At 51.5% G+C, this 89,045-nt stretch carries 90 protein-coding genes, 1 tRNA gene, 1 rRNA gene, 1 other RNA gene, 1 pseudogene and 2 riboswitches (1 of these 96 only partly in view); of the genes and pseudogenes, 74 read left to right on the plus strand and 20 right to left on the minus strand.

All coding sequences use genetic code 11. The annotated features are described in order from the left end of the window. The 11 genes from lgt to CCE92_RS05320 form a co-directional block, all read left to right on the plus strand. Window positions 1–287 carry the 3' portion of a prolipoprotein diacylglyceryl transferase gene (gene lgt / locus CCE92_RS05270; protein ID WP_088006482.1) on the plus strand. 529 nt of this gene lie to the left of the window's left edge, so only the last 287 of its 816 coding nucleotides appear in the window; the start codon falls outside the window, past its left edge; it ends in the stop codon at window positions 285–287. 22 nt (window positions 288–309) lie between these two features. Next, complete coding sequence (locus CCE92_RS05275; protein ID WP_088006483.1) at window positions 310–1,245, plus strand: nucleoside recognition domain-containing protein; 936 nt, start codon at window positions 310–312, stop codon at window positions 1,243–1,245. Further along, on the plus strand, window positions 1,242–1,895 hold the full coding sequence (gene ppaX, locus CCE92_RS05280) for a pyrophosphatase PpaX (protein WP_088006484.1): 654 nt from the start codon (window positions 1,242–1,244) through the stop codon (window positions 1,893–1,895). Before CCE92_RS05275 ends, ppaX begins: the two co-directional genes overlap by 4 nt. Further along, a complete protein-coding gene (locus CCE92_RS05285; protein WP_088006485.1) occupies window positions 1,892–2,413 on the plus strand; it encodes an acyltransferase in 522 nt (173 codons plus the stop codon). Before ppaX ends, CCE92_RS05285 begins: the two co-directional genes overlap by 4 nt. Window positions 2,414–2,629: 216 nt before the next feature. After that, window positions 2,630–4,153: a tetratricopeptide repeat protein gene (locus CCE92_RS05290; RefSeq protein WP_088006486.1), complete on the plus strand. Its 1,524-nt coding sequence runs from the start codon at window positions 2,630–2,632 to the stop codon at window positions 4,151–4,153. A gap of 68 nt (window positions 4,154–4,221) precedes the next feature. Then, the gene (gene trxB, locus CCE92_RS05295; RefSeq protein ID WP_088006487.1) at window positions 4,222–5,172 is read left to right on the plus strand and encodes a thioredoxin-disulfide reductase; all 951 of its coding nucleotides are present in this window, start codon (window positions 4,222–4,224) and stop codon (window positions 5,170–5,172) included. Between the two features lie 208 nt (window positions 5,173–5,380). After that, window positions 5,381–5,869: an NUDIX hydrolase gene (locus tag CCE92_RS05300; protein WP_088006488.1), complete on the plus strand. Its 489-nt coding sequence runs from the start codon at window positions 5,381–5,383 to the stop codon at window positions 5,867–5,869. Then, window positions 5,856–6,737 (plus strand): RNase adapter RapZ, encoded by an 882-nt coding sequence (gene rapZ / locus CCE92_RS05305; RefSeq protein WP_088006489.1) that lies wholly within the window; start codon window positions 5,856–5,858, stop codon window positions 6,735–6,737. The genes CCE92_RS05300 and rapZ overlap by 14 nt, the downstream gene beginning before the upstream one ends. 4 nt (window positions 6,738–6,741) lie before the next feature. Further along, window positions 6,742–7,740, plus strand: a complete 999-nt coding sequence (gene mgfK, locus CCE92_RS05310) for a gluconeogenesis morphogenetic factor MgfK (RefSeq protein WP_277621515.1) — start codon at window positions 6,742–6,744, stop codon at window positions 7,738–7,740. Window positions 7,741–7,760: 20 nt separating this feature from the next. Then, window positions 7,761–8,708 (plus strand): DNA-binding protein WhiA, encoded by a 948-nt coding sequence (whiA, locus tag CCE92_RS05315; RefSeq protein WP_088006490.1) that lies wholly within the window; start codon window positions 7,761–7,763, stop codon window positions 8,706–8,708. A gap of 65 nt (window positions 8,709–8,773) precedes the next feature. Further along, window positions 8,774–9,031 (plus strand): HPr family phosphocarrier protein, encoded by a 258-nt coding sequence (locus CCE92_RS05320; RefSeq protein WP_088006491.1) that lies wholly within the window; start codon window positions 8,774–8,776, stop codon window positions 9,029–9,031. A gap of 43 nt (window positions 9,032–9,074) precedes the next feature. On the opposite strand, the gene clpP is transcribed toward CCE92_RS05320, so the two are convergent. After that, window positions 9,075–9,674 carry an ATP-dependent Clp endopeptidase proteolytic subunit ClpP gene (gene clpP, locus CCE92_RS05325; RefSeq protein WP_088006492.1) on the minus strand — a complete coding sequence of 200 codons (600 nt, stop codon included), beginning with the start codon at window positions 9,672–9,674 and terminating at the stop codon, window positions 9,075–9,077. Between the two features lie 174 nt (window positions 9,675–9,848). On the opposite strand from clpP, the gene CCE92_RS05330 reads away from it, so the two are divergent. The 14 genes and pseudogenes from CCE92_RS05330 to CCE92_RS05395 all read left to right on the plus strand — a co-directional run bounded on the left by CCE92_RS05330 (window position 9,849) and on the right by CCE92_RS05395 (window position 23,152). Beyond that, window positions 9,849–9,920: transfer RNA gene (locus tag CCE92_RS05330), tRNA-Arg, on the plus strand. 167 nt (window positions 9,921–10,087) lie between these two features. Continuing rightward, the gene (locus CCE92_RS05335) at window positions 10,088–10,318 is read left to right on the plus strand and encodes a glutaredoxin family protein (RefSeq protein ID WP_088006493.1); all 231 of its coding nucleotides are present in this window, start codon (window positions 10,088–10,090) and stop codon (window positions 10,316–10,318) included. A 216-nt stretch (window positions 10,319–10,534) separates the two neighbouring features. After that, window positions 10,535–11,602 carry a sugar-binding transcriptional regulator gene (locus tag CCE92_RS05340; protein WP_088006494.1) on the plus strand — a complete coding sequence of 356 codons (1,068 nt, stop codon included), beginning with the start codon at window positions 10,535–10,537 and terminating at the stop codon, window positions 11,600–11,602. Next, on the plus strand, window positions 11,580–12,584 hold the full coding sequence (gene gap, locus CCE92_RS05345) for a type I glyceraldehyde-3-phosphate dehydrogenase (RefSeq protein WP_088006495.1): 1,005 nt from the start codon (window positions 11,580–11,582) through the stop codon (window positions 12,582–12,584). Before CCE92_RS05340 ends, gap begins: the two co-directional genes overlap by 23 nt. Window positions 12,585–12,698: 114 nt before the next feature. Next, window positions 12,699–13,880, plus strand: coding sequence for a phosphoglycerate kinase (locus tag CCE92_RS05350; RefSeq protein ID WP_088006496.1), 1,182 nt, complete (start codon window positions 12,699–12,701; stop codon window positions 13,878–13,880). 14 nt (window positions 13,881–13,894) lie between these two features. Continuing rightward, window positions 13,895–14,656: a triose-phosphate isomerase gene (gene tpiA / locus CCE92_RS05355; RefSeq protein WP_088006497.1), complete on the plus strand. Its 762-nt coding sequence runs from the start codon at window positions 13,895–13,897 to the stop codon at window positions 14,654–14,656. Continuing rightward, a pseudogene (gene gpmI / locus CCE92_RS05360) lies at window positions 14,649–16,176 on the plus strand (2,3-bisphosphoglycerate-independent phosphoglycerate mutase). The gene tpiA and the pseudogene gpmI overlap by 8 nt, the downstream one beginning before the upstream one ends. Window positions 16,177–16,200: 24 nt before the next feature. Further along, window positions 16,201–17,493 (plus strand): phosphopyruvate hydratase, encoded by a 1,293-nt coding sequence (eno, locus tag CCE92_RS05365; RefSeq protein ID WP_088006498.1) that lies wholly within the window; start codon window positions 16,201–16,203, stop codon window positions 17,491–17,493. A 101-nt stretch (window positions 17,494–17,594) separates the two neighbouring features. Next, window positions 17,595–17,822 carry a preprotein translocase subunit SecG gene (secG, locus tag CCE92_RS05370; protein ID WP_088006499.1) on the plus strand — a complete coding sequence of 76 codons (228 nt, stop codon included), beginning with the start codon at window positions 17,595–17,597 and terminating at the stop codon, window positions 17,820–17,822. Between the two features lie 125 nt (window positions 17,823–17,947). Beyond that, window positions 17,948–18,697 carry an alpha/beta hydrolase gene (locus CCE92_RS05375; protein WP_088006500.1) on the plus strand — a complete coding sequence of 250 codons (750 nt, stop codon included), beginning with the start codon at window positions 17,948–17,950 and terminating at the stop codon, window positions 18,695–18,697. 128 nt (window positions 18,698–18,825) lie between these two features. Beyond that, entirely contained in the window at window positions 18,826–21,156 is a 2,331-nt protein-coding gene (rnr, locus tag CCE92_RS05380) for a ribonuclease R (protein ID WP_088006501.1), read from the plus strand. Between the two features lie 49 nt (window positions 21,157–21,205). After that, window positions 21,206–21,670: an SsrA-binding protein SmpB gene (gene smpB, locus CCE92_RS05385; RefSeq protein ID WP_088006502.1), complete on the plus strand. Its 465-nt coding sequence runs from the start codon at window positions 21,206–21,208 to the stop codon at window positions 21,668–21,670. A gap of 116 nt (window positions 21,671–21,786) precedes the next feature. Then, window positions 21,787–22,140, plus strand: a transfer-messenger RNA (tmRNA) gene (ssrA, locus tag CCE92_RS05390). A 109-nt stretch (window positions 22,141–22,249) separates the two neighbouring features. Further along, window positions 22,250–23,152, plus strand: a complete 903-nt coding sequence (locus CCE92_RS05395) for a 5'-3' exonuclease (protein ID WP_088006503.1) — start codon at window positions 22,250–22,252, stop codon at window positions 23,150–23,152. On the opposite strand, the gene CCE92_RS05400 is transcribed toward CCE92_RS05395, so the two are convergent. Then, window positions 23,149–23,673 carry a hypothetical protein gene (locus CCE92_RS05400; RefSeq protein ID WP_088006504.1) on the minus strand — a complete coding sequence of 175 codons (525 nt, stop codon included), beginning with the start codon at window positions 23,671–23,673 and terminating at the stop codon, window positions 23,149–23,151. The genes CCE92_RS05395 and CCE92_RS05400 overlap by 4 nt on opposite strands. 275 nt (window positions 23,674–23,948) lie before the next feature. Between CCE92_RS05400 and CCE92_RS05405 the strand changes: the two genes are divergently transcribed. From CCE92_RS05405 to CCE92_RS05530, 27 genes are all read left to right on the plus strand, one after another. Next, window positions 23,949–24,869: a proline dehydrogenase family protein gene (locus CCE92_RS05405; RefSeq protein WP_088006505.1), complete on the plus strand. Its 921-nt coding sequence runs from the start codon at window positions 23,949–23,951 to the stop codon at window positions 24,867–24,869. Window positions 24,870–25,234: 365 nt separating this feature from the next. Continuing rightward, complete coding sequence (locus CCE92_RS05410; protein ID WP_088006506.1) at window positions 25,235–27,619, plus strand: 3-hydroxyacyl-CoA dehydrogenase/enoyl-CoA hydratase family protein; 2,385 nt, start codon at window positions 25,235–25,237, stop codon at window positions 27,617–27,619. A gap of 27 nt (window positions 27,620–27,646) precedes the next feature. Beyond that, on the plus strand, window positions 27,647–28,822 hold the full coding sequence (locus CCE92_RS05415) for an acetyl-CoA C-acetyltransferase (RefSeq protein WP_088006507.1): 1,176 nt from the start codon (window positions 27,647–27,649) through the stop codon (window positions 28,820–28,822). A 23-nt stretch (window positions 28,823–28,845) separates the two neighbouring features. Beyond that, a complete protein-coding gene (locus tag CCE92_RS05420; RefSeq protein ID WP_088006508.1) occupies window positions 28,846–30,633 on the plus strand; it encodes an acyl-CoA dehydrogenase FadE in 1,788 nt (595 codons plus the stop codon). Window positions 30,634–30,703: 70 nt separating this feature from the next. Then, window positions 30,704–31,057, plus strand: a complete 354-nt coding sequence (locus CCE92_RS05425) for an arsenate reductase family protein (RefSeq protein WP_088006509.1) — start codon at window positions 30,704–30,706, stop codon at window positions 31,055–31,057. A gap of 67 nt (window positions 31,058–31,124) precedes the next feature. Then, complete coding sequence (gene gcvH, locus CCE92_RS05430; RefSeq protein WP_088006510.1) at window positions 31,125–31,505, plus strand: glycine cleavage system protein GcvH; 381 nt, start codon at window positions 31,125–31,127, stop codon at window positions 31,503–31,505. 138 nt (window positions 31,506–31,643) lie between these two features. Continuing rightward, window positions 31,644–31,982 (plus strand): toprim domain-containing protein, encoded by a 339-nt coding sequence (locus tag CCE92_RS05435; RefSeq protein WP_088006511.1) that lies wholly within the window; start codon window positions 31,644–31,646, stop codon window positions 31,980–31,982. Window positions 31,983–31,987: 5 nt separating this feature from the next. Continuing rightward, window positions 31,988–32,293 carry a thioredoxin family protein gene (locus CCE92_RS05440; protein ID WP_088006512.1) on the plus strand — a complete coding sequence of 102 codons (306 nt, stop codon included), beginning with the start codon at window positions 31,988–31,990 and terminating at the stop codon, window positions 32,291–32,293. A 57-nt stretch (window positions 32,294–32,350) separates the two neighbouring features. Continuing rightward, window positions 32,351–32,460: riboswitch (SAM riboswitch) on the plus strand. Between the two features lie 118 nt (window positions 32,461–32,578). Beyond that, the gene (locus CCE92_RS05445; RefSeq protein ID WP_088006513.1) at window positions 32,579–33,604 is read left to right on the plus strand and encodes a methionine ABC transporter ATP-binding protein; all 1,026 of its coding nucleotides are present in this window, start codon (window positions 32,579–32,581) and stop codon (window positions 33,602–33,604) included. Continuing rightward, window positions 33,597–34,265 (plus strand): methionine ABC transporter permease, encoded by a 669-nt coding sequence (locus CCE92_RS05450; protein WP_088006514.1) that lies wholly within the window; start codon window positions 33,597–33,599, stop codon window positions 34,263–34,265. Before CCE92_RS05445 ends, CCE92_RS05450 begins: the two co-directional genes overlap by 8 nt. 62 nt (window positions 34,266–34,327) lie before the next feature. Further along, complete coding sequence (locus CCE92_RS05455; RefSeq protein ID WP_088006515.1) at window positions 34,328–35,140, plus strand: MetQ/NlpA family ABC transporter substrate-binding protein; 813 nt, start codon at window positions 34,328–34,330, stop codon at window positions 35,138–35,140. Between the two features lie 207 nt (window positions 35,141–35,347). Beyond that, window positions 35,348–35,920 (plus strand): hypothetical protein, encoded by a 573-nt coding sequence (locus tag CCE92_RS05460; protein WP_088006516.1) that lies wholly within the window; start codon window positions 35,348–35,350, stop codon window positions 35,918–35,920. Window positions 35,921–36,120: 200 nt separating this feature from the next. Continuing rightward, window positions 36,121–36,285, plus strand: a complete 165-nt coding sequence (locus tag CCE92_RS16035) for a YuzK family famiily protein (RefSeq protein ID WP_164474940.1) — start codon at window positions 36,121–36,123, stop codon at window positions 36,283–36,285. 262 nt (window positions 36,286–36,547) lie between these two features. Beyond that, window positions 36,548–37,324 carry a Fe-S cluster assembly ATPase SufC gene (gene sufC, locus CCE92_RS05465; RefSeq protein WP_088006517.1) on the plus strand — a complete coding sequence of 259 codons (777 nt, stop codon included), beginning with the start codon at window positions 36,548–36,550 and terminating at the stop codon, window positions 37,322–37,324. 20 nt (window positions 37,325–37,344) lie between these two features. After that, window positions 37,345–38,649: a Fe-S cluster assembly protein SufD gene (gene sufD / locus CCE92_RS05470; protein WP_088006568.1), complete on the plus strand. Its 1,305-nt coding sequence runs from the start codon at window positions 37,345–37,347 to the stop codon at window positions 38,647–38,649. After that, entirely contained in the window at window positions 38,649–39,878 is a 1,230-nt protein-coding gene (locus CCE92_RS05475; protein ID WP_088006518.1) for a cysteine desulfurase, read from the plus strand. Before sufD ends, CCE92_RS05475 begins: the two co-directional genes overlap by 1 nt. After that, window positions 39,868–40,299, plus strand: coding sequence for a Fe-S cluster assembly sulfur transfer protein SufU (gene sufU / locus CCE92_RS05480; RefSeq protein ID WP_088006519.1), 432 nt, complete (start codon window positions 39,868–39,870; stop codon window positions 40,297–40,299). Before CCE92_RS05475 ends, sufU begins: the two co-directional genes overlap by 11 nt. A gap of 19 nt (window positions 40,300–40,318) precedes the next feature. Then, entirely contained in the window at window positions 40,319–41,716 is a 1,398-nt protein-coding gene (gene sufB, locus CCE92_RS05485; protein WP_088006520.1) for a Fe-S cluster assembly protein SufB, read from the plus strand. Between the two features lie 142 nt (window positions 41,717–41,858). After that, window positions 41,859–42,722 carry a DUF72 domain-containing protein gene (locus CCE92_RS05490; RefSeq protein ID WP_088006521.1) on the plus strand — a complete coding sequence of 288 codons (864 nt, stop codon included), beginning with the start codon at window positions 41,859–41,861 and terminating at the stop codon, window positions 42,720–42,722. After that, window positions 42,722–43,525, plus strand: coding sequence for a sulfite exporter TauE/SafE family protein (locus CCE92_RS05495; RefSeq protein WP_088006522.1), 804 nt, complete (start codon window positions 42,722–42,724; stop codon window positions 43,523–43,525). Before CCE92_RS05490 ends, CCE92_RS05495 begins: the two co-directional genes overlap by 1 nt. Further along, a complete protein-coding gene (locus tag CCE92_RS05500; protein WP_338152461.1) occupies window positions 43,522–44,868 on the plus strand; it encodes a bifunctional metallophosphatase/5'-nucleotidase in 1,347 nt (448 codons plus the stop codon). Before CCE92_RS05495 ends, CCE92_RS05500 begins: the two co-directional genes overlap by 4 nt. A gap of 54 nt (window positions 44,869–44,922) precedes the next feature. Continuing rightward, a riboswitch (Lysine riboswitch) is annotated at window positions 44,923–45,106 on the plus strand. Window positions 45,107–45,219: 113 nt separating this feature from the next. Further along, the gene (locus CCE92_RS05505; RefSeq protein ID WP_088006523.1) at window positions 45,220–46,797 is read left to right on the plus strand and encodes a Na+/H+ antiporter NhaC family protein; all 1,578 of its coding nucleotides are present in this window, start codon (window positions 45,220–45,222) and stop codon (window positions 46,795–46,797) included. Between the two features lie 205 nt (window positions 46,798–47,002). Further along, window positions 47,003–48,520 (plus strand): sodium-dependent transporter, encoded by a 1,518-nt coding sequence (locus CCE92_RS05510; RefSeq protein ID WP_088006524.1) that lies wholly within the window; start codon window positions 47,003–47,005, stop codon window positions 48,518–48,520. Window positions 48,521–48,535: 15 nt separating this feature from the next. Further along, entirely contained in the window at window positions 48,536–48,640 is a 105-nt protein-coding gene (locus CCE92_RS05515) for a methionine/alanine import family NSS transporter small subunit (protein WP_088006525.1), read from the plus strand. Between the two features lie 124 nt (window positions 48,641–48,764). Then, complete coding sequence (locus CCE92_RS05520; RefSeq protein ID WP_088006526.1) at window positions 48,765–49,082, plus strand: YutD family protein; 318 nt, start codon at window positions 48,765–48,767, stop codon at window positions 49,080–49,082. 43 nt (window positions 49,083–49,125) lie between these two features. Beyond that, entirely contained in the window at window positions 49,126–49,626 is a 501-nt protein-coding gene (locus tag CCE92_RS05525; RefSeq protein WP_338152462.1) for a DUF86 domain-containing protein, read from the plus strand. Further along, entirely contained in the window at window positions 49,623–50,399 is a 777-nt protein-coding gene (locus CCE92_RS05530; protein WP_088006527.1) for a TIGR01457 family HAD-type hydrolase, read from the plus strand. The genes CCE92_RS05525 and CCE92_RS05530 overlap by 4 nt, the downstream gene beginning before the upstream one ends. 9 nt (window positions 50,400–50,408) lie before the next feature. Here the strand turns inward: CCE92_RS05530 and CCE92_RS05535 are convergent, their stop codons facing one another. Next, on the minus strand, window positions 50,409–50,645 hold the full coding sequence (locus CCE92_RS05535; RefSeq protein ID WP_088006528.1) for a YuzB family protein: 237 nt from the start codon (window positions 50,643–50,645) through the stop codon (window positions 50,409–50,411). 159 nt (window positions 50,646–50,804) lie between these two features. On the opposite strand from CCE92_RS05535, the gene CCE92_RS05540 reads away from it, so the two are divergent. Then, window positions 50,805–51,872 (plus strand): NAD(P)/FAD-dependent oxidoreductase, encoded by a 1,068-nt coding sequence (locus CCE92_RS05540; RefSeq protein WP_088006529.1) that lies wholly within the window; start codon window positions 50,805–50,807, stop codon window positions 51,870–51,872. A gap of 26 nt (window positions 51,873–51,898) precedes the next feature. Here CCE92_RS05540 and CCE92_RS05545 read toward each other — a convergent pair whose 3' ends face one another. Continuing rightward, a complete protein-coding gene (locus CCE92_RS05545) occupies window positions 51,899–52,222 on the minus strand; it encodes a YuzD family protein (RefSeq protein ID WP_088006530.1) in 324 nt (107 codons plus the stop codon). A gap of 82 nt (window positions 52,223–52,304) precedes the next feature. Between CCE92_RS05545 and CCE92_RS05550 the strand changes: the two genes are divergently transcribed. The 6 genes from CCE92_RS05550 (at window position 52,305) to CCE92_RS05570 (ending at window position 55,766) form a co-directional block, all read left to right on the plus strand. Continuing rightward, a complete protein-coding gene (locus tag CCE92_RS05550) occupies window positions 52,305–52,541 on the plus strand; it encodes a NifU family protein (protein WP_088006531.1) in 237 nt (78 codons plus the stop codon). Between the two features lie 178 nt (window positions 52,542–52,719). Then, window positions 52,720–53,082, plus strand: a complete 363-nt coding sequence (locus CCE92_RS05555; protein ID WP_088006532.1) for a HesB/IscA family protein — start codon at window positions 52,720–52,722, stop codon at window positions 53,080–53,082. A gap of 184 nt (window positions 53,083–53,266) precedes the next feature. Beyond that, entirely contained in the window at window positions 53,267–54,484 is a 1,218-nt protein-coding gene (locus tag CCE92_RS05560) for an NAD(P)/FAD-dependent oxidoreductase (RefSeq protein WP_088006533.1), read from the plus strand. A 57-nt stretch (window positions 54,485–54,541) separates the two neighbouring features. Further along, window positions 54,542–55,042: an NUDIX domain-containing protein gene (locus tag CCE92_RS05565; RefSeq protein ID WP_241535886.1), complete on the plus strand. Its 501-nt coding sequence runs from the start codon at window positions 54,542–54,544 to the stop codon at window positions 55,040–55,042. 136 nt (window positions 55,043–55,178) lie between these two features. Next, entirely contained in the window at window positions 55,179–55,301 is a 123-nt protein-coding gene (locus CCE92_RS15935; RefSeq protein ID WP_162287816.1) for a YuiA family protein, read from the plus strand. A gap of 135 nt (window positions 55,302–55,436) precedes the next feature. Beyond that, entirely contained in the window at window positions 55,437–55,766 is a 330-nt protein-coding gene (locus CCE92_RS05570) for a YuiB family protein (protein WP_088006535.1), read from the plus strand. Between the two features lie 43 nt (window positions 55,767–55,809). Here CCE92_RS05570 and CCE92_RS05575 read toward each other — a convergent pair whose 3' ends face one another. After that, a complete protein-coding gene (locus CCE92_RS05575; protein WP_088006536.1) occupies window positions 55,810–56,283 on the minus strand; it encodes a divergent PAP2 family protein in 474 nt (157 codons plus the stop codon). Window positions 56,284–56,452: 169 nt separating this feature from the next. Between CCE92_RS05575 and CCE92_RS05580 the strand changes: the two genes are divergently transcribed. Then, a complete protein-coding gene (locus tag CCE92_RS05580; protein ID WP_088006537.1) occupies window positions 56,453–57,943 on the plus strand; it encodes a leucyl aminopeptidase in 1,491 nt (496 codons plus the stop codon). Window positions 57,944–57,991: 48 nt separating this feature from the next. Here CCE92_RS05580 and mnhG read toward each other — a convergent pair whose 3' ends face one another. From mnhG to CCE92_RS05615, 7 genes are read right to left on the minus strand one after another with little or no spacing between them, the layout of a single operon-like run. After that, entirely contained in the window at window positions 57,992–58,357 is a 366-nt protein-coding gene (mnhG, locus tag CCE92_RS05585) for a monovalent cation/H(+) antiporter subunit G (RefSeq protein ID WP_175578068.1), read from the minus strand. After that, window positions 58,335–58,616, minus strand: a complete 282-nt coding sequence (locus CCE92_RS05590; RefSeq protein ID WP_088006538.1) for a Na(+)/H(+) antiporter subunit F1 — start codon at window positions 58,614–58,616, stop codon at window positions 58,335–58,337. The genes mnhG and CCE92_RS05590 overlap by 23 nt, the downstream gene beginning before the upstream one ends. Continuing rightward, window positions 58,613–59,092 (minus strand): Na+/H+ antiporter subunit E, encoded by a 480-nt coding sequence (locus CCE92_RS05595; protein ID WP_088006539.1) that lies wholly within the window; start codon window positions 59,090–59,092, stop codon window positions 58,613–58,615. The genes CCE92_RS05590 and CCE92_RS05595 overlap by 4 nt, the downstream gene beginning before the upstream one ends. 6 nt (window positions 59,093–59,098) lie before the next feature. Next, the gene (locus tag CCE92_RS05600; RefSeq protein WP_088006540.1) at window positions 59,099–60,580 is read right to left on the minus strand and encodes a Na+/H+ antiporter subunit D; all 1,482 of its coding nucleotides are present in this window, start codon (window positions 60,578–60,580) and stop codon (window positions 59,099–59,101) included. Next, window positions 60,573–60,920: a Na(+)/H(+) antiporter subunit C gene (locus CCE92_RS05605; RefSeq protein WP_088006541.1), complete on the minus strand. Its 348-nt coding sequence runs from the start codon at window positions 60,918–60,920 to the stop codon at window positions 60,573–60,575. The genes CCE92_RS05600 and CCE92_RS05605 overlap by 8 nt, the downstream gene beginning before the upstream one ends. Further along, a complete protein-coding gene (locus CCE92_RS05610) occupies window positions 60,920–61,342 on the minus strand; it encodes a Na(+)/H(+) antiporter subunit B (protein ID WP_088006542.1) in 423 nt (140 codons plus the stop codon). Before CCE92_RS05610 ends, CCE92_RS05605 begins: the two co-directional genes overlap by 1 nt. Next, window positions 61,329–63,743 carry a Na+/H+ antiporter subunit A gene (locus CCE92_RS05615; protein ID WP_088006543.1) on the minus strand — a complete coding sequence of 805 codons (2,415 nt, stop codon included), beginning with the start codon at window positions 63,741–63,743 and terminating at the stop codon, window positions 61,329–61,331. Before CCE92_RS05615 ends, CCE92_RS05610 begins: the two co-directional genes overlap by 14 nt. Window positions 63,744–63,896: 153 nt before the next feature. On the opposite strand from CCE92_RS05615, the gene CCE92_RS05620 reads away from it, so the two are divergent. Beyond that, window positions 63,897–64,463, plus strand: a complete 567-nt coding sequence (locus CCE92_RS05620) for a DUF5366 family protein (protein WP_088006544.1) — start codon at window positions 63,897–63,899, stop codon at window positions 64,461–64,463. Window positions 64,464–64,565: 102 nt separating this feature from the next. Here CCE92_RS05620 and CCE92_RS05625 read toward each other — a convergent pair whose 3' ends face one another. Together CCE92_RS05625 and CCE92_RS05630 are read right to left on the minus strand one after the other, a co-directional pair. Beyond that, window positions 64,566–66,413, minus strand: coding sequence for a transglycosylase domain-containing protein (locus CCE92_RS05625; RefSeq protein WP_088006545.1), 1,848 nt, complete (start codon window positions 66,411–66,413; stop codon window positions 64,566–64,568). A gap of 58 nt (window positions 66,414–66,471) precedes the next feature. Next, on the minus strand, window positions 66,472–67,701 hold the full coding sequence (locus tag CCE92_RS05630) for an MFS transporter (protein WP_088006546.1): 1,230 nt from the start codon (window positions 67,699–67,701) through the stop codon (window positions 66,472–66,474). Between the two features lie 158 nt (window positions 67,702–67,859). Between CCE92_RS05630 and CCE92_RS05635 the strand changes: the two genes are divergently transcribed. Then, complete coding sequence (locus CCE92_RS05635) at window positions 67,860–68,453, plus strand: peptidylprolyl isomerase (RefSeq protein ID WP_088006547.1); 594 nt, start codon at window positions 67,860–67,862, stop codon at window positions 68,451–68,453. Between the two features lie 18 nt (window positions 68,454–68,471). Continuing rightward, window positions 68,472–68,681 (plus strand): hypothetical protein, encoded by a 210-nt coding sequence (locus CCE92_RS05640; protein WP_088006548.1) that lies wholly within the window; start codon window positions 68,472–68,474, stop codon window positions 68,679–68,681. Window positions 68,682–68,753: 72 nt separating this feature from the next. Here CCE92_RS05640 and CCE92_RS05645 read toward each other — a convergent pair whose 3' ends face one another. Next, complete coding sequence (locus CCE92_RS05645; RefSeq protein WP_175578072.1) at window positions 68,754–69,920, minus strand: MalY/PatB family protein; 1,167 nt, start codon at window positions 69,918–69,920, stop codon at window positions 68,754–68,756. A 79-nt stretch (window positions 69,921–69,999) separates the two neighbouring features. On the opposite strand from CCE92_RS05645, the gene CCE92_RS05650 reads away from it, so the two are divergent. After that, window positions 70,000–70,260 (plus strand): DUF1871 family protein, encoded by a 261-nt coding sequence (locus tag CCE92_RS05650; protein WP_088006550.1) that lies wholly within the window; start codon window positions 70,000–70,002, stop codon window positions 70,258–70,260. A gap of 718 nt (window positions 70,261–70,978) precedes the next feature. On the opposite strand, the gene CCE92_RS05655 is transcribed toward CCE92_RS05650, so the two are convergent. Beyond that, the gene (locus CCE92_RS05655; RefSeq protein WP_088006551.1) at window positions 70,979–71,629 is read right to left on the minus strand and encodes a hypothetical protein; all 651 of its coding nucleotides are present in this window, start codon (window positions 71,627–71,629) and stop codon (window positions 70,979–70,981) included. Further along, window positions 71,630–72,457 (minus strand): ABC transporter ATP-binding protein, encoded by an 828-nt coding sequence (locus CCE92_RS05660; protein ID WP_088006552.1) that lies wholly within the window; start codon window positions 72,455–72,457, stop codon window positions 71,630–71,632. Between the two features lie 206 nt (window positions 72,458–72,663). Here CCE92_RS05660 and CCE92_RS05665 point away from each other — a divergent pair, with 206 nt between their 5' ends. Together CCE92_RS05665 and CCE92_RS05670 are read left to right on the plus strand one after the other, a co-directional pair. After that, complete coding sequence (locus CCE92_RS05665; protein WP_088006553.1) at window positions 72,664–73,644, plus strand: ABC transporter substrate-binding protein; 981 nt, start codon at window positions 72,664–72,666, stop codon at window positions 73,642–73,644. Then, the gene (locus CCE92_RS05670; RefSeq protein ID WP_241535887.1) at window positions 73,644–75,602 is read left to right on the plus strand and encodes an iron ABC transporter permease; all 1,959 of its coding nucleotides are present in this window, start codon (window positions 73,644–73,646) and stop codon (window positions 75,600–75,602) included. Before CCE92_RS05665 ends, CCE92_RS05670 begins: the two co-directional genes overlap by 1 nt. Window positions 75,603–75,745: 143 nt before the next feature. On the opposite strand, the gene CCE92_RS05675 is transcribed toward CCE92_RS05670, so the two are convergent. Beyond that, the gene (locus tag CCE92_RS05675; RefSeq protein WP_088006555.1) at window positions 75,746–75,991 is read right to left on the minus strand and encodes a helix-turn-helix domain-containing protein; all 246 of its coding nucleotides are present in this window, start codon (window positions 75,989–75,991) and stop codon (window positions 75,746–75,748) included. Window positions 75,992–76,087: 96 nt separating this feature from the next. Beyond that, a complete protein-coding gene (locus tag CCE92_RS05680) occupies window positions 76,088–77,428 on the minus strand; it encodes a sodium-dependent transporter (protein WP_088006556.1) in 1,341 nt (446 codons plus the stop codon). 183 nt (window positions 77,429–77,611) lie between these two features. Between CCE92_RS05680 and CCE92_RS05685 the strand changes: the two genes are divergently transcribed. Further along, window positions 77,612–80,221 carry an RNA polymerase sigma factor gene (locus CCE92_RS05685; protein ID WP_088006557.1) on the plus strand — a complete coding sequence of 870 codons (2,610 nt, stop codon included), beginning with the start codon at window positions 77,612–77,614 and terminating at the stop codon, window positions 80,219–80,221. A 91-nt stretch (window positions 80,222–80,312) separates the two neighbouring features. Continuing rightward, window positions 80,313–80,687 (plus strand): S1 domain-containing post-transcriptional regulator GSP13, encoded by a 375-nt coding sequence (yugI, locus tag CCE92_RS05690; protein WP_088006558.1) that lies wholly within the window; start codon window positions 80,313–80,315, stop codon window positions 80,685–80,687. Between the two features lie 10 nt (window positions 80,688–80,697). Here the strand turns inward: yugI and CCE92_RS05695 are convergent, their stop codons facing one another. Next, window positions 80,698–82,017, minus strand: a complete 1,320-nt coding sequence (locus CCE92_RS05695; RefSeq protein ID WP_088006559.1) for a sigma 54-interacting transcriptional regulator — start codon at window positions 82,015–82,017, stop codon at window positions 80,698–80,700. A gap of 144 nt (window positions 82,018–82,161) precedes the next feature. On the opposite strand from CCE92_RS05695, the gene pruA reads away from it, so the two are divergent. The 6 genes from pruA to CCE92_RS05725 all read left to right on the plus strand — a co-directional run. Further along, window positions 82,162–83,706: an L-glutamate gamma-semialdehyde dehydrogenase gene (gene pruA / locus CCE92_RS05700; RefSeq protein WP_088006560.1), complete on the plus strand. Its 1,545-nt coding sequence runs from the start codon at window positions 82,162–82,164 to the stop codon at window positions 83,704–83,706. A gap of 51 nt (window positions 83,707–83,757) precedes the next feature. After that, window positions 83,758–84,954: an ornithine--oxo-acid transaminase gene (locus tag CCE92_RS05705; protein WP_088006561.1), complete on the plus strand. Its 1,197-nt coding sequence runs from the start codon at window positions 83,758–83,760 to the stop codon at window positions 84,952–84,954. An 80-nt stretch (window positions 84,955–85,034) separates the two neighbouring features. Then, window positions 85,035–86,279 (plus strand): Glu/Leu/Phe/Val family dehydrogenase, encoded by a 1,245-nt coding sequence (locus CCE92_RS05710; RefSeq protein ID WP_088006562.1) that lies wholly within the window; start codon window positions 85,035–85,037, stop codon window positions 86,277–86,279. A gap of 95 nt (window positions 86,280–86,374) precedes the next feature. Beyond that, a complete protein-coding gene (locus CCE92_RS05715; protein WP_088006563.1) occupies window positions 86,375–87,538 on the plus strand; it encodes an iron-containing alcohol dehydrogenase in 1,164 nt (387 codons plus the stop codon). A 160-nt stretch (window positions 87,539–87,698) separates the two neighbouring features. Further along, complete coding sequence (locus tag CCE92_RS05720) at window positions 87,699–88,601, plus strand: DMT family transporter (protein WP_088006564.1); 903 nt, start codon at window positions 87,699–87,701, stop codon at window positions 88,599–88,601. 335 nt (window positions 88,602–88,936) lie between these two features. After that, window positions 88,937–89,045 (plus strand): 16S ribosomal RNA (locus CCE92_RS05725); the annotation flags it as partial.

Below are 89,045 nucleotides of genomic sequence, written 5' to 3' on the forward strand. Positions count from 1 at the left end.
ATCCGACGTTCCTCTATGAATCGCTGTGGAATTTCCTGGGTGTCATTCTGCTGCTTTTGCTCCGCCGGGTGAATCTTGTCCGGGGCGAAATTTTCTTCTCGTATTTAATATGGTATTCATTCGGCCGCTTCTTCATAGAAGGGATGCGGACGGACAGCCTGATTCTTGAACTGTTCGGGGGGCTCCGGGCCGCACAGGTGATTTCTGTGTTCATCATATTGGTGGCGGCTGCCTTGATCGCCGTCCGGCGCCTGACGATCCGGAAGCCGGCCCACTATCTCGACTGACCGGAAGGTGGATTTGCTGTTTATGAAAACGTTGAAAAACGGTGCGGCTGCCGGCATCCGGACGACATGGGCGCTCGGAAAAGTGATTTTTCCGATTACGCTCATCGTGGTCATGCTGCAGTATACACCGGTTCTGCCCTTTATCATTGATCTCGTTTCCCCGCTCATGGCGCTGTTCGGACTGAGCGGAGAAGCTGCCATTCCGCTCGTGTTGGGGAATGCGCTGAATCTGTATGCCGGGATCGCCGGCATCCTGTCGCTGGAGTTGACAGTCAAAGAAGTGTTCATCCTCGCAGTGATGCTGTCGTTTTCGCATAATTTATTTATCGAGACCGGAGTCGCACTTAAAGTCGGTGTCCGGCTGTGGGTGGTCCTTGTTGTCCGGTTCGGACTTGCAGCTGTTTCGGCGATTGTCATCAATCTCGTCTGGCACGGAGGCGGGGAAATCGCTCAGTATGGCTTTGCGCCGGCTGAAACAGCAGTGCCCGTAAATTGGCTGGAGATTTTCTTGCTCGGTCTGGAAAAAGCGTCCACGGGCGTCCTTCAGCTGGCAATGATCGTCATACCGCTGATGATCGCTCTCCAATTTCTGAAGGATTTCGGTTTCCTTGCCAAATTCGCCGACCTTCTCGTTCCGTTCACCAGGCTGCTGGGCGTGCAGAAAAACACTTCCACTACACTCGTCGCAGGACTGCTGATCGGGCTTGCCATGGGAGCGGGTGTAATGATCCAGGCTGTTCAGGAAGAGGGCGTCAGCCGAAAGGATGCGACGCTCGCATTCATTTTTCTTGTTGCCTGCCATGCAGTGATAGAAGATACACTCATTTTTATTCCGCTGGGCATTCCGGTTTGGCCGCTCCTGCTGCTCCGGGTCGGAACCGCTCTCGTATTGACGATTACAGTCGCCTGGTTCTGGCGCCGGGCGGATGAAAACCGGAAGGAGGTGCCGGCTCTATGAGCGGCATGTTTAAAGCGATGCTTTTCGATTTTGACGGTACACTTCTCGATACTAATGAATTGATCGAGCAGACTTTCCTCGGTGTACTTGGCGAATTCTATCCGGGCCGTTTCACGGCGGAGGATGTCATCCATTTCAACGGACCATCACTGAGCCAGACGTTTTCCCGAATCGCACCGGACCGGGTGGAAGAACTGACACAGGCTTACCGCGAATTGAATCTTGAACTCCATGACGAACTTGTCAGGGAGTATGATGGTGTAGGAGAGACGATCCGCCTGCTGAAAGCGAAAGGGATGAAATTGGCCATTGTTTCGACAAAAAGGCGTGTGGTCATCGAACGGGGGCTGGCGCTTATGGATCTGTCCGATGCGTTCGATGTCCTGATCAGCCTGGATGACGTGGTGAATCCGAAGCCCCATCCTGAACCGGTGCAGCTGGCGCTTGACCGGTTAGGGGTGGATAAAGCGCACGCCTTGATGATTGGTGACAATTCCCATGACATCGAAGGGGGACGGAATGCCGGAGTCAAGACAGCCGGCGTCGCATGGGCCGCCAAGGGAGAAGCATTTCTCGCTTCCTTTAAGCCGGACTTTATGCTCCGCCACATTTCTGATTTACTGGAAATCGGGAAGGAACCGATTTCATGAGGAAGACCGAGCGCTATCCCGTCACTGGCAGTAATTCGCTTTGGCAGATTTACCAGACCGTATCATTCTGGAAAGTCGCCAAAAATTTCGTTGTCATCCAGATCGGCCGTTATACGCCGTTCATGTCGGTGAAAAATTGGCTGTACAGGACATTCCTTCAGATGAAAGTCGGAAAACAGACCGCATTCGCGCTCATGGTAGTTCCTGATGTCATGTTTCCAGAACGGATCCGTGTCGGAGCCAATTCGGTCATCGGATTCAACACCACACTCCTTGCACACGAGTACCTTATTGATGAATACCGCCTTGGCGATGTGCTGATCGGGAATGAAGTGATGATCGGCGCTAACTCGACCGTGTTGCCGGGAGTTACCATCGGTGATGGAGCCATCATATCCGCTGCCACACTTGTGAACCGGGATGTTCCTCCCGGCGCATTTGCGGGCGGCAATCCGATGAAGATCATTTATACGGCAGAAGAAATGGCCGAACGAAAAGCCGCTTCCTTGAAAGCTTAATGCTTCAAGGAAGTTTTTTGGTGTCTTGGACTGTGTTATACTGAAATGAACGCCTTCAGTGGCGGTCGGCATGGGCTGGCGGTTCGGCCGGAAACCGATCAACCGAACGAAGCCCAGCTGAAATAAAGATTGAAACCGATATTACAATAAAGTACGGACATAGCTTTTTATCTTGAAAATTACGCGTGTATTTTATTGCGGGCAGGAGGTTATCGATTGGAGAAAAAGAGAAAAAATGGAAAAGGGAACGTCGTGTCCTTCATTCCGACGGGCGATTATTACTTCAAGAAGGCGCTGACCGCTCTTAATCGCGGCCAATTCGATAGGGCACTGAAGTATTTGCGCCGGGCTGCCGAACTAAGTCCGGAAGATCCGCTCATTCTTATGCAGTATGGCGTCGTCCTCTTGGAGATCGAAGATTTCGAAGGGGCGGCGGATATCCTCCAGACAGCGCATGAACTGGATCCGACTGAAACGGATATTTTGTATTTCCTGGCGGAAACATTTGCCCATATGGGTCGTTTCCTGGAAGCCAGGGATTTTGCCAAACAGTATACCGAACAGGATATAAACGGTGAATATGCGGAAGAATCGTTTGAAATCATCGATTTCGCGGAACAGGAAGAATGGCATCTGTTTAAAGAGGAAGAAACAGGCGATACGGAGATGTACCGGCGTCAGGAACAGGCAAGACGGCGGATGGAACAAGGGAACTTCGAAGAAGCGATCAAGCTGCTGGAAGAACTGATTGATGAAAAGCCGGATTTCTTCGCGGCTTACAACAACTTGTCACTCGCTTATTTCTATATCGGGGAGGCGGAGGATGCAAAAGCGCTCCTTTATTCGGTCCTCCGTCAAAACACCGGAAACCTCCATGCGCTCTGCAATTTGGCGGTCATTTATTATTACGAAAAAAATCCCGAGCTAGAAGATGTCTTGGCGCTTTTGAAAAAAATCAAGCCTTATGTATTCGAGCACCGGTACAAGCTGGGAGCGACATTCGCGCTTGTCGGCGAGCACAATGAGGCATTCAACTGGTTGCGGAGTCTCCAGAAACGTGGGTTTGAAGGGGATCCGGGATTCTATTTCTGGCTGTCGAATGCAGCTTACCATTCCGGCCAGCCAGCGGTCGCAAAAGAGGCCTGGCGTCAGCTGGTCCTGATGGACGTCACGAAAGAAGGCTCCGAACCATGGGCAGATCAGGAGGAAATGCCGCATGCCGATGCGCTTGAACACGACAGGCAATTCCTGATCGAGCAGCTGGACCACCCGCTCCCGGACAGGCGGCTGTTTGGATTGTTCCTGTTAGGGAAATCTTCCCACCGCCAGGAGATCATTTCACATCCGAAGTGGCTGCAGACGGATCAGCTGTCGGTCATGGAAACGTACATCCTCGGTTATTCCCTCGGCCATCAGTTCAATGAGGAGAATGCAGCGGAAAAAGCATTCGTTCGGTTTATGGACGCCACTGAACTGCTGTACGGGACCGATGATATGGTGACGGAGGATAACGCGGGGATGTTCCGGCTCTGGTTTTCATTCGGCGACCGGGCGCTGTCCATGGGGTATCACTTCCGGAACCCTGCTGCGATTGCGGCTGCATTCAAGTTTTTATATGAATCGTCCCGCGGTGATTCGGTGACCAAAAAAGAATTTGCCGCGTGCTACGGTGTCGGTGTGCCGACGCTGACAAAATATGCAGAAGAGATTTTCCGATTTATCCAGATAGCTGGCAACTAGGCAGAATAGTTGCTGGCATTGGGATAATTGATTACGCTTTAGACATTGAGTAGACAGGAGGGACCATGATGGCAGAAGAAAAAATTTATGATGTGATTATTATCGGAGCAGGACCAGCCGGACTGACGGCGGCTGTCTATACATCACGGGCGAATCTTTCGACCCTGATGCTGGAACGGGGCGTTCCGGGCGGTCAGATGGTCAATACTGAAGAAATCGAAAACTATCCCGGTTTTGATTCCATATTAGGGCCGGATCTGTCGACGAAAATGTATGAACACGCGCAGCGCTTCGGCGCCGAATATGGTTATGGCGACGTATCGGCCATTACAGAAGAAGGCGATATCAAAATCGTCAAAGCAGGTTCGAAAGAATTCAAAGCCCGTTCGATCATCATTTCATCAGGCGCTGAATATAAAAAGCTCGGTATTCCGGGCGAACAGGAATTCAGCGGACGCGGTGTCAGTTATTGTGCGGTCTGTGATGGCGCCTTTTTCAAAGGGAAGGAACTTGTCGTTGTCGGCGGTGGTGATTCCGCTGTCGAGGAGGGCGTATATCTTACACGATTTGCAGAAAAAGTGACCATCGTGCACCGGCGGGACGAGCTGCGCGCCCAGAAGATCATCCAAGACCGTGCATTCAAAAACGAAAAGATCGATTTCATCTGGAACACCACCGTCAAAGAAATTAAGGGGGAAGAGGGGAAAGTGAGCAAAGTCCTCCTCGAGTCCACTGAAGACGGATCGGAAAAAGAATTCAAGACGGATGGGGTCTTCATTTATATCGGAATGCTCCCGCTGACAAAGCCCTTCGAATCTCTCGGTATTCTGAATGAGGAAGGATACATCAGAACAAACGATGAGATGGAAACGTCCGTGGAAGGCATATTCGCGGCAGGGGATGTCCGGGAAAAGACCTTGCGGCAAGTCGTGACAGCGACCGGCGACGGCAGCATTGCTGCCCAGGCGGCCCAGCACTATGTGGAGGAAATGAAAGAAAAATCCGAAGTGAACGCGTAATTTAATTTGTTCTTAACAGTGCTGTAATCGCTTTGACATGTTAACAAGGTATAGTAAGAGTAGTAATTGACCCCCTTTTAATAGCAACACTTTGAAGGCCGTTTGCCGGCACACCCGGCAGACGGCCTCTTTTTGCATTCTTTTTTACGGCACACCCGGAACAAGTGTATAATAGGAATCAGTTTATATAAGATGCGGAGTGTCGAACGTGCAGCGAATTGCGAATTTATTAGTGATCAAGGACGGACAAGTGCTGCTTCTGAAAAAACCGAGACGGGGCTGGTATGTAGCGCCAGGCGGTAAGATGGAGCCCGGTGAATCGGTTTATGAAGCGGCCATCCGCGAATTCACAGAAGAAACAGAAGCGGAGCCGGTCGGCACGCATCTGAAAGGCGTCTACACCATGGTGATCCGCGAAGGAGAGGAAGTGGTGGATGAATGGATGCTGTATACATTCACGGCCGGCGGACTGGCCGGAGAACCCGTGAAGGAAAACAGGGAAGGCGTGCTGGAGTGGCATCCCGTGGAGGCGCTGTCATCACTGCCGATGGCGGAAGGCGACCGGACGAACCTGATTTTTGCGGCCGGAAAACCAGGGATCCAATATGGAACATTCACGTATACGCCGGATTTTTCATTAATCAGTGAATCGGTCCAGCAGTCGGAGGAAGGGAAGACAGCGAATGGAACAAAATAGCAGAACGACAGAGCTCATCATCATAACCGGCATGTCAGGAGCAGGAAAGACGGTCGCCATCCAAAGTTTCGAAGATCTCGGATTTTTTACGATCGACAACCTGCCGCCTGAACTTCTCCCGACTTTCCTTCAGCTGATGCGCGATTCCGGCAAGTCCATGAGGCGGGTCGCCGCCGTGATGGATTTGCGCGGGGGAAACTTTTTCCACAGTCTGCTCGACGCCATCGATACGCTGGAAAAAGATCCGCATGTTGCCGTCCGGATCCTTTTTCTTGATGCGGACAACCAGACGCTGGTCAGCCGGTATAAAGAAACGAGAAGATCGCATCCACTGTCCAGCGGAGGACTGATCCTCCAAGGTATTAAAAAAGAGCGGGACATGCTTATGGATCTTCAGGGACGCGCGCAGTACATCTACAATACCACCGGAATGAAGCCGCGGGACTTGAAAGAGCGGATTACTGCTGACTTCTCTTCTTCAGACGAAAACAATTTCACCATCAATGTCATTTCTTTCGGATTCAAACACAGTATTCCGATTGATGCCGATCTGGTCTTCGATGTGCGCTTCTTGCCGAATCCTTACTATATCGAAGAGCTGAAACCCCATTCGGGACTCGACGCGCCTGTCGCTGATTATGTGCTGCAGTGGCAGGAGACGCAGGAACTCATAGAAAAGCTGACGGATTTGTTCCAGTTTATGATTCCGCAATACAAAAAGGAAGGAAAAGCGCAGCTGACCATCGCGTTCGGCTGTACCGGAGGTCAGCACAGGTCTGTGACACTGGCTGAGTACTTCGGGAAAGTCCTCGGGGAAAAGGACCGGACGATCGTGACGCATCGGGATGTCAAGGGAAGAAAGGACTGACGGAATGGAACATTTCATGTTACAGCAGAAGCGGGTGGTCATTATCGGCGGAGGCACCGGACTGTCGACGCTCCTGCGCGGACTGAAAGACCTGGACCTGGACCTGACCGCCATCGTAACGGTAGCCGATGATGGCGGAAGCTCAGGACGGCTTACAAGCGCGCTTGATATCCCCGCGCCTGGGGATATCCGAAAAGTGATTGCAGCCTTATCGGACGCCGAACCGCTTGTAGAAGAAATGTTCCAGTTCCGGTTCAGGAATTCGGTGGACTTGAAGGGTCACTCCCTCGGAAACCTCATGCTTGCAGCCTTGACGGAAATCACGGGTGATTTCGCACATGCCGTCAAGGAAATGAGCCGTGTCCTGAATATTAAAGGGACGGTCCTGCCTGCGGCAAACCAGATTGTGACGCTTCATGCTGAAATGACGGACGGCACGGTGATCAGCGGGGAATCGAAAATTCCGGCAGGCCGGCAGCCCATAAAGCGGGTTTTCATCGAACCGGACAGCGCAAGGGCTTTATGTGATTCGGTCGATGCAATCCACGCCGCGGATATCATTGTGATCGGACCGGGATCGCTCTATACGAGCATATTGCCGAATCTGCTCGTCACCGATATCCGGGAAGCGGTTCTCGCCTCGGCGGCAAAGAAATTGTACATCTGCAATTTAATGACCCAGGCGGGCGAAACTCATAATTATTCCTCAGCGGACCACGTGCGGGCGCTTTATGACCACGTCGGGGAAGCTTTTTTGGATGCGATCCTGCTCAATATCGCGGAACTGCCGCCGAAGACCGCGGAACGGTACAAGCAGGAAAAAGCCGCTCCTGTGCTGTTCGATGTCGAACGGCTTCAAAAGTTAGGTTTGGAAGTGTACAGGGAAGACATCGCTTCTGTCCAGCAAGGATCCGTCAGACATGAACCGAGGAAAGTAGCGGAATGGCTGTATCGCTATGCAAGCGGCCGGCCAGCCAAGGATAGCGGTGCGAAACGCCCATAGAGAATAAAGGGGGGGAAGGAATGTCGTTTGCTTCTGAAACAAAAAAAGAACTGACACAAGTGGAAGCAGATGATTGCTGCGGAAGAGCTGAACTTTCAGCTATGATCCAGATGAATGGTGTCCTGTCATTTACGAACCGGAAAATGACGCTGGATATCCAGACGGAAAACGCAGCCATCGCGCGGCGGATTTATACATTTCTGAAACGCTTTTATCCGTACAGTGTAGAGTTATTGGTCCGGAAGAAGATGCGGCTGAAAAAGAACAACGTCTATATCTGCCGTCTTCGTGAAGGGGTCAAAGGCATCCTCGAAGACCTCGGCATCTTATCCGATGAATTCGGATTCCGGCATACCATTGATGAAAAACTGGTGAAGAACAAATGCTGCAAACGGGCCTACTTGAGAGGGGCGTTTCTGGCAGGAGGTTCGGTGAACAATCCGGAGACTTCCTCCTATCACTTGGAGATTTACACGTTATACCGCGAGCACGCAGAAGCGCTGGCTGATTTGATGAATGTATTCAGTCTGAATTCGAAGACCATTGAACGCAAGAAAGGATATGTCACTTATTTGAAAGAAGCGGAAAAAATCGCGGATTTCCTGAGTGTCGCAGGCGCGCATATGGCGCTCCTGAAGTTCGAGGATGTACGGATCGTGCGGGATATGCGCAACAGCGTCAACAGGCTTGTAAACTGCGAGACCGCCAATTTAAATAAAACCATCGGGGCGGCATTGAGACAAGTCGAAAATATCCGCTATATCGATGATACAGTCGGAATCGACCAGCTGCCGGAAAAGCTTCGGGAAATAGCGAGGCTCCGGGTCGAGTACCAGGATGTGACGCTGAAAGAGCTCGGCGAAATGGTGTCGGCAGGAGCGGTCAGCAAGTCAGGCGTCAATCACCGGCTGAGAAAAATCGACGAAATCGCGGAAGCGCTGAAACGGGGAGAGCCCATCCGCAGGTAAGGACAGGCTTTTCATTCGCCGGAAACTCGGCTATGATTGAAGTATCGTGCCAAGGAGGCTTTGGAATGACAGAAAAACGAGTGACAGTTCAATTGAAAACCGGTCTGCAGGCCAGGCAGGCAGCGCTGTTCGTCCAGGAAGCGAACCGCTACAGTGCAGATGTTTACCTGGAGAAAGACGACAAGAAAGTGAATGCGAAAAGCATCATGGGCATCATGAGTCTGGCAATCGGCAGAGGGACAGACGTTGTAATTTCTGCAGATGGGACAGATGAGGAATCAGCAGTAGAAGGGCTGGCCGCGCTGGTCGAAAATGATGCCTGAACAGAAAAAAACCGGAAGCGGTCCAGCCGCTTCCGGTTTTTTCTTATTTGCCTTCGTTCAGTTTGTTACGGGTGATGATCTGGTCGACCAAGCCGTAGTCAAGAGCGCGTTCAGCTGTCATGAAGTTATCGCGATCCGTATCGCGGGAAATGACTTCCAGCGGCTGACCTGTACGTTCGGACAGGATCTGGTTAAGCTTTTCACGAAGGAACAAAATCCGTTTCGCGGCGATCTCTATTTCTGTCGCCTGTCCTTGAGCGCCGCCGAGCGGCTGGTGAATCATAACTTCCGCATTCGGCAGGGCATACCGTTTCCCTTTCGTGCCGGCTGCCAGAAGGAACGCTCCCATCGATGCAGCCATGCCGATGCAGATCGTCTGCACGTCAGGGCGGATGAATTGCATCGTATCATAAATTGCCATACCTGCGGTGATGCTCCCGCCAGGGCTGTTGATGTATATGGAGATATCTTTCTCCGGATCTTCCGCTTCGAGGAACAGAAGCTGCGCGACAATCGAGTTCGCCACGTTGTCATCGATTCCGCTGCCGAGCATGATCACCCGGTCCTTCAACAGGCGGGAATAAATGTCGTAAGCGCGTTCTCCGCGGCTTGTCTGTTCAATTACTGTAGGAATTAAGTTCATGGACGTTAGCCTCCTCGGTTAATGGGTAGTGTGTCATTTACATCGCTGATGCGTCTCAGCTGTAATTTCATCATACACAGGAACGTCAATGAAGGTCAAATCAAATGATTTTCTAAATTACCTCTTGCAAAATCCAGACTTCCTTTATATAATGGAAAAGTCGTTAAGAGACAGGCCCTCGTGGTGTAATGGATAACACGTAAGATTCCGGTTCTTGAGATGGGGGTTCGATTCCCTCCGAGGGTATACCGAGAGCGCTTTTCCGTCAGTCGGAACAGCGCTCTTTTTCTTTACCTTTCACAATTCCCCGATTTGGAACAGACTGTCGGTATCGGCAGCTTTCCGTCACGGAGAAGCATATTGAATCTTCTTCCGGTGCAAAAAATCAGTGAAGTGATTAAGGAGGAAATGGAATGCTGACTTTTTATTCGCGGAAAAACTGCCCGCTCTGTGAGGAAGCGAAACGGATGCTCGAGCTGGTGAAAGAAGATTTTTCGGTGGATTATCAAGAGATCGACATCGAATCCGATGATGTCCTGAACGGGAAATTTATGCTGATGATTCCGGTGGTTGCCCGGGAAGACGAAGTGCTGCTGTACGGGAACATCGGCTATGCTGACTTGATAGAAGCGCTTGATCTGTGAGCTGTCCGCAATCATGCGGATTAAATATGGCGGCAGGAGCAGATCGGGCCTGATATAAGCTCATCCATATATTTTACTGTTTTTTGGATTTGAAGAGCGCTTCTGCTGAAGTGCTCTTTTTTATTTGCATTTTATCCGGAAAATCAGTAGACTGAAAGTGTTGGGACAGAATTTATTGTGATGGGACAAAAAATGTCCAAGAGACGGAGTGATGCGATGAATCCTGTAGTGGATGCACAGCAGAAATTACTTCCGGAAATGGCGGAGCTGCTAAAAACCCGTTATTCGATTCTGAACACGATCCAGATGGAAGGACCGATCGGCAGGCGGACACTGAGTGAACTCGTCCATTTGACCGAGCGTGATATCCGGCGGGAAACGGATGTTCTGAGAAGCCAGAACTTGCTGTATACCCGGAGCGGGGGCATGGCGGTGTCGTCAGAAGGAGCGGAAGTCCTCAGCCGTCTGAAAGAAACAATGAAGCAATGGAGCGGTTTGTCTGAACTGGAGGAAGAATTGGGTGCGCTGCTCGGCATTAAGCGGGTGGTGATCGCTGCTCAGGACAGTGATGAAATCCCTTCTGTCAAGACAGCGATCGGCCGTGAAGCCGCCCGGTATTTGGAGAAGCAGTTTCCTTCGCATAAAAGGGTTGCTGTTACTGGCGGAAGCACTGTCGCTTCGATAGCGGAAGGGCTGGAAATCGAGAAGCCGGACCCGCGACTCGAATTCGTCGCCGCCAGGGGCGGGCTCGGCGAGGATGTGCTGCATCAGGCGAACACCATCGCTTCGGCATTTGCAAAAAAAACCGGCGGGACCTGCCGGACTCTCTACCTGCCCGACCGGCTGAGCAAGGAAGCGTACGAGCTGATGACACGGGAACCGTTCATCCAGGAGATGACCGAGCTGTATAACACGGCAGAGATTGTCATCCACGGAATCGGAGACGCCGGGGAAATGGCGGCCCGCAGGGAATCGACTCCGGAAGAACTTGAACGGATCGGAAACGGCGGCGCGGTCGGTGAAGCCTTCGGATACTATTTCGATGAGTCAGGACAAGCTGTTTACAGAATCCGGACGGTGGGTATTCAATTGGGACAGCTTGAAAAAGTTCCTGTCATTCTGGCGGCTGCCGGGGGCCGATCAAAAGCCAAAGCGATTCTGTCCTATTTAAAGCACGCGCCTAAGCAGACCGTCCTGTTTACGGATGAAGGAGCTGCCAAGGCAATGATAAAAAATTCGCAAACAAATGGAGGAAAATTACATGACTTTGAAATTAGCGATTAATGGTTTCGGAAGAATCGGACGTCTCGTATTCCGGAATGCCATGATGCATGACGAAATAGAAGTTGTAGCGGTCAATGACCTGACGGACGCCAAAATGCTGGCACATCTGCTGAAATATGACTCTTCACACGGCACGTATAACGTGGAAGTTTCCGCCGACAACGGCGACATCATTGTCGACGGGAAGCGGATCCGGGTTTATTCCGAAAAGAATCCCGCGGAAATCCCTTGGAAGGACCATGCCGTGGATGTTGTTGTCGAGTCCACCGGACGCTTTACCGACAAAGAATCCGCATCCAAACACCTTGAAGCGGGCGCGAAGAAAGTCATCATTTCCGCACCTTCGAAAGACGCGAAAATGATCGTTATGGGCGTCAATGATGATTCCTACAATCCGGAAGAAACAGACGTCATCTCGAACGCATCTTGCACGACGAATGGTCTTGCAGGCATCGCGAAAGTGCTGGACAGCGAGTTTGGCATCAATCGCGCGATCATGACGACGATCCATTCATACACGAACGACCAGATCCTGCTGGATTCACCGCATAAAGACTACCGGCGCGCACGTTCCGCAGCTCTTTCGATGATTCCGACAACGACAGGCGCAGCTTCAGCCGTCGGCAAAGTGCTGCCGCAGCTGCAAGGCAAACTCGATGGCATGGCAATCCGCGTGCCGACGCCGAACGTATCGCTGATCGACCTGACAGCGGAACTCGACAAGGATGTAACAGCTGAAGACGTGAACAACGCGCTGAAAAAAGCATCTGAAAACGAGCTGAAAGGTTACCTCGATTACAGCGACCTGCCGCTTGTGTCGACCGATTACAACGGCAATCCGGCATCGTCTACAGTCGACGGACAGTCGACGATGGTCCTTGAAGACCGGATGGTGAAAGTGCTGTCCTGGTATGACAACGAAATGGGTTATTCTGCCCGCTGTATCGACCTTGCGCTGCTGATGTACAATAAAGGACTGTGAACCGGCAAATCTTAGCGTTCACCAGTCGGAACCTCTATAATGGAAGAGGGTAAAGAGAGCAGGGAGATACCCCTGCTCTTTATTTGTCAGAAAAGCGAATGGAGGGGTTGGAGCATGAATAAGAAGACGATGCGGGACGTTGAACTGAAAGGGAAACGGGTTTTCTGCCGGGTCGATTTCAATGTGCCGATGGAAGAGGGACGAATTACGGATGACACACGGATCCGGGCTGCCATTCCGACAATCAGCTATCTCACCGAACAAGGGGCAAAAGTCATTCTGGCCAGCCATCTCGGCCGTCCGAAGGGGCAAGTGAACGAAGAGATGCGCTTGACGGCGGCGGCACGGAGACTCAGTGAACTTCTCGGCAAGGAAGTCGCCAAGCTCGATGAGTCCACCGGAGAGAATGTCCGAAAATCCGCTGAACGAATGAAAGAAGGCGACATCACACTGATCGAGAATGTCCGCTTCCATGCCGGGGAAGAGAAGAATGATCCGGAGCTGGCGAAAGAATTCGCTTCGTTTGCGGACGTCTTCGTCAATGACGCATTCGGCGCAGCTCATCGGGCCCATGCCTCTACAGCTGGTATTGCGGAGCATCTGCCTTCTGTCGCCGGATTCCTGCTGGAAAAAGAGCTGGATGTCCTCGGCAAAGCGCTTTCCGATCCGGAAAGACCGTTCACTGCGGTGATCGGCGGTTCAAAAGTGAAGGATAAAATCGGCGTCATTGAAAACCTGCTTGAGAACGTCGATAACCTCCTGCTGGGCGGCGGTCTCACCTACACATTCAGCAAAGCGCAAGGGAAAGAAATCGGGAAATCGCTTCTGGAAGAAGATAAAATCGATCTGGCAAAGTCGTTCATCCGGAAGGCGGAAGAAAAAGGCGTCAAGCTCTATTTGCCGACCGATGTCGTCGTAGCCAGCGAGTTTTCGAAAGATGCAGAGACGAAGGTCGTCAGCGCGGATGAAATTCCATCAGACTGGATGGGACTCGACATCGGACCTCAAACCGCGGAAACATACAGCGACGTCATAAAAAATTCGAAACTGATCATCTGGAACGGACCGATGGGCGTATTCGAAATGGAAAAATTCGAAAAGGGTACCCGCAAAGTCGCTGAAGCCATGGCGGAGACGGATGGCTATACGATCATCGGCGGCGGGGATTCAGCTGCAGCGGCAGAGAAATTCGGCGTGGCGGACCGCATGGATCATGTATCCACAGGTGGCGGCGCATCCCTTGAATTTATGGAAGGGAAAGAACTGCCGGGCGTCACTGCGCTGGACGATAAATGAAAGGGGAGTTTGCATTGAGAAAACCGATTATCGCCGGGAACTGGAAGATGAACAAAACGTTTACCGAAGCGAAAGAATTCACCGCAGAAGTAAAAGGGCTTGTGCCGGACAGCGAGAAAATGGAGTCGGTCATCTGTGCGCCGGCGCTGTTTCTGGAAGAGCTTGTTAATGAGTCGGACGGCTATGGACTGAAAATCGGCGCGCAGACGATGCATGAAGAAGAGTCCGGCGCTTTCACCGGTGAAATCAGTCCGGTTCAGCTGAAAGACCTTGGGGTGGAGTACGTCATCATCGGTCATTCAGAGCGCCGGCAGTACTTCAATGAGACGGACGAATCGGTAAACCGGAAAGTGAAATCAGCGCATGCGCACGGCCTCGTCCCGATCATATGTGTCGGAGAATCACTGGAAGAGCGTGAAAACGGGGAAACGAACGCAGTCGTTGAACGGCAGACAGCTGCCGGACTCGAGGGGCTTTCAGCTGATGAAGTGAGCCGGACAGTCATCGCTTATGAGCCGATTTGGGCGATCGGCACGGGCAAAACGGCAACGACCGAAGACGCCAACACGGTTTGCGGTGTGATCCGAGAAAAAATCGGAGAACTGACAGACGCTGCAACCGCGGGGAAAGTCCGGATCCAATACGGCGGAAGCGTCAAACCCGATAACATCGGTGAACTCCTTGGGATGGAGCATATCGATGGGGCACTTGTAGGCGGGGCAAGCCTGGAGGCCGGTTCCTTCCTGAAACTGCTGGAGGCCGGTTCGAATGAGTAAAGCGCAAGGCCCGGTCGCCCTAATCATCCTCGATGGATTCGCCTGCAGGGAAGAACGTTCGGGGAATGCGGTCGCGCAGGCGAAAAACCGGTTTTCGACAGGATTTGGAACGAGTATCCGCACGCCCAGTTGAAAGCTTCCGGAGAAGCGGTCGGCTTGCCGGAAGGACAGATGGGGAACTCCGAAGTCGGTCATTTGAATATCGGAGCCGGCCGAATCGTTTATCAAAGCCTGACGCGCATAAATAAATCCATCAGGGATGGGGACTTTTACAGCAACGAAAAGTTCCGGCATGCCGTGCAGCACGTGAAAGAGAACGGATCAGCGCTCCATTTAATGGGGCTGCTGTCGGATGGCGGCGTCCACAGTCATTACCGCCACCTGTTTGCACTGCTTGAACTGGCGGCGCAGGAAGGCCTTAAGGAAGTTTATGTCCATGGTTTCCTTGACGGCCGGGATGTCGGCCCGAAAACCGCTCAGCTCTATATCGCGGAGACCGAACGGGTGATGGAGAAGCTCGGAGTCGGACAATTCGCTTCCATTTCTGGCCGCTACTATGCAATGGACCGGGATTTAAGATGGGACCGTGTCGAACAGGCGTACAGCGCCATTACCGGCGGTGCTGATACCGGGACCGCTCCTTCAGCCGAAGAGGGGGTCCGGAAAGCGTATGAAAGCGGTGTGACGGATGAATTCGTCGTTCCGTTCCGGGTGGCGGACGGCGGAAAAGAAGCACCTGCACTGAAGGACGGCGATGCGGCCATTTTCTTCAATTTCCGGCCGGATCGCGCCATCCAGCTGTCGGCCGCGTTCAAGCAGCCGGCATTCGAAGGGTTTGTCCGGAGACAGATCAATGACTTGTCCTTTACCGGATTTACGCTGTACAGCGAGGAAATACCGATGGACGTCGCCTTCGAAAAAGAAAATCTGGTGAATACAGTCGGAGAAACGCTGGCGAAGCATGACAGGCGGCAGCTTCGGATAGCTGAAACCGAAAAGTACCCGCATGTCACATTTTTTATGAGCGGCGGACGGGAAGAAAAGTTCCCAGGCGAAGATCGGATCCTCATCAATCTCCGAAGGTGGCGACATATGACCTGAAACCGGAAATGAGCGCCTATGAGGTGACCGATGCCCTCGTAGCGGAAATTGAAGCAGAAAAGCATGACGCAATCATCCTGAACTTCGCAAATCCGGATATGGTCGGGCACAGTGGACTGCTGGAGCCGACCATCAAGGCAGTCGAAGCGGTCGATGAATGCCTCGGCCGGATTCTGAAAGCGCTCCAAACGAAAGGCGGCACGGCGATCGTCACGGCGGACCACGGCAATGCCGATGAAGTGGTGACGACAGAGGGCCAGCCGATGACCGCCCACACTACGAACCTGGTCCCGGTCGTTATAACAAAAGAGGGCGAAACACTCCGGAAAGATGGGATTCTTGCGGACCTCGCACCTACTCTCTTAAAGCTTGCCGGAATCCCTCAGCCGGCTGAAATGACCGGTAAACCACTATATTAATCACAACTCAAAGGAGATGTTCTTATGCCAGTCATTACTCAAATCAATGCACGTGAAGTCCTTGATTCCCGCGGGAATCCGACAGTGGAAGTGGAAGTGTTCACTGAAAGCGGAGCTTTCGGGCGCGCGATCGTCCCTTCCGGTGCGTCGACAGGGGAGTACGAAGCAGTCGAACTGCGCGATGGCGATAAATCCCGTTACCTCGGGAAAGGCGTCCAGAAAGCGGTCGAGCACGTCAACACCGAAATCGCAGAAACGCTTGTCGGAAACTTCTATGTGCTGGATCAGATTTCCATCGATCAAGCGCTGATCGAACTTGACGGCACGGACAATAAAGGCCGCTTAGGCGCTAACGCGATTCTCGGAGTCTCCATGGCGGTTGCCCATGCGGCGGCTGATTACTTGGATGTGCCGCTTTACCAGTATTTGGGCGGCGTCAATTCGAAACAGCTTCCGGTCCCGATGATGAATATCCTGAACGGTGGGGAGCATGCCGATAACAACGTGGACATCCAGGAATTCATGGTCATGCCGGTCGGCGCGGAGACGTTCCGCCATGCCCTCCGTATCGGGGCGGAAATCTTCCATAACTTGAAGAGTGTCCTGAAATCGAAAGGCTATAACACAGGTGTAGGTGATGAAGGCGGCTTTGCCCCGAACCTGGGTTCGAATGAAGAAGCACTGGAGACGATCATGGAAGCGATCGAACAGGCCGGATATAAAGCGGGCGAAGATGTCATGCTGGCGATGGATGTCGCAGCTTCCGAAATTTACAACAAAGATAAAGGTGTTTATCATCTGGCGGGTGACAACGTCGAGAAAACATCCGAAGAAATGGTGGACTGGTACGAACAGCTGGCGGATAAATACCCGATCATCTCCATCGAGGACGGCTTGGATGAAAACGATTGGGCCGGCCATAAACTGCTGACGGAACGGATCGGCACACGCGTCCAGCTCGTCGGTGATGACCTGTTCGTCACGAATACGGAAAAGCTGTCCCGCGGCATCAAAGAAGGGGTTGCGAATTCGATCCTCATTAAAGTGAACCAGATCGGCACGCTGACCGAAACCTTCGATGCGATTGAAATGGCGAAACGGGCGGGCTATACGGCTGTCATCAGCCACCGTTCAGGTGAATCGGAAGATGTGACGATCGCGGATATCGCCGTCGCCACGAACGCCGGCCAGATCAAGACGGGCGCTCCTTCCCGTACGGACCGTGTCGCCAAGTACAATCAGCTGCTCCGCATTGAAGACCAGCTGCATACAACAGCCCAATTCCTGGGAAGAGAGACATTCTACAATATCAAGTAACAAGACGGCAGCAGAGGGGTTTTTCCTGTCCCTATTGTCATCCACTTCCCGTTTTGATAGAATTGGCTTATTGTGATTGCCCTTTCCGGGAGGTGGAAACGTTGCACGAACTTCTTATGATATTGCTGATTATAGTCTCAATCGCCCTTATTACTGTCGTTTTGCTGCAGTCAGGTAAAAGTGCAGGCCTCTCAGGCGCCATCTCCGGCGGTGCGGAACAGCTTTTTGGAAAGCAGAAAGCCCGCGGGGTCGACCTTGTGCTGCACCGGGTGACTATTGTGCTGTCAGTCCTGTTTTTTGTACTGGCGATTGCTGTTACAAAAGTTTAAAGCTCAAATCAAACGCCTGACCGAATTTTGGTTAGGCGTTTTCTTTTAGCGGGAATAAAGGCCGGCAGAAAACCTGCACAGGAAGACGTATCCGGCTCCTGCAATACATAACAGAGGAGGAGTAAATGATGCGGATTACACCACCGAAACCTTTTTTCTTCAAAGCCGGACCAAGGGCGGTGCTGCTGCTGCATGGCTTCACCGGCAACTCGGCGGATGTCCGGATGCTTGGTCGCTACTTGGAGAAAAAAGGATATACTTCAATGGCTCCCCATTATAAGGGGCATGGCACTGATCCAGAAAAACTCGTAAAGACCGGACCGGAAGACTGGTGGCAGGATGTGGTGGATGCATACGGCCGGCTGAAGGATGAGGGGTATGAGGAGATTGCGCTGGCAGGCCTGTCATTGGGAGGCGTATTTGCACTGAAACTGGGGTATACAGTTCCGGTAAAAGGGATTATCACTATGTGTTCCCCAATGTCGATGAAGACGACGGAACTTATGTACGAGGGCGTCCTGGAATATGCGAGAGAGTATAAGAAGTATGAAGGGAAAGATGAGGCGGTGATTGAACGGGAAGTAGCCGCACTTCAGGAGACTCCGATGGAATCCCTTCCGGAGCTCCGGAATCTTGTCTATGAAGTGAAAGAAGAAATTGACCATGTCTATGCACCTCTATTCGTTGTCCAGGGAAGAAAGGATTCTGTCATCGACCCCAAATCGGCCGAGGTCATTTATGACCGGACGGAATCGACTGACAAGCAGATCAAGTGGTATGAAAAATCAGGGCATGTCATTACACTGGGACCCGAAAAAGAACAGCTCCATGAGGATGTACATGACTTCCTTGAATCGCTTGATTGGAATGTGTAGGCTGTAAGTAGGTCAGGAACAGCCCCAAAAAAGAAGAGCGGGACAGGCGGCCTTATAAAAGCTGCTTAAATCCCTTCTATAATGATTTAATCTGTTAGCCGTTTTATGTGTATAAAGGAGGAATCTGAATGAGCCGACATGGAGAAACACTTGAACAGCGCCTGCTGGGTTTCATGCGTGAAGAGGCATATAGCCCGCTGACCGTGCAGGAAATCGAAGAACAGTTCGGATTCAAAGACGCTGACGAATTCAAGGAACTAGTGAAAACATTAGTGAAACTGGAAGGGCAAGGATTGCTTGTCCGGTCACGCGCAAACCGGTATGGCGTACCTGAACGGATGAATCTGGTACGAGGCAAATTCATCGGACATCAGCGGGGCTTCGGTTTTGTGGCGCCTGAAGAGGGAGGGGTGGATGATATCTTCGTTCCTCCGACAGAAGTGAATGGCGCAGTGAACGGCGATAAGGTCATCATCCGCGTTTCCGAATCTTCGTCAGGGGACCGGCGTGAAGGGACCATCGTCCGTATTTTGGAAAGAGGGACGACGAAAGTGGTCGGAACATTCCAGGCCAACCGCGGTTTCGGTTTTGTCGTTCCGGATGACAAAAAACTGAACATGGATGTATTCATTGCGAAAGAAGACACGCTCGGCGCGATCGACGGCCATAAAGTCGTCGTGGAAATCACCAGCTGGCCGGAGGGCAGAATGTCCGCGACAGGTATGGTGACGCAAATTCTGGGCCATAAAAACGATCCGGGAGTCGATATCCTCTCCATTATCCATAAGCATGGAATCGAAACGGAATTTCCGCCGGATGTACTGGCACAAGCCGAAGCGGTGCCGGACGACATCGACCCTTCCGATCTGTCAGGCCGTCGCGATCTGCGGGATGAAATGATCGTGACCATCGATGGCGCGGATGCAAAAGATTTGGATGACGCCGTACAAGTGACGAAACTTGATGATCAGACATATAAACTCGGCGTCCACATCGCGGATGTCAGTCATTACGTCACGGAAGGTTCTCCAATTGACCGGGAAGCCTTCGACCGGGCCACGAGTATCTATTTGACTGACCGGGTCATTCCAATGATTCCCCATCGGCTGTCGAACGGGATTTGCTCGCTGAATCCGAAAGTCGACCGTCTGACGCTGTCATGTGAAATGACGATCAATAAAAGCGGTGAAGTCACTTCCCATGAAATTTTTCAAAGTGTGATTCGGACGAATGCCCGTATGACATACAAAGAAGTATATGAAATCCTTGAAGAGGACAATCAGGAGCTGAAGGAGAAATACGCTGAACTGGTCCCGATGTTCGAACAGATGCGGGACCTTGCCGAAATTCTGCGTGGCCGCCGGATGGAACGGGGGGCGATCGATTTTGATTTCAAAGAATCGAAAGTCCTGGTCGATGAAGACGGTTATCCGATCGATGTCGTCATTCGCGAACGGACCGTTTCCGAAAGACTGATCGAAGAGTTCATGCTAGCGGCGAATGAAACAGTGGCGGAACATTTCCACTGGATGGACGTACCGTTCCTTTACCGGATCCATGAAGATCCGAAGGCGGAAAAATTACAGCGTTTCTTCGAGTTTCTGACGAATTTCGGGATTCTTGTCAAAGGGACCGGAAACAAAGTGCATCCGCGGGCGCTCCAGGAAATCATTGATTCCATCGAAGGGACGCCGGAAGAACCGGTCGTATCCACGATGCTTCTCCGGTCGATGCAGCAGGCGAAATACAGTGAAGAGAGTGTCGGCCATTTCGGGCTTTCGACGGAATTCTATACGCACTTCACATCGCCGATCCGGCGCTATCCCGATTTGATCGTCCACCGGCTAATCCGGACTTACCTGATCGACAAGGACCTCTCGGCACAGACCCGGGCTGCCTGGGATGCTGAAATGCCGGAGATCGCTCAGCACACGTCTGAGCGGGAACGGCGGGCTGTCGAAGCGGAACGGGATACGGATGCGCTGAAAAAGGCGCAGTATATGGCCGACAAGATCGGAGAAGAATTCGATGGAATCGTCTCTTCGGTGACGAACTTCGGGCTCTTTGTCGAATTGCCGAATACAATTGAGGGCCTCGTCCATGTCAGTAACTTAACAGACGATTTTTATCGGTTTGATGAGCGGCAGATGATGATGATCGGCGAACGCAGCAAGCGGCAGTTCCGGATCGGTGATGAAGTGACTGTCCGCGTGCTGGACGTAAAGCCGGAAGAATCGGCGGTCGATTTTGAAATTGCGGGAATGAAGCCGCGCGAACGGCGGGAACGCCGCGACGCCCCGAAAGTGATCCGTACATCGAGAGACGGGAATGGCAAGGGCGGAAAAGGTGACAAAGGCGGACCGAAAGACGACGGACAGCGGAAAAAGAAAGGCAAAGGCCAGAAAAAGAAGTTCTATGAAAATGCGGCAAAGAAAAAAGGAAGAAAAAAGAAAAAGTGAGCAGGCGGCATTCGTGCCGCCTCTCGGGATACAAGAGAGGTGAAACAGGATGCCAAAAGGGGAAGGAAAGCTCATCGCCCAGAATAAACGGGCGAACTTCGATTACTTTATTGAAGAAACAATCGAAGCCGGCATCGTCCTGAACGGCACGGAAATCAAATCCGCCCGCAAAGGGAAAGTACAAATCCGCGATGCATTCGTCCGGATCCGCAACGGAGAGGCATGGATTTCCAATATGCACATCAATCCCTACGAACAGGGAAACCAGTTTAATCACGATCCGCTCCGGTCACGGAAACTGCTGCTGCATAAAAAACAGATCGCCAGCCTGATCGGCAAAGTGCAGCGTGAAGGGGCGACGATCGTACCGATCAAAATGTATTTGAAGAATGGGTATGCGAAAGTGCTGATCGGTGTCGGAACCGGAAAGAAAAAGTACGACAAGCGGGAGGATCTGAAGAAAAAGGATGCAAACCGTGCGATCGAGCGTGCGCTGAAGGACCGGAGCCGCTGAGCGCCCAGCTTGATGCCGGCGTATGTTTCCGCTATAATTGTAAAAAGATACGTGAGATCCGCCGGATTGGGCGGCATCCCGTTTCGTATCCTTTAATCCGCATTCTGCGGGAATGAGGGGACGTTACGGATTCGACAGGAATGGTCCAAGCTTGGGCTGCGCGCCGGAGGGCTCGGCTCCGTAAAAACGGCACCTAATAATAATTGGCAAAAACCAAAACCTCGCATACGCAGCGTAAGCTAGCGTAGCAGTCCGGCTGTCCATCGCCCATGTGGACTGCCCGGACTTCACTTAAAGTGGGATACGGCATGCGGTGCGATCCGAGTCGCATGCAAGAGACCAGTGGATTAGTGCCCGGGACGCCTGCTTACTGGCAGATCGGTGCACGAATTCCAATAAGTAAGCTATGCGCGTAGACGTCCAAGTACAGGAGTTTCTGGACGCGGGTTCGACTCCCGCCGTCTCCATAGTGAACAGGCAGCGCCGCTTATTCAAGCGGCGCTGTTTTTCTGTTGGCACCTCATTTTTTAGCGTATTTCGTTTACAATTGGAGAGAGACTCATTAATGGGGGATTTGAAATGACTAAACCGAAACTTTTGTTAGTGGATGGGATGGCTGTCCTGTTCAGAAATTACTTTGCCACTGCAGCCGTCAATCAATATTTTCGGACGGCTGAAGGTCTTGCCACTAACGGTGTCCAAGGGTTCATCCGGCATGTGCTGACGGCGAAGATGCTCATGAAGCCGACGCATATGGCGATTTGCTGGGACATGGGAGCATACACATTCAGAAACGATTTATATGCCGGCTACAAGGCGAACCGGCCGGCGCCGCCTGATGACATGAAGCATCAGTTCGACCTGTCAAAAGAAGTGTCGGCGCAGCTGGGCTGGAAAAATTACGGGCTGGCCGGAATCGAAGCGGATGATTTTATCGGGTCATTTTCAGAACGCTATAAAGAGGATGCGGAAATTACAATCATCAGCGGGGATAAGGATTTGCTGCAGCTTCTGGCGCCGACCGTCCAGGTCGCTTTCATGAAAAAAGGCTTCCATATTTACGATTCGTATACAGAAGAACGATTCACGAAAGAATATGGCATTTTGCCGCGTCAGTTTGCTGATGTGAAGGCATTTATGGGAGATCCCAGCGATGGGTATCCGGGCGTGAAAGGGATCGGGCCGAAACAGGCACTCGACTTTATCCGGACATACGGGAGTGTGGAGGGCGTTCTCTCTTCACTGCACGAGCTGAAACCGGGCCAGCGCAAAAAGATCGAGGAGCAGCTCGATATGCTCAAGCTCTCAAAAGATCTTGCGGAAATCCGTACCGATGTTCCGCTTGAAACACAGCTGGATGAACTCGCTGTCCCGGTCTACAGCCCGGCACTGATCCCAATGCTGGAACGGCAGGAGCTCGGCCTTGTCGCCCGCCATATCGAAAAATTTTCCGGTGCCCCACAAGAAGACCCGTTCGCTTAATGCGGTTGCCGGAGCGGGATGATCCGGATGAACGACAGGACGTCTTTGTTTTTATTCCATGAGGCACTCCGGACTCTGCTTTTCCGTCCGCGCCCGCCGTTATCATGAAAAATTAGCGTTATATCCTCCGTTCCCGGCTCCTCCCTGAATCCGATCAGCGGCACCCAGTGATAGCGGTACATCGGTTTTTGGAACCAATGGAATGAAAAATGTTTATCGAATTTCATGGCGACCGGCCGGCCGGCGACAAGTTCCTGTTTGACTTCATCGAGGGTCCGGGCTTCATCGATCCGGTAGCGGGGACCAAGGAGTCTGCGAAGCCGCCGGATGAGGCGCCACTTGAACGAACCGATCCTTGAAGAGCCGAGTGCCCGGTAAAATTCATCGATGCCGATTTCATTTCCTTCATGATATTCCAGGATGACAGCCATTGTCACCGGCCCGCAGGCAGAACCTTGAAGTCCCGGGTGGATGGAGCCCTCGTATTGGGATTTGCCTTCTAGTTGGATGAATGCTTCCATTGTTTGAACCTCCTGATGGGGAAACCTTGCTATCAGGGTACGGAAATCCGGATGATTTGTCTAAAAAAGCGTCCTTTTTCTTACTTGATGGGCCTGCTCGGGTCCGGTGCGATAGCAGTCGCTGAAGCCGATCGAAGCACTGCACCAGGGAGATGAAAACCGGCGGCGGTCCCAAAAGATTTTTTTCTATGCTCGCGGCTGATTTGGATGCTAGAATGAGAGGGTATACGGATGTACTATTTGTGCGGTCGCTGGCCGTCTCGGGAGGTTTAAGTATGGTTGAAGAAACAATGAGGGATTTCTTTCTGTTTTTATCCAAGAACAAAGCGCTGACGAAAGCGGCAAAGAAGTATGGCCATCGATTTGGGGCCGGTCGCTTCGTTGCTGGTGAAACGATTAAGCAGGCTGTACAGACCATCAAAAACTTAAATGCGGAAGGGCTTCCAGTCACCATCGATTATTTGGGTGAATTCGTCGATTCCGTCGAAGAAGCGAAACACATGGCGGACAACTGCATCGAAGCGATTCATGCAATCGGCCGTGAAAACCTCGATTCACAAATGTCGCTTAAGCTCACTTCTATGGGCTTGGATATTTCCGATGACGTGGTCATGGAGAACATGCGGCGTATCCTTGAAGCCGCCAAAGAAGAGAATGTGTTCGTGACTATCGACATGGAAGATTATGAGCGCTGCGGCAAGACACTGGATATCTTCAAGCGCCTGAAGTCGGAATACGATAATATCGGCACAGTCATCCAGGCGTATCTGTACCGGACAGAAAAGGATATCGAAGAACTGGACAGCTACAGCCCGAATCTGCGCCTTGTCAAAGGGGCCTATAAGGAATCCGACCAAGTGGCATTCCCCATAAAGGCGGACGTCGATGAAAATTTCAAGAAAATCATCAGAATGCATTTGCTGAACGGCAATTACACGGCTATCGCCACGCATGACGATGCAATTATCGAATACACGAAAGAACTCGTGGAAGAGCATGGTATTCCGCGGGATCAGTTCGAATTCCAGATGCTGTACGGCATTCGGATCGAGCGCCAGCGTGAACTTGCCGCAGAAGGGTATAAGATGAGAATTTACGTCCCTTACGGAACAGACTGGTACGGCTATTTCATGCGGCGCCTGGCTGAACGTCCGGCGAATGTGGCGTTCGTGGCAAAAGGGGTCATCGGTAAATAAACAGTACGCGACCGGATTAATCCGGTCGCATTTTTTAGAGAATAAGAGATCAAATCGTTTTGCCGACAAATAAGAGATGTCGGAGCCCGATCTAAGGAGAAAGAGCGGCAGGAGGCGGCGCCTGCGGGAATGATCCGAGCGGAAGATCCTGAACTGAACGCAAGCGGAGGAAGCGGCTGAAGCCGTGCCCGCAGCAAGCGTCCGGCTGAAGTGATTTCTTCAGATTAGGGCATTTGCGTTTTTTGGGCGATTAAATATTGCGAAAAAAACGAATATGGATTACACTTAATGGCAGAACTAAAGGAAATTTTTTTTGGAATAAAAATGAATGAGGGTTCATTCAAAACCATTGGGAGGGTCTGACTGTGACGTATCAGATTAAAAAAGCAGCTGTTCTCGGTTCAGGAGTCATGGGATCCGGAATCGCGGCACATTTGGCGAATATCGGAATTCCCACACTTCTGCTAGATATCGTACCCCGTGAACTGACATCGGGAGAACAGAAAAAAGGACTGACACTGGAGAATCAGGAAGTCCGGAACCGGCTGGCACAAGGTGCCCTAAAGAAACTGCTGAAGCAGAAACCGGCACCGCTTACAGCCAAAAAGAACTTGCAGCTCATCACACCAGGCAACTTCGAAGATGACTTGGGTAAATTGAAGGACGTCGACTGGATCATCGAAGTGGTCGTGGAAAACTTGGAAATCAAAAAAAATCTGTATGAAAAAATCGACAGTGTCCGTTCGCCTGAGACGATCGTCTCTTCCAATACCTCCGGCATTTCCATTGAAGCAATGGCAGAAGGCAGATCAGAGAGCTTCAGAGCTCATTTTCTGGGCACCCATTTCTTCAATCCGCCAAGATACCTGAAGCTGCTGGAAGTGATTCCGGCGCAATCCACTAAACCCGAAGTCATCCGATTCATGACGGCATTCGGGGAAGATATCCTCGGAAAAGGTGTCGTATTGGCCAAAGACACCCCGAATTTCATTGCAAACCGCATCGGTACGTATGGCTTGCTGGTGACTCTCAGGGAAATGCTGGCACGCGGCTATTCTGTCGGGGAAGTGGATTCCGTTACCGGACCGGCGATCGGACGTCCTAAATCCGCGACATTCAGAACGCTGGATGTCGTGGGCCTCGATACGTTCCTTCATGTCGCCAAAAACGTGTACGATCAGACAGAAGGTGAAGAAAAAGAAGTTTTCAAATCACCGGAATTCCTCCAGAAAATGGTCGATAACGGCTGGCTCGGTGCAAAGTCCGGTCAAGGGTTCTTCAAAAAAGAAGGCAAAGAAATTCTGGAGCTCAACACGGAAACATTGGAATACGAACCGGTCAGGAAACTGAAAACGCCTTCACTGGAAGCGGCTAAACAGCAAAAAGGCTTATCCGCCAAAGTGAAAACACTTGTCTACGCAGATGATCGGACAGGTGAATTGCTGTGGAATATCCTTTCTCCGACACTAAGGTATTCAGCGGAGCTCCATGGAGAGATTGCGGATGACATCGTCGGGATCGATAATGCGATGAAGTGGGGCTTCGGCTGGGAACAGGGACCGTTCGAGATCTGGGATGCCATCGGCGTCCGGAAATCGGCGGAAAAGATGGAAGCGGAAGGTGCGTCCATTCCGCCATTTGTCCGATCCCTTCTTGAAAAAGGAGAAGAAACTTTTTATAAAGAGGAAGACGGGGACCTGTTCTATTTCAGCGGAGAAGGATTCGAGCCAGTCCCGGTCAATGAAAAAGCGATCAATCTGAAGCGCTACAAGAAAAAGAACGGGGTCATTAAATCGAACGCCGGGGCTAGTCTCATCGATCTTGGAGACGGCATCGCGCTTCTCGAATTCCATTCACAATCGAACGCAATCGGACTGGACATCATTCAGATGATCAACTTTGCGGTGGATGAAGTCGAGAAGAATTACCGGGGGCTGGTCATCGGGAATCAGGGCAAAAACTTCTGCGTCGGTGCGAACTTGGGCATGATCCTGATGGAAGCGCAGGATGACAATATTTTCGAATTGGATTACACCGTCCGGGCATTCCAAAATGCCATGCTGAAAATCAAGTACAGCACGAAACCGGTGGTGGCGGCGCCGTTCGCCATGACACTAGGAGGCGGAGCGGAAGTCTGTCTCCCGGCAGCCCACATCCAGGCATCCATGGAAACTTACATGGGACTGGTGGAAGCCGGTGTCGGTCTGATTCCTGGAGGCGGCGGCAACAAAGAGCTTTACGCGAAGCACTTGAAGGGGCTGCCGAATAACGTGCTCGTCGACTATACAAACGTCGCAATGAAAGTATTCGAATCCATCGCCACTGCGAAAGTGTCGACATCTGCAGAAGAAGCAAGGGAAACGAATTTCCTCAACTTTACGGATGGGATCAGTGCCAACAGCGATCACTTGATTTACGACGCGAAGCAGGCAGCGATCGGTCTTGCAGAAGGCGGTTATAAAGCCCCTGCCCGCGAAAAGATTCCGGTGCCGGGCGAACCCGGCTATGCAGCGCTGCTGCTCGGCGCACAAGGCATGCTTGAATCCGGTTATATCAGCGAACATGATCTGAAAATAGCCCGGAAACTGGCTTATGTCCTGGCAGGAGGAAAATTGCCGTACGGAACCGAAGTGGATGAACAGTACCTGCTCGACTTGGAACGGGAAGCGTTCCTGAGTCTGGTGGCTGAACCGAAATCACAGCAGCGGATGCAGCACATGCTCCTCAAGGGCAAACCGCTGCGCAACTGATCGAGAGATATAAAGGAGGAACTTTCAATGCGTGAAGCAGTAATCGTTGCCGGAGCACGGACTCCGGTCGGGAAAACGAAAAAGGGTTCCCTGGCTACTGTGCGCCCGGATGATTTTGGCGCGCTGACAGTTCGGGAAACGCTGAAGCGGGCAGGAGGCTATGACGGACCAATCGATGATCTGATCATGGGCTGTGCCATGCCGGAAGCTGAACAGGGAATGAATGTGGCAAGGCTGATCGGCGCGCTGGCAGGACTGCCGGATACAACCCCGGCTGTAACCGTGAACCGGTTCTGCTCATCCGGCCTCCAGTCGATCGCTTACGCCGCGGAACGGATTATGGTAGGGTCGGCCTCCGCTGTACTGGCCGGCGGCGTGGAATCGATGAGCATGGTGCCGATGATGGGGAATGTTGTAAGACCGAATGCCCAGCTGTCCGAGGATGCTCCGCAATATTATATGAGCATGGGGCACACTGCCGAGCAAGTGGCGTCGAAATACGGCGTCAGCCGGGAAGACATGGATGCATTCGCGGTCCAGTCGCACGACCGGGCAGGATCGGCCATCAAAGGCGGACGGTTCGATCCTTCCATCGTACCGGTTGATGTGACAAAGCGGTTCGTGGATGACAACAACAAACTCCAGGAAGAGAAATTTACGTTTACGACAGATGAAGGGGTCCGGCCCGGCACCACTGCTGAAACACTCGGCAGTTTGAGGGCAGCCTTTTCAGCGCGGGGAAGCGTGACGGCGGGGAATTCCTCCCAGACATCCGATGGAGCCGGAACTGTCCTTGTCATGGAAAGGGAAAAAGCGGAAGCGCTCGGCCTGAAGCCGATCGCCAAGTTCAGATCGTTTGCGACAGGCGGTGTTCCGCCGGAAGTCATGGGAATCGGCCCTGTCGTGGCGGTTCCGAAAGCCCTCGAGATTGCGGGGCTTACAAAAGAGGACATCGATTTATGGGAACTGAATGAAGCATTCGCTTCCCAGTCCCTGGCCGTCATCCGCGAGCTGGGCCTCGATATGGACAAAGTGAACGTCAACGGCGGTGCAATTGCACTCGGTCACCCGCTCGGCGCCACCGGTACCATCCTGACTCTCCGGCTGATGGACGAGCTGAAGCGCCAAGGCAAGCAGTTCGGGGTTGTGACGATGTGCATCGGCGGCGGAATGGGTGCCGCAGGCGTATTTGAAATGCTATAACAGAAAAAGACGGAGGGATTTTTATGTCACAAGCAGCAAAGACAGAAATCATTAAAGGCGGCAGTTTCCTGATTGCCGATGTTGATGTTTCCCGTGTATTCACGCCGGAAGACTTTACGGATGAACATAAGATGATCGCGAAGACGACAGAAGACTATGTGAAACAGCAAGTATTGCCTGTCCACGAAAAATTGGAGAACCATGAATTCGAGTATTCGGTGAAACTGCTGAAAGAAGCCGGGGAACTCGGACTTCTCGGTGCTGACGTGCCGGAGCAGTATGACGGATTGGGGCTTGATAAAGTGGCATCCGCTCTAATCGCGGAGCGGATGTCAGTTGCAGGCGGTTTTTCGATCACACACGGCGCACATGTCGGAATCGGTTCACTGCCGATCGTGCTGTTCGGGAACGAAGAGCAAAAATCGAAGTACCTGCCCAAGCTGGCGACAGGTGAGCTGATCGCTGCATACGCCCTGACAGAACCGAGCTCGGGATCGGATGCCTTGGGTGCGAAAACCACGGCAAAACTGAATGAGGCAGGAACTCATTACGTACTCAACGGAGAAAAACAATGGATCACCAATGCAGGATTCGCTGACGTGTTCGTCGTTTACGCAAAAATCAATGGGGATCAGTTTTCGGCATTCATTGTCGAACGGAAGTTTCCGGGCGTATCGGTCGGACCGGAAGAAAAGAAGATGGGGATCAAGTCTTCTTCCACGCGGACGCTGATCCTGGAAGATGCGGAAGTTCCGGTTGAAAACCTCCTTGGGGAAGCGGGCCGGGGACATGTCATTGCATTCAACATCCTGAACATCGGACGGTATAAGCTCGGCGTCGGTACAATCGGCGGTTCGAAGCGGGCGATGGAAGTGACGATCCCTTATACAAACCAGCGGCAGCAGTTCAAGACGCCGATTTCGTCATTCAATCTCACCCGGGAGAAGCTGGCGACCATGGCATCAAAACTGTATGCGGTCGAAAGCTCGGTCTACCGGACAGTCGGTCTTTTTGAAGACCGGATGAGCCAGTTCAGCGATGAAGAACAGGGCAACGGCAAACTCGTGGCGGAATCAATTGCGGAATATGCGATCGAATGCTCGCTGAACAAATTCTTCGGAACGGAAGTTCTGGATTATATCGTGGATGAAGGGGTTCAGCTCCATGGCGGATACGGGTTCATGCAGGAATACGAAATCGAACGCGCATACCGCGATTCCCGCATCAACCGGATCTTTGAGGGGACGAATGAAATCAACCGTCTTCTGGTGCCGGGGACATTGCTCCGAAAAGCGATGAAAGGTGAATTGCCGCTTCTTCAGGAAGCAGAAAAACTTCAGGGAGAACTGCTCATGATGATGCCGGAAGAAGTCGGCACTGAACCGCTCGAGCAGGAAAAACACCTCTTGAAAAATGCGAAGAAAATCGCGCTCCTTGCTGCAGGTCTTGCAGCACAGCGTTTCGGGAAGAAGCTCGAGTCTGAGCAGGAAGTGCTTGTAAATATTGCGGATATTGTCTCGAACGTCTACGCAATCGAGTCAGTCATCAAACGCACAGAAAAAGCAATCGGCAACAGCAGTGCGGATAAAGAGCAGCAGAAGCTTCTGTATACCCAGATTTTCACACAAGAAGCATTCGAGGAAATCGAACGGGATGCGAAAGAGACGCTGATCGCCGCAGCGGAAGGGGATAATCTCCGCATGATGCTGTCGGCCCTCCGGAAGCTGACCCGCTATACCCCGTATAACGTCATTGTGAAAAAACGTGAAGCGGCTGTAAAGCTGATCGATGCTGAAAAGTACATTGTATAATCGAAAAGGAAAAAACGCAGTCTTCCGGCTGCGTTTTTTGATAGACTGAAACAGGAAGGAGAGGGAAGCGATGCTGAAATTCTATACTTACCCGTCTTGCAGTACATGTAAAAAAGCGAAAAAATGGCTGGAGGAAAATGGAATTCCTTATAACGAGATCGATATTGTGAAATCCGTTCCCGGCAGGGGAGAAATCCGCACTTATTGGAAAAACAGCGGGCTTGAGCTGAAGAAATTATTCAATACAAGCGGCGTAAAATATCGTGAGCTCGGCCTTAAAGACCGATTGCCTGAGCTGGATGAAGAAGAACAGCTCACCCTGCTGGCGAGTGACGGGAAGCTGCTGAAGCGGCCGATCGCTGCAGATGGGAAAGGGGCGACGTTCGGTTTTAAAGAAACGGTGTATGAAAAAACGTGGAAATGAATAATTGTGTTTCCTTAGGGATTATGGCAAACTGTAGCTGTAAGAGTACATAGGTGGAGGGATTCGAATGAGCGTACCAGCTGGACTTATTTATTCGAAAGAACATGAATGGGTAAAAATGGAAGACGGCAAAGCCCGAATCGGAATCACTCAGTTCGCTCAGGAAGAACTTGGGGATATTGTATTTGTTGAACTTCCGCAAGTCGGGGATCAGCTGTCGAAGGACGAGCCATTCGGCAGCGTGGAATCCGTCAAAACGGTTTCAGAATTGTACGCCCCGGTCAGCGGCAAAGTCGTTGAAGTGAACAGCGGATTGGAAGACAGTCCTGAACTCGTCAACGAATCACCGTATGAAGAAGCATGGATGGTCGTCGTGGAACTGACCGATGAATCAGAGCTCGAAGAACTGATGGATGCGGATGCGTATGGTGAACTGATCGAAGGATGACCCCTGAAGCGCTGATTCCAGCGCTTTTTTTCGTATACAAGCAAGTTTCTTTATTTTGAGTTAAAGGTATTGTATAACTAGATGATGTTACCTGCCCTGTGGACCTTGAAGATGTCGGTCATTGAGGATGTGGAGAACATGGAAAAAGTGATTATTGTGGAAGGCCGGTCCGATAAAGTGCGGATTGCGCCGCTTATTGCTGAACCAGTGACGATTTTATGCACGAATGGAACCGTCAGTGCTGTTAAACTGGAAGAATTGCTGGAACCTTACGAAGGCTTGGACCTGATTGTCCTCGTTGACGCGGACAAGTCCGGGGAATCACTGAGGAAATTGTTCAAGCGCGTATTTCCCGAGGCGCGTCATGTCTACATTGACCGTTCCTATAAGGAAGTGGCCGCAACGCCCGCACGGATCTTGCTGGATGTTCTGATCAGCGCAAATGTCCGTGTGAACACAGCGCTGGCGGAAGGGTGAACCGAATGGAAGACTGGACACACCAAGACTGGATGAAAATCAAAAATCGGCACGGCCGGACGGCCCTTTATTTATATACACCGATGTGCGGCACTTGCCGCCTTGCTGCCCGGATGCTGTCCATCGTCGAAGAAATGAAACCGGGACTGCCGATCGGAAAAGCGAATTTGAATTTCGCGCAGGATATCGCCGAGCTGTATAAGGTGGAGAGCGTGCCTTGCCTTTTGATCACGGAAAACGGAGATTTGAAAGAAAAGGTCTATGCATTCCGTTCGGTTCCATACTTGGCGGAAAAAATCAAAAGTAGTTGACGGGTCAAATCCGCTGTGATATATTCAGATTCTGATTTCGACAATTCAATAGTGTGTTTCTTATCTAGAGAGGTGGAGGGATGTGCCCGATGAAGCCCGGCAACCGTCACGAAAGTGAAATGGTGCCAATTCACACAGTATGCGGTCAGCATGCTGGGAGATGAGAGAACGGGACGAACCGACAAATTCACCCTTCTGCTCATTTTTTCGAGCGGAAGGGTTTTTGATTTTACAGACGCCGCGGAAGTGGGCGTGTTTACTACAAAGTACAGGAGTGTCAGACGGATGATCGAATTAACAAATCTGACGAAAAAATATCAGACTGATAAAGGTGTCCTGACAGCGGTGGACGATGTCAGCCTGTCCATTGAGAAAGGCGAGATTTTCGGTATCATCGGCTACAGCGGGGCAGGCAAAAGTACGCTGATCCGATTGCTGAACGGGCTGGAAAAGCCGACAGCAGGCTCCGTTGAAATCCAGGACCAGAAAATTTCCGCGATCAGAGGTAAGCAGCTGCGGCAAGCCCGCCAGAAAGTCAGCATGATTTTTCAGCATTTTAATCTGCTTTGGTCGCGAACGGTCAAAGAGAACATTGAATTTCCGCTGGAAATAGCCGGTGTCCCGAAAAGTGCGCGAAGCACCCGTGCACTCGAGCTGATCGAGCTGGTCGGATTGGCCGGCAGGGAGAATGCGTATCCCTCGCAGCTGTCAGGCGGGCAGAAACAGCGTGTCGGGATTGCCCGTGCGCTTGCGAACGATCCCGAAGTCCTGCTGTGCGACGAAGCCACTTCAGCTCTCGATCCGCAGACCACCGACTCCATCCTCGACCTGCTTGTAAGCATCAATGAACGGCTGGGACTGACGATTGTGCTCATTACACACGAAATGCATGTCATCCGGAAAATCTGTCACCGGGTAGCTGTCATGGAAGCCGGGAAAGTGGTGGAGCTCGGTGACGTCCTGACGATTTTCCAATCTCCGCGTGAACCGATCACTAAACGGTTTGTCGCCCAAGTGACGGAAGCGCAAGGTGCGGAAGAAACGGTGCGCCGCCTGAGGGAGGCGTATCCGGCAGGAGAATTGGTCCGGCTCGGTTTTATCGGAGAGCAGACGGAAGAGCCTGTGCTGACAGAGCTGATCCGGAACCACCCGGTCGATGTGAACATCATCCAGGGAAACATTTCACGGACGCATGGCGGCGCATACGGGACATTGATTCTTCAGCTTAAGGGCCCGGACAGCGAAATACGATCTGCCATCTCATTCCTTGAAAACCGCCAAGTGCAGACGGAGGTGATTTCAGGTGCTTGAAAATTTTCTGCCGAATGTCGACTGGCAAGATATGTGGGCAGCCACTTTGGAGACCATCTACATGACCGCTATGGCGACATTCTTCACCTTTGTCATCGGTCTTATCCTAGGGATTGTCCTGTTCCTGACCCAGCCTCATCAGGCTTGGGCGAACAGTGTAGTGAACTGGCTGACGGGAGCGCTCGTCAATATTTTCCGCTCGATTCCGTTCATCATCCTGATCATCCTGCTTATCCCGTTCACCCAATTTCTGATTGGCACCATCCGGGGACCTAACGCAGCTTTGCCAGCACTGATTATCGGTGCAGCTCCATTCTATGCGCGCCTTGTACTCATCGCGCTGAAAGAGATCGACAAAGGTGTCCTGGAAGCGGCCCGCTCCATGGGGGCGACGACTTGGACAGTCATCCGGAAAGTGCTTTTGCCTGAATCCTTGCCCGCCCTTGTTTCCGGGATCACCGTAACCGCCATCGCCCTTGTCGGCTATACAGCCATGGCCGGGGTCATCGGAGCCGGAGGACTCGGAACGCTGGCATTCCTCGACGGCTTTCAGCGGAACAGGGGTGACGTGACGCTGACGGCGACAGTCGTGATTCTGGTCATTGTATTCGTCATTCAGTATATCGGAGATTTTCTTACCGTCCGTATCGACAAACGGTAACTGCGGAGTCTTTCCGTTTTTATAGATTCATCATAAGACCATTACAAAAGGAGAGTTATCACATGAAGAAATTTGTAGCAGGAACAGTATTGAGCGCACTTGCCCTTTCAGGATGCGGAGCAGCCGGGGCAGGAGAGGAAGAGAACACCACACTGACAGTCGGCGCTTCCAACGTGCCGCATGCAGTGATTCTGGAAGAAGCGGCACCGCTCCTTGAAGAACAGGGAATCGATCTCGAAATTGAAACTTACCAGGATTACATCCTGCCGAATAAAGATTTGGCTGCCGGTACGCTGGATGCGAACTATTTCCAGCACGTCCCGTACCTGGAATCCCAAATCGCTGACTTCGGTTACGAGTTCGCCAACGCGGGCGGAATCCATATCGAACCGATCGGTGTTTATTCCAAGGAATACGACTCGCTGGATGAACTTCCGGAAGGGGCAACCATCCTGATGAGCAACTCAGTTGCGGACCACGGCCGGATCCTTGCGATGCTTGAGAAAAAAGGGCTGATCAAACTGGCTGAAGGCGTCGAAAAAACTGAAGCGGAAGTCAGCGACATCGTCGAAAATCCGAAGAACCTGCAGTTTGATGCGGATTATGAAGCTGCCCTCCTTGTCCAAATGTATGAAGCTGGCGAAGGGGACGCGGTTCTGATCAATTCCAACTATGCCATCGATGCTGGCCTGAATCCGATGGAAGATGCCATCGCGCTCGAGGATTCCGATTCTCCTTACGCTAACATCATCGCGGTCCAGGAAGGCGATGAAGATAATGAGGACATTCAGGCGCTGGTTGAAGTTCTGAAGTCCGATGAAATTCAGGAATTCATCCTGGAAGAATGGCAGGGCGCGGTTGTCCCGGTCGAATAAAACAAAGTTTGAGGAACAGTCTCCCGATCGGAGCTGTTCCTTTTTTACTGGATGATTCCAGGGGGGAGACAAATCATTCTTGTTCAATCCCGGTGGATGGATTTGGATAATTCGTTCATTTCTTTCAATTTGCTCAAAACTGTACTCTTGGAAATGGCTGTGATAGTATGGGTACGATGTAGTACTAAAGAGTTAGGAGGAGTCATCATGAAGAAACTGTTGGCAGTAAGTTTTGCAGCCTCTCTGGTACTTGGGGCTTGTGCAGAAGAAGAGCCGGTCGAAGAAGAGGTAGTTGAAGAAGAGCCGGTCGAAGAAGAAGTGGTCGAAGAAGAACCAGTAGAAGAAGAGCCGGTTGAAGAAGAAGCTGCAAGTGAAGAGGGAGCTTCTGAATTCGTCCAGTTCTACTTGACGGTTTCCCAGACGATCAATGCAGCGGATGCCGATCTGAACGCTTTTGAAGCAGCTGCAGCGGATCCTGAAGTTCCGGCTGAAGAAGTGGAAGCGCTCCGTGAACCGGCAGCAGTTTCTGCGGAAGAAGCAGCCGCAGCGGTAGAAGCAATCGAGATTCCGGAAGCGCTGGCTGATAACCAGGCTGAAATCGAAGAAGCTCTCACTGCAATCCAGGAAGCTTACACAATGAAAGCGGAAGCGATCAGAGCCGGTGAAACGACGTTCGAAGAAGCGGATGCCCGTTTTGCCGAAGCCGATGAAATCCTCAACGGCATTCTGGAAGGATACGGTCTTGCAGCATCGAGCCTCATGAACGAAGTTGCCGGATGATCCAGCGAAAAAGCCTGACTCAGTCAGGCTTTTTTGTTTGCTCTTTTGAAATGGATCCGTAGGTAAAAAGAATGAAATTGGAAAGATTTCGTTTATTTCCGCCAAAGAAGGGTATAATCGAGGTGTAAGATTTTTAAAATATCGAAAAGAAGCGAAAGGGATGATTCATTATCAGTTCTTCACATGATGGCACAGAGAGGATGGAGCAGGCATTTAGGGACAAACATGGCTTCGGCATGAACGAATACAAACAGGACCCTGAGCTCCTCATTGAAGTGGAGAAACGGAGAGAGCGCGACTACAACAAGGAGCAGCGAATCGTCTCTAATCTGGAAAGGCAGATCCATCGGAACGACATCGGATAATGACTTGCCAAACCAGCGCGATTTCAGTGCTGGTTTTCATATGCCCTTATTCTCAATTGGATAAAATGATTGAAAAGTAAATCTTTTTAGAGCTTTACTCAGTAAATGATACCAGCGGCGGGAAATCGGCTTTTTAGCGAGATTTCCCGCCGCTTTTTACATGTCTCAAAGATTTGCTACTGAATGGTGTTTCGGTTAAGATTAGAATGATACTAATTTAGAATGGATTTCCGTTCAACATACATTTATTGGAGGGTTAAATATGTCAAGTTTGGTTATCAAGGACCTGCACGTTGAAATTGAAGGAAAAGAAATTTTAAAAGGTGTAAACCTGACGATCAATACAGATGAAATTCATGCCATCATGGGGCCGAACGGTACCGGGAAATCGACCCTTGCTTCAGCGATCATGGGGCATCCGAAATATGAAGTGACTTCAGGCACAGTGACGCTAGACGGTGAAGACGTCCTCGAGATGGAAGTGGATGAACGCGCACAAGCCGGATTGTTCCTCGCTATGCAATACCCAAGCGAAATCACTGGCGTCACCAATGCTGACTTCCTCCGTTCTGCGATCAATTCCCGCCGTGAAGAAGGCGATGAAATCCCGCTTATGAAATTCATCCGGGATCTGGACAAAAAAATGGACCTGCTGGAAATGGATCAGGAGATGGCGCAGCGCTACTTGAACGAAGGGTTTTCCGGCGGGGAGAAAAAACGGAATGAAATCCTCCAGCTGATGATGATCCAGCCGAAATTCGCGATTCTCGATGAAATCGACTCCGGACTCGACATCGATGCACTTAAAGTGGTTTCGAAAGGCATTAACGAAATGCGCAGCGAGAACTTCGGCTGCCTGATCATCACTCATTATCAGCGGCTCCTGAACTACATCACGCCGGACCATGTCCATGTCATGATGCAGGGCCGTGTCGTAAAGTCTGGCGGACCTGAACTTGCCCAGAAACTTGAAAGCGAAGGATATGACTGGATCAAAGAAGAACTCGGCATCGAAGATGAAACAGTAGGTCAAGCATAAACGGAGGGGAGAGACGAATGGTGACTGTCGAAACGAATTCAAAAATGACCGAGCAGGACGTACGGTCTTTCTCGGCTTCAAATAATGAGCCGGACTGGTTCACGGAACTCCGTGTAAATGCGCTCGCAGCTGCAGAGGAGCTTCCGCTTCCAAAGCCGGATAAAACAAAGATTGCAAACTGGAATTTCACGGACTTTCCGGTCCACAATACAGAAAGCGAGCCTTTCGCTTCCTTGGAGGACCTTCCTGCAGAAGTGAAGGCACTCGTCGGCACGGAACAGAAAAACGTCTACATCCAGCGGAACAACACACCTGCCTTCACGAAACTGTCCGAAGAGCTTTCCGGAAAAGGGGTCATTCTGACAGATATCTTCACTGCAGTCCGGGAACACAGTGAACTCGTGGAGAAGTACTTTATGTCGGAAGGCGTCAAACGGGATGAACACAAGCTGACAGCACTGCATGCGGCACTTCTCAACGGCGGAGTATTCCTTTACGTGCCGAAGAATGTCGTGATCGAAGATCCGGTGCAGGTCGTTTTCCTGCATGATAATGAAGAAGCGTCGCTTTTCAACCATGTCCTTTTGGCGGCTGACAGAAACAGCCAGGTGACATATGTTGAAAATTATATTTCCACTGTTCCCCATGCGAAGGGGCTGGCAAACATCATAACGGAAGTCATTGCGGAAGATAACGCGAAAGTGACATACGGAGCGGTCGATGTCCTGGCTGAAGGCTTCACATCCTATGTAAACCGGCGAGGCCTTGCCAGACGGGATGCTTCCATTGAATGGGCGCTCGGTCTGATGAGTGACAGCGACACGATTTCAGAGAACACCACCCTGCTGGTCGGTGACAATTCCGTCGGCGATACGAAGTCGGTAGTGGTCGGCCGCGGAAACCAGAAACAGAATTTCACGACGCAAGTCATCCACTGGGGCAAGAACTCCGATGGACAGATTTTGAAACACGGGGTCATGAAAGATTCTTCATCATCGATTTTCAATGGAATCGGTAAGATCGAACATGGCGCTACGAAAGCCAATGCTGAACAGGAGTCGCGGGTCTTGATGCTGAGTGAACGCGCGCGCGGCGATGCCAATCCGATTCTGCTGATCGATGAAGATGATGTGACGGCCGGTCACGCAGCTTCTGTCGGACGGGTGGATCCGCTGCAGCTTTATTATTTGATGAGCCGCGGGATTTCAAGACAGGAAGCAGAACGCCTCGTCATCCATGGTTTCTTGGCGCCGGTCGTGAATGTCATGCCGATCGAAGGCGTCAAAAAGCAGCTGACGGAGGTCATCGAAAGGAAAGTCCGCTAATGATCAGTCAGGAACTGAAAAAATATTTCCCGATCCTGGACCAGGAAATCAACGGAAATCCGCTCGTGTATCTCGACAGTGCAGCGACTTCACAGAAACCTGTGCAAGTGATCGAAGCGCTGAAAGCATATTACGAACTCGATAACTCGAATGTCCACAGAGGCGTCCATACCCTCGGGAACCGGGCGACAGAGAGCTATGAAGGCGCACGGGAAAAAGTGCGGAAATTCATAAACGCCGCTTCGACTGAAGAAGTGATTTTCATGCGGGGGACGACCACAGCCATCAATACAGTCGCATCAGGATACGGACGCATGAATATTCAGGCAGGCGACGAGATCGTCATCACTTATATGGAACACCACTCCAATATCATCCCTTGGCAGCAGCTGGCTAAGGAACGGGGAGCGGTGCTGAAATATATCGACTTGGAAGATGACGGGACCATTTCTTTGGAAAACGTCCGCGCTGCCGTCACTGAGAATACGAAAATCGTTTCCATGATGTATGTATCGAATGTACTTGGAACGATGAACCCGATCCGTGAAGTGACAAAAATCGCTCACGACAATGGGGCGATCATGGTCGTGGACGGAGCGCAGGCCGCGCCTCACCTGAAAGTGGATGTCCAGGCGCTCGACTGTGACTTCTTCGCTTTTTCCGGTCATAAAATGTGCGGTCCGACAGGGATCGGCGTCCTGTATGGCAAAAAAGACCTTCTGGAAGCGATGGAACCGGTCGAGTTCGGCGGCGAAATGATCGACTTTGTCGGGCTGTATGATTCCACCTGGAAAGAGCTCCCTTGGAAGTTCGAAGGCGGTACGCCGATTATCGCAGGGGCGGTCGGCCTCGGTGCGGCCATTGATTTCCTGAATGAAATCGGGCTTGAGAACATCGAGCAGCACGAGCACGAGATGGCGGCTTACGCCATGGAACGGCTGAGTGAAATCGACGGCTTGACCATATACGGACCGGCTGACCCGTTGAAGCGGGCCGGAGTGGTGACATTCAATCTGTCGGAAGTCCATCCCCATGATGTGGCGACCGTTCTTGATATGAATGGAATCGCCGTCCGGGCGGGCCATCACTGTGCGCAGCCGCTCATGAAGTGGCTGGATGTCACAGCGACAGCACGCGCAAGCTTCTATCTCTACAACAGTCTGGAAGACGTGGACCGGCTGACAGAGGGCTTGCGGACAGCAAAGGAGTATTTCAGCGATGTCTTTTAATAACCTCGATCAGCTTTATCGGAGTGTGATCATGGATCATTATAAAACGCCGCGTAATAAAGGAAGCATTGAAGATGGCGGAATTACAGTCGAGATGAATAATCCGACGTGCGGAGACCGGATCCATCTCACGATGCAAGTGGAAGAAGGAAAAGTGAAAGATGCGAAATTCGATGGCGAAGGCTGTTCGATTTCCATGGCTTCGGCTTCCATGATGACACAGGCGGTCAAAGGGAAAGAAGTGGCTGAGGCGCTGAAACTGTCAGAAATCTTCTCGGACATGATGCTCGGAAAAGATTATGACGACTCCATCGATTTGGGGGATATCGAAGCCCTGTCAGGGGTTTCCCAATTCCCGGCACGCATCAAATGTGCGACATTAGCCTGGAAAGCGATGGAGAAAGGCGTACAGAACCCATAAAACGAATGGAGGAACGATCATGGCTAAAAAAATGCCGGAGATCGGCGATTACAAATACGGTTTCCACGATAAAGACGTTTCCATCTTCCGTTCAGAACGCGGACTGACAAAGGAAATTGTCGAGGAAATTTCACGGATGAAAAATGAGCCGGAATGGATGCTGAAATCGCGTCTCAAGGCGCTCGACCTGTTTTATTCCATGCCGATGCCTCAATGGGGCGGCGACTTGAACGGACTGAATTTCGATGAAATCACGTATTACGTGAAACCTTCCGAACAGACGCAGCGCTCATGGGATGAAGTGCCGGAGGAAATCAAGCAGACATTCGATAAGCTTGGCATCCCGGAAGCGGAGCAGAAGTATTTGGCTGGTGTATCCGCTCAGTACGAGTCGGAAGTTGTATATCACAACATGAAGGAAGACCTTGAGGAAATGGGCATCGTCTTCAAAGATACCGATACGGCGCTCCGTGAAAACGAAGACCTGTTCAAAGAATACTGGGGCACTGTCATTCCGGCTGCGGATAACAAATTCGCTGCGCTTAACACGGCGGTGTGGTCCGGCGGTTCATTTATCTATGTCCCGCCCGGTGTGAAAGTGGAAACGCCGCTTCAGGCTTATTTCCGCATCAACTCCGAGAACATGGGGCAGTTCGAGCGTACACTCATCATCGTTGATGAAGGTGCGAGCGTGCATTATGTAGAAGGCTGTACAGCTCCTGTCTACACCACCAACTCGCTCCACAGTGCGGTCGTTGAAATCATCATCAAGAAAGACGCTTACTGCCGCTATACCACTATCCAGAACTGGGCGAATAACGTTTACAATCTCGTGACAAAACGTGCGACGTGCGAAGCGAATGCGACAATGGAGTGGATCGACGGAAACATCGGGTCGAAACTGACCATGAAGTATCCGGCTGTGTTCTTGAAGGGCGAAGGCGCTCGCGGTATGACGCTGTCGATCGCAATCGCTGGTAAAGGCCAGCACCAGGATGCCGGCGCGAAAATGATCCACCTGGCGCCGAATACGTCGTCTACGATCGTCTCTAAATCGATTTCCAAGCAAGGCGGGAAGGTATCGTACCGGGGAATCGTCCATTTTGGCCGGAAAGCTGACGGCGCACGATCGAACATTGAGTGCGATACGCTGATCATGGATAATCAGTCGACATCCGATACGATTCCATACAACGAGATTTTGAATGACAATGTCTCTCTCGAGCACGAAGCGAAAGTTTCGAAAGTCTCTGAAGAGCAGCTGTTCTATCTCATGAGCCGCGGGATTTCCGAAGAAGAGGCGACGGAAATGATCGTCATGGGCTTCATTGAACCTTTCACAAAAGAACTGCCGATGGAGTATGCGGTCGAAATGAACCGCCTCATCAAGTTCGAGATGGAAGGATCCATCGGATAATCGCTTATACTAGGAACCCAAAAACCCGGCCGCGCGCCGGGTTTTTGTTCGTCCATACATGGGAAAACAGAACAAAGCGGCTCTAAGGCTGAGAGTGCCGCGGTATGCTATGATAGAACTGTCAAGAGCAGGAGGCTGAAAAATGATCTATACAGGACTGACCGGATGGGGCGATCATCCGGATGTATACAGCCCCGAATCCAAAAAAACGGATAAGCTGAAAGATTACAGCACCCATTTTCCGATTGTAGAACTCGATTCAACTTTTTATGCGGTGCAGCCGGAACGCAACATCCGGAAGTGGCTGGGTGAAACTCCGGAACAATTCCAATTCGTTGTTAAAGCTTACCAAGGAATGACCGGCCATCAGCGCGGGAAAATACCATTCGATTCCCGGGAAGACATGTTCCAGGCTTTCCGTCTTTCCATGGGACCGATGCAGGAAGCCGGTAAACTTGCCATGATCCTGCTCCAATATCCGCCCTGGTTCGACTGCAGGAGGGAAAATGTGGCGGAAATCCGGGATGCGGCAGAGAGATTGAGAGGATTTGATGTGGCGATCGAATTCCGCCACCAATCCTGGTATTCCCCCGAGTATCGTGAAAAGACACTTGGTTTTCTGCGGGAAAATGGACTGATCCACTCTGTCTGTGATGAACCGCAGGCGGGTGAAGGATCGATTCCGTTCGTTCCGGTCGCTACACGGGAAGATAAAGTTCTTGTCCGTCTCCATGGACGCAATACGGCCGGCTGGCGAAAAACGGGCGGAAGCAATGAGAAATGGCGTGAAGTCCGCTACCTATACGACTATTCAGAAGAAGAACTGAAAGAATTAAGTGGCGAAACCGATCACTTGGAAGAACAGGCAGAGCTGGTCTACTTGATTTTCAATAATAATTCAGGGGGGCACGCAGCAGCCAACGCGAAACTTTTTCAGAAGCTGAATGATATCAGTCATACCGGCCTAGCGCCGAAGCAGATCGATTTGTTCGAGGGAGAAGACTGATGGAATATGGCCTGCTTGCGCTGATCGGCCTGTTATCGGGTATTGTCGGCGCACTGATCGGGCTGGGGGGCGGTGTGATTCTCGTGCCGTCCCTTCTGGCTTTTTTTCCGGAACTGTCTCCCCAGCGTGTGGTCGGTCTGTCCGTCATTGCCATGATTTTCACCGGATTATCATCTGTGCTGTCGTATATAAAAGTGAAAACGGTTGATTACCGGAGCGGCTTCATTTTCTTTGCAGGAAGCGCCCCGGGTACGGTTTTGGGGGCTTTCGTCAACAAAAGCTTGGAGCTGCCGGCTTTCAACCTTTACTTTGGAATCCTGCTGGTCGTGCTGTCCGCGCTCCTGCTGCTCAGGGGGCGTCTGCAGCCGGTCGGATGGTTCGTCAGGCGCGGGCAGAAACGATCGTTTACCGATCCGCAGGGAAAGACGTATACATATGGATATCCGGTCTGGTTCGCTCTGCTGCTGACGTTCGGAATCGGATTTGCATCGGGTCTGTTCGGAATTGGGGGAGGTTCCATCCTGGTCCCCGCAATGATCCTTCTGTTCCTGTTTCCGCCGCATGTGGCGGTCGGGACGTCGATGCTGATGGTGTTCTTGTCAGCCATCGTCAATTCCATTACGCATATTTCACTCGGCAATGTGCCTTGGCTGTATGCGGCGGCCGCTGTGCCGGGCGCCTATGCAGGAGCAAAAATCGGCGCCTCCCTGAATAAGCGGCTAAATTCCGATGTGCTTGTGACCATACTCCGGATCGTGCTGCTCATTTTAGGAATCCGGTCCATTTTCGAAGGGATTTGGTGATTTTCTTGCGAGAGACTATACACATTTATCATACAAACGACCTGCATAGCCATTTCGAGCATTGGCCCAGTATTCATGCATTCCTCAAGGAACGCAAGCGCTGGCATGAAGAAGCGGGGGAAGCGTGCCTTGTGCTCGATGTCGGCGACCATATCGACCGTTCACATCCGTATACCGAAGCGACGGCAGGACGCGGAAATATAGAGCTTCTGAACGACACCGAATATGATGCTGTCACCATCGGCAACAACGAAGGCATCACTCTGACGAAAGAAGAGCTCGAAGACCTGTACACCCAGGCCGACTTCGAAGTGGTTGTCGGGAACTTGTTTGCAGAAGACGGAACCCGGCCGTCATGGGCGAAACCGTATCATATCATGACCACACCGAGCGGAACGCGCATCGGGCTGATCGGTGCGACAGCAGAATTCACACCATTTTACGAACGGCTCGGCTGGGAAGTGACGTACGGCAGAGAAACACTCATCGAGACCGCTGCGTCCATCAAGACGGAGACGGATCTCGTCATTTGCTTATCCCATCTCGGAATCCGGGAAGATGAACTGCTTGCCGAGGAAAGCCGGGATATCGACATTATCCTCGGCGCCCATACTCACCACATTTTTCATGAAGGAAAAGAGATTAACGGGATTTTGCTGGGAGCAGCCGGTAAATTCGGAAGTTACATCGGTCATATCACGATTGGAGGCTTGGAACAGAAAAGTAAAGCTGAACTGATCGAAACTTCCAGCCTCCCTGAACCGAATCCGGAGTTTAATCGGCAACTGATGAAACGGGGGAAGGAATTGCTGAGTGAGCCGGTTTTCCGGAATTCGCGCCCACTGAAAGCGGAATGGTTCGCCGATTCTGAACTTGCGGATGAATTTTCGGCAGCGCTCCTCTCTTTTTCCGGGGCGGAATGTGTGCTGTTCAATGCCGGCATCTTTTTAAAAGACCTGCCTGCCGGAAACGTGACCCGATTCGATTTCCACCAAATGCTTCCGCATCCCATCAACCCGTGCTTAATTGAACTTACAGGCGCAGAGCTCCGTGAGATTTTTCTCCAGTCCCTGAACAGCGAATGGCCGGAAATTCAGCTGAAAGGCCTCGGATTCAGAGGGAGTGTGATGGGGAAAATAATACACGGCGGCCTCAAAATGGAAAACCATGTGCTGAAAGTGAATGGGGAAGAGGCGGATAATGAGCGGATGTACCGTCTGATCACACTGGATATGTTCACGTTCGGCCATTTCTTCCCTTCTTTGAAGCGGGCTCAGAAGACCTATTTCATGCCAGAATTTCTGCGTGATGTGTTCGCCAGGTATTTTAAACAGCGCTATTAATGTCAGGGCTTGATTTATCAGCGGTGAGCTGGTAAGATTTTTATGAATTAAATACTGATGGGTAGAGGCTGCAAAATTTATCAGTACCGCGCGTGAGGATGACAACGTTGAACGTGCGGGAAAGGGGATTTTGCCGAAGCCGGTCGTCTGGAGTCACCAGAGACCGGGCTGGGGCCATCCTGAACAAGGATGGAACTGTCATGCAGGCACACCGCTTGTATGGAGAGCTACGGAAACCGGCTGCGGACAGCACGCCGGTATACTGAAGAGCCGACTGACTCCCATTTGGAATCAGCCGGCTCTTTTTGTTTCCATATTCGCCCATTTAATAACGTACAGGAGGTTTAATTCATGGAAAACACCTTATTCTCAATACTGCCGCCGGTGCTGGCCATCGCGATGGTCCTGCTGACCCGGCGGGTGCTGCTCTCGCTAGGGACAGGCATTCTGGCCGCAGCCCTCATTCTGGAATCTTTCTCTCCGGCAGCGTCCGCCAAGGCGCTCTGGAACTCTTTTGCGGTGACATTCTGGGATGGCGGATTCAATGCCTATAACGTCTTCATCATACTGTTCCTGCTGCTGCTCGGCATCATCACCGCTTTTGTCAGTCTGTCAGGAGGAAGCCGCGCTTTTGCTGACTGGGCATCCCGCCGAGTGAAGTCGAGACGCGGAGCAAAACTGCTGACGGTATTTCTCGGAATCCTGATCTTCATCGACGACTACTTCAATGCCTTGGCGGTCGGCCAGGTTTCCCGGCCGATCACCGACCGGTATAACGTTTCCCGGGCGAAGCTTGCTTATTATATCGATTCCACCGCTGCACCGGTCTGTGTCGTATCTCCCGTATCAAGCTGGGGAGCAGTCATCATCGGCATGGTCGGCACGATACTTGCCGGACAGACACTGCTCGGATATTCCGCTCTCGAAGCATTCCTCTGGATGGCGCCGATGAATTTCTACGTCATTGCTGCGCTCGCAATCGTTTTCTTCAGCGCGTTCACAGATGCGGATCTCGGGGAAATGAAAAAACATGAAGTGCGGGCAATCCACCAGGGGCAGCTGTATGATCCGGAGAAGCCGATTCCCGGCGAACTGAAAGAGGAATTCCCTGAACACGGCCACGGAAAAGTACGGGACCTTCTGCTTCCAATCATTCTCCTTGTTGCAGGAACTGTCACAGCCATGCTGTGGACCGGTTATCAAAATGCCGGTCAGACGCTGGATATTTGGGCGATGTTCGAGAATACGGACGTTCCGGCTTCTTTGCTTGCAGGAGGAATTGCAGGCGCCGTGACTGCGATCGGGCTGTATGCCGCTCAAATCGGCCGCAACAGCGAAGCGAGCTTCGGATGGATCGGTAAAGGAATCATTGCAGGGATCCGTTCAATGTGGACCGCTGTGGCGATCCTGATTCTTGCATGGGCATTGGTGTACTTGATCGGCGCCCTGCAGACGGGCGAATACCTTTCGGGTGTAGTGGCTGCCACCGATCTTCCGGCCGGGCTGCTGCCGGTCATCCTGTTCGTCCTGGCGGGAGGAATGGCATTTGCTACAGGGACGTCATGGGGGTCATTCGGAATTCTCTTGCCCGTTGCCGGAGAAATCATGATCGGCACGGCACCGGAACTCTTGCTGCCGGCCCTCTCGGCAGTTTTGGCGGGCGCCGTATTCGGGGACCACTGCTCCCCGATTTCCGATACGACGATCCTGTCTTCGACAGGGGCGGGCAGCAACCATATCGACCATGTCGTGACGCAGCTTCCGTACGCGTTGACTGCAGCCGCGGTAGCCGCAGCGGGATTCCTCGTCATCGGTCTGACGGGCTCTCTCACCGTATCGCTGATTGCGGTCATTCTCCTGCTGGCCGGACTGTTTTTCCTCTGGTCCCGCAGAACTGCAAGACTTTCGTTAAGCGAACAAACAAGTTAAAAAAATGCAAACCTCCGCAAGCGGTTATCACGTTTTGCGGAGGTTTTTTCTTATTCCTGTTATAGTTTGTGAAACTGCAAAAAAGGACCTTTACTTTATTTAGAAGCATCGTTATACTGACTTTAGATTAGTCAAATAATCTGAATTTAAACAAACTTCCTATTACTCTTTGGGGAGAGATAGGAACAAAGAAGGGGGAAAAAGTATGGCACGTTCACAATGGGGAACGAGAGCCGGTTTTATCCTGGCAGCTGTCGGTTCGGCTGTCGGGCTCGGAAACATCTGGCGTTTTCCGTATGTGGCCTATGAAAACGGTGGGGGCGCATTCTTTATACCGTATTTGTTCGCCTTGCTGACAGCAGGGATTCCCATCCTGATCATGGAGTTCACATTGGGGCACCGATTCAGGGGATCAGCTCCTCTCACGTTCTTCCGATTCGAAGGGAAAAAAGCGGAGTGGCTCGGCTGGTGGCAAATACTCGTATCATTTGTCATTTCTACATACTACGCTGTCATCATCGCCTGGTCGATGCGTTATACGCTTTTTTCATTCAATCTCGGATGGGGAGAGGATACGCAAGCGTTCCTTTTCGGGGATTTCCTGCAGCTCGCTGAAACCCCGGGAGAAGTCGGCGGAATCGTGTGGGGCGTATTCATTCCGCTCGTGCTTGTCTGGATCATCTCGCTCGGCATTCTGCTCGCCGGGGTCCAGAAAGGGATCGAACTGGCGAACCGGATTTTCATTCCGACACTCGTCGTCATTTTCCTGATCATCGTCATCCGGGCGGTTACATTGCCTGGAGCTGGCGCCGGACTCACAGCTTTCTTCGAGCCGAATTTCGAGGAAATTATGAATCCGACTGTATGGGTTGCGGCGTATGGGCATATCTTCTTCAGTCTGTCCATCGCATTCGCCATCATGATCACGTATTCAAGTTACCTGCCGAAGAAATCGGATATCACGAATAACGCGTTCATCACAGGGTTTGCGAACTCAAGCTTCGAACTCCTTGCCGGTATCGGCGTTTTCGCGGCACTCGGCTACATGGCTGTGCAGAGCGGTGTCGATGTTTCGGAAGTAGCGACTGCAGGAGTCGGACTGGCATTCGTCGTCTTCCCGCAGATCATCAATGAATTCCCGGGACTGAACGGTCTGTTCGGTGCTTTGTTCTTCCTGTCGCTGACACTTGCAGGGCTTACATCCCTCATTTCGATCACGGAGACTTATGTCGCCGGTTTTTCAGAGAAATTCGGGACTTCACGCAGAAAAGCTGTCGCCATCGCTGGCGGACTGGCAGCTGTCATTTCCATTTTGTTCTCGACAAACGGAGGCCTTTACTTCCTCGACGTCACAGACTATTTTATCAATCAGTTCGGTATCGCGCTAATCGGACTCATCGAGGTTGTCCTCGTAGCATGGGCCTTCCGGAAACTGTCGGATCTTCAGGGACACGCCAATCTCGTTTCGGATATCCGCCTTGGAAACTGGTGGAAGATTTGTCTGAGCGTCGTCACACCGATTGTTCTCGGTTACATGATGTTCGGTCTGTTCACCGAAAACCTGCTTCAGCAGTTCGATACGGAAACCGGAAACTACGAAGGCTATACCAACAGCTTCATTTTCTGGTCGGGCTGGCTGGTAGCCATCGGCGCACTCGTTCTTGGGATCATCTTCTCCCTTGGCAAATGGCACCGCGATCATGCGGAATTCACTGAAGAATAAAAGGAGGTTCCAGACATGACAGGCAGTGCTATTATCATGATGATCATCGGGATTCTCATTATTTGGGGCGGTCTCGCTGCGAGTATCATCAGCGCAGTTTCAAAATCAAAGCAGAGCTGATTCAAGCGCCTTCCTTCAGGGGAAGGCGTTTTTGCTTCCGGTTGTCCGGGACGCGGCTTTGTGATAAATTGACATCAGGCTGCCCGAATAAAAATGAGCGGACAGCAGACGGATGGTGAACCGAATGATCATTCTCGATGGCTGGCAGTATGAAATAGTCGAAGAGTACCGGGAAGGCTTCAATGAAGAAGTACTTCGGGACCGCTTCAGTGAAATACTGCTGAAGTATGATTATATTCTTGGTGATTGGGGTTATGGACAGCTTCGGCTGAAAGGCTTTTTCGAAGACAACAGCCCGAAATCGGCATATGATACAAAAATCAGTACATTGCAGGATTACTTGTATGAATACTGTAACTTTGGCTGTGCTTATTTTGTGCTTAAGAAGTCAGGGAAAGCAGAGCAGGAACCGGAAAATCAGAAGACCGCAGCGGAGAACTGAACCGCTGCGGTTTTTTGCCGGTCTGTGCAGCGAATGTGATATGATGGACACGGATAAAATCAATTTGCCATCAGAAGATTTGGAGGAAGAAGCCATGTATTTTGTCGACCGGAAAAAAATCGGATCGGTCCTCTCATATATGGAGGAACTGCTGGACCTGTATGGAAAAAAAGAGAAGTGGGAAGGACCGGTCGAGGAATTGGCACTGGAACGGCTTGCCCATAACGTGATTGAATGCATCATCGATATCGGCAATGCCATGATCGACGGGTTTATTATGCGCGATCCGGGAAGTTACGAAGATATATTGGATATTCTGCTTGATGAGCGGGTGATTACAGAAGAGATGCACGGTCCGCTCATCCGGGTCATTAAGATCCGGGCGCTTCTTGTCCGTGAATTTGCATCAGCTGATCATGAGGTGATCACCTGGACATTGTCAGACGCTTTTGAATCACTGAATCAGTTCAGCCCGGCCGTCCGGACTTATTTGACGGATGAGTTAGGACCTGTGTCGGCGTTTTCACCGGAGCAATCAGAATGAATGATTACCGGGCTTATTGCCTCGATCTGGACGGGACTGTGTACAGAGGGAATGAAGGCATTGAAGGGGCGAAGGAATTCGTCTCCATGCTGCAGGAAGCAGGCATCGAGCCTTTCTTCGTCACCAACAATGCCTCCCGGACTCAGCAGCAGCAATCGGAGAAAATCCGGAAATTCGGTATCAGAGCCGATGAAAACCGGATCATTTCCTCTGCTGTGGCGGCAGCTAAGTACATCCGCAGGAACTATCCGGGAAAAAGCGTATTCATGATCGGTTCTGACGGACTCCGGGAAGCGCTGGACAAAGAAGGGGTTCAGCGGACGGACGAAAATGCGGATATCGTTTTGATGGGAATGGATCCGGACGTCAATTTTGATAAATTGGCCACTGCCTGTCTGGAAGTCCGGAAAGGAGCCGTCTTTATCTCCACCAATCAAGATCTGGCTTACCCCTCCGAAAGAGGGATGCTGCCCGGAAACGGGGCCTTCACGAAGCTTGTAGCCGTTTCTACAGGCGTTCAGCCACTGTTTATCGGAAAACCCGAGAAGCACATGCTTGAAACGATCATGGAAGAATGGGGAATCAAAAATGAAGAGCTGGTCATGATCGGGGATAATTACGAGACGGATATTCTGGCCGGCATCCGGGTAGGTGCGGATACGGTCCATGTAAACACGGGTGTGACTCCGGCATCGGAAGCGGCAAAGATGTCTCCGCCGCCGACTTACCTTCTTGAGAACTTGCTGGAGTGGCCAAAAATAAAAAGCCGCTGAAGCAGCGGCTTAAAAAAGAGGGTTTTCCTCTATGAATTCATAGACTTTCCGGACCAGTTCTTCCGGAGAATCAGCATCGACAATTTCTCCGTTCACGAGCGCATAGAGAGAGGTGGCACACTGCGTACAGTAGCTCTGGCACCCATATTCGATGACGTCGAGATCGGGGTCTTTTTCAAGTTGTTCAAATGCCTGCTGAGAGCCGTTTGCCAGGTTGCTCATGCAAAACTCAACAATCGGATTCACGCAAATCACCTCGTTCCATCGACATGCTACCTCTTTTCCATGCGAACGTCAACTGATTGATCCGGGCGCATATTGTGAAAGCTATCACAATCAGATATACTCAAGAGTGGGAACACTATTCCATGTTTCGACCAAGCACTGAATTAAGAGGAGAATTTTATGAGAAAATTAGTACTGCTGGGCGGCGGATACGGCAACATGCGGATTCTGCTGCGCCTGTTGCCGAACAGCCTTCCTTCAGATGTTGAAATCACGTTAGTGGATCGGACACCATTCCACAGCATGAAAACAGAATTTTATGCGCTTGCAGCCGGCACTGCATCGGACCACGAAATCCGTGTCCCTTTTCCTGAACACGACCGGCTGAACATCGTGAATGGCGAAGTGACGGAAATCCGGCCGGAAGATAAGCAAGTCCTGCTGGATGGCGGCCGGATCGTGGACTTTGACGATCTGGTGATCGGATTGGGATGTGAAGACAAGTACCACGGCGTGCCTGGAGCGGCGGAGTACACGCATAGCATCCAGACGATCGGCAATTCCAGGAAAACGTATCAGACACTGCTGGGTCTTCCGTCAGGCGCTACTGTGGGGGTCGTCGGAGCCGGTCTGAGCGGGATCGAACTTGCCAGCGAACTGAGAGAGAGCCGGCCGGACCTGGCAATTAAGCTGTTTGACCGGAGTCCGCGGATTCTGCGGGATTTTCCGGAACGGATGAGCGATTTTGTGCAGAAGTGGTTCGAAAACAACCACGTCGACGTGGTGGCGAATTCGAATATTACAAAAGTCGAGCCCGAATTGCTGTATAACCATGAGGAGACGATTCCGGTGGACGCGGTCGTCTGGACCGCGGGCATCCAGCCGGTAAGCGCCGTCCGATCGATGGATACCGAATCGGATAAAGGCGGCCGTCTTGTCGTGAACCAATACCATCAGCTCCCGCAGTACAGTTCCGTCTATGTTGTCGGTGACTGTGCCGCACTCCCGTTCGCCCCTTCAGCACAGCTCGCGGAAGAGCAGGCGGAGCAGATCGTCAAGGTATTGAAAATGGTTTGGGAAGGCGAACCGCTTCCGGAGAACATGCCGGAAATCAAGCTGAAAGGTTTCCTCGGTTCTCTCGGTAAAAAGCAGGGGTTCGCTTATCTTGCAGACCGGACAGTCACCGGACGGGTGGCCCGGCTGCTCAAGTCAGGCGTCCTGTGGATGTACAAATGGCATAATGGCTGACAGGTGCATGTCCGCTTGAAGGAAGGTCACGCCGGCTGGAACCCATGTTTCTCAAGTTCCTGACACACCGGCTTTAAGCGGACATATCCTTCCCCTGCCACTTCGTTTTCGATAAGCACAAGCGGGTAGAAAAATTCATCGTCCAGTATTTGGCGGATGATTTCCTGTTTCCGCTCCTCCTGCTGCGGTTTCTCAATATCGATATACTCAATTGAAAATGGCTGATTCGGATACTTGCGTGCAATTGCCGCCTGCAGCCATTCATACGTATCGATTGAAGAAGGTGCATTCACACAGCTGGCGCACACTGTTTCGGCTCCGTAAACTTCGATTGATATTTCTTTTGTCATTTTTTGCAGCTCCTTCGGATAATAGAATGGATTTTTTCACTTAATCACATTATAATGATTATAATGAAAGGAGTCGATAAGAATGACCGAAGCAATGATGGAAGACCACGTACAGGAAGTATTAGATAAATTGCGTCCATTCCTTTTGCGGGATGGCGGCGACTGCGAACTTGTGGATGTAGAGGATGGCATTGTTCGCCTTCGCCTCCTGGGAGCCTGCGGCAGCTGCCCGAGCTCGACGATCACGCTGAAAGCCGGCATTGAACGTGCACTCCTGGAGGAAGTACCGGGTGTCGTGGAAGTGGAACAAGTATTTTAATGGAAGAAGCTGTCCCGGATGGTCATGGCAAATGACGTTCCAGGACAGCTTTTTTTATGAATAAAGGATGGACACAACAGAAGCGGCGTGGAATCAGGAAAATGGAAAGATCCGGGAGCAGGTTCTTGAAAAAGTGCCCGCTGACTTGTTATGATACATTTCAAGAGGAGTGATAAACGTGACACAAATCGTTGAAATTACAGAAGCGGCTTCTTATCGGATCAAGGAAATGATTGAAAATAACGGAGAAGAAGGTTCCTTTCTCCGGGTCGCTGTCAAAGGCGGCGGATGCAGCGGACTGACGTACGGCATGGGGTTCGAAAAAGAACAAGGGCAGGATGATGACCTTTATCAGCAGCATGATCTTCAGATCCTGATTGCGAAGGACGATGCGGGCATCCTCAATGGTACTGTCATTGATTACAAACAGTCTCTTATGGGCGGCGGGTTCACCATCGATAACCCGAATGCAATCGCTTCCTGTGGCTGCGGAACGAGTTTCCGTACAGCAACGAAAAAGGGGACACCTGAAAATTGTTGATTCCAAACCGGCTCCGGCCGGTTTTTTGTTTTATTCCGACGATTCGCCCCGGCCAACAATTTATTGAAATCACCTGTCAAAAGGGCTAATATAGAAGGTGGGAAAATCGTCAAAATAACAAAAGACGACAAATCGGGAACGTACTGTTCCGGAATTTAAAATCAACTTAAAGGTGGTTGCGCTTGTGCTAAAAAGACCGTCAATCTTAGTGCTTGGAGCTGGCTACGGCGGATTGAAGACCGTTGTTGAGCTTCAAAAGGAATTCGGGACTGATGAAGCGGACATTACGCTCATCAATAATAATGAATACCATTACGAGACAACATGGCTCCACGAAGCGGCAGCAGGAACGCTTCTTCCGGAAGAGGTGCGCTACGATATTAAAAACATCATCGATAGCGTGAAAGTGAAATTCGTTAAAGCGACTGTTGAAGGAATTGACGTGGACAGCAAGCGCGTAGCGACCGATGCGGGCGACTTCAGCTATGATTACCTCGTCGTCGCCCTTGGATTCGAAGGAGAGACATTCGGCATCCCAGGACTGGATAAATACGCGCTTTCCATTGCCAATGTCAGAGCGGCTACGTACATCCGTGAACACATCGATTACCAATTCGCTGTCTGGTCAGCGGAAGAAGTGAAGGACGACAGCCGGCTGACGATCGTAGTCGGCGGCGCCGGATTTACGGGCATCGAGTTTCTTGGAGAATTGGCAAACCGGATTCCAGAGCTGTGCAAAGAATTCGATATTCCGAGAGAAAAAGTCCGGATTCTTTGTGTGGAAGCAGCGCCGATGGTACTTCCAGGATTTGATGAAGAACTCGTGAAATACGCAGTCGGCCAGCTGAAAGAGCGGGGAATCGAATTCTCGATCGGCACACCGGTCGTCGAGGCCACTCCTGAAGGTGTCATGATCAAGAAGGGCGACGATGAGACCGAATTCATCAAGGCAGGGACTGTGGTGTGGGCTGCCGGAATCCGCGGCAACCGCTTGATTGAAGAAACTCCGATTGAAAGCAACCGCGCCCGGGTGAAAGTCGACAAAGATCTCCGTGCTCCCGGATACCCGGATGTATTCATCGTCGGAGACTGTGCTTTGATGATCAACGAAGAAATCAACCGCCCATATCCACCGACAGCGCAAATAGCTCTCCAGCAGGCAGAGCAATGTGCAAAGAACATCGCCGCGCTTTCCCGCGGCCAGGAAACGCATGAATTCCACCCGTCCCTGAAGGGCACTGTCTGCTCTCTCGGCGAACACGATGCTATCGGTGTCGCTTTCGACCGGAAAGTGACTGGAAAAAAAGCGGCTTTCCTGAAGAAAATGATTGATAACCGCGCCCTTTACATGATCGGCGGGGCAGGACTGGTCATGAGAAAAGGAAAACTGAACGTTTTTTAATCATAAATGCGGGCTCCCGGACAGGGAGCCTTTTTGCGTACTAGGGAGGTGGATCAAGTGGCGGAAAATAAGCGAGGGAACGTCTGGCTGGGCGTTGCCGGTCTTGCGGTAGACGAAAACGGAAGATGGCTGGTCGTAAAAAAACGCTACAGCGGCCTTAAGGGAAAATGGTCATTGCCGGCAGGCTTTGTTAAGCACAATGAGACGGTGGACAGTGCCGTTCTCCGGGAAGTCAGAGAGGAGACGGGATTGGAATGTGCGGTCACGGGTATGATCGGTTTCCGGTCCGGCGTAATCCGCGGGGAAATCAGTGATAACATGGCGGTCTTTTCACTCCGTCCAATCCGTGCGGCACAGACGCTGCGGGCGCAGGCCAAAGAAATAGCAGAAGCGAAATGGCTGACGCCCCGTGAAATCGTCGAAGATCCGGATGCGTCCGTAATGCTGACGGAAATGGCCGGTTATGAGCTTGGCAGCGGGTACCCGATCATCGAAGGAAAAGATCCGGGAGAAGTATTTGGTTATTCGGCTTATAAACTATTTTTCAAAACAATCTGAAAAACAAAGGATTAGAGAGAATAATGAAGAAAACCTGCTATGTATTCGTTTTCATAGCAGGTTTTTTCGGTTGCAGGTGGAGAATGTCGCGTGATATATTATCAGAAAATTATAAACAAAAAGAGGAGAGATTTAGATGAATTTCAAAAAGAAGGTATCAGCCAACGATTGTCCATATTGTTCAGGAAAAGGATATTTCCAGCTTCGGCTCGGGGGGTCGGAAACCTGCACATGCTGCTCGGGATCAGGAAAAAAATAAATGTCAGAGAAACCGGTCCTGAAGTCAGGACCGGTTTTCCTTATTCATGGCAAAGCTGTGAACTGCCATCCGGTTCATTGAAAGGTTTCCGTTAATCGGTTAAACTGATGAAGGAAATGACGGAGGTTGAATGGGATGGAAGGATCTTTTTCACTTGTGCAGCTCATTATTTCGATGCTGCTGTTTTTTGTAATGTTCTTTGGAATCGGCTTTTTGCTGAATATGCTGCTGCGGGTGACGTGGTTTATGGCAATCGTTTATCCGGTGGTGGTGCTGCTGATTATTGATGAAGTGGGCTTCTTTGATTATATCACTGATTCTGGCAGGTCGTTCAGTTTGCTCGGTGATCGGGCAGCCTCACTTGCGCCCGCCGATATCGCGATCCTGACGGCCGGTTTTGCCGGTGCGGTCACTGCCGGCATTGTCATGAGAATTTTAAGGAAAATGGGCTATCGCATGTTTTGATGGCGCTCCGGAATCCTTGCGGGAATTTCCTGCAAGGATTTTTTCAGTTCACTAAATAAAAAGTGACGGATATAAGGATGCCGGTCAGTGCACCCATAAAAACTTCGCTGGGAAGATGCCCTAAAAGGGTTTTCAATTCAATGATCTTTTCTTCTTCTTTCTTCTGTGACCAGTTTCTGCTTTCTTTCAGGAACAGCTGGACATCGGCCCGCAGCTGGTTGATAATGATTGCCTGTTGCCCCGCCTGAAAACGCACACCCGTGGCATCGAACATGACGATGACGGCAAACACAGCGGCTACAGCGAACAATGTCGAACCTGTCCCGTGTTCGAAAGCGACAGCGGTAGTAAGCGCCGTAACAGCAGCTGAGTGGGAACTCGGCATACCGCCCGTAGAAGTGAACAGCGACCAGTTCAGTTCACGTGTCACCATCCAATAAATGGGGATTTTAATGAACTGGGCGAAAAAGATGGCGAAAAAGGCAAGCCACAGAGGGGAATTCGACAAAAGCTCCATTATCAGTAAACAACCTCTCAATCTGTTGAATTAGCGAATTACCGCCAGTATATCACAGATAGGTAACGGACAATAATGAATACAGCAGAAACTTCGCGGCACGAACTTTAAGGAAAGCCGGCGGAATGATAAACTTAAAAGGAATCTGTTGAACAGGAGGAAAGATAATTTGAAGATACACGGAGTAACTGAATTGGAAACATTGAAGGCGGATATCCTGATTTCAGGCGTCGACAAGAATTCGCTGAATTCAACGGGAAGGAAAGAACTGGACCGCCGTTTTGACGGCCGTCTTGCAGGATGGCTGGGCAAGGCGATCAAGACAGAACAAAAAGAACTCACTCAGTTGCCTGCGCTGTCCGGCGGTATCCCTTCAGTTTTATTCATCGGTCTTGGTGACCGCGCAGATCTGGAGGAAGACACGCTCCGTGAAGCATTCGGTCTGGCTGGGAAGAAGCTGCGAAAAGAAGGTGCAGCAACGGTGGCGGTCGATATCGATTCGTTCACAGCGGCTGGCATCTCTGCGGAAGATGCCGCTTATTTGACAGCAGAAGGCCTTGTACTGGGAAGTTACGAATACCCCGGGATGAAAACCGATCAGCGCGAATCCGCCCCATTTTTGGATGAACTGCTTCTTTTTACAGCTGAAGATTCGGAAGATGCAACCGCGGCTGCTGAAATCGGGAGAGCATTCGGCTATTCAGTGAATGAAGCCCGGACGCTCGTGAACATGCCGGCCAATGTGCTGACAGCAGTGCGGATGGCGGAATACGCGGAAGAACTTGCCCAAGAATATGGCTTCGAAACTGAAATCCTCGGAAAAGCTCAAATGGAAGAGCTCGGGATGGGCGCTATTCTTGCAGTGAATCAAGGGTCCTCGGAAGAACCGCGGCTGATTGTCCTAAAGTACAAAGCGACCGAAGACTTCAGCGATCCACTTGCGCTTGTCGGTAAAGGCGTCACGTTCGATACCGGCGGCTATTCGCTGAAGCCGAAAGATGGGATCGTGGGAATGAAAGGCGATATGGGCGGTGCCGCAGCAGTGCTGGGGGCGATGCGCATCATCGGCGAGCTGAGGCCGAACAAAAACGTAATGGCGGTCATCGGCGCGACAGATAATATGGTATCGGGCAATGCGTTTAAGCCGGATGACGTCATCACTTCCCTGAGCGGCAAAACGATCGAAGTGCTGAATACGGACGCTGAAGGGCGGCTTGTGCTTGCAGACGCTGTTACGTATGCCAAACGGCTGGGAGCAACCCGGCTGATTGATGTCGCCACGCTGACCGGCGGAGTCATCGTCGCATTGGGGATGGATAAAACCGGTGTACTGACGAACGATGAAGAATTTTTTGAAACCTTCCTGAATGCATCGAAGGAATCAGGGGAATTTGTCTGGCGGCTGCCGCTCACGGAAAATGATAAAAAGCGGCTGAGGAAAAGTGATGTGGCTGATTTAAACAATTCACCGGGCAGAGACGGCCATATGATTTTCGGCGGCGGTTTCGTCGGGGAGTTTGTCGGGGAGACACCGTGGATCCACTTGGATATTGCAGGCACTTCAAATGCGCCGGCTGCCTATGATTTCGGTCCGAAAGGCGGAACCGGTGTGATGGTGCGCACGCTGGCGATGCTCGTCGAGCAGCTGGAGAGCAAATAACAGTTAAAAAGAAGCAGGCGGAATCCCGAAAGGATTGCCGCCTGCTTTCTACATGTTCCGTTTCTTTTCAGCAATCACTTGCTTCAAATCATCATGCGCCGTTTCTTTAGCCGGCTGTACACCGGATACATAAGCCGCCCGTCCGATCAGGTGGCCGGACAGCGGCGACGTGATGAACAGGAAGACAATCGCCAGGATAAGTCGTGAATTGAAATGGCCTTCCGCCAGCCAGAAATAAATGAAGACACCTGCCAGCACCCCGAGAACTCCCAATGTGGCACTTTTAGAAGAAGCATGGGACCTCGTATAAATATCGGGCAGCCGCACGAGGCCGAGAGCTGTGACCAAACTGAAAATGACGCCGAGGGAAATGAACAGAATGGTTAAGATGTTAACGATCACTTCGCCGGTCAAAAACCTCACCTCTTTCCAGGAACTTCGCGAACGCAGCTGTCCCGATAAATGCCAGAATACTCATCAAAAGAATGATTTCCAGAAAAAACTCAGTTTCGAAAATCAGAGACAGCAAAGCGACAATCGAAATGAGCGATATACCGATCGCATCCAGCGCGACGACCCGATCAGGGACTGTCGGGCCCTTGATCAGCCGGATCAGCAAGCCGACGACGGACAGGCTGACAAGGATAAGGGATATCCAGAAAAATATGATCATGAACGGCTCACCTCCAGAATCGCCTGCTCGAAAGTGTCTTTAATACTTTTGACGGCTTCTTCGATATCGGCCGCATCAATGGCATGGATGTAGAGTTTCTTCTGATCGTCGGATACAGCGAGCACGAGCGTTCCCGGAGTCAGTGTGATGAGGGAAGACAGCAGCGTCACTTCCCAGTCCCGCCTCAGGACGGTTTCATACTCGAAAATGGCGGGCTGCATATCGAGCCTTGGTTTAAGAATCAGCAGGAACACCGACACACTGGATAAAAACAGCTCTTTGAGAAACAGGAACACCAGGGATATGACCGCCCATATGCGGAGTACGTACAGCCGCTGGGGGAAAAACCTGCGCATACCGAGCAAAAGCAGCAGCCCCAGGAAGTAACCGACGATGAATGTGGACGGTGTAAAAGACACCGTCAAGAACATCCAGACGAGCGCCAGAAAAAAATTTAACAGAATTTGAGCGGACATTGACATCTACTCCTTTAGGACCGCGTCGATATAGAAGGATGGATTCAAGAGAACTTCCCCCGCGCCTGAGATCAGCGGCATGAACCATTCTGCGCCAGCTCCGAGAACGATCGTCAAAATGACCATGCCTGCTGCAGGATAAAACATCCGCCGGAATACCGGTTCTTTGATTTTAACTGTTTCCACGGGGTCTCCCCAAAACGCGTAAAGGAAAATCCGGATCACACTCATCAGGACCAGCAGGGAGGAGGCAAGGACGAACAGGCTTCCCCATAATTTCAAATCCTCGAATCCTCCTTGGACAATCAGCAGTTTGCCGGGGAATCCGCTGAGAGGCGGGATGCCGGCCAGGCCGAAGGCGGCGATCAGATAGAACCAGCCCAAGGCGGGTCGGGTCTTCATGAGACCGCCCATTTTCCGAAGGTCGGAAGTGCCGAACAGAATCGCAACGATTCCGACAAGGAAAAACAGGGCGGCTTTGATCATCATGTCATGGATGAGGTAGAAGATGGCTCCGTCGATGCCCGCTTCCGTCAGCTGTGCTGCACCGAACAGAATGACCCCGACTGCAATGATGATGTTATAGACGATGATCTTCTTAACATCGAAATACGCAAGGGCGCCTATACACCCTGCGGCGATCGTAAGAAGAGCGACAATGGACAGCAGTTCATGGGTGTATCCCGTGTTCATTGTAAAAAAGAGCGTATAAGTGCGGATGATGGCATACACCCCGACTTTTGTCAGCAAGGCTCCGAAAAGGGCCAGCACCGGCATGGGCGGTGCATGATAAGAACCAGGCAGCCAGAAATAGAGCGGGAAAATGGCGCCTTTGAAGCCGAACACTACCAGAAACAGGACGGCGATGACGGTCAAGATGCCGACCGCTTCAATCTGCGGTATTTTCACGGCCAGGTCTGCCATGCTTAGTGTCCCTGTAACGGAATAAAGGTAAGCGACCGCGGAAACAAACAGTGCCGAAGAAATCACATTGACCAGAATGTATTTAATCGATTCACGGAGCTGCGCCTTTTCGCCTCCGAGGACGATCAGCAAGTAAGAGGCCATAAGGAGGACTTCGACAAATACGAACAGATTGAAGATGTCACCTGTCGTAAATGCGCCGTTCACACCTGTCAGCAGGAACAGGACCCCCGGATAATAATAAAATTTCTCCCGCTCTTTCCTTATGCTCTCGAAACTATACAGAACGACAAACAGCGTAATGATGGATGATGTCGACACCAGGAGGGCGGAAAACAGATCCGAAACAAGTGTAATGCCGAACGGTGCCGGCCAGCTTCCGAGCGTCACTGCCAGAATGCCGCCCGTGTAGACTTCATATATCAGCCAGAAAGAAGCCAGGACAGTCAATGCGAGCGCACCGGTCGCAACCGCCCGCTGCAGGATGATCCGCTTCGGGAAAAACAGCAGAATGACTGCAAACAGCATGGGAATCAGCAGAGGAATTAAAGGCAGGTTAATCATAGTCTTCAGTTCCTCTCATTAAATTGACATTGTCGGTACCTAATTCCTGATAGGCCCGATAAGCCAATACAAGGAAAAAGGAAGTGACAGCGAACGAAATGACGATTGCAGTCAGGATCAGTGCCTGGGGAAGCGGATCTGCGTAATCCGCCACCGTCACTCCCTCCGCGACAACAGGAGGCTTTCTGCCGCCCAAACCGCCCATCGTCAGGATCAGTAGGTGAGCCCCATGGCTGAGTACAGCTGTTCCGATAATGATCCGGAGCAGGCTTTTGGACAGCATCAGGTAAACGGCTGCCATGAACAGAAATCCGATGAGGACGGACATGAAAATTTCCACTATTCATCCTCTCCAATCGTTTGAATGATAATCATCGTCACACCAACCACAACCAGGAAAACCCCCAGATCGAACAGAGTGGCGCTGTGAAAAGACGTTTTACCGAGAAGCGGCAAGTAAACGTATGTGTGGGCGTGCGTGAAAAAAGGCACACCGAACAGGATAGAAGCTGCAGCCGTTCCAAGCGATATCAGCAGCCCCGCTGCTGCTATCTGCACATAATCGACCGGTATGATCCGGTTGACCGTTTCAATATCGAACGCGAGCATGAGCAGGACCAGTGCGCCAGCGGCCAGCAGGCCTCCGACAAATCCGCCGCCGGGTGAATAATGTCCGGCAAAGAAGATGTAGATGGCGAACAGCAGGATGATGAAAACGACTGCTTTTGTGGCTGTCTGGATGATTACATCATTGCTTCTCATTCACATCTTCCTTTCTTGTCAGCCGCAGCCGGATCATCCCGATAATTGCTACCGCGGCGATGCCGAGGACAGTGATTTCGAACAGTGTATCAAATCCCCGGTAATCCACGAGGATGACGTTGACGATATTGCCGCCTGCGGCTTCCGTGTAAACCGTTTCCTTATAATATTCGGATATCGACGGAAGTGCTTTCTGGGCTTGTGCACTGAAAGCGACCAGCGACATAGTGACTCCGACACCGAGCGCGACCAGTGCATTGCCGAACCGGAACTTCATCCGTTCTTCGTGGCGGCTGAGCTGCGGCAGGTGATAAAAGGCGAGCAGGAACAGGGCGACCGAAATCGTCTCGATAACAAGCTGTGTCAGCGCAAGATCCGGAGCCCGGAAAATGACGAAGAACAAGGCGACAGTATAGCCGACCGCGCCAAGCGAAATGATTGCCGTCAGTCTCGACTTCGCCATAAGGATCGTCACGGTCGCCGCGACGAGGACGATTCCGAGAATGACTTCATACGCTCGGATAGGAGCAGTTCCCGTCAAGTCGAACTCGAACGCATCCGACACACCGAGCGTTCCGAGTGTGATCAGGATCAGGAACCCGAACATGTAAACGAGATAGTTCCGGATGAACCCGGTCATATATAAGCCGGAGAGGCGGTTCATGCCTGCATCGCTCAAATAGATGAGTGAATCATACAGGCCATTCAGCGAATATGTGTGCGAAAAGACATCATATATCCGCTGCCACTTCCGCAGGGTCCAGTACATCAGACCGCCGACCGCATAAATGCCTAACGTCATGAAAAACTCCGGCTGAAGCCCATGCCAGGCAGAGACGTGGACATCGATCTCTCCCGGTGCATTGTACAGGAACGGCTGGATGGCCAGAACTGCCGGTTTGATGAACCAGACCGCAAGCAAATTCGGGATGAAGAACAAAATGACGACCAATGCCGCCATGACAGCTGGGGAAATCAGCATTCCGAACGGAGCTTCATGCGCGGATTTGGGCAAGAGCTCCGGTTTATGTTCGCCTGCGAATGTATGGAATACAAAATAAAAGCTGTAAATGAACGTGAAGACACTGCCGATCCAAGCAATGACCGGGAAAAGGATGCCCCATGTCTCAAATGAAAAAAGATCGAACTCGGTCAGCGACAGCATTGCCCTCAAAAACATTTCCTTGCTCAAGAAGCCGCTGAATGGAGGCAATCCGGCCATTGATAATGAGCCGATGACCGCCAGCGTGAAACTGACCGGCATAATTCCCATCAGACCGCCGAGCTTCCGGATGTCCCGTGTCCCGGTTTCGTGATCGATGATGCCCGTCACCATGAACAGACTCCCTTTGAACATCGCATGGTTGATCAAATGAAAGATGGCTGCGAAAGCTGCGTACTTGAAAACCGTACTTTCCGCTCCATCGACATGGAATGCCACCGATGCCACTCCGAGCAGCGACATAATGAGGCCGAGCTGGGAGACAGTCGAAAACGCCAGGATCCCTTTCAAATCCCGCTGCTTCAGCGCGAAAAAGGAAGCCCACGTCATGGTCAGGAGGCCGATACCGGTGACCAGCCAAATCCAGACAGGTGAGACAGCGAAGATCGGCGTGAACCGGGCGACCACATACAAGCCGGCTTTGACCATCGTCGCGGAATGGAGGTAGGCACTGACCGGTGTCGGTGCTTCCATGGCATCCGGCAGCCAGATGTAAAACGGCAGCTGTGCGGATTTCGTGAATGCACCCAGCAAAATTAAAATGAGTGACCATACAAACAAATCATGGTTAGCGATTTCCGGTGCCTGCGCAATCAATTCCCGTATGGAATATGTACCGCCCATTAGATAGAGAAGAATGAATCCTCCGAGCATCATCAGCCCGCCGAAAACGGTGATCAGCATCGATTTCATCGCGCCGAATCGAGATCGGTCCCGCGTATACCAGTAGCCGATCAGCAGGAAAGATGAAATGGACGTCAGCTCCCAGAACAAATAGAGGGAAATAAGGTGGTCAGATTGGACGACCCCGAGCATCGCACTCATGAAAATCAGCAAATATACATAGAAGTTATGCAGCTGCTCACGGTTCTTATCCAAATAGAAAATGGAGTAGAGGACGACGAGCGAGCCGATGCCGGTGATCAGCAAAGAAAACAGCAGACTCAATCCGTCCAGATAAGAACTGATGGCGATATCAAGGGAGGGGATCCAGCTGAATGATGAAGTGACCGTTTCCCCGGCAGCCGATCCCGGCAGGAACGCTGCATAATACGCCACTAAGAACAAAGGCGCGGCAAGCACGAACCAGCCGGTATGGATTTGAGGAAGTTTTTTAAACAGAATCGGAATAAAAAATGCCAGGACAATAGGCAGAAAAACAAAAAACACAGGTGTCAATAGAATCCTCCTTCCCTTCTGTAGAACGCGTAACAAAAAAAGTATAACGTAAAAAAGAGCGCTTTGCATTGCTGGCACGCTAAAGGACTTGAATGAAAGCGATTTGTGGCGATATAGTGGATAAGCATCGGATAGTGACATAGGAGATAAAAGATGAAAAACCCTTATTTGTACGGATATATGCCATTCATCACGATTTTACTGTATAGCCTGACATTCGGTGTTTTCGCGGTCACGGAAACGCTGGAGCTGCTGAAAAAGGTGGGACTCTATACCGGGATGCGGGAGTTTTTGTCCGATATTCAGCTCCGGCTCTTTTTGCTGATCATATGCAGCCTCGCTGTCTTCATGCTGCTGGCAGCGCTGAAACTGATGGCCGAAACCATCCATAGTCTGAGTCTCCTGTTTTTCATGCGGGACCACGAAACTGTTCAGGTGAATCCGGGAGGAGCAGGGTTGATTATCCCTTTCATCGGAGCGCTCATTTCTGTCGCTGCTGTCGGTTCGTGGAGTCTGCTGCTGGCTTCTTTTTTCATCAGTCTGTTCATTTATTTCGTCTTCACTGTATATCGATTCAGTCCGGCATTGGGAGCGGCCGGGACAGCTGGAGTGCTTCTGTTCGAAATTCTTGCATGGAGCCTGTTCTGTGCCCTGGTGATTTATGCAGCGCTGCGGATATACAATGGTCTCGTGAACAGCCTTCCTTTCCTGGAATCATGATCTCCGCCTAAAAAAGCCCGTCTGTGAGCAGACAGGCTTTTTATCGTTATAATGATGAATCAAAATCTGTCCGCCGGAGTGATTTCTTCAGGCAACGCAGGGCTAGTATCGGACTGGCTTTAGGACTTCGGAAAAAATGGCCATCTGAAGTTCTTGCCTTTCCAGGCGCTGAAGGTTTTCAGGTGTGTCTGTGCCGACCCAGACTGCTGCCGTATACCGGTCATTCAGTCCGGCAATCCAGTAATCATGAAAATTATTTGTCGTCCCTGTTTTTGCGCCTGTATAGGATGTCGACTCCATGACAGATGCAGCAGTGCCGCTTTTCACAGTCTCAGCGAGCATGATGCGGATTTTCCGGACTGTTTCCGGATGCCAGACTGCAAGTTCATGCTCCGGCCATTCGTACAGAACTTCGCCGGTTCTGGACTTCACACTCCGGATGCTGCGTGGCGGCCGGTAAAATCCATCGATGAATGACGTATAAGCCCCCGCGAGCTCATAAGGGGTGACGCCGCGCTCCAGGCCGCCGATCGATGACGCAGGTCCCTTGTCGCTGGAAGTGAGATAGGCGAAGCCGAACGGTTCCAGGTAATTGAAAACTTTTTCAGCTCCTATTGAATGAAACAGTCGGAGCGCTGGCGTGTTATAACTGTTCCGGAAAGCTTCCAGAAGTGTAACCTCTCCATACCAGGCGTCGCCGTAATTGTCCGGACAAAATCCATCGGCACAATATGGACCGCCGCTGACTTTCGAAGAGAGGGGAAGGCGCGTTTCCTCGAACAGCGGAGCGTAGACGGCCAGCGGTTTGAAAGCGGACGCCGGCGGCCGAATGGCCTGATAGGCGCGGTTGAACCCGGCTTCTTGATATTGGGATCCGCCGGCTATGGCGGCAACTTCCCGCAGATCATTGCTCACGGCCACCGCGGCGCCCTCAACGTGATGAGGTGCTGTATGCCGGCGGACCGCTGCTGCCACTTGCTCTTGTTTCACCGGCTGCATGGCCGTCTCGATTACTGCGCCACGGGAAAGTGTATCCGAAACGGCGAGATCCAGCGCTTTTTGGGCGGCCGCCCGTTTCTGGGCCGATCCAGATCTGAGCTGTTCAGAAAATCCTTCTGCCTCGCTGATCAGCTGCCGTAATTCATTGAGCACAAAAGAGGCATAGGCTGGGGCGTCCGTCTTTTTAGTTTTGACATTCAGTACGATCGACTGGGCAGCCAGCGCGTTCCTTTTTTCCTCAGTAATCGGCATCGCTTCCAGCAGCCTTTCCTGCCGCTCTTTTGTAGCGCTGAAGTTCTTCAGGGGATCATACAGGGAAGGGTTATTCGGAATAGCCGCAATAAAAGCCATTTCCGCTTCATTAAGATCTGCAAGCGGTCGGCTGAAGTAGTACAGACTGGCAGCACCGATTCCATACACACCATTTGAAAAATACATCTCATTTAAATAAGCTTCAAAAATCTCATCTTTGGACATACTGCTCTCCAAGCTCCGCGCGAGAAAAAGCTCTTCCGCTTTCCGTTCATAGGTTTTTTCGGAAGTCAGGTAACGCATCCGCGCCAGCTGCTGTGTAATGGTGCTGGCCCCTTCGCTCATTCCGCCGCGTTCCGCGTTCGCCGCAATGGCCCGCAGAATTCCGCCCGCGTCAAATCCGATGTGATCATAAAAATCCGCATCTTCATTCGCAATGAACAGCCGGCGGATGAAAACGGGGATATCGCCCAAGGGCAAGGGTGAGCGGAATTGGGTATAGTCTTCGTGGAAGACTTCGCCGTGGGCATCCAGGAAAACAATCGGCTCCGGATAGCGGACGGGGAGTGCCTGCAGATTCTCACGGACGGCAGCATTCATCCGCCGGGCTTCCGCCGCCTGCTGGCTGATGCTGATGAACAGGACAGACAGGGAAGCGAACATGACGAAAAGGAGAAGAAAACCGATCCCTCGTTTCAATGATACTCCCCCATTCGGTAAATACTATAAGAATACCACAGTGGCGAAGGGTTCGGAATCACTCTTTCAGCAGTTCCTGCTCCAGCAGCACGTCCTCAAAATCCTGATCCGGCTGTTTCACCGTGAACCGCAGAAATACGAAAGCTAAAACAAACAGGGAGCCGGTTACGAGAAAGACGGAAGAAATGCCGATCAGCCCGCTGACAAAACCGCCGAACACCGGCCCGATGATATTGCCGAGGAAACGGAAACTGGTGTTGTAGCCCATGACTTCGCCTTGAATATCGATGGGTGCTTCGCGGCGCATGAGAGCGGTCGTCGTGGGAATCATACCGCCCACAGCTATGCCATAAAGGAAACGGAGGATGATAAGCTGCCACAGTTCAGTAACGAAAGCCTGAGGGATGATAAAGCAGCAGGCGAGGACCAGAAGGATGCTTAGCACTTTTTCGTAGCCGATGGAATCTCCAATCCGGCCCCAGCGTCTGGCGAACAGCAGGTTGCCGACCCCGGTGGCGCTGAATGTGACGCCGGCAAGAAGCGCGACGTCTTCCGCCGCCGTCAGCTCCGCGACATAGAGTGAAAGGAGGGGCTGGATGCTGAAATTGCCGATTTGAATGAGCGCACTGATGATCATGACATTGATCATCAGCCGGTGATGCAGAATTCCCTGGAAGACCGTTCCTCTTTTATAAATATGGGAACCGTGATCTTTGGTTCGTTTCCGTTCTTTTACTCCGGTCAGAACAAGGAGGGAAGCCGAAGCGATGGCGCACGCTGTCAGGATGAACGTGTACTGGAAGCCGACTGTATCGGCTAGGAGACCGCCGAGCACGGGCCCGAACAGCGTGCCTGTCACACTGCCCATCTGAAGCGTGCCAAGCGTCCGTCCTGCTGATTCCTTCGGTGTCTGTGAAGAAATGAAAGCGAGGGAAGTCGGGATGAATCCGGTGACTATGCCCATAAAAAGACGGAGGAGGAACAATTCATAAACTGTATCCGTAAAGCCCATCAGGAAAATACTCATGGCGATCCCCATCGCCGTGAAAACAAGAATCGGTTTGTATCCATACTTATCAGCGATCCTGCCCCAAACGGGGGACATGATCAGCGCGGCAACGAATGTGACACCGAAAACAAGCCCCGACCACCGCTGGACGAAGTCATCCGAATGATTGCCGAATGTCTCGATATATAAGGAAAGGAAGGGCATGATCATAGTGGCGCTTCCGGCTACCAGGAAATTCGCGATCCACATGATAACGAAGTTCTTTTTTTGATTGTCCAACTGAAACGCCCCATTCTGAAAATCCGATGATGATTTTATTATATAATAGTTCGGTACCCGAAAAAAGAACGAGGGGCCGAAACTGAATTAATCGGACAAGTATGATAAACTTGAGCAGGAAAAAAGATCAGTCCGCTATCGAAAAGGAGAGATTATGAATGGCATATCCACAGTTGACGAATGACGTGGCGCCGAATGAAGCGCTTGTGACAATGAATACGACAAAAGGTCCGGTCAAAATCAAACTGTTTCCGGAGTACGCACCGAAAACAGTCGAAAATTTCCTGACCCATGCAGAGAACGGTTATTATGACGGAATTATCTTCCATCGGGTGATTGATGGGTTCATGGTCCAGGGCGGCGACCCGACCGGAACCGGGATGGGCGGCGAAAGCATTTATGGAAGCACGTTCGAAGATGAATTCTCCAGAGAACTGTTCAATTTCCGCGGAGCGCTGTCCATGGCGAATGCAGGTCCCGGGACGAACGGGAGCCAGTTTTTTATTGTCCAGAATGCCGATCTGAGCCCGGGAATCGACCGGCAGATGCAGCAGGCGGGGTATCCGTCCGAAGTCGTGGAAGCTTACAAAGAACGCGGAGGCACCCCGCACCTGGACCACCGCCATACCGTGTTCGGCCAAGTGATCGAAGGGATGGATACCGTCGATGCAATCGCTTCGGCTGAAACGAATGCCCAGGATAAGCCCCGCGAAGAAATCAAGATCGAATCGATCGACATCCACCAAAAATAAAAACGGGAAGTGTAAAGAATGGATTGGACAATTCTCATGCCGTTTCTGTATTTTCCGGAAGATAAGTCGGAATATATACCGGCGGCCATTGAGTTCGTGCTGATCATGGTCATCGCTGTCCTTGCGTTTCGCTGGATTTTGAAAAAATCGAAGCGTGAAGAGGAAAAGACGAAAGAGATCGAAGACCGCATCATGCGGGAACGAAAGAACCGGAAACCGCCTGAATGAGCGGTTTCCGGTTCTTTTTCATGAGCCGAGGTATGTCTTTGGCCGCCATTCCTGCGGCTTCAGCAGTTATTGTCATTTGCTTAATGCGCGGACAATCCGGCTGACTCCGTCCTGGAGCACGGAAGGAGGGCAGGCGATATTCATCCGGAGAAAGCCTTCACCGCCCGGTCCGTATTTCGTGCCGGGTTCGAGGGCGACTTTTCCGATCTTCAGCAGTCTGTCCATCGCTTCTTTTTCAGAATAGCCGAGGCCGCGGATATCGATCCACAGCAAATAAGTAGCCTCCGGATACGGAATCCGGATACCGGGGAGACTGTCGGTCAATTCCCGAATCGCTGTGTCGATGTTTTCGGTTAGGGTGCTCTTCAATCCATCCAGCCACGGTCCGCCCTCACTGTAGGCGGCGCGCATCGCTTCCGCTCCGAGAGCGCTGATAAAGTAACTGCCGTGGGCGGTCATATAATCCTGCAGCCGCTGCCGTTTATCAGCATCCGGCACAATGACGGCCGATGCCTGAAGTGCTGCCAGGTTGAATGTTTTGGTCGGCGCAATGCACGTGATGATCCGTCCCGCATCTTTTCCGGCAACGGAGACAGCTGGGAGGTGGCGGTTCGGTTCGTGCACGAGGTCCGCATGGATTTCATCGGAAATGATCAGCACATCGTGTTCCGCGCAAAGCCGGATCATCTCCTTCAGTTCCTCTCCGCTCCAGCTTTTGCCGCCCGGGTTATGGGGATTGCATAAAATGAACACGTCCGCATCCCGCAGGACGTTTGCGAACTCATCGAAATTCATGGAATAAACCCCATTCTGCTCTGTCAGCGGACAGAAAAGGACTTCCCGGTTCAGTTTCTCCGGCAGACTGAAAAAGGGAGGATAAACCGGTGGTGTGACGGCCACTTTGCTGCCAGGTTCCGTAAATGTCTCCAGGATATCCGCTATGGCCGGGATCACTCCATGTCTGAACAGCAGCCATTCCTTCTCCACTTTCCAGCCATGGCGGTCCGCGAGCCATCCCGCGACGGAAGAGCGGAGTTCCTCGCCTTCATATGTATAGCCGAAAATAGGATGTTCAAGCCGCCGTTTCAGCGCATCGGTCACTGCTTGCGGAATAGGGAAATCCATGTCGGCCACCCACATCGGCAAGATTCCGGATGCATCTTCGATTCCATATACTTCCGTCAACATATCCCATTTTACTGAATTGGTGTTTCTGCGGTCATAGGACACTGTGAACATCGTCAACCATCTCCCTCTTTCCTTTTTTTGTTTCTATGCTATTATAGCTGTTGACGACGGAAAGTTGTAAGGTGAGGAAATGGAAACAGTGGAAATGAACAGAAAAGCCAGCGAACTTCTGAGTATCTGGGATCCGTATGATTTCGGGAGTGGGAAATACGGGGCGGAAATAACAGAAGTCCTGGCCGCCTTGCAGGGAATTGACGATCCGACCGATTTGGCAAAAAGCATACAGCTCATTTACGAGTCATTCCATGAACAATGGATTCCGATCGAGAAGTGCGTGGAAATTTCGTATAAACTCCTAGCGGTCAAATTCGAAGCGAAACGCATCATTTGACTGACTGAAAAAGAGATTGGGTAGCCAATGGCCATCTGTTTCACTCCGGATACGCTCGCCTGCTCCTGCGCAAGCTCGTCGCATGAAAACACCTGCTCCTGCGCAAGCTCGTCGCAAACAGCCCTGGCAGTATCTTTGCCGGGGCTGCTCGCAGGCGTCTCACAGGATCCGTCCCTTCACATCGGCTGGCGGTTTTGCGGCGATCCTGCCTGTACAGAGGCTAGGAATCCGGATGTTTCACGGAAACTGTCCCGGTCAGCCACTGACTTCAGCTTTTCAGAGAATTCTAGTAAGCATGGAACAGAAGGGGCCAATCAGTCATCGCCTGTTCTCTTCAGAAAAAGGCGACGGAAAGAAAAGGGGGAGGAAGTCCGGCCAAGGACCGCCTGCTCCTGCGCAGCTCTGCTGCTCGTCGCAAAGGCTGTCCTCACACAGTTCGGACAAGCCTTTCCTGCAGAATAACGGAGGGGAGAGACCCCGGAACGCGCACAGCGCGTGAGGAGGCTCGAGAGGAAGGGAACCGAAATGCGCGACTTCCTGTCGCTTCGGTCCCCTGACCCGCATCCTGCGGGCCTTGCGGAAAGGGCCGGGTTCCCCCCTTTTCTGAACCGGCAGGTTCTTCTGAAAACAGAGCAGAATTGAGGATGTAAAATGGTTACTGCTTCTTTCTCAACAATCTGAAAAAACGGTCCGCCTCGGCGGACCGTTTTTTCGTGTTTCAGTTCCGGTTGTTTAATGGGCAGTACGGACATTTATCCGTTCCGGGCAATTCCTTATAAAGACAGCAAGTGACCCGCCGGTAATCGGCTTGGGATTCGGCCAGCGTCCGGCCGCCCAGGAACTGGCGGAAAAATGAACGTTTCATTTCCGGCTGCCAGAAAGAATCATCAAGTAGTTTACCGGAATCCTCTGAAGCCGCGGCAGTGTGCTCCATACTGTACATCCAGATGACATATCCCCAAATGTTTTCCCAGAGGATGAGTTTCGATACGTTTCCGGACTTTCGGATAGCTTCTACAGCGGGCAGTGCCTGCTCCTTCAACACCATTGACAGATCGCCTTCCTGACGGTTCCGCAAAAAGCGGGGAGAGCCTGCGAACGATATGCCATGTGCTGACTTGATCAGACGAATTTCTTCAGCGGGTCCGTCCCAGACTTTTCCGTTTGCCAGTAAGTATAGCTGGCCGGCAATGAAAAGGCCGAAGCGCCTCATAAAGATCGAGGCCGCTACGGCTGTTGTCGGGGCATCCGCATGGCCGGCGACCTCAGCGAGCAGTTCTTCACTCCTCGTTCCGAGTCCATCGGCCAATGTCATGAATCCATTCGGGGACTCCTCCAGGAAAAACTGGAACTGTGCGAGCCCTTCCATTCAATTGCCGCCCGAAGCTTCCCGGATTTCAGGGACGATGCAGCGGCCCCGTCCGAATGGGATGCAGTGCGGAGTTCCGAAAAGCGGATCCTTCGCGACCTGGCATTCCATCCCGAAAACGTCGCGGACAAGTTCACAGCTGATGACGCGTTCAGGCGTTCCTTGGCCGAACACTTCACCGTCTTTGATAGCAATGATGTTATGGGCGTAGCGGGAGGCAAGATTCAAATCATGGAGCACCATGACGATGGTCCGTCCTTGCGTCTCATTCAGCTCGAACAGCAGGTCAAGGATTTCGATCTGATGAGTCATGTCCAAATAAGTCGTCGGCTCATCGAGCAGAATGATGTCGGTATCCTGTGCGAGCGTCATGGCGATCCAGGCTCTTTGCCGCTGACCGCCTGACAGCTCATCGACCGCGCGGTCACGGAACGCATCGACGCCGGTCGCTCTCATCGCTTCTTCCACTTTTTCCGTATCTTCTTCGGTCCAGCGTTTCAGCCAGGACTGATGCGGATAACGTCCCTGTTTGACCAGATCGTGGACCGTAAGCCCTTCCGGCGCAACAGGCGATTGGGGAAGGATCCCCATCTTCTTCGCCACTTCCCGGGAAGACATCCGGTGGACGTCCTTGCCTTCGAGCACCACCGATCCTTCCTGCGGCTTAAGGAGACGGGCAATCGAACGGAGGAGTGTCGATTTGCCGCAGCCGTTGCTCCCGACGAAAACGGATATTTCCCCTTTTGGAATGGACAGATTCAAATTTTCAAACAGCAGCCGTTCATCATAGCCGATTGTCAGGTCGTTGGTGCGGACAGCGATAGTCATTGCGCGATTCCTCCATATATAGTGAGTCGACTTTCTTTATTGACAGTGCATCAAATTCTTATTGAAATCATCATAACATACAGTTTAGTTTAAGTGAGAATGATTTTCAACATATTTGTGAAAACCCTTTACAAAAATAAAAGAAGTTCGTACAATAAAGAAGCTTTGAGAATGATTATCAAATGACAGCTGGAGGGAACCGATAAATGAAAAAGGTAGCAGCACTGCCGGCGCTCGCACTTATCCTGGCGCTAGGGGCATGCAGTGAAGAGGAAGCAGCTGAGCCGGAAGCGGCCGCAGAAGGCGGGGAGCCGATTGTAATTGAAGGATCCAACGGGGAAGTGACACTCGAAGAACCGGCTGAGAAAGTGGTGGTCCTGGAGTGGACATACGCTGAGAACCTGCTTGCACTGGGGGTACAGCCGGCAGGAATGGCTGAAATCGATGCTTACGGAGACTACGTGAACATCGAACCGCAAGTCGCGGATACAGTTGTGGATGTCGGCGGCCGATCGGAGCCGAACTTGGAAGCGATCGCTGAACTGGATCCGGATTTGATCATCGGGGTGGATTTCCGTCATGAGACGATGCTCGAGCAGCTGGAGCAGATTGCTCCGACCGTCCTGTTCAATCCATATCCTGAAGAAGAAGAGAACGTGAACCTGTACGATGAAATGGTGACCACGTTCAATGAGATGGCAGAAGCGGTCGGAAAGGAAGAGAAAGCGGAAGAAGTGCTCGCTGCACTGGATGCAAAATACGAGGAAGCTGCTGCCGAAATCGAAGCAGCAGAACTTGAAACGGAAGACTTTATTCTGACGCTGGCGTATACCGGACCGCAAGCACCGGAAATCCGGGTGTTCACGCCGAACTCCATGGCTTCGATGATTCTTGAAAAGATCGGTCTGAACAATGTCCACGAGCCGGAACAGTATGAAGTGTTTGGATCCAGCACGTTCGGTGTCGAAGGGCTTGTGCAGTATGAAGATGCCAATTACCTTTATACAGTGCCGGATGAAGACAATATTTACCAGAACCAGCTGGCGGATAATCCGGTCTGGAACAACCTGGCCTTCGTCAAAGAAGACCGCCTGTTCAATCTCGGCCCGGACACCTGGCTGTATGGCGGACCGCTTTCGGCGATGACGCTCGTAGACCAAGTGGTCGATACCATGGTGGCTGAATGATGAAGAAGGGAAAAAAGAAGTCCTTTGTCTCTCTGACAGGGGGCTTTTTCCTGCTTTCAGTGCTGGCGGTTGTCCACCTCACTCAAGGGCAGGCGGATTATACGGCTGCGGAACTCGTCAGGAACGTGTGGCAGGAAGGGCGGGTCCAGGACATCGTATTATCTCTCAGGCTGCCGAGACTGGCGATCGGGATTCTGGCGGGCGGCGCGTTGGCTGCTTCCGGCGCGGCTCTCCAGACACTTACAAATAACCCGCTTGCAGCACCCAGCACGCTGGGAATTAACGCAGGTGCTTTCTTTTTTGTTGTCCTTTCCATCATTTTCTTTCCCGGGTTATTGGGCAGTTTCCCGTTTCTGACAGCGCTCATCGGCGCTGCGGCATCCGCGGGGCTCGTCTTGCTGCTGTCCGGCAAGAAAATGGATCCTGTCCGTGTGGCGCTGACCGGAATGATTGTTTCATTGCTTTTCGCCTCTTTGACTGGCGCTTTGCAGCTGCTTTTCGAAAATGAAACCAACGGCCTTTTCCTTTGGGGGGCAGGGACGCTCGTCCAGCTTAATTGGAGTGGCGTACTGTTTGCGGCTCCCGTGATTGCTGCGGCATACATAGTCATTTTAATCCTGGCCAAACCGATGGATATCTTCGCCCTCGGTGAAGATGTCGCTTCATCACTCGGACAGAACGTCCAAATCATCAAGCTGTCGGCGTGGGGGGCGGCTATTGTGCTCGCCGCAGCGACCGTCAGTGTAGTGGGCCCGATCGGATTCGTCGGTCTCATGGCTCCCCATATCGTCCGGATGATGGGAGTCAGAGGCCACCTGGCGATTTTTGTCCATTCTTTTCTCTGGGGCAGCGTCCTGCTGATCGGAGCAGATGTGTTGGGCAGGCTGATCCAGCCCGGTCAGGAAGTGCCGGCAGGTGCTATGACGGCGCTGATCGGCGGGCCTTGGTTATTGTATCTTGCCTGGCGGACTGCGCGCTCCATGAAACGCGGGGACCGGCAGATGGGCGGTACTCTGAAACCTGTCCGCATGCGGGTCCTGGTGCCCGTCTTGTTATTACTGCTGGCCGTATCCCTTGTGGCAGCCTTCAGCTTCAATGGTTCTGAATGGACGCTAGACTGGACATCGCCGGCGGTTTGGATTTTCCGTGTTCCCCGTGTACTGACGGCCTTCATCGTCGGAATCATGCTGGCCATCACCGGAGTCATTCTGCAGGGCGTTCTGCGTAATCCGCTGGCTGATGCCGGCGTGCTCGGGGTCACTTCTATGGGAGGGGCAGGCGCCATGCTCCTCATGGTCGTGTATCCGGCCGTGCCTGTAGCGTTCCTGCCGCTTGGAGCAGCTGCCGGCGCCATGGCCGCTCTCGGAATCATTCTGGTTACAGCATGGAAAAATAATTTTCAGCCGATGCTTGTCGCACTGATGGGAATCGCCATTTCCGCATTCGGCTCAGCAGCTACACAAGTCCTTATCGTAAAAGCGGAACTGGCTGTCGCTTCCGCGCTGGTCTGGCTCTCTGGCAGCACGTATGCGAAAAGCTGGGAAGATGTCCAGTTTGCCGTCCTCCTGTTCATCCTGTTCCTGTTCCCGGCCGTCTATATAACCAGGAGCCTCGATACGCTCACATTCGGCGACGAAGTGGCTTCCGGCCTTGGTTTAAATGTCCGGAAGGTCCGGGTAGGCGCGCTTATTGTAGGGGTGGCGATCAGTACAGCGGCGGTTGCCCTTGTCGGAACGATCGGTTTCATCGGGCTCGTGGCTCCGCATATCGCCCGGCGGCTGGTGGGATTCCGGCATCTGCCGCTCATGGTCTCGTCCGGTTTGCTGGGCGGACTGCTCCTCGTCCTGGCGGATTTCATCGGCCGAACCGTCATTGCCCCGCAGGATATTCCGAGCGGGCTGGTCGTGGCGCTGATCGGAACCCCTTACCTCCTTTATTTGCTCAGAAAAATGAAGTGATGGCCATCAGGAAATCCGAATCCATGAGCGCTGCTGCGGAATAAAAATAAAAAAGGCAGAAAGAGAATCCATAAGACAGAAAAGTGCGCTTCCACTGCGGAAGCGCACTTTTTTTGGAGCAGGGAACAGCAGCTGTTCCGTTATTAAGATTTTTGCTTGGCGGCATCATTAGCGTCAACGATTGCATCGATGCCATCCAGCAGATTAAGTACAGGAACTTCCAGGGCATTAGAGAGCCGGAGAATCGTCTGTGCGGAAGGAATCTCCGTGCCAGCCTCGTAAGCCTGGAGGCGGGCCGCACCAACACGGGCTTTGAGGGACAATTCTTCCAGTGACATGTTTCGCTCTTCTCTGATCAGTCTGAGCTGTGTATGCAGGTTGTCTTTCATAGCGTTAGCCCTCCTTTTCAAAGTGGGATGTCCGGATAGTTCCAGTATAGCACAAAAGTGAGTCATAAGTGTATATGTGAATTGGCGCATAAAGATTCATTGCGTTAAAATGGCGGCTATCCCTTGGATAAAGACAACAGCTATGGCGATCGGGGCTGCATAACGGATCAGTACTTGCCAGATATCCGTCCAGACGGAAGTGCTGCTCAGCTCCGATTCTTTTGCCTGCCTGGATAGGACATAACCCGCGAACAATGAAATGAAGAACGCACCGAGCGGAAGTCCGATCCGGCTGGTCAGCAGGTCAGCAAAATCGAAAAACGTGAAACCGAATACATACGGGTCAGCCAATACGCCGAAAGAAAGGGCGCTCGGTATCCCGACCAGGAAAATAAGCGTGCCATAAAACCAGGAAAGACGCTGGCGTTTATTGTATCGATCCTTCACACCGATGGATACGACGATCTCAAGCATTGAAATCGATGATGTCAAAGTGGCGAACAGCAGCAGGACAAAGAAAATGATGATCAGGAATTGGCCCATGAACAGCTGGTCGAATATGGCCGGCAAAATGATGAAAACAAGGCCGGGGCCGGCATTGGGCTCATAGCCCAGCGCGAATACCGCCGGGAAAATGATCAAACCCGCCATAATTGACACGCCGATATTCAATCCGGCGACACTCAGGGCGGAGCGGCCGAGGTTTTCCGACTTCGACAAGTACGATGCGTAAGTGATCATCCCGGCAACACCGACGCTCAAAGAGAAAAATGCCTGTCCGAGGGCGATCAGTGCCGTTTCGAATGTAAGGAAGGACCAGTCCGGTACCAGCATGAACCGAATGCCTTCCATTGCACCGTCGAGCGTCAGGGAACGGGCCATCAGGATCAGCAGGAAAATAAGCAGCGCCGGCATCATGAATTTGCTCGCCCGCTCGATTCCATCCTTGATTCCGCCCTGCACGATCCAGATCGTCAGGAACATGAATGCCGCTTGGGCAATGAGCACTTCAAACGGATTTGCGATAATTGAATTAAACAGCTCACCATACCCCTCATCACCGAAACCCGATAAATTGAATGCCAGAGAACGGACCAGATACGACAAAATCCAGCCGCCGACGACGCTGTAGAAAGACAGGATGATAAACGAAAAAATGAAACCTGACCAGCCGATCAAGAACCAAGGGGTTTTCGGTGCAAGTTTTTTCAGCCCGGTCACAGCATCCGCCTGCCCGCGCCGTCCGATGACGAATTCGGCGAGCAGAACGGGAAGTCCGATTGCCAGTGTGCTGATAATGAACAGGAGGATGAATACGCTCCCGCCGTTTGTCCCGGTTTCATAAGGGAATTTCCAGATCGCTCCTAAGCCGATCGCGCTTCCGGCGGCGGCAAGTATGAAACCGATCTTGGATGTCCATTGTTCTCGTTGCTGCATGAATTCCACTCCTTAAGGCAATTAGATTTACCCATTCTACAGGAAAGGGTCTGAAAAAAATAGACTTTTTTATAACAGCAAACCGAATCTCCTTTATAATAGAGGAAACAGCCAGAATAATAAGAAAAAAGAATTCACTGCCTAACCAGGCAGCAGACTGGCTATTCCCGGGAGGCGGAAACCATGGATGGAAAGGAACCGGCAACGAGAGCCGCTCTTCAGGAACAGGCCGCTTTTAACGAGTGGCGAACCTTGAAACAATCAGATATCGCACGCTTCGGGTACCAGAATGGAATTCCGGCGGCGGCTGTCCCGCAGTACACGTCGGCTGTTTTCCGGCATGTCAGGGAAATTCTGCTGAAGTCAGGGAGCTTAAATCCGGAGATTCTTCTTTACAGAAATGCGGTTGCCCGCCTGCCCTCACGTGGAAAACGGGCTCAGGAAGATCATCTCATCCCATTTGAAGAAGACCGTGAGATGCATGACGCCATAACGGCCCTTGATGCCAAGTGGCGACTGCCGCTGATTTTGCTGGACTTTGAGGAAATGGATGATCAGTGTGCAGCGGAGATTCTGGAGCTTTCTGCCGGACAAGCCGCTGAAAGGGCGAAGAACGCGCACAAGCTTTTAGCGGATCGTCCGGAATTTCAAGACCAGTCAATCGACCAACGGCTCCGATTGCTGAATCGGTCTTACGGAAGACTGAATTTCCGGCTAAATGAAGAAGTTCTGGAAGAGGAAGAGGAGCAGCCGGCACAAGATCCGATGCAGGTGCCCGAGAAAACATCCGGCATCAGCAAGCGGTCTGCAGCTGCTGCAGCCGCGGCCGGCCTGCTGATGACCGGCGCGATCGGTCTATCATTCGCCTACCGGCAAGATCCGCCTCGTCCAGAGAGCAGCGCCGAAGGAACGGAGGAAATGTTGACACAGGCTGACCTTGAAAGCTGGAGCGCTGAATACGAGATGGTGCTTGCAGAAGCTGCTCAGACGATTGGTGTCCTGCCGGAGGACTACCGGAATTTCAGGTACGTCAAGCGGGCAGACGAAGCGTTGAAAAAAGTGATTAACGGAAAGACGCTCGAAAAATACCGCCAGGCACCTAAAGAAGCGGAACGCCGTTTCCGTACCGTCCTCCGCCAAGTCATGCTCCCGAAAGAAATGGCGATGTCCCTGCAGCGCTTTCCGCTGACAGGGGCGGAGACCGGTACATTCCTGGAGGACTTCGCTAAAAAGACGGATGAGCTGATGTACAGAGCAGATGCCATCCTTTCAAAGCACAAGGAAGAATTGAAGGAATTGAAAATCGACGGAGCGCTGTCGAAAGAACTGCTGTATGCCAAACTTGCTGAACTCCCGCCGGAAGTGGCAAGGCTTGTCAATTCACTCAATGAACAGATGCTTCTTGTGCTGGAACATCCGAACGAAGAGCGATTTATGGTCAGACGAAACATGGCAGAGCTCCAAAATACGGCAGGTCCTGTTTTCAGCGGAGACGATCATCTGTACATCGAACTTTTGGCGATGGAGCCTTTTTATGATGAAACCGGCTTGCTGCACAGCGAAGAACAAGTCCAGTTCATGCTGTCGAACATCGGCTACTCCCTGTCCATGGCCGGGACCGATTCGCCGCTGTATAAAAAAGCTGAGACGGTGTTTTCCGTCCTGCTATGGATGCTGCTGCACGGCACCGAAGAAGATCCCGTCTTCACAGAAACCGGCGAGGTGCGTAAAGATATCCGTATACTCTGGAAACAGCTGCTTGAAAGAAGCTATTATAATCCCATTGTTTATATTATGCTGCCCATCGTCGAAGAAATGGAAGCGAGCGGATGGACTGCTTCCGCCGCCTATGAAAGTCTCCGTTTCGACCATATAGCTGCAGCAGTCGAAATGGACCGAAAAGGAGAATTGGCATCACTTCTGCCGGGAGGCGATATGAAAACAGGAAATGAACTTCTCAGCATCATACCGGAAAAAGAACCGCTCCGCCGGGTTGAAAGCCTCTATAAAACGTATTCAAAGGATTACAGTGAGGAGCACTTGAAAGGTGTTACAGCTATGAATGTCTACTTGCTGTACGAGTATGCCAATCAGGCAGGGGATGCGGAAATGATTTGGCATTTACTGGCAGGTCACCCGCTGAAGCCGGATCTGGCGGAATTCATCAAAGGGTGGGAACAAGAAAAACCTTTTGCGGAGAGATACGATTGGATCGAGTTCAATGACAGCATGAAACAGCGCCAAGGACGGAACGTGTATGTCCACCCTTCAGCTTCAACTGCGGAACCTCCGCATCCTATATTCTACCGGCCGGGACCCGTGTTGAAAACAGACGGAGACGGGGTCTGGAAACTGGAATACGTGTACTATAAAAGAGAAATGATGGAAGAAGACGCAAAAAAAGAGGTATTCTGGAACCGGGCAAAGGAACTGTATGCCGCCTACCGGTCAAACCGTTCAGCTGAATTCCTGAAAGGGCTAGGGCCGCTGGAGACAGTCAGCCTTTATTTAGCAGCAAGCGAAGCGAAAGATATTGAAGTCATGCGCGATCTCTACACCGATTTCTACAGACCGAAACCGGCAGCTGAAGAAGTAAAGAACCATTTGGAGATGAAAGTCCAGACACCTTCAGCCATTGAAGGAATCCAAATCATGTCGGAAAGGCACCCGGGGCAGGAAGTGCCTGCAGTAAGTGTTCTTTTCGGCTATGCAATGGAAGATGCCCAGGGCACTGCTGAGCATATGCTGATGCTCCGGATCGATGGGGCTTGGTACTTGGTCCCGAATTACTGATAATGATTTTACCGCACCTGAAGGGTTATGCTATAATACGGAGATGCGAAAAAGCGTATAGAAAATAATAGCAGACTAGGAGCGGGTAAACATGAAAAAACAATATCAGACGGGGGATGTCGTCGTCGGAAAAGTGACTGGCATTCAGCCGTATGGGGCATTTGTTGCACTGGACGACGAAACACAAGGGTTAGTCCACATTTCCGAGATTACGTATGGCTACGTAAAAGAAGTGAGTGACTACTTGGCTGTCGGCCAGGAAGTGAACGTAAAAGTACTGGAAGTGGATGAAAAATCCAATAAAATCAGCCTCTCGATCCGCGCGACACAAGAGAAGCCGCCTGCGCCGCGCAAAGACGGCGGACAGCGCCAGTCTCTTCAGTCGAAAGTGGATGAACGCGATTCAGAAGGCTTCAATTCCCTGCGCGATAAGATGCAGGAATGGATCAGAAAATCAGGCCAATAAAAAAACGGGATCAGACATCGTGTCTGGTCCCGTTTTTCCGTATTTTCCGGAGTCTGTACTGGAGATTTTGCCGGCTCATCCCCAAGGCTTCAGCTGCTTTAGTGACGTTTCCGTTATGGAGCTCCAGAGCTTTCTGCAAATAATACATTTCCGCCTCCTGAAGGTACATATCAAGCGGAACCAGCTCCTGTTTGGATAAAATGATGAAATCTTCGGGTTTCCGCTCGCCTTCCGCTCTGATCCGCTGGAGGAAGTGTTTCGGCAGAATATCGGCTGTCACAAGCTCCTCGGACGTCGAGACAGATGAAATTTCGTCAAGGAGCAGCTCAAGCTCTTTCAAATTTCCCGGCCAATCATAATTCCGGAAGAGGTCTTTCACCTCTTCACTCAATCCGCTGAATGCGGAACCATACTGGAGACGATGTTTTTCAAAATACGATTCTGCGAAAGAACAAATATCCTCTTTCCTTTCCCTGAGCGGTTCAATCTGGATGGTGATGGATGAAAAAAAGTAGTACAGGTCCTTCATCAGCGATTCCGAGGCAATCAGGTCCACCGGATCTCCGCCGACGCTGGCAATAAAATAAATGCTGTCCGACCGATGTTTTTCCAGGACTGACAGCAGTTCCGGCTGAAGTCCGGCCGGCAGCAGGTCGATCCGCTCTGCGAACACAGTGCCTTCTTCAAGGGAGGACAGTTCGGTTTCGAGTTCCCGGATCAGTTCTTTATCAGCACTGTGGCAATAAAGCGTATAGAACTGGCCGGGACCGGAAGACTCCTCGTGGATCGCTTCTGCGACGAATTCCTTCCCGGTTCCCGATTCACCGATGAGAAGGACCGGGAGCCGGGCTATTGCCGCTTTTTTCGCGGTGTCGATCACTCGCTTCATGCTCGGGGACTCAGCGGTCATGCCGGCCAGCGTGGCTGGTCCTTCATGCTTTTTCAGCGGCTGGTGCACAGCCCGCTCCAATTTCGTGACATCCCTGGATAATTCAATCGCTCCAATCAGGTTATCGTTCTCGAAAATGGGGTAAGTATCATTGATTGTTGTTATTTCCTGGCCTTTTTGATTCCAGTATGTCTGCTTGACATTCAAAATCGGTTCGCCTTTTTGAAGAACGCGCAGAAGCGTGCTGTTCTCCTGACCGAACTTGAACAATTCAAGAAGGGAACGGTCGGCGAGATCAGCCAATTCCAGTCCTTCGATCTGTTTCATTTTCTTATTGTAGATCACCGTTTTACCCTGCGCGTCAATGGCGTGGATGCCGACTTCTGCCCGGTCAATCGCATACTCATAAAAAGGCGTCAAATGCTCTTCATTGCGCTGCAAGCCGTTCACCTCATTAAAAAGTTCAATTTTTTAATTAAAAATACTTGAAAAAAGCAATAATCTTTTGCATCATTATAAATGTAAACACGAAGTAACTGCAAATTTTTTTTGCACTTACCCATTTAAACACAGAGGAGGATTTCCATGATTGCCTACAAACATGAGCCATTTACGGATTTCACAGTGGAAGAAAACCGCAAGGCGTATGAAGAAGCGCTGAAGCAAGTGAAAGGTTACCTTGGCCAGGATTATCCCTTGATCATCGGCGGAGAACGTGTGACGACTGACGACAAGATCGTTTCATACAACCCGGCGAAAAAAGATGAAGTAGTCGGCCGCGTTTCAAAAGCGACCAAAGAGCTGGCGGAACGCGCTATGAAGTCTGCTGATGAGACGTTCAAAACTTGGAGCAAAGTGGATCCGGCGGTCCGGGCGGATGTCCTGTTCAAGGCAGCAGCGATCACTCGCCGCCGTAAGCATGAATTCTCGGCTCTGCTGACGTATGAGGGGGGCAAGCCATGGAAAGAAGCGGATGCCGATACTGCGGAAGCGATCGACTTCATGGAATACTATGCTCGTCAAATGCTGAAATTGGCGGAAGGTCAGCCTGTTGAAAGCCGTCCTGGTGAATTCAACCGCTACTCCTACATCCCGCTTGGTGTCGGTGTTGTCATCCCGCCGTGGAATTTCGCATTCGCAATCATGGCAGGAACGACAGTGGCTGCGATGGTGACCGGAAACACAGTGGTCCTGAAACCATCCTCCAATACACCGGTTGTAGCATATAAATTCATGGAGGTCCTGGAAGAAGCAGGTATGCCGGCAGGCGTCATCAACTTCGTTCCCGGACCAGGTGCTGAAGTCGGCGACTACCTTGTGGACCATCCGCGCACACGCTTCATTTCGTTCACTGGTTCCCGTGCAGTAGGACTCCGCATCGTCGAACGCGCTGCCAAAGTCAATGAAGGGCAGATCTGGATCAAACGCGTCATCGCTGAAATGGGCGGTAAAGATACAATGGTGGTCGACAGTGATGTGGACGTCGAACTGGCGGCTCAGTCCATCGTCGTTTCCGCATTCGGATTCAGCGGCCAAAAATGTTCTGCTGGTTCACGTGCAGTGATTGTAGAAGATATGTACGACAAAGTAGTGGAACGTGTAGCGGAACTGACGAAAGAACTGACCGTCGGAGATCCGGCTGATTACGGCAACTACATGGGACCTGTCATCGATGCAGGGGCATTCAAGAAAATCACAAGCTACATCGAAGTCGGCAAAAAAGAGGGCAAGCTGATTGCTGGCGGGGACAGCGATGACTCTACCGGTTACTTCATCCAGCCGACAGCATTCAGCGATGTGGACCCGAAAGCGGAAATCATGCAGGACGAAATCTTCGGGCCGGTCCTTGGCATCACGAAAGCGAAAGACTTCAAAGAAGCGATCGATATCGCGAATAATACAGAATACGGCCTGACAGGCGGTGTAATCACGAGCGATCGTGAAAACCAGGAGTATGCACGTGAAAATTTCCATGTCGGAAACCTGTACTTCAACCGGAATTGCACAGGCGCGATTGTCGGATACCAGCCGTTCGGCGGATTCAATATGTCCGGTACTGACTCTAAAGCGGGCGGTCCTGACTATCTGCAGCTCCATATGCAGGCAAAAACCACTTCTGAAATGTTTTAAGCTGAAAAGGCAGACGTCAGTCTGCCTTTTTTAAAAAAGGAGGAACTCAAAATGGTGAAAACGCATGACGTCATTGAACAGACACAACGGTACGGAGCGAATAATTACCATCCGCTGCCGATTGTTATCTCGGAAGCTGAAGGAGTTTGGGTGAAAGACCCTGAAGGCAATAAATTCATGGATATGCTGTCGGCTTATTCGGCAGTGAACCAAGGCCACCGCCATCCTAAAATCATTCAGGCGCTGAAAGATCAGGCGGACCGCGTAACCCTCACTTCACGCGCTTTCCATAATGATCAGCTGGGACCTTGGTATGAGATGGTCTGTAAAATCGCAGGCAAAGAAATGGCGCTCCCGATGAACACAGGCGCTGAAGCGGTAGAAACAGCTGTGAAAGCATCCCGCCGCTGGGCATATGATGTAAAAGGAGTCGAGGAAGGGAAAGCGGAGATCATTGCCTGTAACGGCAACTTCCACGGCCGCACAATGACAGCGGTTTCACTTTCATCCGAGGAGGAATACCGCAGAGGATTCGGCCCAATGCTGCCGGGGATCAAGCTTGTTCCTTACGGAGATGCAAATGCGCTTCGTGAAGCGATTACACCGAACACAGCTGCTTTCCTGTTCGAGCCGATTCAGGGAGAAGCGGGAATCATCATTCCGCCGGAAGGGTTCCTGAAAGAAGCGCGTGAAATCTGCCGGGAAAACAATGTCCTGTTCATCGCTGATGAGATTCAGGCAGGCCTTGGCCGGACCGGAAAAATGTTCGCTTGTGACTGGGAAGACGTCAAACCTGATATGTACATCCTAGGGAAAGCGCTAGGAGGCGGAGTGTTTCCGATTTCCTGTGTAGTAGCCGATAAAGAAGTGCTCGGTGTTTTTAATCCGGGATCGCACGGTTCGACGTTCGGCGGAAATCCGCTGGCCTGCGCCGTATCAGTCGCTTCCATGGAAGTGCTGGTCGATGAAAAGCTGGCAGACCGATCGCAGGAGCTAGGGGAATATTTCATGGGTAAACTTAAAGAAATCGACCATCCGTCGATAAAAGAAGTGCGTGGCCGTGGAATGTTCATCGGTGTTGAACTGAATGAACCTGCACGCCCATACTGTGAAAAATTAAAAGAACTGGGTCTGCTGTGTAAAGAGACGCATGACACAGTAATCCGATTTGCGCCACCGCTCATCATTTCACAAGAGGATCTTGACTGGGCGATCGAGCGTATCCAAAAAGTCTTTTCGGAACAATAATGACTGGCCACATCCGACTGCACCTGTGTTACAATTGAGTGCGGAATGATAACTACTATACAAAGAGGCGAATCAAACCAATGACTGAAAATTTGAATCTGTTCACGTCGACTCAGGGAATTGTCAAAGAAGCGCTCGACAAACTTGGATACGACGAGGCAGTGTTTGAACTGCTGAAAGAACCGCTCCGCATGATCGAAGTCCGGATTCCTGTCCGGATGGATGACGGTTCTGTAAAAGTATTTACGGGTTTCCGTGCTCAGCACAACGATGCGGTCGGACCGACGAAAGGCGGAGTGCGCTTTCATCCGGAAGTCAGCCGGGAAGAAGTCAAAGCGCTCTCCATCTGGATGACCCTGAAATGCGGAATCGTCGATCTGCCGTATGGCGGAGGGAAAGGCGGAATCATCTGCGATCCCCGGGAAATGTCCATGCATGAAATTGAACGGCTGAGCCGGGGCTATGTCCGTGCCATCAGCCAGGTCGTCGGCCCGAACAAAGATATTCCGGCACCGGATGTCTTTACTAACTCCCAAATTATGGCATGGATGATGGATGAATACAGCCGGATTGATGAATTCAATTCGCCGGGCTTCATCACAGGGAAGCCGCTCGTGCTTGGCGGATCTCAAGGCCGCGACAAAGCGACTGCGCAAGGCGTGACCATTTGTATCAATGAAGCGGCGAAAAAACGGGGACTGGATGTAAAAGGTTCTCGCGTCGTTATCCAGGGATTCGGCAACGCGGGCAGTTTCCTGGCCAAGTTCCTGCATGATGCGGGAGCCAAAGTGATCGGAATTTCCGACGCCTACGGTGCACTGCATGATCCGGATGGTCTGGATATCGATTACCTCCTCGATCGCCGGGACAGCTTCGGCACTGTGACCACACTGTTCGAAGACACCATCAGCAATAAGGAACTGCTTGAGCTCGATTGTGATATCCTTGTGCCGGCAGCGATTTCGAATCAGATCACCGAAGAAAACGCCCATGACATCAAGGCGTCGATCGTTGTGGAAGCGGCGAATGGGCCGACCACATCAGCGGCAACTAAAATTTTGGCTGACCGGGGCATCCTTCTCGTGCCGGACGTGCTCGCAAGTGCGGGCGGTGTGACTGTCTCTTACTTTGAATGGGTTCAGAACAACCAGGGATACTACTGGACGGAAGAAGAGGTCAGTGAGAAATTGCTGAAGAAAATGACAGAGGCATTTGAAAACATCTATACCGTTTCGAACACCCGGAACATCGATATGCGGCTCGCAGCCTATATGGTCGGAGCCCGCAGGACGGCTGAAGCAGCAAGATTCCGAGGCTGGGTATAAAAATGAAGAACCGTCCGGTGAATGCCGGACGGTTCTTTTGCATTCAGAAAAGAAGACCGACATAATGGACGAGAGAAGAAAAGGAGGACGTTGGAATGAATGCATTTTCTTTTTACAATCCTGTCAAGCTGATCTTCGGCAAAGGTCAGCTGGAGAAAGTGAAATCTGAACTGCCGCAATACGGAAACAAAGTGCTTGTCGTGTATGGCGGCGGCAGCATCAAGAAAAACGGACTGTACGATGAAGTGATGAATGTCCTGAAAGAAGCGGAACTGGAAGTGTTTGAACTTTCGGGGGTGGAACCGAACCCGCGGATCTCGACTGCCCGGAAAGGGATCGATATCTGCAAGAAAGAAGGCATCGATTCGATCTTGGCGGTAGGCGGCGGATCAGTCATCGACTGCGCGAAACTGATATCGAACGGCGCCAAGTACGACGGAGACGCTTGGGATATTGTCATCCGGAAAGCGGTTCCGAAGGACGGTCTCCCGTTCGGTACGGTACTGACGCTGGCTGCTACAGGATCCGAAATGAATGCGGGATCGGTTATCACGAACGAAGAGACTCAGGAAAAGTACGGATGGGGAAGCCCGTATTCATTTCCTAAGTTTTCAATTCTCGATCCGACCTATACACTGACCGTCCCTCGCGATCAGACGGTTTACGGCATCGTGGATATGATGTCCCATATATTCGAACAATATTTCCACAATGCGACCAATACACCTGTCCAGGACCGGATGTGTGAAGGTGTGCTGCGGGCGGTGATCGAAACGGCGCCGAAGCTCGTAGAAGACTTGGACAACTACGAGTATCGCGAAACTATTCTCTTTGCCGGTACGATGGGCCTTAACAACTTCCTTCAGATGGGCTACAACGGCGACTGGGGAACTCATAACGTGGAACATGCTGTTTCTGCGGTTTATGACATCCCGCATGCCGGAGGGCTGGCCATTCTGTTCCCGGAATGGATGCGCTATAATGTCAAAGTGAATCCCGATCGTTTCGCCCAGCTGGCTGTCCGGGTCTTTGATGTCGATCCGGAAAATAAAACATCGGAAGACGTGGCGTTTGAAGGGATAGAACGCCTCCGGGAGTTTTGGTCATCCATCGGAGCTCCGGAACAACTGAAAGACTACGACATTGACGATTCCAAAATCGATCTTATTACAGAGAAAGCAATGGCGAGAGGGGAGTTCGGGAACTTCGCAAGACTCAAAGAAACTGATGTCAAGAAGATCCTGACTGCTTCATTATAATTTTTCGGAAACCGGGCACCTTGCTGCCTGGTTTTTTTGTGGAGTAAAAAGAGAAATGTCAACGAACTATTGAATCGAAGATGCCGGCATGCCACACTAGGAAGTGGGGCAGTTTTGCCGGAAACTTATTGAATTTTAGAGAACTTACAGAGGTGCAGCCGTGAACGAACCGAAGATCAATCCTTACATACCTATCGCTGTCGGAGTTGTTTCTGTTTCTCTGTCAGCTATTTTCGTCAAGTTGTCTCATGCAGACGCCGGAGTCATCGCCTTTTACCGGCTGCTGTTTTCCATTCTGATCATGAGTCCGGTTTTCTTTATTAAGTACATGCAGGAAGTAAAGCGGCTCAGCAGGCGGGACTGGATCTTCTCGATCATCGCTGGATTTTTTCTCGCCTTCCACTTTATTCTTTGGTTTGAATCGTTGAACTATACATCTGTAGCAAGTTCGACCGTGCTGGTCACACTTCAGCCGCTGTTTGCGTTCGCGGGAACTTACTTCTTTTTCAAAGAGCGGCTGTCCTGGAAGACGATCTTATCCGGACTGATCGCCATAGCCGGAAGTATTGTAATCGGGTACGGAGATTTCCGGGTGAGCGGCATCGCACTGTACGGTGATTTTCTTGCGCTTGCCGCTTGTGCACTTATCACCGCCTACTTGCTTTTTGGGCAGGATGTCCGGAAGCGTCTTTCCTTGGTGACGTATACCTTTGTCGTTTATTCAATGAGCACGGTCACCCTTTTCTTCTATGTTCTTTTTAAAGGTGAATCATTCGGTCCGTACCCTGCGACGGAATGGTTTCTGTTTCTTCTGCTGGCAATCGTGCCGAATCTGTTGGGGCATACATTATTTAATTGGTCGCTTAAATGGGTGAGCACGAATGTCATTTCAATTGCAATCCTTTTTGAGCCGGTAGGTGCTTCTCTTCTTGCATACTGGGTGTTCGGGGAAACGCTGTCGCTTTCGCAAATCGTGGGAGGGATCATCGTGCTGGCGGGCATCGGATTGTTCGTGACGGATCTGAAGAAAATCAAAAAGCTCTTTTTACAGAGAAGGGCTTGATTTTTTCTTCGAAGGAAGTTATAGTAATACATGTCCTTAAAACAGCAAGTTGAATTCCAATCAAAAAATGATTGACTGATACTGATGTAGCGAGGTACAATATTCAAGTCGCTGAAATGACGAATGGAAATAAAAATTTCTATTTGACTTCTATAGCAGTGGCGTGCTATATTGATAAAGTTGCTGCAAACGACGCAGCACCTTCTGAACCTTGAAAACTGAACAGCAAAACGCTGAGAAATACAATGAACGGCCCCGGCCCCTTTGGGTGACCGGGAAGCGGCGGCGCTCCACCCCGTGGAGCGCGCCGCGCCAGCAAGAGCCAAATGGCTCTCTTATCGGAGAGTTTGATCCTGGCTCAGGACGAACGCTGGCGGCGTGCCTAATACATGCAAGTCGAGCGGAGGTTCCCGGAAGCTTGCTTCCGGAACTTCAGCTGGCGGA

The organism is Indiicoccus explosivorum, assembly GCF_002167005.1.
GTDB lineage: Bacteria > Bacillota > Bacilli > Bacillales_A > Planococcaceae > Indiicoccus > Indiicoccus explosivorum.

Coding starts and splice junctions, on each gene's coding strand:
- CCE92_RS05665 (WP_088006553.1), top strand. CDS start 72,664: ATGAAAAAGGTAGCAGCACTGCCGGCGCTCGCACTTATCCTGGCGCTA.
- yugI (WP_088006558.1), top strand. CDS start 80,313: ATGAAAAAACAATATCAGACGGGGGATGTCGTCGTCGGAAAAGTGACT.
- CCE92_RS05445 (WP_088006513.1), top strand. CDS start 32,579: ATGATCGAATTAACAAATCTGACGAAAAAATATCAGACTGATAAAGGT.
- CCE92_RS05545 (WP_088006530.1), bottom strand. CDS start 52,222: ATGACAAAAGAAATATCAATCGAAGTTTACGGAGCCGAAACAGTGTGC.
- CCE92_RS05640 (WP_088006548.1), top strand. CDS start 68,472: ATGGATTGGACAATTCTCATGCCGTTTCTGTATTTTCCGGAAGATAAG.
- CCE92_RS05675 (WP_088006555.1), bottom strand. CDS start 75,991: ATGAAAGACAACCTGCATACACAGCTCAGACTGATCAGAGAAGAGCGA.
- CCE92_RS05460 (WP_088006516.1), top strand. CDS start 35,348: ATGAAGAAACTGTTGGCAGTAAGTTTTGCAGCCTCTCTGGTACTTGGG.
- CCE92_RS05610 (WP_088006542.1), bottom strand. CDS start 61,342: ATGAGAAGCAATGATGTAATCATCCAGACAGCCACAAAAGCAGTCGTT.
- CCE92_RS05705 (WP_088006561.1), top strand. CDS start 83,758: ATGGTGAAAACGCATGACGTCATTGAACAGACACAACGGTACGGAGCG.
- mgfK (WP_277621515.1), top strand. CDS start 6,742: ATGGAACATTTCATGTTACAGCAGAAGCGGGTGGTCATTATCGGCGGA.
- CCE92_RS05715 (WP_088006563.1), top strand. CDS start 86,375: ATGAATGCATTTTCTTTTTACAATCCTGTCAAGCTGATCTTCGGCAAA.
- sufC (WP_088006517.1), top strand. CDS start 36,548: ATGTCAAGTTTGGTTATCAAGGACCTGCACGTTGAAATTGAAGGAAAA.
- CCE92_RS05415 (WP_088006507.1), top strand. CDS start 27,647: ATGCGTGAAGCAGTAATCGTTGCCGGAGCACGGACTCCGGTCGGGAAA.
- CCE92_RS05645 (WP_175578072.1), bottom strand. CDS start 69,920: ATGTTCACAGTGTCCTATGACCGCAGAAACACCAATTCAGTAAAATGG.
- CCE92_RS05515 (WP_088006525.1), top strand. CDS start 48,536: ATGACAGGCAGTGCTATTATCATGATGATCATCGGGATTCTCATTATT.
- trxB (WP_088006487.1), top strand. CDS start 4,222: ATGGCAGAAGAAAAAATTTATGATGTGATTATTATCGGAGCAGGACCA.
- CCE92_RS05595 (WP_088006539.1), bottom strand. CDS start 59,092: ATGTCCGCTCAAATTCTGTTAAATTTTTTTCTGGCGCTCGTCTGGATG.
- pruA (WP_088006560.1), top strand. CDS start 82,162: ATGATTGCCTACAAACATGAGCCATTTACGGATTTCACAGTGGAAGAA.
- CCE92_RS05440 (WP_088006512.1), top strand. CDS start 31,988: ATGGAAGACTGGACACACCAAGACTGGATGAAAATCAAAAATCGGCAC.
- CCE92_RS05590 (WP_088006538.1), bottom strand. CDS start 58,616: ATGATCATATTTTTCTGGATATCCCTTATCCTTGTCAGCCTGTCCGTC.
- CCE92_RS05685 (WP_088006557.1), top strand. CDS start 77,612: ATGGATGGAAAGGAACCGGCAACGAGAGCCGCTCTTCAGGAACAGGCC.
- CCE92_RS05550 (WP_088006531.1), top strand. CDS start 52,305: ATGACCGAAGCAATGATGGAAGACCACGTACAGGAAGTATTAGATAAA.
- CCE92_RS05600 (WP_088006540.1), bottom strand. CDS start 60,580: ATGATTAACCTGCCTTTAATTCCTCTGCTGATTCCCATGCTGTTTGCA.
- CCE92_RS05285 (WP_088006485.1), top strand. CDS start 1,892: ATGAGGAAGACCGAGCGCTATCCCGTCACTGGCAGTAATTCGCTTTGG.
- CCE92_RS05420 (WP_088006508.1), top strand. CDS start 28,846: ATGTCACAAGCAGCAAAGACAGAAATCATTAAAGGCGGCAGTTTCCTG.
- CCE92_RS05650 (WP_088006550.1), top strand. CDS start 70,000: ATGGAAACAGTGGAAATGAACAGAAAAGCCAGCGAACTTCTGAGTATC.
- CCE92_RS16035 (WP_164474940.1), top strand. CDS start 36,121: ATGGAGCAGGCATTTAGGGACAAACATGGCTTCGGCATGAACGAATAC.
- CCE92_RS05475 (WP_088006518.1), top strand. CDS start 38,649: ATGATCAGTCAGGAACTGAAAAAATATTTCCCGATCCTGGACCAGGAA.
- eno (WP_088006498.1), top strand. CDS start 16,201: ATGCCAGTCATTACTCAAATCAATGCACGTGAAGTCCTTGATTCCCGC.
- CCE92_RS05350 (WP_088006496.1), top strand. CDS start 12,699: ATGAATAAGAAGACGATGCGGGACGTTGAACTGAAAGGGAAACGGGTT.
- whiA (WP_088006490.1), top strand. CDS start 7,761: ATGTCGTTTGCTTCTGAAACAAAAAAAGAACTGACACAAGTGGAAGCA.
- smpB (WP_088006502.1), top strand. CDS start 21,206: ATGCCAAAAGGGGAAGGAAAGCTCATCGCCCAGAATAAACGGGCGAAC.
- CCE92_RS05540 (WP_088006529.1), top strand. CDS start 50,805: ATGAGAAAATTAGTACTGCTGGGCGGCGGATACGGCAACATGCGGATT.
- CCE92_RS05490 (WP_088006521.1), top strand. CDS start 41,859: ATGATCTATACAGGACTGACCGGATGGGGCGATCATCCGGATGTATAC.
- CCE92_RS05375 (WP_088006500.1), top strand. CDS start 17,948: ATGATGCGGATTACACCACCGAAACCTTTTTTCTTCAAAGCCGGACCA.
- CCE92_RS05275 (WP_088006483.1), top strand. CDS start 310: ATGAAAACGTTGAAAAACGGTGCGGCTGCCGGCATCCGGACGACATGG.
- CCE92_RS05495 (WP_088006522.1), top strand. CDS start 42,722: ATGGAATATGGCCTGCTTGCGCTGATCGGCCTGTTATCGGGTATTGTC.
- CCE92_RS05635 (WP_088006547.1), top strand. CDS start 67,860: ATGGCATATCCACAGTTGACGAATGACGTGGCGCCGAATGAAGCGCTT.
- CCE92_RS05520 (WP_088006526.1), top strand. CDS start 48,765: ATGATCATTCTCGATGGCTGGCAGTATGAAATAGTCGAAGAGTACCGG.
- rapZ (WP_088006489.1), top strand. CDS start 5,856: ATGGAACAAAATAGCAGAACGACAGAGCTCATCATCATAACCGGCATG.
- sufB (WP_088006520.1), top strand. CDS start 40,319: ATGGCTAAAAAAATGCCGGAGATCGGCGATTACAAATACGGTTTCCAC.
- sufU (WP_088006519.1), top strand. CDS start 39,868: ATGTCTTTTAATAACCTCGATCAGCTTTATCGGAGTGTGATCATGGAT.
- CCE92_RS05570 (WP_088006535.1), top strand. CDS start 55,437: ATGGAAGGATCTTTTTCACTTGTGCAGCTCATTATTTCGATGCTGCTG.
- CCE92_RS05335 (WP_088006493.1), top strand. CDS start 10,088: ATGCTGACTTTTTATTCGCGGAAAAACTGCCCGCTCTGTGAGGAAGCG.
- gcvH (WP_088006510.1), top strand. CDS start 31,125: ATGAGCGTACCAGCTGGACTTATTTATTCGAAAGAACATGAATGGGTA.
- clpP (WP_088006492.1), bottom strand. CDS start 9,674: ATGAACTTAATTCCTACAGTAATTGAACAGACAAGCCGCGGAGAACGC.
- CCE92_RS05525 (WP_338152462.1), top strand. CDS start 49,126: ATGGACACGGATAAAATCAATTTGCCATCAGAAGATTTGGAGGAAGAA.
- CCE92_RS05680 (WP_088006556.1), bottom strand. CDS start 77,428: ATGCAGCAACGAGAACAATGGACATCCAAGATCGGTTTCATACTTGCC.
- CCE92_RS15935 (WP_162287816.1), top strand. CDS start 55,179: ATGAATTTCAAAAAGAAGGTATCAGCCAACGATTGTCCATATTGTTCA.
- CCE92_RS05395 (WP_088006503.1), top strand. CDS start 22,250: ATGACTAAACCGAAACTTTTGTTAGTGGATGGGATGGCTGTCCTGTTC.
- CCE92_RS05510 (WP_088006524.1), top strand. CDS start 47,003: ATGGCACGTTCACAATGGGGAACGAGAGCCGGTTTTATCCTGGCAGCT.
- CCE92_RS05320 (WP_088006491.1), top strand. CDS start 8,774: ATGACAGAAAAACGAGTGACAGTTCAATTGAAAACCGGTCTGCAGGCC.
- CCE92_RS05620 (WP_088006544.1), top strand. CDS start 63,897: ATGAAAAACCCTTATTTGTACGGATATATGCCATTCATCACGATTTTA.
- CCE92_RS05505 (WP_088006523.1), top strand. CDS start 45,220: ATGGAAAACACCTTATTCTCAATACTGCCGCCGGTGCTGGCCATCGCG.
- CCE92_RS05435 (WP_088006511.1), top strand. CDS start 31,644: ATGGAAAAAGTGATTATTGTGGAAGGCCGGTCCGATAAAGTGCGGATT.
- CCE92_RS05340 (WP_088006494.1), top strand. CDS start 10,535: ATGAATCCTGTAGTGGATGCACAGCAGAAATTACTTCCGGAAATGGCG.
- ppaX (WP_088006484.1), top strand. CDS start 1,242: ATGAGCGGCATGTTTAAAGCGATGCTTTTCGATTTTGACGGTACACTT.
- CCE92_RS05575 (WP_088006536.1), bottom strand. CDS start 56,283: ATGGAGCTTTTGTCGAATTCCCCTCTGTGGCTTGCCTTTTTCGCCATC.
- CCE92_RS05405 (WP_088006505.1), top strand. CDS start 23,949: ATGGTTGAAGAAACAATGAGGGATTTCTTTCTGTTTTTATCCAAGAAC.
- CCE92_RS05710 (WP_088006562.1), top strand. CDS start 85,035: ATGACTGAAAATTTGAATCTGTTCACGTCGACTCAGGGAATTGTCAAA.
- CCE92_RS05655 (WP_088006551.1), bottom strand. CDS start 71,629: ATGGAAGGGCTCGCACAGTTCCAGTTTTTCCTGGAGGAGTCCCCGAAT.
- CCE92_RS05400 (WP_088006504.1), bottom strand. CDS start 23,673: ATGGAAGCATTCATCCAACTAGAAGGCAAATCCCAATACGAGGGCTCC.
- gap (WP_088006495.1), top strand. CDS start 11,580: ATGACTTTGAAATTAGCGATTAATGGTTTCGGAAGAATCGGACGTCTC.
- CCE92_RS05455 (WP_088006515.1), top strand. CDS start 34,328: ATGAAGAAATTTGTAGCAGGAACAGTATTGAGCGCACTTGCCCTTTCA.
- CCE92_RS05530 (WP_088006527.1), top strand. CDS start 49,623: ATGAATGATTACCGGGCTTATTGCCTCGATCTGGACGGGACTGTGTAC.
- CCE92_RS05425 (WP_088006509.1), top strand. CDS start 30,704: ATGCTGAAATTCTATACTTACCCGTCTTGCAGTACATGTAAAAAAGCG.
- rnr (WP_088006501.1), top strand. CDS start 18,826: ATGAGCCGACATGGAGAAACACTTGAACAGCGCCTGCTGGGTTTCATG.
- CCE92_RS05660 (WP_088006552.1), bottom strand. CDS start 72,457: ATGACTATCGCTGTCCGCACCAACGACCTGACAATCGGCTATGATGAA.
- CCE92_RS05670 (WP_241535887.1), top strand. CDS start 73,644: ATGAAGAAGGGAAAAAAGAAGTCCTTTGTCTCTCTGACAGGGGGCTTT.